The organism is Citrobacter sp. RHB21-C05, from assembly GCF_013889015.1.
Taxonomy (GTDB): Bacteria; Pseudomonadota; Gammaproteobacteria; order Enterobacterales; family Enterobacteriaceae; genus Citrobacter_A; species Citrobacter_A sedlakii.
The window spans coordinates 744,389-859,731 of sequence record NZ_CP057611.1; the positions used below are offsets into that span (position 1 = coordinate 744,389).

A 115,343-nucleotide genomic window follows, 5' to 3' on the forward strand; every position below is an offset into this window, starting at 1 on the left:
CACCATTCGTACTGAAGAAGCGCACGGCGCAGTGGCCCGTCAGGTGTTTCACAGCGACGGGATTCTCGCGTTCCTGCCGCTTAGCGATCCGCACCTGTGTTCTATCGTCTGGTCGCTTTCGCCTGAAGAGGCGGAACGGATGCAGCAGGCTGATGAGGCCGCGTTTAACCAGGCACTGACCATCGCGTTTGATAACTGCCTCGGCCTGTGCCGTGTGGAAAGCGAGCGTCAGGCGTTTCCGCTGACCGGGCGCTATGCGCGACAGTTTGCTGCGCACCGGCTGGCGCTGGTCGGCGATGCCGCCCATACCATCCACCCGCTGGCCGGTCAGGGCGTGAATCTTGGCTTTATGGATGCCGCAGAACTGATTGAGGAGCTCAAGCGCCTGCATCGTCAGGGCAAAGATATCGGTCAATATCTGTATCTGCGTCGCTACGAGCGCAGCCGCAAGCACAGCGCCGCGCTGATGCTGGCGGGTATGCAGGGTTTCCGCGAACTGTTTGCCGGTGAGAACCCGGCGAAGAAACTGCTGCGGGATATCGGTCTGAAGCTAGCCGATACCCTTCCTGGCGTAAAACCGCAGTTGATTCGTCAGGCGATGGGCCTGAACGATCTTCCCGAATGGCTACGCTGAGAATCGTCCCGATTCACAGAGTTTGAGACCCGTCACACTTCTCTCTCCCGGCGTCTTCGCCGGGGACCTTCGCTCATTTGAAATAAACTAATTTCACCCACGTTTTCGCATTAATTTTTCTAATGAAAGTGTTTTTGTGCTGCGCGATTTTTGACAATTTTTCCGCATTTAATGTTTCATTCTGCGGAGAGGGTGCGCAATTTTAAAAATAAAACACAGACAGAAGGGCATTTAAGCAGTATTTTATTTTTCTGTGCTGCTGGCGATTTTTGGTCATAAGCTAATGTGATGATTAATTTTGCCTTATGGTTAAGCGTCAGTTTCGGTGGTAAGTTCAGAGTCAAAGAGAACGTTTGCGTCGGGGTCGGGACAGGGCTCCGGCGCCAGGTTTCGTGGTGAATATTGTCACGGCGAAATGGTTGTCAGCCCCGCTTATTCAATGAGGACAAGATGGCTCAACAGACTCCTTTGTACGAACAACACACGCTATGTGGCGCGCGCATGGTCGATTTTCATGGCTGGATGATGCCGCTGCATTATGGTTCTCAGCTTGATGAGCACCATGCGGTCCGCACCGATGCCGGCATGTTCGATGTGTCGCACATGACCATCGTCGATTTGCACGGCAGCCGCACCCGGGAGTTTTTGCGCTATCTGTTGGCGAACGATGTGGCAAAGCTCACCAAAACCGGGAAAGCCTTGTATTCCGGTATGCTTAACGCGTCGGGCGGCGTCATCGATGACCTGATTGTGTATTACTTTACCGAAGATTTCTTCCGCCTCGTTGTCAACTCCGCCACCCGCGAAAAAGACCTCTCCTGGATCTCCCAACACGCTGAACCTTACGCCATTGAGATCACCGTTCGTGATGACCTGTCGCTGATTGCCGTTCAGGGGCCGAACGCGCAGGCGAAAGCCGCCACGTTGTTCACCGACGAACAGCGTCAGGCAGTAGAAGGCATGAAACCGTTTTTCGGCGTCCAGACGGGCGATCTGTTTATCGCAACCACCGGCTACACCGGCGAAGCGGGCTATGAAATTGCGATGCCGAATGAAAAGGCCGCCGATTTCTGGCGGGCGCTGGTCGATGCTGGCGTTAAACCGTGCGGCCTCGGCGCGCGCGACACGTTGCGCCTGGAAGCGGGCATGAACCTGTACGGTCAGGAGATGGACGAAGGGATCTCCCCGCTGGCGGCTAATATGGGCTGGACGATCGCCTGGGAACCGGCTGAGCGCGACTTTATCGGTCGTGAAGCGCTGGAGATGCAGCGTGAAAAAGGCGCCGAACAACTGGTCGGTCTGGTAATGACGGAAAAAGGCGTGCTGCGCACTGCGCTGCCGGTCCGCTTTACCGATGCCCAGGGTAATCAACAAGAAGGCATCATCACCAGCGGTACGTTCTCTCCGACGCTGGGCTACAGCATTGCGCTGGCGCGTGTGCCGGAAGGCATTGGCGAGACGGCGATTGTGCAGATCCGTAACCGTGAAATGCCGGTAAAAGTGACTAAACCTGTCTTTGTGCGCAACGGCAAAGCCGTCGCGTGATTCATCCTTTTCTGGAGATTGATTGATGAGCAACGTACCCGCAGAACTGAAATACAGCAAAGAACACGAATGGCTGCGTAAAGAAGCAGATGGCTCCTACACCGTTGGCATCACTGAACACGCTCAGGAGTTGCTGGGCGATATGGTGTTTGTTGACCTGCCGGAAGTGGGCGCGACGGTCAGCGCAGGCGACGACTGCGCGGTGGCCGAGTCCGTGAAAGCGGCGTCTGACATCTACGCGCCAGTGAGCGGCGAGATTGTGGCCGTCAACGACGCGCTGAGCGACTCTCCGGAGCTGGTCAACAGCGAGCCGTATGCCGCGGGCTGGATCTTTAAGATCAAAGCCAGCGATGAGAGCGAACTGGATTCGCTGCTGGACGCCACGGCGTACGAAGCATTGTTAGAAGACGAGTAAAAACGCTGCATCCTTCACGCTGCAGGCGTGGCTTACCCCGGTCATTGACTCACCTAAGCGCCTGGGGATCCTCTGCGTCGCCGCCCTCCTGCAACGCGAATGATTCTGCATATTCGTTTTATACGCCCAGGCCCGGTAAGCGTATCGCCACCGGGCAATTGAGTTAAAGACAATCACGATTCACTGCACGTTTCAGGAACCATCGCCCATGACACAGACGTTAAGCCAGCTTGAAAACAGCGGCGCTTTCATTGAACGCCATATCGGACCGGACGCCGCGCAGCAGCAAGAAATGCTGAATACGGTTGGCGCCGAGTCGTTAAATGCGCTGATCGGCCAGATTGTGCCGAAAGATATTCAGCTTGCCACACCGCCGCAGGTGGGCGAGGCGGCGACAGAATATGCAGCGCTGGCTGAATTAAAAGCCATCGCCGGACGTAACAAGCGCTTCACCTCCTTCATTGGTATGGGTTACACCGCCGTACAGTTACCGCCGGTGATCCTGCGCAATATGCTGGAAAACCCGGGCTGGTACACCGCTTACACGCCATACCAGCCGGAAGTGTCTCAGGGCCGTCTGGAAGCGCTGCTCAACTTCCAGCAGGTAACGCTGGATTTGACCGGTCTGGATATGGCGTCTGCCTCGCTGCTCGATGAAGCGACTGCCGCAGCAGAAGCCATGGCAATGGCGAAGCGGGTGAGCAAACTGAAGAACGCCAACCGTTTCTTCGTCGCCGCTGACGTCCATCCGCAAACGCTGGATGTCGTGCGGACGCGTGCGGAAACCTTCGGTTTTGACGTGATTGTCGATGACGCCGAAAAAGTGCTGGATCATCAGGACGTCTTTGGCGTGCTGTTGCAGCAGGTCGGCACCACCGGCGAAGTGCACGATTACCGCGCGCTGATTAGCGAACTGAAGGGGCGGAAGGTGATTGTCAGCGTCGCGGCCGATTTTATGGCGCTGGTGCTGTTGACGGCGCCGGGCAAACAGGGCGCGGACATTGTGTTCGGCTCCGCCCAGCGCTTTGGCGTGCCGATGGGCTACGGCGGTCCACACGCGGCCTTCTTTGCGGCAAAAGATGAATTTAAACGCTCCATGCCGGGCCGAATCATTGGCGTATCGAAAGATGCTGCGGGTAACACCGCGCTGCGCATGGCGATGCAGACGCGCGAACAGCACATCCGTCGTGAAAAAGCCAACTCCAACATCTGTACCTCACAGGTGCTGCTGGCGAATATTGCCAGCCTGTATGCGGTATATCACGGTCCGGTTGGCCTGAAACGTATCGCAAATCGTATTCACCGCCTGACGGATATTCTGGCGGCAGGTTTGCAGCAAAAAGGGCTGAAACTGCGTCATACGCACTACTTCGATACCCTGTGTGTGGAAGTGGCAGATAAAGCCGCGGTGCTGGCGCGTGCGGAAGCCGCAGAATTTAATCTGCGCAGCGATATCATCAGCGCAGTGGGCATTACTCTGGATGAAACCACAACCCGTGAACACGTAGAGCAACTTTTTACCGTCCTGCTCGGCGACGATCACGGTCTGAACGTAGACGCACTGGACAAAGACGTCGCCCATGACAGCCGCTCTGTTCAGCAAAGTATGCTGCGTGACGACGCGATCCTGAGTCATCCGGTATTTAACCGCTATCACAGCGAAACCGAAATGATGCGCTATATGCATTCGCTGGAGCGCAAAGATCTGGCGCTGAATCAGGCGATGATCCCGCTGGGCTCCTGCACGATGAAGCTGAACGCGGCGGCAGAGATGATCCCAATCACCTGGCCGGAATTCGCTGAACTGCATCCGTTCTGTCCACCGGAGCAGGCGGAAGGTTACCAGCAGATGATCGGCCAGCTTGCCGACTGGCTGGTGAAACTGACCGGCTACGACGCCGTTTGCATGCAACCAAACTCCGGCGCGCAGGGGGAATATGCTGGTCTGCTGGCGATTCGTCATTACCATGAAAGCCGTAACGAAGGGCATCGTGATATTTGCCTGATCCCGGCCTCCGCCCACGGTACTAACCCGGCCTCTGCACAAATGGCAGGGATGCAGGTTGTGGTTGTCGCTTGCGACAAGAACGGTAACATCGATCTTGCCGATCTCCGCGCGAAGGCAGAGCAGGCGGGCGAAAATCTCTCCTGCATCATGGTGACCTACCCCTCCACCCACGGCGTGTATGAAGAGACGATCCGTGAAGTGTGCGAGATCGTCCATCAGTATGGCGGTCAGGTATACCTTGACGGGGCGAATATGAACGCTCAGGTTGGCATTACCTCGCCAGGCTTTATCGGCGCGGATGTTTCGCACCTTAACCTGCATAAAACCTTCTGTATTCCGCACGGCGGCGGCGGCCCGGGCATGGGGCCGATTGGCGTGAAAGCGCACCTGGCGCCGTTTGTGCCGGGCCACAGCGTGGTACAGATTGAAGGAATGCTGACTCGTCAGGGCGCGGTTTCCGCCGCACCGTTTGGCAGTGCGTCTATTCTGCCGATCAGCTGGATGTACATCCGGATGATGGGCGCGGAGGGCTTAAAGCAGGCAAGCCAGGTGGCGATTCTCAATGCCAACTATATCGCCAGCCGTCTGAAAGACGCGTTCCCGGTGCTGTATACCGGCCGCGACGGTCGCGTGGCGCACGAATGTATTCTCGACATTCGTCCACTGAAAGAAGAGACAGGCATCAGCGAACTGGATATTGCCAAGCGCCTGATCGACTACGGCTTCCATGCGCCGACCATGTCGTTCCCGGTAGCGGGCACGTTGATGGTGGAACCAACGGAATCTGAAAGCAAGGTCGAGCTGGATCGCTTTATCAATGCGATGCTGGCGATTCGTGCGGAGATCGATCGCGTGAAAGCGGGTGAGTGGTCGCTGGACGATAACCCGCTGGTGAACGCGCCGCATACCCAGAACGAGCTGGTGGCAGAATGGCATCACAGCTACAGCCGCGAAGTCGCGGTGTTCCCGGCGGGGGTGGCGAATAAGTATTGGCCGACCGTGAAGCGTCTTGATGATGTTTACGGCGACCGTAACCTGTTCTGCTCCTGCGTACCGATGAGCGAATACCAGTAATCATTCCGCTGTGTCAGTGACATTGTAGGCCGGGTGAGCGTCACTGCCGCTCGGCTTTTTTGTGGGGGAAAGAGTATGGGAATTGCACTGGTCACCGGCGCCAGCCGGGGAATTGGCAGGGCCACCGCGCTGAAACTGGCGTGCGAAGGTTATACCGTCGCCGTGAATTTTCATCATAATATCCGCGCGGCAACCGAGGTCGTACAGGCGATAACGGCCGCGGGCGGCAAGGCTTTTGCCTTGCGCGCTGACATTAGCGACGAGGCGCAGGTCGTGGCGATGTTCGCCGCTATCGATAGTGAAAACGAGCCGCTAACCGCGCTGGTCAATAATGCAGGTATCCTGTTTGAACAAAGCACGGTTGAGTATCTGACCGCTGAGCGGATCAACCGCGTGCTGGCAACTAACGTGACGGGGTATTTTCTCTGCTGTCGTGAAGCGGTTAAACGCATGTCGTTCAGGCACGGAGGCAAAGGCGGGGCGATTGTGAATGTGTCCTCTGCGGCGTCACGATTAGGTGCGCCGGGGGAATATGTGGATTATGCGGCGTCAAAAGGCGCCGTCGATTCCCTTACGACGGGATTATCGCTGGAAGTGGCGGCGCAGGGCATCCGCGTCAACTGCGTTCGTCCTGGACTGATTTATACCGATATTCATGCTTCCGGCGGCGAGCCCGGGCGGGTGGATCGGGTGAAGTCAATGCTGCCAATGCAGCGCGGTGGTCAGCCGGAAGAGGTGGCGCAGGCGATCGTCTGGCTATTAAGTGAGAAGGCGTCATACGTGACGGGGAGTTTTCTGGAACTGGCCGGGGGGAAGTAAATCCCACCGCGGCCCTGTCCAGGCCGGGTCAGGCGAAGCCGCCACCCGGCGTAAAGGGTTAAAGTTCTTCGCCGTTACTGGCAATCACTTTTTTATACCACTCAAAACTTTTTTTGCGTGAGCGTGACATATCGCCGGTACCGTCGTCGTGTTTGTTGACGTAAATAAAGCCGTAGCGCTTACTGTACTGACCCGTTGTGAACGAGACGCAGTCGATGCAGCCCCACGGGGTGTAACCCATCAGATCCACGCCATCGTAAGTTACCGCTTTGATCATTTCCGCGATGTGGGCGCGCAGGTAGTCGATGCGATAGTCGTCATGAATGCTGCCGTCTTCCTCGACTTTATCGTAAGCGCCAAAGCCGTTTTCGACGATAAACAACGGTTTCTGATAGCGCTCGTACAGTTCGCAGAGGGAATAACGCAGACCCACCGGATCGATCTGCCAACCCCAGTCAGAGGCTTTCACGTGCGGGTTCGGCACGCTGCCTTCAAAGCCGGAAATGGCGTCGCCGCTGCCGCCTTCCGCTTTCACCGCGTTGGTCATATAGTAGCTGAAGCCTAAATAGTCGCAGGTGCCTTCACGTAAAATGTCCGTGTCGCCTTCTTCCATGTGAATGGTAAAGCCGCGGCGCGCCCATTCGTTCAGCACGTAAGAAGGATAATATCCGCGTAATTGGACGTCGGTGAAAACATAGCGCTCACGCATCGACTCCTGAGCGAACATCACATCTTCCGGCTTACAGGAGAAGGGATACAGCGCCACCATGGCCAGCATACAACCGACCTTCATTTCCGGGTTGATGCGCCGCGCCGCTTTCACCGCCAGCGCACTGGCGACAAACTGATGATGCAGCACCTGGTAGAGGGTTTCTTCCGGATTGTCATGCTCGGTATATACCACGCCGGAGCAACAGTAGCCAAACAGCGGTGCGCGCCAGTTACGCTGGTTGTTGATCTCGTTGAAGGTCATCCAGTATTTGACCTTGTGCTTGTAGCGTTCAAACACCACTTCAGCGAAACGAACAAAGAAATCGACCACCTTACGGTTCGTCCAGCCACCGTATTGCTCTACCAGATGCAGCGGCATTTCAAAGTGGGAGAGGGTGATGACCGGTTCAATGTTGTACTTAAGCAACTCATCGAACATGTCATCGTAAAACTTCAGCCCCTCTTCATTGGGTTGTGTTTCATCGCCCTGTGGAAAAATGCGCGTCCAGGCAATCGATGTGCGAAAACATTTGAAGCCCATTTCGGCAAACAGTTTGATGTCTTCTTTATAGTGACCATAGAAGTCCACCGCGTCGTGATTCGGGTAGTATTTGCCCGGCACCACTTCCCGGGTGATTTCACGCGGTACGCCGTGCGCGCCGCCAGTCAGCACATCACAAATGCTCGGTCCTTTGCCGCCTTTATTCCAGCCGCCTTCCACCTGATGCGCTGCGACTGCGCCGCCCCATAAAAAATCTTTCGGTAAGGTGAGTGTGTTCATCGTCAGGTTATCTCAAATTCATACAAACGGATTTGAGTCTAACAAAGGGAAGGTAAATGTCACGATATAACAAAATAGCGCAGCGGTAATTTGTTACCACCAAAAAACACCCTGTTTTTACGCTAATTTTTTTGCCAGCTTGCGACCAAGCGTCTCAAGAATATAAATCACCGGAATTTGCGTAGTAATATCGTATACGCCGCCAATACGGGTTTGCGGGACGTGCCAGGAGAGATTAAAGTCGGCCAGTTTTGCCAGGCGCGAATGTTCATGGCTGGTGACCGACAGGACCTTACACTTATGCAGGCTGAACTGGCTGGCAAAACGCAGGATCTCCTCGGTTTCGCCCGAAACTGAAAGCACAATCGCCAACGCATTACGTGCCATATCGTTAGTGACCGGAAAATAAGGGTCGTCAATATGGTTACTGAATTTACCCACATTCGAGAAAAAACGCGCGCCGTATTTCGCTAAGGCGCCGGATGTCCCTGCACCGACAAATATAATGCGTTCAGAAGACAATATTATCTCGACGGCCCGATCGAGTAACTGATCAAATTCATCATTATTTACGCCTTTAAAGAAACTAATGATTTCGCTGGCGCCAAAATTTGTCTGTTGCGGTTCATTTTGCTCTACATATAATTTAAAACGTACGCGAAATTCTGAGTAGCCTTCGCAACTGAGTTTGCGGCAGAAGCGTAACACGGTGGTGGTGGAAACCCCTGCCGCGTCGGCCAGCTCGCGGATGGTCATGTAGATCACTTTGTCACGGTTTTTAATGACATAGTTGTAGACCAACATCTCGATATTGTTGAGACTGGCGACGGCAGCGTGGGAGAACATACTCACAATGGCAAAACTCACTCATCTGACTTGATCTTCAGGAAATAATAACATGCAGTCCAATGACATCACTTTTTTTCAGCGCTTCCAGGACGATATTCTGGCAGGCCGGAAAACCATCACCATTCGCGATGCTTCAGAAGCGCACTTTAAAGCAGGCGATGTTCTGCGGGTGGGGCGTTATGAAGATGATGGTTATTTTTGCACGATTAACGTGGTGGGGACGTCGACAGTGACGCTGGACACGCTGACGGAAGAACATGCACGACAGGAAAATATGACGCTTGATGAGCTAAAGCAGGTAATCGCTGACATTTACCCGAATGAGAAGCAGTTTTATGTGATTGATTTTAAATGTGTTTGATTTTACCGAACAGCTGTAAGTTGAAATGATAAATTCAAGTCATTGATATTTATTGATTAAATTTAAAAGTGGAAATATTTTAGCTAACAGGTGTTCACTGGAACTATTCTCAGTTACGCTAGAGGAGCAATCACGAATATGTTCGTTTCTCCGGAGTAAGCTATGGTTCAAAAGCCATTAATCGCACAGGGATATTCACTGACAGAGGAAATCGCCAACAGCATCAGTCATGGTATTGGGCTGGTGTTTGGTATTGTCGGCCTGGTGCTGTTACTGGTTCAGGCGGTGGATATGAACGCCAGCGCCACGGCGATTACCAGCTACAGTCTGTATGGCGGCAGTATGATTCTGCTGTTTCTGGCCTCCACGTTGTATCACGCCATCCCACATCAGCGCGCCAAAGTGTGGCTGAAGAAATTCGACCACTGCGCGATCTATCTGTTGATTGCCGGTACTTATACGCCGTTTTTGCTGGTGGGACTGGACTCACCGCTGGCGCGTGGTCTAATGATTGTGATCTGGAGTCTGGCGCTGCTGGGCATTTTGTTCAAGCTGACAATTGCGCACCGGTTTAAGGTGCTGTCGCTGGTGACCTATCTGACGATGGGCTGGCTGTCGTTGATTGTCGTGTATCAACTGGCGATCAAGCTGGCGGCAGGCGGTGTGACGTTGTTGGCAGTCGGCGGCGTGGTCTACTCGCTGGGCGTTATTTTCTACGTATGTAAGCGCATACCTTATAACCATGCCATCTGGCACGGCTTTGTGCTCGGCGGCAGCGTCTGCCATTTCCTCGCGATTTATCTGTACGTCGGTCAGGCGTAGTTTGTATGCCGGATATCGGTGAGCACCTCATCCGGCTTCTAACCGAGCGGTAGGTCTGGTAAGCGCAGCGCCGTCAGACGCCGCGCCACTGGGTCGGTTTTTACTCCTCCAGCGAATAGGGCAGCGGTTCGATGTGTAGCGTATTGGCATCGTCACGAACGCGGAATACGCTGTCAGCTTCCATGTCGTTGTTCATCACCACCTGCACCAACAGCTGACCATCGTCGAGCTGCGCCGCAGCGAGCACTGTGCCGGTGCGGCGCCAGTTCTCACCCATCTGCAATTCCAGATCGTCACCCGCTTCCGGGACCCGGCTGGCTTTACCGGCCAGATACCACAGCGCGCGCTTATTGGCGCCGCGGAATTTCGCCCGGGCGACCATTTCCTGGCCGGTATAGCAGCCTTTTTTAAAGCTGATGCCGCCCAGCGCCTGAATGTTAGTAGCCTGCGGAATAAACTGCGCGCTGTTTGCCGCGTCAATGACCGGAATACCGGCTTCGATATCCAGCGCCAGCCATTGTTGGCTGTTGTTCAGTTCTGCTTCGCCGCGCAATTTTTCGCTGACGGCTTCCGCGGTTGCGGCATCGGTGATCAACAGAAAACGCTCTGCCGGATGTTCAAACCATAACAGCGTGGTAACGCCATCACGAGCAACCGGCTTTTCGGCGTCCGGCAGTACGCTGAAACTGTTCGCCAGCGCCGCACGCGCCTGAAAACCAGCAACGCCGAGCAGCACGCGCTCGTCATCCGGCGCGATAACCACTTTCGAGAACACGGCATATTTTTTCAGTTCGGTGAGCTGAGCGTCACGCAGACTGCGGCGCTCAATCCAGGCGAAACCGTCGTTGTCACGGAACAAGCGCAAGTTGCTCCACATTTTGCCTTTAGCATCGCAATGCGCCGCCAGAACATGCTGGTGCTCATCCAGTTGGCTCACGTCGGCAGTGACCTGACCCTGGATATATTTTTCGCTGTCGGCGCCGGTAATGGTAGCCAGCGCCCAGTCATCAAGCGTCATCAGCGTCAGCGGCAAACGCGCGGAGGCTGACGGCTGACGGGGAGGAAATGGAGTAAATGCCATAATAATGTCCTGATTTGCTTAACGCAGTAATAATGACTAATGGTAAAAGAGCCAGTGCCTAATGCAAGCGCTTTACTCATCCCATTTGTGCCTTATTTTTCGCATTGCGAGGCGTCATCCAGAAACAATGAACCCATTGTCTCTTTGTGGTTTTAATTAGCGATCGTGCTTCCGAATACTGATATTCCCGTAAATTATGATGAAAAACACGTTACAATAGCCGGGTCGTTCATTTTCGTAAGACAGGAAGAAGAACATGGATATTAACAACAAAGCACGTATTCACTGGGCATGCCGTCGCGGTATGCGTGAACTCGATATTTCCATCATGCCGTTTTTCGAACATGAATACGATACGTTAAGCGATGATGAAAAACGCATTTTTGTCCGTCTGCTGGAATGCGACGATCCCGATTTATTCAACTGGTTAATGAACCACGGTAAACCAGCGGATGTTGAGCTGGAACAGATGGTACGACTCATCCAGACACGGAATCGGGATCGTGGTCCTGTGGCAATCTGATCTCCGCGTCTCGTGGCGCGCGCAGTGGTTGTCGCTGCTCCTGCATGGGCTGGTGGCCGCGGCGATTTTGTTAATGCCCTGGCCGCTGAGCTACACCCCGCTGTGGATGATTTTACTGTCGCTGGTGGTGTTTGACTGCGTCCGCAGTCAGCGTCGAATAAACACCTGTCAGGGCGAGGTGAAACTGCTACTGGACGGTCGGCTTCGCTGGCAAGGGCGTGAATGGACAATCGTCAGCGCGCCCTGGATCATCAAAACCGGCATGATGTTGCGCCTGCGTTCAGAAAGCGGGAAGCGCCAGCATTTGTGGCTTGCAGCGGACAGCATGGATGAAGCGGAGTGGCGGGATTTATGTCGGCTGATGCTGCAACAGTCAATGCAACGGTAACGCTGACGGACAGGCAGAACCCTGTGCCGTCAGACTGAGGCCATTCAGGCGTAGTGTTCCGCCATCTCGCCGAGAATTTGCTCACACCAGGTCTGGATCCGTTCGTCGCTAAGGTCGTACTGGTTGGTTTCATCCAGCGCCAGACCGACAAACAGCTGACCATCGGCAATAACCGGTTTTGGGCTGGTGAACTCATAACCTTCGGTAGGCCAGTAGCCGACGAATTTTACGCCTTTGGTCGCCAGCTTGTCATGCAGCATGCCCAGCGCGTCAAGGAACCATTCGCCGTAGCCTAACTGGTCGCCCATCCCGTAGAGCGCGACAATTTTGCCTTCGAGGTTGAGTGTGTCCAGTTGATCCCAGACGGCTTCCCAGTCCTCCTGAATTTCGCCAAAATCCCAGGTAGGAATACCGAGGATTAACACGTCGTACTGCTCCATCAGGGCAGGCGCGTCGTCTTTCAGGTTATGAAGGGTGACCAGTTCCGGGCCGATGATGTCACGAATTTTCTCCGCGGCCATCTCGGTGTAGCAGGTGCTGGAACCGTAAAAAAGACCCATATTCATCGCGTAAACGTCTCAATATTTGCTTTGATTTTAGGCGTAGTGTACCAGAACCCATACCATTGAGTCATAATGGCGGCTTGCAAAATCAAAGAGGCTGATGTGGAAAAGGATCTCGCGCGCATTGAACACTTTCTTGATGCGCTGTGGCTGGAGAAAAATCTGGCGGAAAATACCCTGAGCGCCTATCGTCGCGATCTCACTATGCTGGTGGAGTGGCTGGCGCACCATAACGCGTCGCTGGAAACCGCTCAGAGCGACGATCTGCAGGCGCTGCTGGCCGAGCGGATGGACGGTGGCTATAAAGCGACCAGTACGGCGCGACTGCTGAGCGCCGTGCGTCGTCTGTTCCAGTATCTGTATCGGGAAAAGATTCGCGCAGACGATCCGAGCGCGGCGCTGGCATCGCCCAAACTTCCGCAGCGCTTGCCGAAGGATCTTAGCGAAGCGCAAGTTGAGAGATTATTACAATCGCCGGTGGTTGACCAACCGCTGGAGTTACGCGATAAAGCGATGCTCGAGATTCTGTATGCCACCGGATTGCGTGTTTCTGAACTTGTGGGGCTGACAATGAGTGACATCAGCCTGCGTCAGGGGGTGGTCCGCGTGATTGGCAAAGGCAACAAAGAACGCCTCGTTCCTTTGGGCGAGGAAGCGGTGTACTGGCTGGAGACTTACCTTGAACATGGGCGTCCATGGCTGCTTAACGGCGCCTCCATTGACGTATTGTTTCCCAGCCAGCGCGCGCAGCAGATGACGCGCCAGACCTTCTGGCACCGCATTAAACATTATGCCGTGCTGGCGGGGATCGACAGCGAGAAACTGTCGCCGCACGTTTTGCGTCACGCATTTGCCACGCATTTGCTCAATCATGGCGCTGACTTACGCGTGGTGCAGATGCTGCTGGGACACAGCGACCTCTCCACCACACAGATTTATACTCACGTCGCGACCGAGCGCTTGCGTCAACTTCATCAACAGCATCACCCCAGAGCGTGATGGCTGAAAGAACAGGAAAAGATATGAAAAAAGGTTTAATGATGTTCACCTTGCTGGCCGCCGCGTTTTCTGGTCTGGCGCAGGCTGACGACGCCGCGATTCGCCAGTCGCTCACAAAACTGGGCGTACAGAGCACCGATATCCAACCCGCACCGGTTGCCGGGATGAAAACGGTGATGACAAACAGCGGCGTACTGTATGTCACCGAAGACGGTAAACACATCATTCAGGGGCCGATGTATGACGTCAGCGGCGCGAGTCCGGTAAACGTGACCAACCAGTTGCTGATGAAGCGCCTGAACGCGCTGGAAAAAGAGATGATTGTCTATAAAGCGCCGCAGGAAAAACACGTTATTACCGTCTTTACTGACATCACCTGCGGCTATTGCCACAAGCTGCATGAAGAGATGAAAGATTACAACGCGCTGGGGATCACTGTGCGTTACCTGGCCTTCCCGCGCCAGGGGCTGGAAAGCCAGGCTGAGCAGGATATGAAATCGATCTGGTGTGCGAAGGACAAAACCAAAGCCTTCGACGAAGCGATGGCAGGCAAGGGCGTGAAAGCGGCAACCTGCGACGTGGATATTGCCGACCATTATGCGCTGGGCGTGCAGTTTGGCGTCAGCGGGACGCCAGCCATTGTGCTGAATAACGGCTATGTGGTTCCCGGCTACCAGGGACCGAAAGAGATGAAGGCGTTCCTCGACGCGCATCAGAAACAGACCAGCGGTAAGTAATTCGCGTGAAACAACAGATACAGCTTCGTCGGCGTGAGGTCGATGAGACGGCGGAACTGCCTTCCGACCTCTCGCCATTGTTGCGCCGCTTGTATGCCAGCCGCGGCGTACGTAGCGCACGGGATCTGGAACGCAGCGTAAAAGGCATGCTGCCCTGGCAGCAGCTAAGCGGCGTCGAAAAAGCAGTGGAGATCCTCTATAACGCGTTTCGCGAGAGGACGCGGATTATCGTGGTCGGCGACTTTGACGCCGATGGCGCGACCAGTACCGCCCTGAGCGTGCTGGGTATGCGCGCCTTGGGTTGCGATAACATCAGCTATCTGGTGCCGAACCGCTTTGAAGATGGCTACGGTCTGAGTCCGGAAGTGGTCGATCAGGCCCACGCTCGCGGCGCACAGCTTATTGTCACTGTTGATAACGGCATCTCCTCTCATGCGGGCGTCGATCACGCCAGCGCGCTGGGGATACCGGTGGTGGTGACCGATCACCATCTCCCGGGCGAGACGCTGCCTGCCGCTCAAGCCATTATCAACCCAAACCTGCGTGACTGCGACTTCCCGTCGAAGTCGCTGGCGGGCGTGGGCGTCGCGTTTTATCTGATGCTCGCGCTGCGCACGTTTTTGCGTGATAAGGGTTGGTTTGACGAACGCGGTATTACGCCGCCGAATCTGGCGGAACTGCTGGATCTCGTGGCGCTCGGCACCGTCGCCGACGTGGTGCCGCTGGACGCCAACAACCGTATTTTGACGTGGCAAGGGCTAAGCCGGATTCGCGCCGGGAAGTGTCGGCCAGGGATCAAAGCGTTGCTGGAAGTCTCGAATCGCGACCCGCAAAAGCTGGCCGCCAGCGATCTGGGTTTTGCACTCGGACCGCGTCTGAATGCCGCGGGTCGGCTGGATGATATGTCCGTCGGCGTGGCGTTACTGCTGTGCGACAACATTGGCGAAGCACGCGTGCTGGCGAATGAACTGGACGCGCTAAACCAGACGCGCAAGGAGATCGAACAGGGAATGCAGGCGGAAGCGCTGGCCTTGTGCGAGAAGCTTGAACGCAGTCGCGACGCCCTGCCGGGCGGCCTGGCGATGTACCATCCCGAATGGCATCAGGGGGTGGTCGGGATCCTGGCGTCACGCATTAAAGAGCGCTTTCACCGTCCGGTCATTGCTTTCGCGCCTGCGGGTGATGGTACGCTGAAAGGTTCTGGCCGCTCGATCCAGGGGCTGCATATGCGCGATGCGCTGGAGCGGTTAGATACGCTGCATCCCGGACTGATGATCAAATTTGGCGGCCATGCGATGGCGGCGGGATTGTCGCTGGAGGAATCGCGGTTTGAGCTGTTTCAGCAACGCTTTGGCGAGCTGGTGACTGACTGGCTGGATCCTTCTCTGCTGCAGGGCGAAGTGGTTTCCGACGGCCCGCTCAGCGCGGCTGAGATGACGATGGAAGTGGCGCAGATGCTGCGCGACGCAGGCCCGTGGGGTCAAATGTTTCCGGAGCCGCTGTTTGACGGGCGTTTTCGTTTGCTCCAGCAGCGTCTGGTGGGGGAACGGCACCTGAAGGTGATGGTGGAGCCGGTTGGCGGCGGGCCGCTGCTGGACGGTATCGCCTTTAACGTCGACACCACCTGCTGGCCGGACAACGGCGTGCGCGAAGTGGAACTGGCCTATAAGCTCGACATCAACGAGTTTCGTGGTAACCGCAGCCTGCAAATTATCATCGACAATATCTGGCCAATTTAGCGTCAGCAATACCTATAAAAAAGAGCGTGGATTCGGTACAATCCCGCTCTTATCACCGCATTTTAACGAGTCCAATAAAAGAAATCAGACCATGTTTGAAATTAACCCGGTAAAAAACCGCATTCAGGACCTCACGGAGCGCTCGGACGTTCTTAGGGGGTATCTTTGACTACGATGCCAAGAAAGAGCGTCTGGAAGAAGTAAACGCCGAGCTGGAACAGCCGGACGTCTGGAACGAACCCGAACGCGCACAGGCGCTGGGTAAAGAACGTTCCTCGCTGGAAGCCATTGTCGACACTCTCGATCAAATGGCTCAGGGTCTGGAAGACGTTTCCGGCCTGCTGGAACTGGCTGTAGAGGCCGACGACGAAGAAACGTTTAACGAAGCCGTAGCTGAACTTGATACGCTGGAAGAAAAACTGGCGCAGCTGGAGTTCCGTCGTATGTTCTCCGGTGAATATGACAGCGCCGACTGTTATCTGGATATCCAGGCCGGTTCCGGCGGTACTGAAGCGCAGGACTGGGCGAGCATGCTGGAGCGTATGTATCTGCGTTGGGCGGAAGCGCGCGGATTCAAGACCGAGATCATTGAAGAGTCTGAAGGGGAAGTGGCCGGTATCAAATCCGTCACCATTAAAATTTCAGGTGAGTACGCCTACGGTTGGCTGCGTACCGAAACCGGTGTTCACCGCCTGGTGCGTAAAAGTCCGTTCGATTCCGGTGGCCGCCGTCACACCTCGTTCAGCTCCGCGTTTGTTTACCCGGAAGTGGACGATGACATTGATATCGAAATCAACCCGGCGGATCTGCGTATTGATGTTTACCGCGCATCCGGCGCGGGTGGTCAGCACGTTAACCGTACCGAATCAGCGGTGCGTATTACCCACATCCCGACCGGGATTGTGACCCAGTGCCAGAACGACCGTTCTCAGCACAAGAACAAAGACCAGGCCATGAAGCAGATGAAAGCAAAGCTTTATGAACTGGAAATGCAAAAGAAAAATGCCGAGAAGCAGGCGATGGAAGACAACAAATCGGACATCGGCTGGGGTAGCCAGATTCGTTCTTACGTCCTTGATGACTCCCGCATTAAAGACTTGCGTACCGGGGTTGAAACCCGTAACACGCAGGCGGTGCTGGACGGCAGCCTGGATCAATTTATCGAAGCAAGTTTGAAAGCAGGGTTATGAGGAACCAACATGTCTGAACAACACGCACAGGGCGCTGACGCGGTAGCCGATCTTAACAATGAACTGAAAACGCGCCGCGAGAAGCTGGCTGGCCTGCGCGAGCAGGGTATCGCCTTCCCGAACGATTTTCGACGCGATCACACCTCAGACCAACTGCACGCTGACTTCGACGCCAAAGAGAACGAAGAACTGGAAGCGCTGAACGTCGAGGTATCCGTCGCAGGCCGTATGATGACTCGTCGTATCATGGGCAAGGCCTCTTTCGTTACGCTGCAGGACGTCGGTGGACGTATTCAGCTGTATGTCGCCCGTGACGATCTGCCGGAAGGCGTTTATAACGAGCAGTTTAAAAAATGGGACCTGGGCGACATCCTTGGCGCTAAAGGCAAGCTGTTTAAGACCAAAACTGGCGAACTGTCTATTCACTGCACAGAGCTACGCCTGCTGACCAAAGCGCTGCGCCCGCTGCCGGACAAGTTCCACGGTTTGCAGGATCAGGAAGCGCGCTATCGCCAGCGCTATCTGGACCTCATCTCTAACGACGAGTCTCGCAACACCTTCAAAATCCGCTCGCAGATCCTGGCGGGGATTCGTCAGTTCATGGTGGGACGCGGCTTTATGGAGGTTGAAACCCCGATGATGCAGGTGATCCCTGGCGGCGCGTCTGCGCGTCCGTTTATCACCCATCACAACGCGCTGGACCTCGACATGTACCTGCGTATTGCGCCGGAACTGTACCTGAAGCGTCTGGTGGTCGGCGGCTTCGAGCGTGTGTTCGAAATCAACCGCAACTTCCGTAACGAAGGGATTTCTGTACGTCACAACCCAGAGTTCACCATGATGGAACTCTACATGGCGTATGCGGACTATAAAGATCTGATCGAACTGACCGAGTCGCTGTTCCGCACTCTGGCGCAGGACGTTCTGGGCACCACCCAGGTACCTTACGGCGACGACGTGTTCGACTTCGGCAAGCCGTTCGAAAAACTGACCATGCGCGAAGCGATCAAGAAATACCGTCCGGAAACCGAGATGGCCGATCTGGATAACTTCGACTCGGCAAAAGCCATTGCTGAGGCTATCGGCATTAAGGTTGAGAAAAGCTGGGGTCTGGGCCGAATCGTGACCGAGATTTTCGAAGAAGTGGCGGAAGCGCATCTGATTCAGCCGACCTTTATTACCGAGTACCCGGCGGAAGTGTCGCCGCTGGCGCGTCGCAACGATGTGAATCCGGAAATCACCGATCGTTTTGAGTTCTTTATCGGTGGACGTGAGATCGGTAACGGATTTAGCGAGCTGAATGACGCAGAAGATCAGGCGCAACGCTTCCAGGATCAGGTTGACGCGAAAGCGGCGGGCGATGACGAAGCGATGTTCTTCGACGAAGATTACGTGACGGCGCTGGAACACGGCCTGCCGCCAACGGCGGGTCTGGGTATCGGTATCGACCGTATGGTCATGCTGTTTACCAACAGCCATACTATTCGTGACGTGATCCTGTTCCCGGCGATGCGTCCGGTTAAGTAAGCATTGAGTTGCCGGATGGCGATTTTGCTTTATCCGGCCTGCGGCATTTGTTCTGTAGGCCGGGTAAGCGTTACGCCATTCGATAACCTTTAGCGCTGGCAGTATTCCCGAAGCAAATGACGCGCTGCGCTGTTTGACGCCTGCATTACCATCCACGGACTGAACGCCCACGGCGTGGCGTCAATGGATGCCAGTATGCTCTCCAGATCGCACCATTGATATTCCATCACTTCATCACTGTTTACCGCCATGTCGCCGACTACCTGCGCGGCGTAGACCGGGCACACTTCATTTTCGACGATCCCGTTCGGGTCGGCGGCGCGATAACGAAAATCAGGATAAACCGGCGTAAGACGGCTGATTTGCGCACCCAGTTCAAAGCGGCAACGACGAACAATCGCCTCCTCTGTGCTTTCACCCTGCTGGGGATGACCACATACCGAATTTGTCCATACGCCTGGCCACGCCTTTTTCAGTAACGAACGGCGAGTGACCAGAAATCGCCCGTCGGTATTAAACAGCCAGGAAGAAAACGCGAGGTGCAGTGGGGTGTGAGCGGTATGGGCGGCGTATTTTTCCAGCGTGCCGGAAGGAATATCCTGCGCATCCAGTAAAATGACATGTTCCCCGGTCATGAAAACTCCTGAAAAGCGATAACGATTCGGCAATGCGCTGAACCTTGTATTCAGAGAACCAGAGTAGCGCAGAATTGCGGGTTAAGTATTACCAAAACACGCCCCGGCAGCCAGAAATATAAGACAATAATGGTCTCGATTGTTCTGTCCTTACGCAATAAATTTGGCATCGGCCTTATGGCTGCTATGATAAAGCGTCTGATTATTTTGCGAGGACGTGTTTTGAGCGCAGGACGCCTGAAGAGAAATGGTCTGGGTATGGCGATGCTGCTGTGTGTGGGATTGCTGCTTGCGGGCTGTTCAGGAAATAAATCATCCGGATCTGGATCGTATTCTGGCGCCGTTTACACCGTTAAACGGGGGGATACGCTTTACCGTATATCACGTTCGACGGGGACCAGCGTTAAAGAGCTGGCGCGCCTGAACGGTATTTCGCCGCCTTATACCATCGAAGTGGGGCAGAAACTCAGGCTTGGCGGTTCGAAAAAGGCTTCCGCCAAAACGAGTAAAAAATCGACCAGCAAAACGGCAGCCGTCAGACCGTCTTCTTCCGTACCCCAGTCATCATGGCCGCCTGTTGGACAGCGCTGCTGGCGTTGGCCTGCCAGCGGGAAAGTAATATTGCCTTACTCAGCGGCTGACGGGGGCAATAAAGGAATTGATATTGCCGCCGCCCGTGGCACGCCCGTTTACGCCGCAGGCGCAGGGAAGGTGGTGTACGTCGGTAACCAACTGCGCGGGTACGGTAATCTCATTATGATCAAGCACAGTGAAGATTACATTACCGCCTATGCGCACAACGACACAATGCTGGTCAATAACGGGCAGAGCGTGAAGGCCGGGCAGAAGATTGCCACAATGGGCAGTACTGACGCGGCGTCGGTGCGACTGCATTTCCAGATCCGCTATCGCGCCACGGCCATCGATCCGCTGCGCTATCTGCCGCCGCAGGGTAGCCCGCCGAAATGCTGACGGCGAATTAATCGCCAGTCAGCAGATTGTCCCTTGCCAACAAGAGCGTAAGGTTTATAATGCCTTACGCTCATCTAAGCGGGCGTAGTTCAATGGTAGAACGAGAGCTTCCCAAGCTCTATACGAGGGTTCGATTCCCTTCGCCCGCTCCAAACTCAAGTCTCCTGAAGTCTACCAAACTCCATTTTCCCTTGATAAATCAGCAGTTATAGCATTCTATTAGTCTATTGAACTCAATTGTACTCCCCCAAGGTCAAGCTCAATGTGGGGGTATGGATGGGGGTATAATTGTACCCCCTGCTGAGAGGTACCCCCAATGAAGCTGACTGCTCGTCAGGTTGAAACTGCGAAACCCAAAGAGAAGCCCTACAAACTGGCCGATGGTGGTGGGCTTTACCTGCTGGTTAATCCCAACGGTAAAAGATACTGGCGTCTCAAATACCGTTCGTTAGGTAAAGAGAAGCTGCTCGCTATTGGCGTTTATCCCGATGTTTCTTTAGCTGAAGCCCGAAGTAAGCGTGAGGATGCTAAAAGAACATTAGCGGCTGGCAACGATCCCTCTCTTGAACGAAAAATTGAGAAACTTAGTCGTCAACAAGACGCTGAAAACTCGTTTGAGGCTATCACACGGGAGTGGTATCAGCGTCGCTATGACCGCTGGTCTGTCTCCTACCGCGAAGAAATGCTGAGAACCTTTGAGAAAGATGTATTTCCTTATATCGGTCACAGGCCAATCAAAGATATCAAGCCGATGGAGTTGCTTGCAGTTCTTTCAAAAATAGAAGCACGAGGAGCAACTGAGAAGGTCCGTAAGGTTCGCCAGCGTTGTGGAGAAGTCTGGAAGTATGCCGTTGTGACTGGCAGGGCCGAGTACAATCCAGCACCAGATCTAGCCAGCGCCGTGACTCCTCATGAGAAAGAGCACTATGCTTTTTTAACCCAGGATGAATTGCCAGAGTTTCTTCGGACTCTGAACACCTATGCCGGTAGTGTGCTTGTTAAGATTGCGATGCAATTACTTATTCTGACAGGAGTAAGGCCTGGGGAGTTGAGGCAAGCGGAGTGGCAGGAATTTGATTTTGAGCGGAAGGTTTGGAACGTGCCAGCAGAGCGAATGAAAATGCGCCGACCTCATCTGGTTCCGTTATCAAGCCAGGCAATTGACCTGCTTAATCAGCTTAAACCCATGACTGGAGCAGGAACGTTGCTGTTCCCAGGACGTAATAATCCTAAGAAACCGATGAGTGATATGGCATTAACTGTGTTGGTAAGGCGTATCGGCTATGCCGGGCGCGTTACAGGGCATGGATTCCGCCACACGATGAGTACCATTTTGCATGAGCAGGGATTCAACTCGGCCTGGATTGAGTTACAACTGGCTCACGTCGATAAGAACTCAATTCGTGGAACGTATAACCATGCTCAATATCTGGAGGGGAGGAAGGAGATGATGCAGTGGTATGCGGATTATATTGAAGCATCTTTGACTAAGGTTGTATAAGTCTGTAAATAGGGAAAACGAGTTTTTAAAGTTTTCCCTAGAAGTACTATCTTTTAACTGTATAAAAAAACAGTATGCAAAACAGTGCATTAGATCACTAAAAGTGATCTTACAAATTTATTTTTTTTGATTTTCGTGATACACATCGCCTTAAATGGTTTAATTTGCATCCACATCCATCACTGGATGACGATGGAAATTTTTAGCTGTTGTAGGAGAGCAGGGTGGCTAAAAATAAAGCGGCAAACGCCGGGGTTGATGCGTTAACTGGTTTTGAGTTTCAAAGAAACTGTGCATTGTATCTTTTGTTAGATAATTTCAATTCTTTTATCAATAAAGAGTTCTTTATTTGTATCGAACATCACGATGATTTTCTATTTTGTTATAAAACTGATTGCTTAAGTTATATAAACGAGATACATGCCTATCAAGCAAAGAAACTTAGCGGGAAAATATGGACTATCGATTCTAGGTTTTCTGAGATGGTATCTAAAATACTATTGGTGGGCGAAAATTTAAGAAATGATGCTTTTGAAAAAAGTGAAGATTATAAACACCAGCTAACATTTATATCAAATACAGAAATAGAATTAAAATACTCACCGCCAAAGGCGTTAAAAAAAGAAGGTATTACTGAGCAGATATTAAGGATTAATGAGCAAAACTCTATCTGTGCTTATGATGAATTACATAAAAACATTCAGAATAAAATTGAAGAGAAAGTTACAGATATTTGTAATGAAGAATCTTCTGTTTTCCATCGTAAAGAACTAAGTAACCTAAAAATTCAGTGGGTAGATTTTCCAAGAACAGCTGCAAAACAAAAAGAATCGCTTATTGGACTTATGTCTAGAAAGTTTTCTCATATAGCTGACTCGAAAGCAGCCATCGAGGTAATACTTGCTCTATTTAGAAATGTGGAAACTGTATATAATCAAGGGCAGGAAATATGTCTACTCGATCCAACAAAAAGGGTTGAAGGCGAAGATGTTAAGAAAGTTATGAATATAATTGATTCACAGCAAAAGGCATTCGACTATTGGCGTGACGAAGCACAGCAATTCTCAATGAAATTCAGAATACCACTTAGCATACAGAAAAATCATGAAAACTATATACTTAACTCTTTTGAACTACTCAAGGATATGAGTAATTACGATTATCAAATTATTAAAGACTTTGTTAGAAATAATGATTACACAACTCAATATTTTTCTCTTCAAGACGCATTAACTGCATATGTTGATAATGTTAGAAAATCTCATTCTATAAACCTAGATAATATTGATACATTTTTTGCAGTTCTGTGTTCATACGTTGAGTGCTACGATTAAGGTAAACCATGAAGACAATTATAAAGTTTGATAGATTGTTTGTTGTCTCTGAAAGTCATAATTTATATTTCGACCAAAAGTTTTCAAATAAAATAAACATAATAAGTGGGTGTAATACCTCAGGTAAAAGTACTTTAATACAGAGTATTTTATTTACCTTTGGAATTAACGATGTTAAAGATGGCTTGAGCGAAATTATTCGATACAACCCTACGTTCAGATTGGATTTCAGCCTCACTAAAGGAGGCGTAGATAAAAAATATATAATAGTAAGAGAGCTTGGTAGCATATATTTAAAAGAGGATGGGGGAAATGTTTTTAGTTTTCATGGAATTGACTCTGATAGTCGAGTTGAACATGTGAAGCTTAAGGAGATGTTATCTCAATTGTTTGATTTTAATATGCTTTTAGAACAGAAGGGTGAGCTAAAAAAAGCATCGATAGAATGCATGTTCCTGCCTTATTATATTTCTCAATCTGTAGGGTGGGTTTATTTAAGAGAGTCATTCTCTAATCTTGGTTTTTATAAAGACTTTAAAGATACGTATCTTGATTATTATCTTGGCATAGAAAATTCTTTTGATAAAGAATATTTTTATAAATTAACAAAAGAGCGGGCACAACTTCAGTCGAAGATCTCCTCATTGAATAAATATAGCGCCGAGCCTCACTTTGTTGTTTCTAAATTACTGGATGAAGAGTTTGGTGATGAGGCTCAGAAGTATATAGATGGTTATATTAAATTAGTAGCATCATTAGATGAAGAACGTGATGTATATACTGTTTTGTGTAATAAGTTATCCTTAACTAAAAATCATGTCAAGATACTAAGAAGAACTAAAAGAAATATTAAAAACCAAAACTATAACAATATTGATCGTTGTCCTGCATGTACGCAAATACTTCCTTATTCCTTAGAAGGGTTATATGGTTATTATCAAAACATCAATGATACTGATAAACTATCGGAGCAAATAAATAATAAAATACAAAAAATACAGTCTGACATTAATAGTTCACTTGCGAAGATTAAAAAGTTAGAAATTGATATATCTTCAAAGTATTCATATTTTCTTGAGAAAAAATCACAAAATTTATCTGTCAACACATGGATCGATAATAAAGCAAACATACGTCTGTTAGGCAATATTCATGAAGAGATAGAAGAATATACAAAAAGGTCTGATGAAATTAAAGGATTAATTGATGGGATGGGAGAGGAGCAGTCTCTTTTTGTCGAGCGGTTTAACAAAGAAAAAGATTTCAAGGAAATATTTAAAAAATATCTTAATGATATGCAGTTGTTCAATGTAACAGAACCTAGATATACAGATCTTTATAAAATAAATTCATTTCCTTTTCAAGGGGTTGAACTTCATAAAACTGTAATGTCATATCATTTTGCATTAAATTCTTTAATAAGAAAAACAGACAATATACATCGACTTCCATTTATGCTTGACGCAATTCTTAAGGAAGATATCGATGACAGAAATTTTGATCTCATACTGTCGTTTGTGGGAAAAAATCTTCCGACTGATACTCAATCATTTATATCAATGTCTGAGTATGCTGAAGATAACCTCTTGAAAGATGGTAAAGAGATAAGTGCATTCCGAAGAGCCAAGGTTAAAGATATTAAAAATCGCTACTTCCCTGATGGTACGAATTTATTCTTTATTGGTGATGGGAAGCATGAGAGAACATTTTTATCAAAACCTTTGGATTTAAACCTCGATATTTTTGTCGATACTTGTCGGCTTACTGAATGATTCCTTTAGTTAATAGCGAACACACAAACTTGTGCGTTCGCTATTTATGCTATACATTTGATTTACCATATGTGATCTTGCAAGGAATCTTTCGCCGAGTATCATAGAGCCAGATAGGTAGGGGAACGACTATGATTTTTACAGCATTACAACTCTTCAAAAACCTCTCCGATGAAACCCGTTTGGGCATTGTGTTGCTGCTTAGAGAGATGGGAGAGCTGTGCGTGTGCGACCTTTGTACTGCGCTAGAACAGTCACAGCCCAAGATCTCCCGCCACCTGGCAATGCTCCGGGAAAGTGGTCTATTGCTGGATCGCAAGCAGGGCAAGTGGGTTCACTACCGCTTATCCCCGCATATTCCTTCCTGGGCTGCTCAGGTGATTGAGCAGGCCTGGTTAAGCCAACAGGACGACGTACAGGCCATCGCCCGTAAGCTGGCATCGGCAAACTGCTCTGGTAGCGGTAAGGCTGTTTGCATCTAAAAATTTGCCTGAACATATATGTTTTTCCAAATGTGAGGTATTCAGAATGAAGACGTTAACGGTGTTTGACCCGGCAATGTGCTGCAGTACCGGCGTATGTGGCTCAGATGTCGATCAGGTTCTGGTTGATTTTTCTGCTGATGTGCAGTGGCTGAAAGGACGTGGTGTACAGGTTGAACGTTACAACCTGGCGCAGCAGCCCATGAGCTTTGTGCAGAATGAGAAAGCGAAAGCATTCCTCGAAGCATCTGGAGCTGAAGGTCTTCCGCTACTGCTGTTGGACGGCGAAACGGTGATGGCAGGGCGATACCCAAAACGCGCTGAGCTGGCTCGCTGGTTCGGCATTCCGCTGGAGAAGGTTGGGTTAGCGCCCACCAGCTGCTGTGGTGGTAATACTTCCTGTTGCTGAATATGTCAGGAGGACATATGAAATTCTTACAGAACATCCCGCCTTACCTGTTTTTTACCGGTAAGGGAGGTGTAGGAAAAACGTCCATTTCCTGCGCGACGGCTATCCGCCTTGCCGAACAGGGGAAGCGGGTTTTGCTGGTCAGTACCGATCCGGCTTCCAATGTCGGCCAGGTATTCGATCAGGCTATCGGTAACAACATTCGTCCTGTGATGGCAGTTCCTGGACTTTCCGCTCTGGAAATTGACCCGCAGGAAGCCGCCCAGCAATACCGCGCCAGAATCGTTGACCCTATCAAAGGCCTTCTGCCTGATGACGTTGTTAACAGTATCAGCGAGCAGCTTTCAGGAGCCTGTACCACTGAGATTGCGGCGTTCGATGAATTTACTGGCTTGCTAACAGACACTTCCCTGCTGACCCGCTTTGAGCACATCATTTTTGATACAGCGCCGACGGGACACACTATTCGCCTTCTCCAGCTTCCTGGTGCCTGGAGTAGCTTTATTGAAAGCAATCCAGATGGTGCTTCCTGTCTTGGCCCAATGGCCGGGCTGGAAAAGCAGCGTGAGCAGTATTCTCATGCGGTAGAGGCGTTATCCGATCCGGAACGTACCCGCCTGGTTCTGGTTGCACGACTGCAAAAATCTACGCTGCAGGAAGTCACCCGTACCCATGAAGAACTCGCCGCAATTGGCCTGAAAAACCAGTACCTGGTGATTAATGGTGTGCTGCCTAAAGCCGAAGCTGAAAATGACGCCCTGGCCGCTGCGATATGGCAACGTGAGCAGGAGGCACTGGCAAATCTTCCTGCCGGTTTATCTGAGCTACCGACAGATACCCTATTACTACAGCCAGTCAATATGGTTGGTGTTTCAGCCTTGAAGGGACTGCTGGATACCGGTTCTGAGGCATTACCACTCCCGGTAACGAACATCCAGTACACGCCTGAAAACTTATCGCTCTCTGGCCTGGTCGATGATATCGCTCGCAGTGAGCACGGCCTGATTATGTTGATGGGCAAAGGTGGCGTAGGTAAAACCACGATGGCAGCGGCTATCGCCGTCAGGCTGGCAGACATGGGATTTGACGTGCATCTCACGACCTCTGATCCTGCAGCGCACCTGAGTACAACGCTGAACGGCAGCCTCAAAAACCTGCAGGTCAGCCGCATCAACCCTCACGATGAAACCGAACGCTATCGCCAGCATGTTCTTGAGACGAAGGGAAGAGATCTGGACGAAGCAGGGAAACGGCTACTGGAAGAGGATTTACGCTCTCCCTGTACAGAAGAAATTGCCGTGTTTCAGGCCTTTTCCAGGGTGATTCGTGAAGCGGGTAGACGGTTTGTTGTCATGGATACCGCCCCTACGGGACACACGCTATTGCTGCTGGATGCGACCGGGGCTTACCACCGAGAGATTGCCAGAAAAATGGGGAGTAAAGGTCATTTTACGACCCCAATGATGCAGCTTCAGGATCCGGATAGAACCAAAGTTCTGCTTGTTACGCTTCCAGAAACCACACCAGTGCTGGAAGCGGCAAACCTGCAGGCTGACCTTGAAAGAGCGGGGATTCATCCGTGGGGCTGGATTATCAATAACAGCCTTTGCATTGCGGATACGCGTTCTCCGTTGCTTTGTCAGCGTGCTCATCAGGAACTGCCTCAGATTGAGGCTGTTAAGAATCAGCATGCTGACCGTATAGCGCTTGTTCCGGTGCTGGCGTCAGAGCCCGCCGGTATTGAAAAGCTCAGAGAGTTGATGAGTTAATTTTTTGGCATATACAGGGCGACAAAGTCGCCCTGTCAGGAGGTTTTATGTTACTGGCAGGCGCTATTTTTGTCCTGACCATTGTTTTGGTTATCTGGCAACCAAAGGGATTAGGGATCGGCTGGAGTGCAATGCTAGGCGCGGGACTGGCTCTGATATCTGGCGTTGTGCATGTGGGCGATATTCCGGTGGTGTGGAATATCGTCTGGAACGCGACGGCGACCTTTATTGCCGTGATTATTATCAGCCTGCTGCTTGATGAATCAGGCTTTTTCGAATGGGCGGCATTGCATGTTTCGCGCTGGGGTAACGGTCGTGGCCGTTTGCTCTTTACGTATATCGTTCTGCTTGGTGCAGCGGTGGCGGCACTGTTTGCCAACGATGGTGCGGCACTTATTCTGACGCCAATAGTCATCGCCATGCTACTGGCATTAGGGTTCAGCAAAGGCACGACACTGGCATTCGTCATGGCTGCCGGGTTTATTGCCGATACAGCCAGCCTGCCACTTATCGTGTCGAACCTGGTGAATATAGTCTCGGCGGACTTCTTTGGACTGGGCTTCACCGAGTATGCGTCGGTAATGGTGTCGGTTGATATTGCAGCCATTGTTGCCACGCTGGTTATGCTGCATCTGTTCTTCCGCAAGGATATCCCACCGACTTACGACCTGGCTCTTCTGAAAGCACCGGCAAAAGCGATTAAAGATCTGGCAACCTTCAGAACCGGCTGGATAGTTTTAATACTTCTGCTGGTTGGGTTCTTTGTCCTTGAGCCGCTCGGTATTCCCGTTAGCGCGATTGCGGCTGTTGGAGCGGTGATCCTGTTTGCAGTAGCTAAACGAGGCCATGCCATTAACACTGGCAAAGTGCTGCGCGGTGCGCCATGGCAGATCGTCATCTTCTCATTGGGGATGTACCTGGTGGTCTACGGTCTGCGCAACGCCGGGCTAACCGAATACATTTCAGGTGTGCTGAATGTACTGGCGGATAAAGGACTCTGGGCTGCGACGCTGGGTACTGGCTTCCTGACGGCTTTCCTGTCTTCCATCATGAACAACATGCCTACCGTGCTGGTTGGCGCTCTTTCTATCGATGGAAGCACCGCAACAGGCGTTATCAAAGAAGCGATGATCTACGCCAACGTGATTGGCTGCGATCTGGGCCCGAAAATTACACCTATTGGTAGCCTCGCAACGCTGCTCTGGCTGCATGTACTTTCACAGAAGAATATGACCATCACCTGGGGATACTATTTCCGCACCGGGATTGTCATGACTCTGCCTGTGCTGTTTGTAACGCTGGCAGCGCTGGCGCTACGTCTCTCTTTCACTTTGTAATGAGATACTGATATGAGCAACATCACCATCTATCACAACCCGGCCTGCGGCACGTCGCGTAATACGCTGGAGATGATCAGCAACAGCGGTACTGAACCGAACGTTATTCTTTATCTTGAAAATCCACCTTCACGCGATGAGCTGGTCAAACTCATTGCAGATATGGGCATTTCAGTCCGGGCTCTGCTGCGCAAAAACGTCGAGACTTATGAAGAACTGGGGCTTGCGGAAGATAAGTTTACTGACGATCAGTTAATCGATTTTATGCTTCAGCATCCGATCCTGATTAACCGTCCGATTGTGGTGACACCGTTGGGTACTAAACTGTGCCGTCCTTCCGAGGTGGTTCTGGATATCCTTCCAGATGCTCAGAAAGCGGCTTTCACCAAGGAAGACGGTGAAAAAGTTGTTGATGAGGCAGGTAAACGACTGAAATAAAGATGAAGGGGCAAATGCCCCTTCATCTTTATTTCGTCAATTATTCCAGTAGGTCAATACCAATTGGTTCTTCACTACGTAACGCTATTACCCCAGCATATCCATCAGCGGATCGTAGAATGTGATGGCGTATGGCAGGTCGCCGGGCATAATGTAAGAAAACATCGTATCTCCTTTATGGAATCAGGGGAGTGAAGATAGTCTGCCTAAATTACTCAGGCTTTGTTCTTCACTCGTCTGCTTTATGAACCCAGGCGGGCATTGCCGTCAGATAACGTTTTGCACGCTTCTGTGCTTCTTCCGGGCCGACTTTTTGCCAGGAATCAAGGAAGCTGGCTAAACCTGATACCGCTTCTTCCCAGGGTTTAAGATTGCCGTTACTGTCACAGCAGTACGCGCAATATTGATCGCTGGCACTGTGTGCATCGGGTGCAGACATCGGCATCCCGCAAGCCTGACAGAACTGTTCATGTTGTGACATATGATGCTCCTTATGGTGACGTGCTGATTAATAAACATACAGAGTATGTATTGTGCATGTGATGCCTCAGATCAAAGCCAAGGCGAAGCCCCCGGTATCTCCAGTCAGAAATACCGGGAACCTGTTGTTACCTGGCGATGAGCGCGAACACGCCCCAGCCAAAGTATTCCCGCGCGTACGTTACGTGGCGTTTCGGCGAGATGTTTAGCTCGGCCCTGACTTCGGCGGCGAAATCGTCGTCAGGATTGGCTTCCAACCAGCGGCGCATGGTCAGCCATTTCGCGGCCTCATACCGATCCCAGCCTTCCTGGTCCGCCAGTACCATTTCCACCACGTCGTAGCCGAGGTCGTCAAACGCGCTGACAAGCCCTGGAAGCGTCAGGAAATCGCTTGTCGAGCTGACGCCGCAGGCCTGGGCTATCTCGTCCGTTGCCGGAAGCTGGCGCCAGTAAGGTTCACCGATGAGCATGATGCCGCCCGGTTTAAGGCTCTGCGCCAGCAGTTCGACTGTCCCGGCAAAGCCTCCGGCAATCCAGGTCGCGCCGACGCAGGCTGCCACGTCACATTTTTCATTGGCGACGTAACCCGCCGCATCATTATGAATAAAATGTACGCGTTCGCTGACGCCGAGTTCTTCCGCGCGGCGTCTGGCCTGCGCGGTGAAGAGCGAACTCATGTCGATGCCAGTCCCCGTAATGCCATGATCCCGGGCCCAGGTGCAGAGCATCTCGCCCGAGCCGCTGCCGAGATCAAGAATGCGGGTGCCCGGCTTCATGCGCAGCACGCGACCCAGCGTGGCATACTTCTCTTCTGTGAACGGGTTGTGGATGCGGTGTTCGCTTTCACTGATGGTAAAAATACGTGGGATATCCAATTTGGAATTCCTTTTATTGCGTTGAGTATTAAGAGAAAGTTCCTCTGAGGCTTTTGCTTTTTCGGCTAGCAGAACAAACAGCTTCCTTTCGAATGTCTCGCTGACTGGCCAGTAGTGGCTTTCAAGAGGAGGAATCAGGGCAAACCCGGCATTGTCGAGCAGGCTGACGTACTCGTCATCGCGCCAGGCCGTCATCTGGCTGCCGAAACGGGTGGTTTGGCCGTTTGCCTCTATGGCCCAGAACTGCGTTGAGCTGGTCTGTGCTTCCTCATCCCAGCCATGTTCCGTCAGCAGTAAGTGTGGGACGCCCAGAAACAACCCGTCCGGACAGCGTTGCCAGCTCGTTTCAGCCATTCCCTGACGTTTAACTTCGTCGAAAGTATGGACTTCAGTGAGCAGCCTTCCACCCGGCTCCAGCCACAGCGCGCATCGGCTGACGAGCGAGCGCGCATCTGCCGTGCTAAATACATTCAGTTCCCCGAATGTCATCATGATGAAATCGAACGATTTATCCGGCCAGTATGCGCGGATATCCTGCTGGACATAGTCGATATTCAATCCGGCATTCTGCGCCTGCTGACGAGCCCAGTTAACAGATGCCGGTGAGAAATCCACGCCGGTGCAGTGAAATCCGCGCTCCGCTAAGCGGTGGGTATAAAAGCCGGGTCCGCAGCCGAGATCGAGGATATGTGCGCCAGGGGATAACTGGCTGGCGATCCACTCGACCTGCAGCTCAATGACCTCCTGCCGGCGGCTGGCCCAGTCGTGATCCTGAGACAAATGGTTCGCCAGCATGCGCTGGCTGAAGGCCGGTTCATCCCAGGGGATTTTACTTTCCTGCGCAGACAGGTGAATGTGCCGGGATGAGGAAATAAGGGTGCTAATATCCATCATGCTCTCCTTAACGATTATCTGGCTGTGCGCGAACGTTATTCAGCCCGGTGGTGTTGATGCGGTACGGCTGACCGTTGACGGACTTGATCAGTTTTTTGGTTTTGAGTTTTTTGAAGGTGGCGAGGGTGCAGTCGATGAGCAACAGCCCTTCGCGGGTGTAGTACAACGGCGGTGACGCGGCCAGACACATCGCGGACATGCGCAATACGGCCACCTTTGGCGAGAACGTGTAAGGTACGTTGTTCCTGACGGGATAAATTCATACTGGAAAACCTGTTTAATCATCATGTGCAAAACGTGCAAACACATAGCGGTGTCCGCATTCGATTTCGGCGCATTGATAATCAGTCCGGCCTGAAAAGGTCGGGTAACTGATTATCGGATGATTACATTCTCCAGCATCAAAGCCTCGGGTTGAGTTGAAAAGTATTTACGGAGCGAATAGTAACACGTAGTTTTAGGAGGGATATGTTTCAGTAGAAAAAGTGTGATGTACTTTGGAAATTGAATGCCAACCCATTTACTGGGAAAGGCTGATGACACTGACGAATGCATGTTGAAGTACGCCAGAAATGGCCTTATCGGCTTTTCCCCTCGGGAGATTATTCTCCTTTTGTTAAATCCAGAACATAAATATGTTCACCCTCTTCGATGCCTGAAAAGTTGAAGCCAATCCTGATAAGTAATTTTATTGAAAGGGTATTTTCCGGATTCACACCGGCTTTGATGAGTGAAAAACCGTTCTCTTTTATCCAGTCGATCGTGGCGGTAATTGCTTCAATTGCATATCCCTGGCGAGCATAAGCGGGACTGATGGTATAGCCGAGCCAAAACACATCGCATTGCTGACGTAAATAGATATCACCAATCAAAACCTGCGTCAGCTTGTTGACAATGGCCAATTGAATACCGCGAGCAAGTGTAAGAACTCCAAGCAACTCTGCTTCATAGTCCTCTTTTGTTAGCCCCTTAAATCCCTGATATTTCATCCACTCCGCATCATTGCGATACACCATAAAACTATCGATTTCGTGTGGCTGAAATGGCCGAATAATGCACCCTGGCGAAATTATCTGCATAAGACTTCCTTTTAAATGATTCATCTGCACCAGTCTCTGCGACCAAAAGAGTTACCGCCTGACGCTACGCCCGACGGCTACTCTCTGACTATGTCCGGTGCGTCGCCGCTTTCATACACAACACGAAAACTGTCAGTTTGATGTTCAACCCTCATCGGCATAGAACACAAACGCCAGCTTATTCCCGTCCGGATCGCGTACATAAGCACTATGGAATCCTTGTCCGTACTGCGGCCTGTGATCCGGCGCACCTTCATCCACACCTCCCAGACTTAGGGCAAGCGCATGCAACTGTCTGATATGTTGAACAGAGCGGGCGTTCAGCGCCACCATCGTGCCATTACCAACCCCGGCGGGCTGCCGATCAAAGGGCATGCCAACGCAGAGTCCGATGGTATGGTTATTGCTGAACGTCCCCCAGGATGCGCCTTCTTCATTACGGCCTGCCTTTGGATGTCCAAGCAATTCCATCAGCGGATCGTAGAACCTTATGGCGCGCCCTAGATCGTTAGTACCCAGCATCACGTAAGAAAACATAAACTCTCCTTACTCACTTTTGTATTTTTGTTGCAGACAGCCTGCCGGTGATACTGACTGGCTCTGATGCTGCCCACGCAGTTTAAGCAGGCGGGCAACTGATATGATGACGGCTATACCGGCCAGCAGAGCCGCGCCGTGGAAAGCAATCCTGCCGCCGGCATGGAAGTAAACCCAGCGGGTTATTTCAATGCTAAGGGCAATTATGCCAAGCGCCAGAATATTCAGCGTGGCAGAAACGGTGCCTTTTGGCAGGTTATGAGAAAAGAGCGTGAAGCGAAACAGCACCGGATAGAGCAGTCCAATACCCAGGGCATAAAAGCTCGTTCCCACTACTGACCATAGCCAGACGTGTGGCCATAGCAGGTTGCCGGCCAGCAAAGCCAGCAAGCCAGCAAACTGTATCGGGACAGTACCCCAGATAAAACGCGGTGACGTCGGGTCTTTGATAACATTCGCTACAATCACACTGGCGATAATGATCCCACTAAACACGGGCACCTGTGTCCAGGCATAGCTACCGGGAGACATACCCCCGTGCTCAATCAGGATCACGGGGGAGAGCGCCACCCAGGTGATGATAGGCAGGTTACCAAAAGCGACTGCCAGTGAGCCGGTCAGCACCACTGGATGGCGAAATGCCGCGATGAAATCTGACAGCACTTCACCCGGTTTGAATTCTCTTCCCTGAGATATAACTGTTTCCGGCATTTTGAACAGTAGTAAGAACCATGCTACCAGACCAAACACACCGATGATGGCAAAGAGCAGTTTCCAGTGTATGAACGCCATCAGCGCAGCGCCGGCCACCGGCCCGATAACCGGGGCGAGCAGAACAATAGAGGTCAGCGCAGCCATGATCCTGATGGAATCCTTTTCATCAAAGGCCTCCTGTATTGATACATAACCCACGGTGGAGATGAAGCAGATACTGGTTCCCTGTATAAAACGGGCAATAAAATACTGTTCGATCGAGGTGACAAACAGCATGCTCAGGCATGCCAGGGCAAAGATCATTGCACCCGTGAGCAGGACGGGGCGGCGGCCAACCCGGTCGGAGAGAGGACCCAGGAGCCACTGGAGCGCCAGTCCGCCTGCCATATACAAACTGACTGATACTGGAGCCAGCGTAACATCCGCCTGTAACTCATTTATAATGTTAATGACGCCCGGCTGAATAAGGTCCGTTGTCAGGTAAGCTGAAAAATCGTATATGATCATCGCCAGTGGAAATAATAGTACGCTGCCATACCTGCTAAGGCGTCCCGAAAATGGCGTCATAAACGGGTTCTCCGTTTTTTATTATTGAATGGTTATTTATCAACTTAGATCGTGCAGTTCCTTATCCATTGCAGGAGTCAGTCTGAGATCAAGAAATGCTACCTCCAACCCCTTGCGCTGAGGTGTACAACACATGATGCCCGTTTTGACAGGGCCCGTAGGGAAATGGCTTAAGCGAAGTAATGGCCAGTGCTGTCCATCTGAGGAGTACTGCAGTCGTAACGCATCTTTTTTACGGGTCAGACGCAGCCAGAATTCCTTCGGATCCCCAGGAAAGAGTCCTGTAGCCCAGTCGGAATTTCTCATCGTGAGTACACTCCCGATTGCAGGTGCTCCATCGTTAAATTCGATGCCAGCTTTGAGCCAGTGCTGTTCGTCAGAGAGCATTATAATTCCGGCCTGGTCATAGAGTGTGGTGAAGTTTGCGCGGATCCTGACCTGAAAAGTAAAATCACCTGTTACATCAGTAGCGTAGATGTGGCCGGTAAAACGCTCAAACCCGTACCAGGTACGGCACCAGAAATCAGTATGCTCATCAGTGATTACCGACAGGGCGTTATTTTCGTAGCACCATACGGCGGGCTCATTGATCCATTCAAACTTGCAACTCATCATTGTTCTCCTGTCATGCGGAATGCAGCATAACGATAGTTTAAAATGTCAGTTCCATTTCAAACTGGCATAACGGTTCAGCCTGATAACCCGCCGCAGTAAATAATGGTGCCAGCGTTTCTGGGATCGCGGCTGATGTACCTATGCCAGGCCATCTGGCATTGATTTTCTGAAGCATTCTTTTAGCCCGTCCCTGGTAACGATACACCGGTTCCACAAACAAACAGCGGAGCTGAGGTTGTCCCATGAACTCCGCGACAGCACACCATGCATGTTCGTTATCCCTGAGGATGTCGCAGGGAATAGACAAGAGCTGCAGGGGGCTGGCCAGCCAGGGAAGATCATCATCTGGTGCAGACCAGACGGTACGCAGGAAGTCATCAGCAGACTTGGATTCCATATCCCCTGAAGGTATTTCCAGACGAGACTGTGGATCTCCCCGGTATTTGCACAGATGTCGGCGAACCTGAAAACCGAGCGCGTGATAGAGAGCGATGGCCCGGGTATTTTTGCGCATCACTTCCAGCCTCACGCTGGATAACTTTTTCTCTTTTAAGGAGGTAAACAGAGGAGTAAGCATCTGTTTTGCCAGTCCCTGGCTCCGGTACTCGGGCAACACACCAAATGCTGCCAGACGCGCTTTGTCCATTCTGCGGGTTACGATGGCTATTGCCGCCGGGTTATCATTGACCAGCCAGACAAACGAGTCTTCAAGGCTGAGTCCTTCGGAAATGAAACGTGAGGCAAACATTTCCGGTGGCAACGCAAACGGTGTCAATGGTTCATTAAAGCTGTCTGCAAGAATACGGCACAGCTCAGTAATGCTGCATTCAAGGGCTGATACCGGTATAACGGTCATAGATAAAGCTCTCCATTGCGGTTACCGGGAGCTACAGGGGAAAATATGCTCCCTGTTTTCTCAGACAGTGAAGCTGATTTCTACAGAGCGGGCACTGCGATCGCCCTCACCATGGTAAACAGCTTCGATGTTGTTACCGTCCGGATCCAGAACAAAAGCGGCATAGTATCCGGGATGATAGGTTCGTTCGGCAGGTGCGCCGTTATCACGTCCGCCATGATTTAGTGCTGCGTGGTAAAACGCGTTCACCGATTCACGGTCTGCGGCCTGAAAGGCCAGATGGTGCCGTCCTGTAGGCACTCCGCCAGACTCCGAACTTTTTACTGACGAAATGACCAGTTCGTCAGCCCAGATATAATCGTCATCGGTAATAACCATGGGGATCTTAAGTTCCGCCAGAACAGCAGTGTAAAACGCTTTGCTTGCGGCAAAGTCGTTTACCACGAGCTGGATATGGTCGATAAGTCTGCCACGATGCAGCGTATAGTTATCCATGGTTCATTTCCTTATTCAGATTCTGTCAGTCAGGTCTTTACCTGTGAAACTCAACAGTGGCACAACTCTACGTAATGATTGTGTTGTTGGAAAAAAATACATTAAGTTTTGTGCTCTGAACCCGACAGATATCAGAAAATCATTCCAGATTTGGTCTTTGTACAGGAATTGCTATTCCGTTATTCGCTTATGACCAGGCTCTCAATTGCCAGTTGTAATATAACGAGCAGGTATGAGATAAGAGCAAGCCATTTTAAGGGGCGTAGTTTACGTTCAGGTATAGAGAGCGTGTGGAGTATGGCATGACGCTTCATTTTATTGAGTGGCATGCTGCCTCCTGAAAAAGAGCCGCCTGCACAGGCTGCTACACAATGAAAAAAGAATCATTCCACAAGCAAGGCACTTATGAGCAAGGTTAGTTGCCCTGGTGCTAACGTAACGGTTAAGGCGGTAAGAACAAGCCACTAGCGGCTAAACGTTTTCCTTCCGGGTTGACAGTTTCCTGCTTGAGAGCTGTTCGTTTGTTAGCCAGAACAGGTTAACGGATAAAAACAGTATATCCATATCAAATGAGGGGTTGTTTAGCATTTATTTAAACAATACTAATCGAATAATGCGCGCTCAAATAATAATCAATCCGGAACTATCCAGAAACGCTAATTGAATCGCCACGGGTTTAACAGACACCTCAGAGTCATTTAAGATGGCTTAAAGAGAGGTGCCCATGAGCGGTAAGCGTTATCCCGAAGAGTTTAAAATTGAAGCAGTCAAACAGGTTGTTGATCGCGGTTATTCTGTTGCCAGCGTTGCAACACGTCTCGATATCACCACCCACAGCCTTTACGCCTGGATAAAGAAGTACGGTCCAGATTCTTCCACTAATAAAGAAGAGTCAGATGCTCAGGCCGAGATCCGCCGTCTCCAGAAAGAGCTGAAGCGGGTTACCGACGAACGGGACATATTAAAAAAAGCCGCGGCGTACTTCGCAAAGCTGTCCGACTGAGGTACGCCTTTATCCGTGACAACACCTGTTGCTGGCCTGTTCGCCTGCTCTGTCGGGTGCTGGATGTTCATCCCAGTGGTTTTTACGCCTGGCTTCAGCAGCCGCATTCACAACGCCATCAGGCAGACCTGAGGCTGACAGGGCAGATTAAACAGTTCTGGCTGGAATCGGGATGCGTCTATGGTTATCGCAAAATCCATTTGGATCTGCGGGACAGCGGGCAACAGTGCGGAGTGAACAGAGTCTGGCGACTGATGAAACGTGTCGGGATAAAGGCTCAGGTCGGATACCGGAGCCCGCGGGCACGTAAAGGCGAGGCCAGTATCGTGTCGCCCAACAGGCTCCAGCGACAGTTCAATCCGGATGCTCCGGATGAGAGTTGGGTAACGGACATAACCTACATCAGGACCCACGAAGGCTGGCTGTATCTTGCCGTGGTTGTTGATCTGTTCTCACGCAAAATTATCGGCTGGTCCATACAATCCCGGATGACAAAGGACATTGTCCTGAACGCACTGCTGATGGCTGTATGGCGGCGTAATCCCCAAAAACAGGTGCTGGTTCATTCGGATCAGGGCAGTCAGTACACAAGCCATGAGTGGCAGTCGTTCCTGAAATCACACGGCCTGGAGGGCAGCATGAGCCGTCGCGGTAACTGCCATGATAATGCGGTTGCAGAAAGCTTTTTCCAGTTGTTGAAACGTGAACGGATAAAGAAAAAAATCTACGGAACGCGGGAAGAAGCCCGCAGCGATATTTTTGATTACATCGAAATGTTTTATAACAGTAAGCGTCGGCATGGTTCTAGCGAACAGATGTCACCGACAGAATATGAAAACCAGTATTATCAACGGCTCGGAAGTGTCTAGATTATCCGTGGCGATTCAAATTCTGGTTACGTCTGTATTACGCCGGAATTACTGAAAGTCATCCCTCTGGCCTGGGAAAGAATGAATGAGACCGACACAGTGCGGCAACCCGATTCTGATGGCTGCACTGAAATCTTATCCGGCATCCCGAATGCCAGGGTCGAATTCGATGCGGGAGAGCAGGTACTGGATATTACGTTGCCGCAAAAATATGTTCATCGCTCTGCGCGTGGTTCCGTGAACCCGGAGCTCTGGGATAGCGGTATACCTGCAGCATTTCTCAGCTACGGGCTGAACGCCTGGACAAGTCAGTCCAGTCATTATGATTATAAATCGATGTTTGCCTCGCTGAATACCGGATTTAATCTTGGCGCATGGTATTTCCGTCATAATGGCTCCTATTCCTGGTTAGATGACGGAAAGAAGGATTATCAGTCTCTGAACACGTATGCTCAGCGGGATATTCCATTTATCAAAGGCCGCTTGCTTGTCGGCCAGTCTAATACCACAGGCAGGGTTTTTGACTCCCTGCCATTTTCCGGTATGCAAATTGCCAGCGATGAGCGCATGTATCCAACTTCGCAGCGGGGCTATGCGCCTGAAATCAGGGGGATGGCCAGAACGAACGCCAAAGTCACTGTACGCCAGAATAACGCCATCATTTATGAGACAACTGTCTCCCCGGGTGAATTCGTCATTAACGATCTTTATCCGACGGGGTTTGGTGGCGACCTGGCCGTGACCGTTCGGGAAGCAGATGGCAATGAAAACTTTTTTCTGGTCCCGTATACCGCGATGCCGCAGTTGATTAGACCGGGGTCGTACCGCTATTCCTTTACGGCAGGTAAATTACGCCAGCTTAACCTTAGAGATAAACCGGAGTTTTATGAGGCAACCTGGCAGCATGGCCTGTCAAATTACCTGACGGGCTATACTGGCTGGCAACAAAGCGACGGTTATTATGCCGCTCAGGCCGGTATGGCAATAGGAACCCAAGCCGGGGCGATTTCTCTGGATATCACCCAGTCGCATGCTTCTTTCTCAGGAAATCCGAACGGCCAGGAATATGGCCATAAAACGTCATCCGGACAGAGCTACCGACTCAGCTATTCAAAATTTATCCCCCGGTCGGGCACCAATCTGACGCTGGCAACCTATCGTTTTTCAACGCAGGGCTATTACGATTTGGCAACAGCCATGATGACAAAAGATATGCTGGCGCGTGGTTACGATGAACAGCGTCTGAAACGTTCTAAAAGCCGCTATACCCTGACTGCCAGCCAGTCTCTTCCAGAAGGCCTGGGACAGTTCTATGCAAGTGCGTCATTACAGAATTACTGGAACAGTAAGGATACCGATAAACAATTCCAGGTCGGTTACAGTAATAGCTGGAATTCCGTCACTTACGGATTAAATGTCAACCGGACATACACCTGGTACGGCAAAAGTGATACCAGCTGGCTTCTGTCCCTGAGCTTCTCCTTGGGTACTGCCGGAGATACACATGTTCCATCCGCGCGTCTGGAAACAGGGCGCAACAATGATGGATCCTGGTCTGAGGCGGCCTCCCTGTCCGGAAGTGCCGGCGAAGACAACCAGTACAGCTATGGGGTAACAGCCCGCAATACCAGCGGCGCAACCGGCAGCAGTCTGTATGTTAACGGGCAGTGGCGAACACCGTATACGTACCTTAATGGCAGCAGCAGCGTTGGTAATCACTATCAGAGCCAGTCATTTGGTGCGAATGGGTCCGTGCTTCTGCATTCCGGTGGCGCAACCCTCAGCCCTTACACCTCAGATACCTGGGCGTTGATTGAAGCCAGAGGAGCCAAAGGCGCCCGGGTTTCCTCTTACCCTGGTATCAGCATTGATAATGCCGGGTATGCAGCGGTGCCTTATCTGAATGCGTATGAAATGAATGAAGTGGCCATCGATCCAAAGAATGCGACGAACAATGTCGGTTTTGATAGCACGTCACGTAAGGTGGCCCCCTACGCCGGTGCTATTGTAAAGGTTAAATATAATACGCAAACAGGGGTCCCCGTACTGATTTCTGCCCGATGGAAAGGACAACCAGTCCCCTTCGGCGCTGATGTCAGCAATGAGAAAGGTAATTATATTGCGACTGTCGGCCAGGCCGGGCAGATATTTGTTCGTCTTGAGCCAGGGACTCATATTCTCAAACTGAAGGCCGGTAATCAGGGGGAGTGCAAAATGAAAGTCATCGTTTCCGAAGAAGATTCAGCAATTAATATGAAGAAAGAGGTCCTGGAATGTTACTGAATGCGGTAGGGTTTCTGTCACGCAGTAGCATGAGAATGTTACTCGCTATTTCATTGTTCATCATGACGCATTTCCCGTCGGTGGCTTTAGCTGCACCTGTTTGTGACGACACGAATATTGGCCACAAGGAGATAGTATTACCTGGAGGTAGTGTTTCACCCGGTGTTGACCTATCCTCGTTGACCACTGTGATAGCCTCTTATTACACTATAATTTCAAATTACAATTATCAGTGTCATGTAACTGCTGGAGATCTTGCAACTTATACGCTATATGTTTTTCTTGAACCATTGAGTTCATATGGTAGTTCTTATAATTTGAATATAGGGGTTAATCCAGCTTACAGTGTCGTTGCAATGAATGCTCCGGCATTTGGAGTCGGATTCACTAATTCTCTTTCTTCTCCACCAGGCATGGCGGTGACTACAGTTCATTATGTAACAATTTCCGGCCTCGCTGGATCTCCTGCCGGTGGTAATGGTTCTGCCAATGGTACTGGTGTATTTTATATAGCATTAGTTAACGGTTCCCTCTTACAGCCAGGCGTTTTATCGGGGAGTGACCTGCCCACCTTCGGCATATACGGCATGATTTATAAGAGTGATGGAACACTCTATGACGGAAAGAAAATAACGATGGGGTCTGTATCTTTTAGCGGCTCAGTGAATGTTATTCCGTTTACATGCCAGACACCTGATGTGGTCGTGCCGATGGGAAACTATAAAACGACGGATTTCACCGGTGTGGGAAGTACCAGTCAATGGGTGGATTTCAACATTGAATTAGATAATTGCCCGGGGAATTATCCAGGATATTTTCAGGCTAAAAACCAAATGAGTTTATTGGTTAATCCCGTTTATGGCAATCCTACCCCTGATTCATTCAGTCTCAAATCAGGTACTGGCAGTGCAACGGGGATAGATATGCAGGTCCGAAAGCAAAATGATACCAGCTTGGTAACAATGGGAACAGGTTTTGACCCTCTTGGCCCCGTAACCGGAAATACGGGAGTGACGCAATTACGCATCCCTCTGCAGGCCAGATATATCCAATCAGGCGGGCGGGTGACTCCTGGGGTGGCGGAGTCGGCGCTGACATTCACTATCAATTATTACTAACGTAAATTTATTAACATAAGATACGCAGTCGCTCATAGACTGGCACAACTGCTCATGGGTAAACTCTCGAAAAGGTACCGCCGGAGGTCAGTAAATTCCTGAAGTAAAAGATGAAATGGCAAGCGGCACTGCAACAACGTGACGTTGAAAAACTTCAGTTGCGTCAAGCCTGACGGCTGTAGAAATGTTTCCTTCTCGACGTCAGGCGCGCCGTGAACAGTGCCATAGCCTTTTGAAGGCGCGCCAGCGCTTCAGCTTGTCCCGCCAACTGGCGTTTAAAACGGATATTTTTAGCGGCGAGTTCATTTTCGCGATCACAGGATGAGGCCGTTGCTGCGCCAGTCATAGGGCTGCGATTTATACAGACTGTTCTCGCGGGCTGCTGCAATACAAAGCGCTCATTGCTCCCGTATTGTTTTTCATCTCAACGGAAAGATTGCCGCACGAACCGGTTGGCTTAAGCTGCGAATCGCAAATGGTCAAGCAGGCACGATAATCTCATGGATGATATAAACGCTGACGACGATGGAACTGGTGGGGGTACCGTTGCTGATGGGCATATACACGCGCTCTGGTCACATTACTGGGGTATCCGCTGAGGGCATAATGAAGGTAATAGTGTTACCGGCAATACGGGTGCTTTCAACTGCTATTGCTGTGCAAGAAAATATCAAAGTAGCTGCAATGACTGTTTTATCGTCCCGTTTTTCAAAATCAGTTGTGCGGTCTGTATGGTAGCGAAAATGCTATGTAGAACAACACATTGCATTATGCTGTTGGTTCGGATTATAAAAATAAAGAAAGTGAACGCGAAGGATAAATCTTGTGGGAGATGAAGGGCGCGGATTTGTCGCACGCAAAAAAGCGCACGCTTGCGGAATAACGTGCGCCTTGTATTGGGTCTGACAACGGAGTAGCGGCAGAATATCAACTTACCTGCCTGCACCTGCTCCGGGAGTCGGTACGGTCATCGCTTACTTGCGAAGAAAAGCCAAAATATCAGCATTAATGACATCCGCATGGGTGGTGTGCATCCCGTGTGGATAGCCCGGATAAATACGCAGTTCACTGTTGCTCAACAATTTATCCTGCATAAGTGCGGCGGTCTTATAGGGCACAACCTGGTCGTCATCGCCCTGCATCACCAGTACCGGAAGCGTGATGGCTTTGAGGTCTTCCGTTTGGTCTGTTTCAGAGAATGCCTTGATGCCTTCGTAATGGGCTTTTGCGCTTCCCATCATGCCCTGGCGCCACCAGTTCTGAATAGTGCCCTGGGAAATGTCAGCCCCTTCACGGTTGAAGCCGTAAAAAGGACCGGAGGCCACATCAAGATAGAACTGAGCACGATTCGCGGCCAGCGCTTTACGGAATCCGTCGAATACTTCTACAGGCGTACCCTCCGGGTTCGCCGCTGTTTTTACCATTAACGGCGGTACCGCACTGATCAGCACCGCTTTCGCCACGCGTCCCTGGGGTTGTCCGAAGCGCGCGACATAGCGGGCAACCTGCCCGCCGCCGGTTGAGTGACCGATATGAATCGCATTTTTCAGATCCAGATGTTCAACAACGGCATTAACATCAGCAGCATAATGATCCATATCATGCCCTTCACTGACCTGATCTGATCGACCATGACCGCGGCGGTCAATGGCAATGACGCGGTAACCTTGTCCCAGGAAGAACAACATCTGATTATCCCAGTCATCGGCGCTAAGTGGCCAACCGTGATGAAACACGATGGGCTGGGCTGTTTTATCTCCCCAATCTTTATAAAAGATCTTTACACTGTCGTCTGTCGTTACAAATGCCATGAGGTCACTCCTGTAGTGATATTCCACAAGATTATAGGACACAGCCCATAATCCGACAGGCAGGCTTTATCGATTCACCGTCTGTCTCTAACGGGGAAAACGCTACGCCCCAATCGCCAGGCTGTACAATAGGAGATGTCAATAGAACGGATAAGCGACACCGTGCAGTAACCCCTGGTGTTTTGCGTGATAATAACGGGTAACTGTCTGTTTACTCAGTAAGATAACGGCGAGAGTCGGCATTCAGCTTATGACGGTGATTGCCGCGCAGAGGCATACGGTTACGAAAAGAAAGCTTGTGGAGAGGAGAGAAACGGAGAGCCTGTGGCGTTTATTTTTGCTAAAGCAACAGAAAATATTACCCCTTGAAAATACAAGGGGCAACAGATTAATTATAGTTATTTGATATTTTTCGTACTTTATTGGTTTTTTATACGCTAAGTGCTTCTAACATTCTGTACCCGGGACGCTAAATGTAAGATAATCCCGTGTGGATTTATCCCTGGTGTTGCGTTGGTCTTTGACCCCCTGACCAGTTAGCATTGCGAGTGCTGTTGGTCAGGTATTTTTTAAGTATAAGGAAGACCCGACATAAAAAAAAGCTGTCCTAAAAGACAGGGGATAATAATTTCAGTGTGTGATTATCAGGAATAACTGGATGAACTCTGTTGTTGAGTTTTTTTTGCATGATTACGATGAATTGCCGCCAGGATTTGCCTCCGAACTCTACCGGCTCAGACGAAGAACATTTCGCGAGCGGCTCGACTGGAAAGTCGAATGCATTAACGGCATGGAAAAGGATCAATTTGACAACGAAAAAACGACTTACCTGCTGGGCATGCATGACGGGCAATTACTTTGCGGCGCGCGATTTATCGATGCGACCCAGCCGACAATGATCAGCGAAATATTCCATGATTACTTTGACGATATTAGTCTTCCTACCGATATTCCCTGCTGTGAAGTCAGCCGACTGTTTTTAGATAAAGAACGACGCGACAACGGAAATTTGCGCAGTATGCCCACCAGTAAGGCGCTGTTTCTGGCAATGATCGTTTACTGTATGAAGAAACAATATCGGGGAATGTATGCTGTTGCCAGCCGCGGCATGTATGCCATTTTTCGTCATGCGAACTGGAAAGTAGAGGTTATTCAGAAGGGACTTTCTGAGAAAGGGGAAACAATCTATTATATTTTTATGCCTGCCAGCGTAAGCGCCGTGGAAGACATCATTCGCAAAGACAAGAACAGCGACTGGCTTCGTGAAATGCTCCAGCAACTGCTTCGTATATAACGGGCGCCGGGGCTCAGTTGTCGAGCAATCTGAGCTCCATCCCCAGTTTTACCGCATGTCTGGCGTTGTTCACCCCGAGTTTTTTCATTGCGTTGCTCATATGGAATTTCACGGTGCGTTCCGTAATGGACAAAATAACCGACACCTCGGCGTATGTTTTTCCGGCGCTAACCCATTTAAGAATTTGCCGTTCACGTGGTGACAAGAAAACGTTCTTTTTCTGATCCACTTTACTATAGAGATTGAGCGTCTTCTGATGCAACTGAATAAGAAAGTGCATAAAATGTGAACGATTTTTTTCCATGTCCACGCCGGAATCTTCCTGGCTGATGATGGATAACACCACCAGATTATTCAGGTAGTCATGCAGTGGAAATGTCTGCCCCTGGTAGATGTTATGTTCAGAACTTTCGTTGAAAATGCGCGTCAGGTTGTATCCGCCAGACAAGATGACCTTGTTCTCCCAAAAGAAATCTTCCACACAGCGTAAAGCCCGAATAATAACAGGGTCTATGAACTGATATTTTCTTTCCAGGTAGATGTCGAACCATGTCGGATTATTATTAATTATCCGCATCTGTGAAGGGTCTTTCTTGTTCATTATCGCGTAGGCGTAGATGATACCGTTGTAGTCCTCAAAGAACTTATTCAGCTCATTCTGGATTAACGCATTGATCCTTGTATCGTTGTAATACGTATCCTTCACGTCAGTTACTGCCTCTGGGATGAATGGGTGGATAAGTATAGTCTGCTTTGTTAGCCTTCAAAAAGATAGAGAATGCATCAATATTGTTTATCTCGCCTCTTTGCCCAAGACAAAATCGCTTTGCGGTCTGAGAGGCCAGGGAATATTCTCAGTTGACATGATGGCGGTGCAGTGAAAACCACACCGCCTGTTTCATGTTATCGGGCAATCAGAGCGAACACGCCCCAGCCAAAATATTCCCGGCTATAGGTGACATGACGCTTAGGGGCGACAGACAGTTCCGCCCGGACCTCCTGCGCGAAATCATCATGGGGGTTTTCCGCCAGCCAGCGACGCAGGGTCAGCCACTTCGCGGCTTCGTACCTGTCCCAGCCTTCCTGGTCCGCCAGCACCATTTCCACAATGTCGTACCCTCTTGCGTCGAAAGAGGCGACAAGGTCGGGCAGGGTGAGGAGATCGGCCACGCTGCCCACGCCGCAGGCGACAGCCACCTCGTCCGATACAGGGTCCTTACGCCAGTAGGGTTCGCCAATGAGCATGATCCCGCCGGGCTTGAGACTTTTTGCCAGCAGGTCAATCGTCCCGGCGACACCGCCCGCGATCCAGGTGGCGCCGACACAGGCCGCCACATCGCATTTTTCGTCGGCAACGTAACCGGATGCGTCGTTATGAATAAATTTCACGCTCTCGCTGACGCCAAGTTCCGCTGCGCGCAGCTTTGCCTGTGCGGTGAAGAGTGGGCTCATGTCAATGCCGAGGCCGGTAATGCCATGATCACGCGCCCAGGTACAGAGCATCTCGCCTGAACCGCTGCCGAGATCGAGAATGTGCGTGCCCGCAGTCATACGTAATACGCGACCTAACGTGGCGTACTTTTCTGCTGTAAACGGATTATGAATGCGATGCTCGCTTTCGCTAATCGTAAAAATACGTGGGATATCCATTAGTTAATTCCTTGTATGTCATGCGTATTCGGTGAAACGTTCGCCGTCGCGTGTGCTTTTTCTGCCAGCAACGCAAAAAGTTTGTCCGCGAAGGTCTCGCTGACTGGCCAGTCGGCGCCGGCAGGTCGCTGAAGCACGTTCAAACCTGCGTCAGCAAGCAGGCTGAAGTACTCCTCATCACGCCAGGCCTTCATTTGATTACCGAAACGGGTCGTCCGACCTGTTTCTTCAATTGCCCAGAACAGGGTTGAGCTGGTCCGTGTCTCTTCATCCCAGTCATTTTCTGTCAACAGAAGATGAGGATCGGCAAGAAACAGTCCCTGCGGGCAACGCTGCCAGCTTGCAGGGGCCATGCCCTGACGTTTCACCTCATCGAAGGTGTGTACTTCCACGAGGAGTTTTCCGCCCGGCGTAAGCCATCGCGCGCACTGACCGATGAGGTGGGTTGCGTCTGCGGCATTAAAGACATTCAGTTCCCCAAACGTCATCATGATGAAATCGAACGATTCTTGCGGGCGATATGTCCGGACATCCTGCTGAACATAATCAATCTTCAGCCCCGCGGCCTGCGCCTGTTGACGAGCCCATTCGATAGAAGCCGGCGAGAAATCCACGCCGGTACAGCTAAAGCCGCGTTCGGCCAGCAAACGGGTGTAAAAACCGGGGCCGCAACCGAGGTCCAGAATGCGTGCGCCTGAGGGGAGCTGACGGGCAATCCACGCAACCTGTTGTTCAATCACCGACAGTCTGCGGCTGGCCCAGTCATGTTCCTGGGACAGATGGTTTTCCAGCATGCGCTGGCTAAAGGCGGGTTCATCCCAGGGGATTTTGCCTTCATCAGGTGAAAGTCGAATGCGTCCTGAAGCGACAATAACAGCGCTGATATTCATCATCCTCTCCTTAGCGATTATCAGGCTGGGCGCGAACGTGGTTCAGCCCGGTGGTGTTGATGCGGTAAGGCTGACCGTTGACGGACTTGATCAGCTTTTTGGTTTTGAGTTTTTTGAAGACGGCGAGCGTACAGTCGGCGAGCAACAACCCTTCGCGGCTGTAGCATTCAACAGAGGTAACGCGGCCAGAAGTATCGCGGACGTGCGTAATACGTCCACCTTTAGCGAGAACGTGTAGGGTACGTTGTTCCTGACGGGATAAATTCATACTGGAAAACCTGTTTAATCATCATGTGCAAAACGTGCAAACACACAGCGGTGTCCGCATTCGATTTCGGCGCATTGATAATCAGTCCGGCCTGAAAGGTCGGGGAGCTGATTATCAGATGATTACATTCTCCAGCATCAAAGCCTCGGGTGACGTTGAAAGGTATTTACGGAGTGAATGTTAACACAGGTTTTTTGTGCGGCTATAGCGAATCCTTTAAAGTGTGATCTCAGTGCGAAACCGCTCAGGCGTTAGCCTGTGCAAACATGTCATTCGCTCCAGGATCCCATGCGGTACCATCATGAATATTGATTGAACGCATATACCCGATGATGACCGCTTTGCTAGTCTCGGCGTATCGCTTTGCCAAAGACAGGGAGTGGCATTGGACATCTTTTTTTAACCCGCTGAAAAATATCAAATAAATATTTTTCGTACACAAAGACATGGTTCGTTCAATACGGATCCGAATTTGTACGGGTTAAAAAAGGTACGTTATGAAAGTTACATGGACTGTCACTCCTGTTGGGCACCAGCGCATTGCAAAACGCTGCCCGTCATGCAACATCAAACGAGAGTTCACGCCCGCCGGGGCATTCAGAATCAATTCGCAAAAAAAGAGACTGGACGTCTGGATTATTTATAAATGTACGCATTGCGAATGTACGTGGAATATCGCTCTGTTCTCGCGGCTCAATGTCAACAAATTAGATCCTGAGCTTTATCGCCGTTTCCTGCTCAATGATGCGGATACGGTTGAAAACTTTGCGCATAACAAAGCGATTCTGAAGCGGAACAATGCGAGGCTGTCGGGCAAACCTGATTTTCATATACAGGAGCAGTGGCCGGTCAGTATTTTCCCTCGACAATGGGTCAGCGTTTGTATCCGGATCCCCCGTGCTTTTCAGGTTAACTTGCTGGCCATCCTGAAAAAGCAGCTCATGCTGAGTTCAGCAGAAATTTATAAGCGAGTCGATTCAGGAGAGATAAACGGGGTGACGAAGAAGATGCTTAAATCAAGGAAGGGGGCATTGGCGGTTTATCACATACACATGCCTCTGGAAACGGTGTATGCCCGCCGCAGAATCGATTTGACGCGTCGTTAACAGACAGAAGCTCACCTTATGACAATCGTCGCCAGGATGACCCGCGCAGCGGATAGGCTGAAAAAGAGGTGGGCTTCATTAATATCATCATGAAAAGGCGGCTATCTCCTTTCGGAGATAGCTCAGCATCCATACTGATTTACGTTGTATTGCCATGAGCTTTCCTCACGCCGTTGATAGCGAAGAAAATCGGCAAAAGGCACTGGCGGCAGGAAGTAATAGCCTTGCAGAAAATGAATGTGATTGTTGACCAGCCAGCGGTGTTGGTACTCATGCTCAACCCCTTCAGCGACCGTGCGTAAACCCAGAATGTTGGCAAGGTGAATGATTGACTCCAGCATCGGAACCCGCTGTTCGCCATCCTTAATATTATTGATAAATGTTTTATCAATTTTGATAATGTCCAGCTCCAGCTCGTTCAGATAGTAAAGATTCGCATAACCGGTGCCGAAGTCGTCGAGGGCGAACAGTACGCCGCGGTTTCGCAGAGAGCGGATGAGTTCTTTAATGGCCGGGGTAATATTCAACGCCTGGTCTTCAGTGATCTCAATCATCAGCTTTATGGGTAAATGTTGGGTTTGCTCCAGAAAATTGAGGCATTCCCAGTAGAAAACAGGGTTGCTTAAGCCGGAAGGACCAATATTAAAAGCGATAAGCAGCTCATTTTTGATGATTCTCTTTGCGGAGATCAGATTGCGGGCGACGGTCGCCATCAGATAGCTGGTCAATTCGAAGATCAGACCGCTGTTGATCGCTAAAGGAATAAACTCTTTTTGCGAAATAGCGTAGTGGTGCCCCTGTGGCCAGCGAGCCAGGATTTCCACACCGCACATATCGCCATTCTGATTAACGATCGGCTGGTAGTAGGGGATGATCTCTTCCTCCACAATAGCCATGCTCAGCCTGCTGGCGTTCAGTTCGTCATAATCAAGACATTGCGCGTTGCCCGGCGAGTCTGTGAAGCCGTTCAATAAGCCGTTTCGGGATAAAAAGATAACTGACTCATTGAAACAACGAAAACCCAGTCGGGCGTTAATTTTATCCCGATACCGGTACAGCGCTTTCGGACTCACAGCATTCGCGACGCAAAAATTATTCAATTCCCCTCGGCTAAAAGAGGCATTGAGCATTTCTTTTTCAAAATGCGTTAAGCGGAAATGGGCAACCGATAGATTTTCGAGACTAAAGGTGGATTCATGGCTCGCTAATGCCTTCTTATGTAATGCATTTATCACGCTATTCACACCCAGTTTCGCATCTATAGTGTCGACATTTTCATAACCGCGATGAAAGCAGTCATGCTTACTCATCTTTAGGACAATACTGTGTATGTGGTTAAATAAGCTGCTGTTTTGTTGGATCCACTTGTTGACGAAAAATAAAGGCAGTCTGTTGTCGATGATCAACAAACAGGACTGATATTGCGGTAAGTATTGCTGTCTTTCATTGGTTACTGACTGAACATCAACCAGTACTAAATTAGGTAACCAGGACTTAATTCCAGAAAAAAGACAGATGTCATAACTTAACAGGAAAATTTTTTTAGTATTCATAGCTATTACCAGCGTGAATTTATTGTATAGCGTCTACCTCGTCTTCCGGGAGAAAGTGATAAAACGCGAATTTTCTCTTTTTAATAAATACAAAGCAGCGATAGAGTCTGACTCTTATCAACAAAATCAGGGCGTTACGAAAATTACAGGCACAAATGAGATATAAAACTCAAAACATAAATTTTTCTTGAGTATAAAAAATATAACCCCTGTGTTTTAGTGTGTTTTAAAAGTTTTACCAAAAGTGCAGTTGACCATACAATTGACTTAAAAATACTCAAGGAGCTTCAGAAAAATCTATAAACTTTTTTTGTTAAAGGGAATGAAAATCATTGTTTAAAATTAACTATTCCGTTATAGAACTTACACACTCAGGTTAATTGCCATGAGATTTTTCATACTGATGCCGCGTAATAAGGGGTTATTACTGCGTCCTCTGGCAAGCCTTACCCACAGGATGATACCTGTTTAAGGCGACGATAAATTTTCTGTTATTTGCTCTCAGCTGAGCGCTGTTGAATGTTTCTCCTGGCAGGAGATAGCGCATTTCAGCCTCATCATCCGTCGAGTGGCAACCCTGATGAAGAATGATTTTAAAAAACGTGTTACCGGTATTTCTCAGTATCCCTCTCTGTTCATCAAGGTGATACTGGAAGTTAATTTTTCGTGGCCGAACGACAAGGATCGTATCAATTGCGACCGCGGGTATCGCTTCGCTCTTCTTGCCATGTTCGCGATCGGTTAACAGGGTAACAGGGAGCTCGCGAAACAGTATGCGGTAATAGCGCTCCGTTTCATCCGCAGGACCACGATAAAAGATCTTGAAGAACTCACCAGACTCGGGCGCCAGTGAGAAATTTAACGGCGTAAAAAGCAGTTCGCCATCGGCAATTGGGCTTCGCTTTTCGCCCCCGGGCCCCGGCTTGTCGATTTTCACCGCGCTAATGCTGTAAACGTTTTGTTTATCACTATCGTTGTAGATCCGCTTGCTGATAAAGGACTTATCGGCAGGCATTTCATAAATAGTCGACTCAAGATAAACAGCATGGACCGGAAAGACCATCAGCATGATTGCCAGCCACAGACCTCGTTTCCCTGTTTGAGCGCGTTTCATGGCGTTACGCCCAGCCAGTTTGCCGTGACTTTAATTTCACCGGTTGCGCTGACCACCCCTTCCCAGTCCGCCCCGGCAACGGTAAGCATTGAACGTGAATCATTCATGGGAAATAACAGTGTCAGACCGGTGGTAAAAAAACTGCCGTCATCAGTATTATTCACATCCCATGGTGTTTGTTGCCACTGTGCGTCGGCCATCGAAATCGGCGCTTCGTTACAGCTGTTACGCTTTTGTATTACCCCGCCCGACTCACTGTTGTATTGCAGGTAGGCGGGAACAGGGACAGAAAGCCCGTCCTGCGCCGACTGAAACAGGCAATACGGCACGCCATTGACCGTGGTGCTGTCGCCGATAACCTGCGCGGTAATGGTATCGGCCTGCCGCGGCCCGGAAACGGTAACGGTGTAATTCATTTCTATAGGATCTGCATCTCCAATCGTGCCGCTGCCCTGTGCCGATGTCGTGTTATCAGTGGAGGTAATGCTGATGCCATATTCTTTCGGTACGATATTGAGCTGTAACGAAGGCGTAAACTGGTAATAGCCAGACTCCGGCGTTAAGCTATTGTAAAAGCCAAACGTGAAGGGTTGGCTATTGGTTATGCTTAACCCTGAGTCGACAAGGCCTTTCAAAAACGTTTTCGACAGAAAAATATAGATATAGTCTCCGGAGGTCGTCAGCACATTGTAATAGGCGGTGGTTGCACTGTAGTTATACCAGTTTGAACCGTTACCTGAATACTTCACCGCTGATGCCGCAGGGGTAAAGCCCAGCATCGCCGAGTCGATATAGGCTCTGAACGTCAGCGACGCTGTGAGGTTCGATGTTTGCTGGAGATCATAGCTCACCATCTTACAAATTACGCCATCGACACTGCTCACCACACCCAGTTCACAATAGCCGGAGTCCTTCGTAATACTCGGCGTGCCATCACTGGCAATCCACAATTCCTGAAACGCGTTTGTCGACTCGAGCGATAAATGACCTATTTTATTAATGGTATAAGGCCGGATATACCAGTTACCGCTGCTTTGGTCTTTACAACGCGCACCGGCGGCATAGTCATAATCCACCGTGGTGCGACAAAAATTCAGTTTCAGCGTTTCCGACGCGCCGACAGTCATTGAGCGAAAATAGTCAAATGCTGAGTCAGTAAATGAAGCAAAACCATAGTATCCGCCAGCGATGCCCGCCCCGGTCGCTTTCGTATGGTAAAAGCCATATTGATCCGTTAAATCAGCCGCAATATAACCAGAAGAAGGGCAATTCGCGCCCGTTGTACAGCGAATGCCGTTAAAGGGTTCACTCACCGGCGAATCGTCAATCCACATATCCCGATAATAGCTGGTACTGCTGACCCAACCCACGATACCCATATAGCCAAGACTGACCTGGTTGTTACCGTATTTCACCCAGGTGTTTGAACCACTTATGCGCGGATCCAGCGAAGATGGCGTTATAAAATATTCGTTATCAATATTGTTTTCGATAAATAAAATATTGCTGCTCACCGCAGCCTGCGTTGATGCTGTTAATGCCCAGAGAGAAGGGGATACTGACGCCAGCGCGCAGCCAAGAATAAGGTGGAGTGTTTTGTTCATCAATTTAGCCTCACCGTTGTGCCATTGAGGTTTGCGCCGTACATTTCACGTCGCCTACCCATGCCGCGCCGCGCGCTTTGTCCAGATCGAGATCGGCTTCACACAGGCTGCCATTCGCCGAAACAAGAGTGATTACTGGATATTTTTTATCGATATCAATGGCGAATTCACCTTTTGCGTCGGTGCGCGTTTTGCCGATATGGTTATGAATATCGGTATTCGTCGCCAGTTGGCCGTCCGGGTAGCGGATGCGGCCAAATACCGTAACCATGCTTTTTATTTCCGGATTGATCACGCCGACGTTGCCCGGATAAAGCGTCAATTCCTGGGTACGCCCGGAAACAATATCGAAGCTGTCTTCTGAATTTCTGTCATTGAGTATTTCCATTCTGTACTGCGCATAGGGCGGCAGGGCGATGAAGTTTGACTTACCGCTCAGGAGATAATGACGATTGTTAATTTTGGCCGCCAGTTGCCCTTCGCCAGCCAAATCGGTGTTGACGATGATCCCTGCGCGCTGGCGTTCCTGGCTCAGCGCCACGTTTTTCCCGCTCCATGCCACCGACCCCTGTGACGAAAAGTTCATATTCGTCGAATTATCCGCTGCGCGCGTAACGGACAGCATTCCGGAATTGTATTTCGTGGCGTAACTCATATTACCGTTAAGCGAATAATTATTATCGTAATGTTGTTCGCCGCTCAGGCGCGTCGAAGCAGACAGCCCAACTGACCGGATGGCGCCTTCAGTAAACTGTTTGCGCGCGCTGAGGTTCCCCTGGGTGCTGCCGTAGCGGTCCCGCGAAACGCCCATACTTAACCAGGAAGCCAGAGGTAATGAAAAATCCAGGCTGACGTAGCGTTCCTGCCGACCATCATCATTTCTATTGTTGTAGTAATAACGCTGGATCCCGGCGCGGAGCCCTACCGTGGCGTATCGGCCAGAATACAGGGTGGTGCTGTAATCCAGGTTCCGGTACTTGTTGCCAGAATAGCGATTTTCCGTCTGGCTTAGCGTTAACGAACCGCCGTGGGGAATAAATTTTCCGAGATTAAGCGTCCCGCCGACAGAATAGTTATCGCGCTCCTGGACCGGTAGCTGGTCGCCAATTTTACTGTCCTCGCGTGACGCCCACAGCGACCCGTAGCCACCGGGGATCGTCACATTGATATTACTGACGTTTCGCCAGGAAGAATCGTTAGCGACAAGCGTCTGATTGCCGAGGCTAACGTACTCATTCACATTGAGCGTCACATCGGTTTCGTTGACCGCATTGTTGCCAAAACCGTAAACGGTCGTTTTCAGATTTAAGCCAGACAAAATGGCCAGCGTCATTGATGCGGCGCCGCCTGCGATCCAGGTTTGCTCACTCCCTTCATCCCGGTAGTGATTGCGTTTATAACTCACGCGATCGTAATCCAGCGAGCCGCCGAAGAGTTGCCAGTTCAACCCCTGTATTCCGGCGGTTTGCTGTCGGGCGAAGATTTTATTCACCCGGCTGACGCGGCTGTTTACCGTTCGGCCATTCACCACCACCTCGACCGTGACGTCATATACGCCGTAAGGAAAACGGCTGGTGTCGATTTCATAGCTGCCCATATTAAAGTTCTGTACGCTCAGCAGTCGCCCTTCTCTTAATACGTGGACTTCACCTGCCGCGGGCAAAAATACGGTAATTGGGGTTAAGGAGAGGGAATTTTTCTCAATAACCGTACTCCCTTTATTGCCGTAGCTAACGCCGTAAATTTTACCGCCATTTAGCGCGTTCAGGCTGGCTACCGACTGCACGTTCCATGTATCAAGCATACCCAATGCCAGCCGATAGCCCTGGTAGTCGCGTTCGTACATCGCACGGTACAGTTTGCTGGTGTTATTGCTGTCGCCAATCCCATAGAACGAGCCATTAATATTTAAATGGTGCTCACGTAATGAGGCCGTATTATCAATAGTAAGATAGCTTCGCGAGCTGTTGCCGGTTCGATAATCGTTGTAATACGTCCCGACGTTGTAGTTCAGCACGTTCGAAAGCGTCTCGACGCTGGAGGGGCCAAGCAGACTGCTTCGGGCAACGATGGCCTCCGTCAGCGCATCCTTACTGACAATCATTTCCAGATGAAAGGAGGCGATATTCAGCTTCAGGCGTGCATCAGCCGACAGATCGATAACGGTGTTATCGCGAAATTTCACATCGCGAAGGCCTTCCACCATGATGCGGGTTTTTCTTGATAACACGGCGTTGTCGGGTAATTCCGCAATAGCAATTGATTTCACGGTAATGCTGCCATCCGTGAGCGAGATGATCGCATCGGCAATTTTCTGCTGACTTTTTTCGTCAGTCTCATTGTAACGAATATAAACCGGAACGGTCATTCCCTGTTCCAGAGAACGCGAGAAAGCGCCTGGGATAATATACTTACCCACTTTCGTCGGCGCTGAATAAACGATAATCGGTGTCAGCACTATTAAAAGGGTAACGCTTCCCCTGACAAAATATTTCATTGTCATTCGCTTCCTTACATTCCGGTGTAGAGTATTTATCCGTATTAATCCGATTACGGTGTATTATTTGACCGTTATAAATCGCTTGCCGTGCCAGATCCCAATATGTGAACGTGAATGGTTTACGTCGGTATATTGCAGTTTTATTTTTGTTCCCGGCATGACGTAATAACGCTCGCGGCAACCTTTGCCATTCTCGCGTGCCTTGTCTTTACAGGCGCCATACGCGATGACCCGAAAGGAGACATTGCCGGTATTGCTAATAACGTCACCGCTGCGGCTGTAATTAAAATTTTCTTTACGCGGCGCGACGACCAGAATGGTGCCAATCTGTGCGGAAGCGGTAGCTACCGCCATTTTATTGGCTTTGGTTTCAGCATTTTCACTGACCGGCTCGTCAACCCATTGCAGACGATAATAGCGTTCGGTGTCGTCCTCCGGACCTTTATAGAAAAAACGAAACACATCCGTCGCCTGTCCAGGGAGGATAAGATTCGCGGGTGTGGACAGCAGTTCGCCGTTATTCGCTGGTTTAATCTCGACGCCATCCGCAAGGGGCGATGACAATTGTTTTACCGAGACGCTAACAAAGCGGGCGGAATCTGTCGTATTGGTGATCTCTTTCGATAATGAACTCTCCGTGGACGTCATTATCGACGTGATATCACCGACATTAATTGCCCAACCTGAAAAGGGTGCTAAAACACCTGTGAAAATAGCGGCGGTAAAATATTTCTTCATGATAATTGTCCCTGAAAAATTCGGGAGAGTACTCTCCCGAATTCGTTATCATCACGATTAAGGCGTCGTGGTCGGCGTCGTCCAGGTTGCGTTGAACTGAACTTTCACATCACCGCTCCAGTAGCCGTCCGGCAGAGTGGAATAGTCGGTTACCGGGGTGGTGCCGTCGACCGTTGCGGAAGCAATGGTAAATTTGAAATTAGACTGGTCGCTGACGCGCTCAGTGCCATTGTATGCGCCATCCGCCAGCAGGTTTTCCAGGCCAGAGGTTTTAGATTTATTGACCAGAACGGTTTCGCTGGCGCTGGAAAGCGCGGTGCCATTCCACGCAACGCCTACGTCAAGCGTTGACGCATCGCCGCTGGCGTTGGTCAGCGTATTGCTAATAACCTGAGCAGTCAGTTCAAAGTCAGTCGCGGTGTCCTGACCCTGAATGGTAATATCAAACGCGCCGTCCTGGGAATTAAACGCATTTAACCCTTCGGCGTACTGAAAGGTCAGGGAATTAAGCGGGGTAACGACCAGCATACTTTTGGTATCTTTCGTTGCCGTAGCATCCCATGAGGCGGTCGCAGAGGCCGTTACATCAGCCGTCGCATTTGCTGCCGCAAAAACAGAAGCCAGAGAGGCAACCAGTAATATTTTTTTCATTTTTGTCTTCTCCTAAGAACTTATTCTCTGCGGGCGTCTGTTTATAAAATGGAAGCCAGCAGATCCTTTATTTGCGAACAACAATTGCCGCGATAAAAATTATCTTTTGAAATATATGTGTACTCAACAGTCGATAAATTTTATGAATAATAAAAAAGCCAGGAATTTTCCATTCAATAACGGCGATAAAGGGTTTTGTGTAGTATCTTTGTTTGGCAGAGAAGTTTGTATTAGGTTTTTTCTCTAAAAATAACACTGAAATAGATTTTTGGCCTGTTTTGACTTTTTGATTAAAATCAAAAAGTCAGTGAGCGCAACGACCAGGAAATTTCTTATAAAACATAATGATACAGATTTATAACGCAAACGTTTTTAAATGCTTATTTTTTGTTAAAAATATGATAAATTTTATTTAAGATAGGAAAATTCTTATGTTTTTCGGGAGATCTGGAGAATATTCCGATATTTGCGCGTGTTTTTATGTCGCAGGCTGTTACTGATCAAGAGATTTATAAACGTCAGAAACAGTTTGAGGTGGGCAGAAAATAACACTCCGTGTCGTGACGGACGGGAATCCTTTAAAGCAGACTCTTTAACCCCAGATAACTATGTAGCGTGACCGTTCGGACGCGATGCAGACTAATGAGTCCAAGGTGTTCAAGCGCTTTTAATGACCGACTCACTGTTTCTATTTTAAGTTCCAGATAACTGGCGATATCTTCACGGGAATAAGGCAGACGCAGCGTCGTTTCCGGACGGCCAATTCGCAAATGCATTTCATAGAATTCCACCAGAAAGGCGGCAAGTTTCGCGTCGGCATGTTTATTGGCGTAGCGCTGAAGCTTTTCCACCATAAAGCCGCTGTCATGGCTGAGAAATTTAATCACCGACGCCGCAACCGTAGGGTCGTTAGCGGCGGTTTCAAGTAAGCGGGAAAGATTGATATGACATATCTCGGCAGCCGTGGCGGCTTTAAGTGTCGAAAGATAGCGTCCATCGTTTATCGCATCGAGCGCCATGATGTCGCCTGGCAGAAAGAAACGACTGACCACCGCCTTGTTATTCATTTCTACCTGAGCGGTGCAGTACCCCTCATGAATAACAAACAGCGACGCTGCCGGTTTTCCCTGTGAGGCGATGATATCGCCTGGCGCAAATCGTCTTCTCTTGTCGATCAACCCTCGTTCATTGTTACGGTCAATCGCGGTGCCTTTAGGACAGAGGGAACAGTGACGGGGAGGGAAAGGATTGCCGAGCGGCATGATGGAAATTCTACGTTCTCGCTTTTCCGGTTTCACGCAACAACTCCTGAGGCAAAGAGGGGGATTTTATCGCATCACCGCGCCGGGACAAGGGAATCGGCATCACTCCAGGAATTTTCATTGCGGGTCGTGATTATCTCACGCGCAAGGTTCGCCACGGATGAGGCCGCAATGGGCCGACGCCTTATGCGTCGGCTTTATCTTCACACACGTCCCGTTCCTCGCGCTTTCGCAGCATCAACGCCTCCAGTTCCATTCCGTTCACCGGCGGGGAAATAAGGTAGCCCTGAAAACGATCGATACCCAGCGCCTTCAGCATCCTGAACTTTTCGTCGCTGTCCACGCCTTCGGCAACGCAGCGGCTGCCAGTCAGCTTGCAGTAATAATGCAGACTTTTAATCAGCGCCAGCGCGTGGGGATCGTGCTGCATCTCGTTAACAATGCTCATATCCAGTTTGTATTCGTTAAAGCGGATCTGTCTGACCGGAAAAAACACGCTACCCTGCGAATAACAGTCGTCCAGCGCAATACGAAAACCGAGCCGCTGTAATTCTGCAATGTTGGCGGCGGCGTGAGCCTGTAACCGGAAATCGATGGTTTCAGCAAATTCCAGTACCAGCCTGTCGACATGTCGGGGCTGGCGCAACTGTTGACGTGCGGTTTCCAGCATGCGGGGAAGATGGATGTGACCGGCAATCGCTCGCGGTATGTTAATGGAGAAATAAAACGAGCCTGGATAGCGATTGATCTTCTGCACGGCCTCCTGCAGAACAAAGGCGGTGAGCACCAGCCAGGCATAGTCGGCCTGTATCTCTGGCAAAAACGCGCCGGGCTGGAGAATCGTCCCGTCGCGCCGCCAGCGCGAGAGGATCTCCATACCCTGTAGCCGCTGTTCGTCATCCACGATGGGCTGGAAAACCGGAAAAAGATCCCGGCAGTGGATTGCATGCACAAACTCACGCTCAAAAGCAGAGAGATCTTCGCCGTCTATTTTATTCTGCGCGGTCACCGGGTGACCGGGAAAATTCGCCGCCAGCTGCGGGTGATGTTCCGCCATCTTTTTCAGTCCTGAAGTTCTCTGGTTATAAAGGGTTTTTTGGCTCACGCCACGGTGCAGCGCCCGTTCCGCAATGTTGGCGCCGTGCAGTAAATCGAGAATGGTGATCAGTTCCGGTTTGCTGAGGCCGGCGGCGGGTTTATGGCGAATCAACGCCTCCTTTTCCGCCAGCGTCGGCAGGGGCGGATACGCCTGTAAAGCGTGACCGCGAAGCAGCGCCGCAATACAGCGGGCGGGCAGGTCGGACGAGGCGGCGCGCACTTCGGACAGCAACGCGCGGTCGGCGACAAGATGAAGAAGCGTGTGCCACAGCCAACCATTCGGACAGCGGCTGAGGATCAGCATCGGCAACGGCGTGGCGGCCTGATCCAGCAGAAGGGCCGCCTGTTGCAGCGTTGTGAGCAGCCAGAGAGGATCCTCCGGTAAAAACACCACTATCCGGCGTGCCGACGCCAGCGCCGGTAGCGGCGTCATCACCAACGTTTGCGGATGCAGACGCGTCAGATGCCCGCGCTCTGGCGTCATCATTCTCGCCACTCCCTCGGCAGCGAACGCACAGGGCGACAGAACATAATCCTGTCGTAACCCGCCTGCGTTACTGATAAACAAACGTCACCCCAATGATTGACTGTACGTTGCCTGCCGTGACCTGTCCGCTGGTGCGTGCGTAGTTGGCGGTGAGACCGAGACTGACGGCGGAGGTGCTTACCGTACCCAAAGAGACCGTACTGTTGGCGGGCACGATGCTGCCGTTGCGGGTAAGCTGAACGCCCACTCCTTTCGCCGGCGTGGCCGAGGCGGTATTGGTGAAGATCGAGTTTGCGGCATCCGCGGTGGCGCCGGAAAGGTAATACGCCAGATTCTGGCTTTGCGCGCAGTAGACCGTTAGCGGGATTGCTACAGAGCCGGGGTAGTCGGGTAGCGTCACCGTCACGTTGCGGGCCGAAACGTCGCAGCCGCCGGTGGGCACCACCACGTTATTGTTGGCGTAGATGTTCCAGACAAACTGAAAGTCGTCGCTGTTTTTGTCGTTTCGCTGGCGAAGGATCAGCTTTGCGATAAGCGTACCCGCGCTGATCGCCACCCCGCCAGCGGAACTGATGGGCGTCAGGTAGAGAATGGTCGGCCACGGCTGATCGGTTTTCGAATTGTAGATGATCCGCGCGGTTTCGCTGGTGGTCGGGAACGGATAGCTGGTGCCATTATATTTGACGGTACCGGAAAAGCTCGACAAAACGCCGCCGTAGGCGGAACCCTGCTGAAGGGTCACATAGTCGGTCATGCTTTCCGGGTAGTCGTTATGACAAAAAATTTGCGTTGAAAGATCCACCACCAGGTTTTGCCCGACGTTGACGGCAGGCGCGAGATTGACATAGACGTTAGCACTGCCGCCGCCAATGGGGATGGTCGTTCCGTTGGCGGTTTTACAGGCGAAGGACCAGGCGTTGAGCGACCAGCCCAACAGCAGCAGGGTGGTAAGTAGGGCGAACACTTTTTTCATCAACTTTTTCTCCTGCTCAGGCATAGGTATAAGTCACGTTAATCACCGCCTGAATCGTCCCCTGGGTCGCGCCGCCGTTCACCGAGAGCGCTCTAACCTGCAGGGGAAAACGGGCGGACTGCGAGGCGTCATCCACCTGTACTGATTTTGTTGCGCCGGTGTTCAGGGTATTGCCGCTGTCGTCCTGTAATTCGAGCTGGATATTGCTGGCGGTGCCCTGGTTTTTGTAATAGCCGGTGCTGTCAGCCGTACCGCTGAAGCTGGCGACCACGCGCGAGGTGCCAACCGGACAGTTGCTGAGATCGAGCGCCACGCTGTGCCATGCTGAAGACGATCCGGCAGACACCAGACTGAAGGTGTAAAGATCGCCAAGATCGACGGTGGCATTGACGGTAGAGACCGTGCAGGGCTTCGCCACCACCTTGCCGTTTACCGTGATGGTCACGTCGGCGGCGTGCGGCGTTGGGGAGACCGCCAGCAGTACCGTTAACAGCCAGCCGGATTGAAACCATTTCATCAGAGCCTCCGCTTACTGAAATTCGAGAGTAAATGTTGCTGTCGCGTTAACGTGTCCCGGCGTTACCGGCACCTGTGTCGCCATCAGACGGGCGTAAAAATTCAGCGTGTTAGGCTGTCCGGGCGTCAATGTGGTCCACGGAATAGCGGAGGAAGCGGCGTTGAGCGGCAGCGACGTCTGCTGGCCATTGAGGATCTGCACGCCCATTCCCGCCGCCGCTGACGCGCCGCTATCAAGCTTTAACAGGCTGGTGTTGTCGTTATCGGCGACGCCGACAAAGCCCACCTTCACCGCGGTTACTGAACTGCCGCAGGGGGACAGCACAATCCGAAACGGCACCAGCGGCGTCGTCGCGCCGACGCTGCTGAACTGCTTCGCGGCGTTATCCAGCAGGTCGACGGTGAAATCTTTTGATTCCCCCGCCACGGCGCAGGCGTTGTCTCTGACGTAGCCGCTGATGGTGATCGTGCTGTCAGCGGCCCGGGTGTTCGCGGCGACCAGCGAAAGCACCGCGACCAGCAGGTAAAAGCGTTTTTTCATCTTCATGTCCTTAACGGCATACCGCCGTGAGCTGGCTGAGCAACTGTTGCTGGCTTTCGGCGGGGAGACGGTAGTCCGCCGCACAACTGGCGTTCGCGCCGTCGCCCCATTTCACCCGCACGCGCCCCGCAAGCGGCATTCCGCTCAGATAAACCTGGCCGTTATCGGCAACGATGCTGCCGCTCTGGTTGCTTTCCGATGTCACCATTGCGCCAAAGGGAACCGGTTTGCCGTTGTGGATCAACGTCATCAGTAGCTTCATCCCGACATGGGCTTTAAATTCCGCACGGACAATCGCACCGTGTGTCGGCACGACGCTGACCACCGCGTCGTCAAGATCGACATTGTCCGCAAGGGTGTTGGTGTCCAGTGCGACGCGGTTTTCCCGGTATTCCGTGGCGTACGGCAGAACGGCATAACCGCGCCAGTCGGTGCGGACACCCGTCTGGTTTTCCACTTTCGCGCCTTCCGCGCCCGGCGCTTTCACCAGCACCACCGTGTCATTTAGCGGCTGGCTGAACGTCACGCCGTTGGCATGCGCCAGCACGCCGCCGCTCATGCCGTAGTAGAGCTGTTTAATGCCGTCGCTACGGCTATAGCCGACGTTGGCGTTGCCGTAGCCGCCGCGATAGCTCAACGCGGCATAGCCGCTGCCGCCGCTGTTGCCCTCGCCGCCGCCCGCGTAGCCGGTCTGCACGCTGTAGCTCAGGTTGTTGTCTTCCAGTAGCGTGCCGTACAGTCCTGCGAGGTTGGTCATCCGACCGTTAAGATCGTCGGACATGCTGTAGCTGGCGCTGGCGTGGCGCCAGACGGATTTGCTGTCGGATCGCAGCCAGTGACTGAACGGGATGTTGACGTTGATGGCCAGCATCTGATCGCGTCCGTCCTGCCAGGCGTTTTTGGTCAGGCTGTAGCTCAGTGTCCAGTTGATGTCGTTAATGGCGGCGTTCAGTCCGGCCTGAAACTGTTCGTCGGCGCTGTCGTTGCCCCAGTAAGTCTGATGGCTGCCGCTCAGATAGAGCGTGGCGGTGCGGCTTAACTGTTGAGTGACACTGACCTGCACCTTGCCGCGCTTGTTATAGGCAAGGTTGTAGTAATCGGTGAACGTGGGCTTCACCCGAATCACGCCATCCTGGGTCTGCACGTCATAGCCGCTCATCCGCTTGTAGGTGGTGTCGGCAAAGCTGTAATACCCTTGCGTGGAATAGCGATAGCCCACCAACTGAATGTTGGTGCCGACATCGGTGAGCGACTTGTTATAGAGAAAACGGACCGACTGACCCTGATGTTTACTGTCATCGGGCAGGGTGGAATTGGCTTGTGTCACGTCAACCGACAGCGCGCCCAACTCTCCCATGTTTTTACCGACCCCGAGATTGAAGGCGCGATAGCGATCCGCCAGTTGGGTGCCGCCATACAGCGTCCAGCCAGCCGGAAGCCCGTGCAGCAGGGTGCTCTGAAAGAATTTAGGTTCTTCCTGCTGATCGTTACCGCTACGGTATTCCCCGGCGGTGAGGGCAAAACGGGTATGGCCTTCACGTTGCAGCACCGGAACCGACGAATAGGGCACGGTGAAATTCTGGCTGCTGCCATCGGCTTCTTTGATCGTGACCTGCAGATCGCCGCCGTTGCCTGCCGCGTAGAGATCGTTAATGGTGAACGGACCCGGCGGCACCGTGCTGTGGTAGATCTCATAACCGTTTTGTTTGACGGATACCTGCGCCGTCCCGCGGGCAATACCGTGGATCACCGGGGCAAACCCTTTTTGGCTGTCCGGCAGCATGTTGTCGTCAGAGGCCAACTGCGCGCCACGGAAGTTAATCCCGTCGAAAATATCGCCGTTGGTGTAGCTGTCGCCAAGCGTCAGTCGTGAACGTAAAGGCGTGATATCCCGCTCCAGCCAGGTGTTGACGTGCTGCCACCTGTTTTCATTACTGGATGCACTTCCGCCGCTGCTGTAGCTCCAGGTGGTGTTATCACGCAAACGCCAGGCGCCAAGATTCAGCCCGCTCTGCAAGTTCAGATACGCGTAATGACTGCTGCCGCCAACATCGTTTTCGACATTATTACCCGTAAAGTTGTAGTTCAGCAGCCCGGCGGTGATGCCGTTATCCCACATTTCCGGCGGGATATAACCGCGCGCCTGGCTTCCCATAAAGGCCTGAGGGATGGTCAGGTACAGCCGCTGTTGCCCCACGTCTAAACGGGCAGTGGCGTCTTTAATCATCCCGGTTAACGGCACGCAGGCGTCAGCCGCCAGCGTGTTGATGTCACTGACGGCTGCGGCGTTCAACCCCATACTGACAAGCTGGCCGCGCGTCAGGCATGGCGCTAACCCATGACCATTTTCGCTGGCATTGAAGGTGACATCGCGGGTGGTCATATACCCATTGTTAAGGTAAATATCCACGCGATACGTGCCCGGCGGCAGTTCCTGCCCCTTTTCGAAGCCGGAAAGATCCGCCACGGCCGCAGGGTCGTCCGCCAGAAAACGCGGGTTAAAATAAAGCTCCGCTTGCGCGGAAAATGAGTGCGAGGCAAGCAAAAGGGCAAAGGGGAGCAGCGCCTGTGCGCCAGCCAAACGCGTGGCGTCATACCGCCTACGCCGGGACCCCAAACGTTCGAGTCCAAATTTCAGATATGACATAGTCCCTCCGGTCCGAAATCGCCCGGCTGTCAGTTCTTTTTTTGTTCAGGGGATCTCGCTGGTTTCCCCGTTCGTTATTGCATTGCGCCTGTCATACGCGGCGTCAGCGCGCCATAATCATTTATGGTCTTGTAAGTAATCTCGCGACCTGCATCGGCCGGTAATTTCACCTGGGCTTCGCCCATCGGCGGGACCAGCGCGTTTTCCAGTACCCTGGTGCCGGCATTGAGTTCGGTGACCGTCAGGTAATAAGGCGTCGGGTTAATCAGCGTCAGCGTGCCCGGCGCGCGGCGAAATCGCAGCTTTGCTGGCGCCTCATCCGGCGACATCGCCAGTTTGGCTGGACGGTAATAGAGCTTGATGCGGCTAATGATCGCCAGTTGCAGGGTGTTCTCGCTGAGCTTCGACTTGTCCATCGACGGAATCGCTTTTACGTTCATCCAGAACAGGCTTTCCCGGTCTTGCGGCAACTGATTATTGGTCGCGTCAAGAATGCGTAAGGTGTTCTCTTTCTTTCCCTGCATGGCAAACAGCGGCGGCGTGACCACAAAGCGTCCGTCCTTCGCGCCGTCGGCGTTTTCCACCCACGACTGGATCAGATACGTGCTGCTGTCGTCATTGTTGGTGACGGCGAGCTGAACCTGTTTCTGGCCCGCCGGATAAATCACCCGGGTCGCGCCCAGCGCCACGCCTGCGTCAGCCTGAGAAGACACGCCCAGGGTGGCGACCAGCAGTAACCCGGCCAGCAGGCCGCGCGTCATAGCCCATGTTTTGTTCATGTTTACCCTTGTTATACTCACCGTCGTTTCCTGTATTCCGTTTCTCTGCGGGTTAATTACTGGTAGGTCAAAGAGAACCAGGCCTGGGCATTCGCGGCCCCCCCGGTTACCTGGCGTCCGGTTGAACGATACTTCGCGATGAAATGCAGCGTCGTTGGCCCGGAATAAAGTCGTGTCCAGCTCAGCGGCGGACTGTTAAGCGGCACCAGACTGCCGTCTTTATCGAATAACGCGATGCCGATCCCGGTCGCGATCCCGGGTCCTTCACCCACGGAGAGCACGTCGGGATTTTTACCATCGGCTACGCCATGAAACGCCACGCCGACACGTTGGCTTACCGAAGTGCTGCAATCCTGAAGATGAATATCAAAAGGCACCGGGTCCGTATCTTCACCTGGCGTATGAAACCGATTACTGCTGATTTGTCCCATCTGTACCGTCATCTGCCTGTCGCCTGCCTCGACGCGGCAGGATTCGGCGATAATGACCCCCTGAAAACGTAAGTTCCCGCCGGGTAACGTCACATTCCATTTGTTCCCGGCCAGCGCGCAAACGGGAAACAGAAGGATCAGCAGACCTGATTTCATCCATTGCATCGTTATCACCTCAGTCCTGTTGCGGATAACGGGCCGTCCTGGCCCTGAATGCGTCCCTGTCAGAGGGATTATTCGTACTGAACTTTGAAGGTTGCGTCGGCGTTTGCGATACCGGCAGTCGCAGCGCCTGTCGCGTAGTAACGCGCCTGGAACGGGATGTTGGTCGGGCCGTCATTCAGGGCTGTCGCCGCGCTAAAGGTTGCGCCGTCCAGCGCCAGCGGGGTGCCCTGGCTGTCGAGGATCTGCACGCCTACGTTGGTTGCGCTACCGGCTGCGGAGTTTTGCAGCGCCAGTACGGTGGTGTTGGTGGCGTCAACCGCTGCGCCAGAGAACGCAACAGACGCTTTGGTGGCGACGCTGGTATCACAATCAACCAACTGAATGTTGAAGCCCACTGCGGAACTGGTGCTCCCCGCCGTCGCCAGTTTTGCTGAACGCACCTGGCCCAGACGAACGGTTTGATCGACAGATCCGGCATCAACGGCGCAGGCTGCGTTAACGACTTCCCCTTTAAAATGTACTGTACCGCCGTTCACCGTGGTGGTATCGGCCAGAGCCGCCGCGGAGGTCAGGGACAGTGCTGACATAGCAACGATTGCCAGTGTTTTAATTTTCATGTTGTTTTCCTTTAAACAAAATCGATGTAACGAACCGAAATGGGCAGTCGTTGTGCCTTCCAGGCATTCCCTATTTCAGCCGAATGGTGCGACTGCCGGTTCTGCACAGTTTTCACCCAATTTATGAGACAATTGGGGCCATTTTGACTCATCGGGATAAATGGCTTTTGGATGGTTTTTTTGTGGTGTTTTTTAATTTTTTGTATTGGTGTTTAATGTTTTTTAAGTGTAAAAAACTGATATTTTAATTTGTTCAGCAAGCGCGAGCAGGAAAGACGTGAGAAGACAAATCGGTGAGAAGCCATCCGTCGGAGAAGAATGTTGTGAAAAAAGACTTAATATAATGATTGGTTAATCAATGAGATAACATGTAATTTGAGATAAATCTTAACTTGTTAGTTGCAATGCTTAACTAAATTTTTTTATGATATAAACAGTTTGGCCCCAATTGACCTGTTCGGTCTACGGTTTTCTTTTCCTTTTCAATGATTTAGCTTATTTCTTTTTCCCTTGTGAAATTTCGTCTATCAGATTGTTTCTCTCCCATAATCCGGCAAAACGCGCGGCATTACTGGCGGTATAACGCACGGTATGGCGAATATTGCGATGGCCGAGATAGTCCTGAATAAGTCGCGTGTCCGTCCCCCTTTCGGCAAGTTCATAACCGCAGGCGTGGCGGAGCATATGGGGATGGGTATGGGTGACGGTACCGGCATCAATTCCGGCCGCGCGAATGATGCGATACGCCTGCTGACGCGACAGTGGCGTACCCCGGCGGGAAATAAACACCGCGTCGGTGCGGCCTGCCCCACGCCAGTTCGCGCGCTGTTGGCTCCAGCGTTCGACGGCTTCGCGTTCATCAAAGCGCAGCGGGTGAATGGTTGAAAAACCATTCTTCAGCCGTCGGATATTAATACGCCCCTCATGAAGATCGAGGTCGCGGTAATGCAGGTCGAGGAGTTCACTGATCCGCATCCCGTGACGGAATGCCAGCAGAATAAGGCAATAATCCCGTTCTCCGGTCGGACCGTGACGAGCGGCCTGCATCATCGCCTGAACTTCTTTGCCGGTAAGATAACGACGTCGATTCACAATACATTACTCCTGAATGGGTTTCTGCTAATGAACACCTGTAAAAAACCATGACGATTAACAAATAATCGACGATGTTAAAGGCGTATTATATGCGGGGAAATAATCACAAAATGGTGATTACATTACTTTTACACATGAGGAAATCATTGCCACATGATAAATCTTATTTTTATTTATTTTAAGGATTACCACAACCGAACCCGATGCCGTTAATGTCAGGTGGTTAAAAATAAAAGGAAAATAGTTCGCGTTGCCGATATTTTCAGCGAAAGAAGATAAGCTGAATGGTTTAACCTTGGGATTAATAAAAATCTGATATCCAGAGTGATTACAAGGATATAATAAGTATCGCAATTATTAATTACATGAACATGCCTGAACGATAATCATAATTAACATAGGGTTAATGTTGATTAAACTTCGGTAAGCAGAAGGTTATTTTTTAACACCATCCATGGCGTTAGCTTTATCAGAGTGAAAGGGCGTTACGTTGTTTAAGTTTTGTGTCGTCCCAGATACCATAAAAACGCCCGGCGTTGCTGGCGGTGTACCAGACGGTGTGGCGGATGTTACGGTGGCCGAGGTAGTCCTGGATCAGGCGGGTGTCGATTCCCATATTGGCTAAGGCGAAGCCGCAGGAGTGGCGAAGCATATGCGGATGGATTTCCAGCGGCAGTCCGGCGTTATCGCCAGATGCGGAAATGATTTGATAAAATTGCTGGCGAGAAAGCGGGTTTCCTTTTCGTGATAAAAATAACCATTCGCTGTCGGAGTGCGGATACGTTCCGCGAATATCCAGCCAGTTTTTCAGCGCCTGGATTTCTTCACCTAATAAAGGATGGGTGGTAGAGAAACCCTTTTTCAGTCGATGGATATAAATACACTTTGATTTGATATCAATGTCTGAAATTTGCAGACGGCAGATTTCGCTGGCACGAAACCCGTGGATAAAACACAGTAGTGTCAGGCAGTAATTGCGGGCAGCGTGAGGTCCGGTATTGGCTGCTTTGAGAAGCGACTCTATTTCATTCTGAGTCAGGAAGTTCCTTTTTTTGTTATCGGCGCTGTTTTTCATTAGGTTCCCTTTTTTTTGCAGGCATGCAACTGTTCTGCTCATCACCATCAATCCAATGGCTCTTCCGGTTTTACTCGTTATTTATAGGCACTTTGTCGGGGGTAAAAATCGCCTGGCCCCTGCTGCGCTGAACCGGATAGTTAAAACGGCGGTTGTTCGTTAGGTCATGACGTATTGCCATTCCCTGGAGAAAGCCTCCTCGGACATCTCGCGGTGTAGTGATGTTTAAGACTGAAAAAAAACGGTTTTCCGGGTGGTTTCCACGTCCTGTTCATTCTTACTCCTCTGGATGATGAACTCAGAAGCCCCTGTGGTTGATATAAACACACCAACCGCGCCAAATGTATTGGCCTTTAATCGGCATACGCAACGACCACGTTTTTCGTGGGCGGAGATCCCGACAACCAGGCAAATAGGGTGCAAGTGACTTCAGTGAATACGAAGAACATTATGGCAGCCTGGCTAGCATTCACTGCAATACTACAACAATGATTAAACCATACTGCAAAAAACAGCCTGAGAATAGTCATAATAAGCACAAGCGGGGGTATTGGCGCAAAAATCATATTTTATCATGACCAGGATGATTCCCGCTTAACGCTAAAAAGTTACCGGATAAACGTGTATTCTTCACCGTCGACAGGGATAAGTTACCCACCATTTCTTGCAGGTTATTTAATCAGGATGTTTGTAATGGCCTATTTTCATTCAAAAAAGTTGTTGGCGTGCGTAACGATTCACCAGGCTGCTTTGTTTGGGGGAATTTTGCGCAGTGGGTATATTTACCCTAACGCAAAGCGCCAGCACAATATAGGTTGTCAGGTTGAAGAAATACTTTGCAACAAAAAGGCACCAGGCGAGTAAATAATAACGCAGGCAACTAATATCGTAGTGAAACTGACTTTACCGGGCACGATCTGACCGCAACATCGCGAGCGTCATATCGGGTGATACATTGCTCTGCTACACCTCTTTATCAGTACTTACTGGAACGCTACCCGCAGGTTAAGGCTGTCATGCCCTGGGCGAACGCAATACAGATAATGCGTATTAGGATTAATCCTAATTTTGAGTATGGCATTACGTTATTGCGCAATTTTTCAGCATGAAGATGATCAGATATAGGGCTATTTGTTGCAACTATGTTTACTTATGCTGAAGGTATTGTTCTTACTGATACAGCAAGAAAAAATATTAACAAAAATATTAATGCTGACTTTTATTTTTCCTTAGCTTGCTAAATTTTATTTTATTGCGTTTTGTATCAAGGCAAAATAATATTTATTTAATCTTAAGTGGGGCTTACCACTGTCTCTATATTAGCGGCAATGTTAATGCATTGTCAGGCTACTGCAATACCTTATACCTCGTATTATCACGAACGGATTGTGAATATTATTAGCAGGACAACGCGAAGGGAGGAATACCGGATATTTAGTGTTCGGTGAAAGTAAACATTAATTATATGTGACAAAAGAGCAAGATAATGAAAAAGACTATTCAAGCAACTGCCGTGTTGGTCAGTATATTCCTCTCTGGCGCAGCCAGCGCCGCAGGAAGTGTACCGACTTTTAAGGGAGCCGGTGGCAATGTTGAATTTACCGGTGAGATTGTTGACAGCTCGTGCAATGTCACCTCGACCTCAAAAAATCTGCATGTCGATCTGGGCCATTGGGCGAAAAGCTATTTCACCAGCGTGGGTGATGAGACGACAAAAAAACCGTTCAGCATCAATGTGGATAATTGCCCGGCATCCGTAACCTCGGTGGCGGTATTATTTGACGGGCAAAAAGATAAAACGGATCCCACGCTGTTGGAAGTGGCCGCCGGTTCTGCAGGAGGCACTGCGGCAACCGGCGTTGCGATAAAACTGTATAACGCCAGTAATGCATCGCAAATTCAGTTGGGTCAGTTATCGGAAGCCGTGGCGCCGGTCAGTGCAAAAGCTCAGCTGGATTTCCTGGCGGATTATCGGGCCACCACGACCACGGTGACCGCCGGTCCCGCAAACGCGACGGCGACGTTTTTGATGGTCTACAACTGATTCCCGTTTGGGCAGGCGTAATGCCTGCCCGGTCAGCGTTCCTGTTCTCTTTTTCCTGATGGTTATTCGCAATGAAACACATTCTTGCCGCTCTGTCGGCATCTTTATTACTGCTTAGCATAACGGCTCAGGCTGGCATCGTGATGGGAGGAACCCGCGTAATTTATCAGGAAGGGAAGCGGGAGGCGTCGATGACGGTAACCAATGCCGATACGCAAACACCGTATCTGGTGCAATCCTTTGTCGATAATGTCGCTGAGGGCGACCCGCGTCCGGTGCCGTTTGTGGTAACGCCGCCGCTGTTTCGGCTTGAGCCTGAGCAGCAGAACGTGCTGCGTATTACTTTTACCGGCGGCGAACTGCCTGCCGATCGGGAATCCGTCTTCTGGTTGAGTATCAAAAGCATTGCGCCGTCGCAAAAAGATGACGTCAATAAGTTGCAGATTAACGTCAAATCCCGTTTCAAACTCTTTTATCGCCCTGCCGGGCTGAAAGGAGAGGCTAACCAGGCCTGGCAAACGTTGACGTTTAGCCAGAACGGAAACCAGTTAGCGGCCACGAATCCCACGCCGTATTACGTCTCTTTTTTCTCTCTGTCGGTGGGCGGGTACGACATTTCTCAGCCGGGAATGATGGCGCCTTTCAGTACCCGGACGTGGAACGTTAACAACCACGGAACGGTGAAATGGCGTGCGATCAACGATTTTGGCGGCGTGACCGACTATGCGCAGCAGTGACGCTAACAACGAACGATGCCGGGCGACAGCACCGTGAAAGAACGCATTTATTCTGCCTCCTGTAACCGGTCTGGCCTGCTGTTGGCCACGCTGCCGACGGTGATCATACTGTTGTTGCATCAGCGGCTGGCCTGGGCCGATGATTATTTTGATCCGGCCGCGCTGGAGTTAAGCGATCCGCAGCAAAAAATGGCGGATCTGCATTACTTTGCCAAAGCGGGGGGACAGCAACCGGGAACGTATCCTGTCGGCATCTGGGTCAACGACCAGCAGATCGCGCAGGAGAACATCACCTTTGTCGAGGATAACGGGACGCTGCGGCCAGTCCTTACTGCCGCACAACTGGAGGAATACGGTGTTAACGTTAGCGCGTTTTCCGCTTTCGACCGACTGCGTGAAGGGGAGACTTTTACCCGCATAGAACAGTACATTCCCGATGCCAGCAGCCGGTTTGAGTTCTCGACCCAGCGCCTTAACCTCAGTATTCCGCAAGCGGCGATGAAGATCATGAGCCGGGGCTACGTTGATCCCGCCCGTTGGGATGACGGGATCCCGGCCGCGTTTGTGGATTACACCTTCAACGGTTCGCAAACCCGTCAATCCGACGCTGATGGACGTTCCAGCTATCTGAATTTACGCAGTGGCGTGAATCTTGGCGCGTGGCGGTTGCGCAATATTTCGTCAATGCAGTATGACAAAACTCGCCGCTGGGACGCGCAGAGCACCTGGCTGCAGCGGGATATTCGTTCGCTGAAAAGCCAATTGCGCATGGGGGATACTTACACCAGCGGCGAGGTATTTGACAGCGTACCGTTTCGTGGGGTGCAACTGATGTCGAAAGACGACATGCAGCCGGACAGCATGAGCGGTTTTGCTCCGGTGATTCGCGGCGTCGCGCACAGTAACGCAAAAGTAACCCTTTCCCAGCACGGCTATGTGATTTACGAAACCTACGTCTCGCCGGGCGCGTTCGCCATAAAAGATCTCTATCCCACCGCGCAAAGCGGCGATCTGGAGATCAACGTTAAAGAGAGCAACGGTACTGAGCGCCGCTGGACGCAGCCGTTCGCGGCGGTGCCGTTTATGCTGCGCGAGGGGTTAACGACGTACAGCCTCAGCGCAGGGCGGTATCATGCCAGCGGCGAGGACAGCCGTTCCCCTCTGTTTATGCAGGGCACGCTTTTTTACGGTCTGCCGGATGAGTTGACGCTGTATGGCGGGACGCAACTGGCGGAGGATTATCATGCGGTTGCCCTTGGCGCCGGTCATGGGTTAGGCATTCTGGGCGCGTTGGGCGCGGATACCACCTGGGCGGCTACCGCAACGCCGTCCGGAAAACGTTACGCTGGTTATTCGGTACGTGCGCAGTACCAGAAGAATTTCACCGGCACTGGCACCTCTTTCAGTCTCGCCAGCTATCGTTACTCTTCCAGCGGCTTTTATGATTTGAGCGAGGCGGTGACGCTGGAGCGTCGCGACGGACCGCGTTGGAACAAGCGCAGTCGCGAGGAAATCACCCTTAACCAGACTCTGGGCGAGGTGGGGAGTCTTTCCCTTTCTGCCTATGCCCAGGCGTACTGGCACAGCGACCAGCGTGAGCAAACAATGCATGCTGGCTATTACAGCGCCTGGAAAAGCATTTCCTGGAGTCTGGGGTATTTTTACACCCGGTCGGCAGGGCATCAGGAGGCTGACCGTTCGTGGTCATTCAATATGACTATTCCGTTGGGCGGCGCATTGTCCGACAACGCTGTTAGTTACAACACCGCGACGGATAATCACGGCGACACCTCGCACCAGTTGGCGATGTATGGTTCGGTGCCAGGACAGGCGAATCTGAATTACGCCCTGCAACAGGGATACGCCAACCAGGGGCAAGGGAACAACAGCAGCGCCTCGCTGGAATACCACGGTGGCTACGCCACCACGCAAATAGGCTATCGTCGCGATCCTGACAGCAGCCAGCTTACCTGGGGCGCGTCGGGGTCTGTTATCGCTCATCCCCATGGCATTACCCTGGGCCAGAATGTCGGTGACAGCTTCGCCATCGTTCGGGCGCCGGGGGCGACGAACGTTGCGATTCAGAACGGCAATAACGTTCATACCGACTGGCGCGGGTATGCCGTGGTGCCCACGCTGACGCCCTATCACAAAAACGTGATCACGCTCGATTCGGCGTCGTTGTCAGACGATGCCGACGTGGAAATGGAGGGGGCGACGGTGATCCCCGGCGGCGGCGCGGTGGTTGAAGCCCGTTATCAAACCCATATTGGCCATCGCGTACTGTTTACGTTACATCACGGTCGGCATTCGCTGCCGTTTGGCGCCAGCGCACAGGTTCAGGGTGATGAAGGGGCGATGAGCGGTATCGTCGCTGAACGCGGCCAGGTTTATCTGAGCGGCGTTCCCAGCAACGGCGTTCTGGAAGCGCGATGGGATGAGGGCGGCGTGGCGCGTCGCTGCGTGCTGCATTTTCATATTGACGAGTCGCAAGCGCATAAAACGGTCAAGGCTATCTCTGGCCCCTGTCTCTGAATTACGAGGACGTTGTCATGTCAGTCATTATTCGCATCATCACCGGACTGTTGCTGCTGGCGGGAACAGTCAGCCAAAACGCATGGGCGGCAACTTGCCAGGCCAGTACCCGTCAGATGACGATTAACTTTAATAATATTCGTTACTTACCGGCGTTAGGCACCCATATGCAAATGAGCGCCACGATGCAGGCTAACGGCGGCGGTATTCACTTCACCTGCGACCGGCAAAATGCGGCATCGTCTTTGAAGAAGATTGTTTATAACCAGAAGGGACAAAGCATTGCCACGATCAACGGACATGCAGTGTTCAGCGCCTCGCTGCCAGGTATTGGTTATTCATTAAGTTTTCAGTGTGACGGCGGGCCGCAAACCTTTATCACCGCCGGTTCGTCGACGGTGGTCTGCGACAGCGCAACGCTACCGGCCATGCTGTCGGCGCGTGAGATCACCGTCACCCCGTTCGTCACGTTTTATAAAACGGGCGATATTCAACTGGTGAGTAATAACCACGCCTCCTCCGGCGCGTTGCCGGGGGTGGGCACTCTGACGCTGAGTGACAACGGTAGTGGCAACGGGACGCTGTCCACGCATGACGTGAGCCTCGATCTGGCGGCGATGAACGTGGACATCGGCAACAGCGGCAGCTGTAGCGTCGCGACCGGCAGTATCAAGGTCAACCTGGGGAAAGTGAAGCGGACGGATTTCACCGGCGAAGGGACGACGGGCGGAACGCCGACGGCGTTTTCCATCCCTGTTTACTGCACTGCGCCTGTTGAACTGCGGATCGGCTTTTTTGGTACGCCAGCGGTAAGCGGCAGCCGCGACGCGCTGGCGGTTGTCCGTACGTCGGGCGGCGCGGAGGGGGTGGGGGTCAGACTCAGCTATGGTAATAACGGTGCTGGCGCTCCGGCTGCCGGTACGTGGGTGACGCTCAACGACGCTGTGTCGCCGATCGTGAAGCATATGACGGCCTCCAGCGCATCGGCGGCGACGCCGGTGAATTTTATCGCCCAGTATGTTCAGACCGGCGCAACGGTGACGGCGGGTTCGGCAAATAGCAGCGCGACCTTCGTGCTGGACTACAACTGAGACGACTGGTTAAAGATGATAAGCCGTGATGGTGCGCACCGTTCCCGTCAGGGTGTCAGACACCTCCACGTCTGTTGTCTGAATGGGCATACCGGACGCGCGCAGGCGCTGAATATCGGCGGCGATACGCTGGATGCCCAGCCAGAAAAGTCCGTCGAGCGCGTTTACCGCCAGTCCGCTTTCCAGCGCCAGACGCAGACGATCTTCAGGCTGTTTTGTCTCGCTGGCCACCTGCTGATAAGGCGCGGTAGTAAGGGTTTGATCGTCCATACGGCGAATGCGGGAGGATAAGCGGTAGCGAAACGCGTCCGGGACGCGACTGAGATCGGCGCTGATGCTATAGACCTGCCCGCGACGCTTTTCATTGATCAGCACGCTTTTCTGGGTAAGCGAAAATTCTTTACGCAGCTTATCGATGAGCTGTGGTGTGCGGGTGAGCAATAAACGAAAGGGCAGTTCGAAGCTGGTGACGTAATCGACATTGAGCAACGCAATCCGGAGCCGTTCTTCAACGCCCGCCTGCTCCTGCTGACACTCTGCCAGAACGTCCTTCCACTGGCTGGCAATACGCGGCGATTCATTGATCTCGGTGAATTGATATTTCTCAATCAGATAATCGATACGCCTGGCCATGTTGCTTTCCTTCCTGTTCGCTACGCATCTCCCCGTGTGGCACAACATAGCATAGAGAAAGCCGCAGAATACAGCGACAAGTCCAGCAAAACGTGTTTAAGAACGCTTAAAAAAATTATTTTATTAATGATTTTTCAATCGGTTAGTTATATCACGCCAGTTAAGACTATTTAATTACGTTATCTGTGGTCCTCCGCATACAATTTGACCATGTCTCGCTAAAGGTGAATTTAACAAGGCAAAAAACTATTTTAATAATGAATTATTAATACGGCAATAAAACTATGGCTATATATATCATAAGCAACGATAATTACTTGCAGGAAGGAATCGTCTTATTAGCAAAAGATGCAGACATGGACATCATGATAGAGACCATACATCATTTGCCTGTTGACCAATTGACGTTTGACGATACGGTTATTTTACATCTTCATTTGAATAATAAATGTTGTGCAAAGGATATTCCTCGGCTGAACAAGACATGCAAGCTTATGATTATTCAAAACGCGCAAAAAAATGCCTTAATTTGTGACGCGGATATGATCATCAACGCCAGAGAGTCGCTTTCGGCCCTGATGATGGCGATAACGCGCCTGGTGAACATGAAGAAAAGTAAAGCCATTAAAAATCATCTACTTAACCGGGTAGAGAAGATTATCATTCGTGAGTCGCTGGAAGGAAAAGATATCAATCTGATCGCCAAATCGCTCTCGCTACCGCCTAAGCGGGTATATACCTATCGCAATATCGCCTGTAAAAAACTTGGCGGTAATAAAATTCACGATCTGTTATTAATCAAAGAAAATCTATTGGAAGAAGGTTTTTTGTTTTAATGGCGTCAGCCCTGTGGACAACAGGGCTGTGCCTGAGTGAGGCTATCGCGCGCAATAAAAGAGCGGGCGCTGACCAATGGTGAACAAAAAGCCATGAACGCCCTGGTTGAGAATGGAGTAGCTCACGTTTTTGTCCGGATAGACGTAAAAATCAGGCAGAATATCGGCCAGGAGTTCATCCGGTAAGGTTTCAATAATTTCAAATTTATTGATTCGGGTTGAGTGGAGGTGATACGAATCCTGGTTTTCATTCCAGTCGTATGCAACATCCCGGCGGATCCGGCCTTTGAGCTTACCGTCTTCTAAATAGGTTCCGCTGACCGCCACAATGCCATTTTTGTTGTCCAGCGAGTACATATAGTTCAGCGTAATGTTCGCGCGGACGTTGTTATAAAATACCACCACAGAGGCAGAACATTCTTGTTTATTGTGATATCTGTACATAAACACGTTATATAACGCGCCGACGAGCATTCCGGCAGCTAAAAACACCGCGCTGATCGTTATTATTGTTTTTTTATTCACTTTCGACTCCTCGGAAAGAGAGAGTGATGCAACCTGCTACCGGAGATTTTACGTACTCCTTCCGGCAGACAAAGACCGACAGACCGGGGGAGGTTTTGGATACCGGGAAGTAAACCCAGGGGAACTTTTTGCAGTCGAGCCCTGAACTCAGGATCAGGGACTTAAATCGTGCATAATTGCTTTTATTGTCGTGGCTGTCGTCTTTGGTATAGAAACGGCAGCCCTGAACCTGCTCGACGAAAGCATAATCTTTAAAAAACGGTTTTGTGTCGGTCACATGCCAGAAAAAATGCACGCCGACCGCGCCAATGAGAAACGCTGCGACGATGAGCAAAATGCTGGCGACGCGCGGCAATCTGGCTGTTTCTTTGGCCTGTACCGCGGGTGCGGATGCGGGTTCTGGCTCGTACGGCGCTACAGCTTCCGTTTTATCGTCAACGTCCAGTTCGTCTTCGCCTGCCAGCGTATCCACGGGCGCTTCTGCCATCTGATTCGCCGCGATGCGGGTGATTTTTACGCTTTTATCAATTTGAAAACCTTTACGCGGCACCGTGGCGACCAGAATACGATCTGTTTCCCCGACGGCGCGCAGGCCGCGACGAACGATAGAGATATTCTGGTAAAGGGTGTTCGCCGGAACCAGCATACCTTCATCTTCCCATACCTTCTTGAAGAACTCCTGCTGGGTAACCACGTCCGGAGACGCTTCGAGCAGCAAAAGCAGACAACGACTGGCGGGCGTTGTCAAAACCACGTTAAGTTCAGGATTTGACACTGAAATTAACTTTTTACTGTCGGGTCTGAATTCAATATTATCGTTGATTATCCAGTACATATATGTTCACGATGGGGGAAGTTAGACAGAAAGATACTTAAGTGTAGATAAAGTCTGAACATAGTATTACATATAAAATATGCGAATACAGTAGTTGATATCATTTATGAAACTAATGTTTTTATCGCTGTTATTTACATATGTCTCTATTATATAAAGCAATTTATTAACATATGGGGTATCCTTTCGTTTATACACATCCATTTCCCATCAGATTATCAACTGCATTTTCTTGACGGAATTGAAATTCTGTTTTAACCACGCGATTTAAGACAAGTTAAAAGGCAGCCAGCGAAGCCTGGGTTTAAAACAGGAATATTGATGAGTTTTTTTGATGGTTTTTTTGCCTTTTATGGCGAGTTTTTTGAATGAGTTGTCCGGGGGAGGCGGCCAAAATTAATCCGTCAGGGGAAAATTTCTTAATTTCTCTGAAATATCAAATAAAACATCTTAAATAATCTTATATTTAGATTTTTGTCTGGAAGGTGCTGTCTGTGGTGAGGACTTACACATTCGAAAATTAGAGAGCAAGTAAGGCTATTTCGGCGCTATGCTTAGCAATAAGACGAATAACGAGGCAATGTCATGGATAAAGATCTTCAAGATGCGGGTTACCGTGTCTACACCGGCGAGAAAATTGATGTCTATTTTAATACGGCCCTCTGCCAACACTCGGGAAATTGCGTCCGCGGCAATAGCAGGCTTTTTAACCTGAAGCGAAAGCCGTGGATTATGCCTGACGAGGTGGATGTCCAGATCGTGACGCAGGTTATCGACACCTGTCCAAGCGGCGCGCTGCAATATCGTCATAAGTAGGGGGAAAGATGGAAATAATTGAGGGTCACAATAAATTTTATGTGAATGATGCGCAGGGTAACCAGGTCGCCGAAATTGTCTTTGTGCCGACTGGAGAGCATTTAAGCATTATCGAACACACCGATGTGGATGCCAGCCTGAAAGGGCAGGGCGTCGGGAAACAGTTGGTGGCAAAAGTCGTGGAGAAAATGCGCCGTGAGAACCGTAAGGTGATCCCACTTTGCCCGTTTGCGAAGCACGAGTTTGAGAAGACGCGGGAGTATGACGATATACGCGCATGAGAGGGGCGCTGTTACGCAGTGATGGCAGGGCGCGTAACGGGCTAACCTGACCGGGGAGGTCTGTGCTACGGTGTTATCGTCGCGGGCTGCGTGTAGTTCCAGTGGTTACCCGCGTCGTTAATGATGTCATATGTCACAGTAGTACACGGCGGATTGCGCCCTGCGAGCGGAAGCGTCAGCGACGATCGCGGCGTTTGTTTTCTGGACATTTTAATGAGCACCAGGCATGCGCTGATGCTCGTGTACAACGGTCAGGCCGTCTGGATAACGCCAAAATAGCCGTGGATCCCCATATACAGCCCGACCAGCGCTATCAGCGCGCTGGAAAAATAAGGCGCTTTTCTTACCAGCGTACCCATTCCGCTCCAGCGCTTTGCTACCTGATGGACGCTAATCGCAGCCCCTACGCCCACTGTTACCAGGGTTAAGGCCAGCCCAAGGCTAAAACTGAGTACCAGCGTCGCGCCGAGCGTAAATGCCTTTAGCTGAATACAAATCAGCAGAACGGTAATAGCCGCCGGACAGGGAATAAGCCCGCCGGTCAGACCAAACAGGATGATCTGCCCATTGCCGACGCTTTTGCCGTGAAAGCGTCGCTCAATGTCTCGGGCATGGGCTCGTTCATGGGCATCCTGGTATTCCTTCGACCCTGCCGTTAACCCTTCCAGTCCGGCGTGATCGTGTTGATGGTCGTGATCATGTTGATGCTCGTGATCATGTTGATGGTCGTGATCATGTTGATGGTCATGATGATGGCGATCGTCAGCGTGCTGCATGTCGGCTAACCAACTGCGTTCACCGGACCACGTCCGCCAGAACATCCAGCCCGCGGTTGATAAAATGATGGCCGAGGAAATTAACTGAAGCCAGGGTTCAACGGCGGACGCGGTGAACGCTTTGCTGAGAGTCATGCCGCCGAGGGCAATAAGCCAGACGACCGCCGTGTAGGAAACCGTTGCCGCCAGTCCCAGCATGATGGCCTGTTTGACGGTTCCTTTAATGGCGACAATAAATGCCGCCATCATCGTTTTGGAGTGTCCCGGCTCCAGCCCGTGCAAAATGCCGAGGAGTATGGCGCTGGGAATAAAAAACCATGCGTTGCCTTGCTGAAGAAGCGTTGTGAATTCACCCATGATAATGATTCTTGGTTGACTATTTTCGACGGATTCTACTCCCCCCCAGTACCAAATACTACCCCCCAGTAAATGCGTAATGCTATAATCTTCCTTGTTTTATGTTAAGGAGGTGTTGCTATGTCGCACACTATTCGTGATAAACAAAAGCTAAAAGCCCGTACCAGTAAAATCCAGGGGCAGGTGGTTGCGCTGAAGAAAATGCTTGATGAGCCGCACGAATGCGCTGCCGTACTCCAGCAGATTGCCGCAATTCGCGGGGCGGTAAATGGTTTAATGCGGGAAGTGATTAAAGGTCATCTCACAGAGCATATTGTGCATCAAAGCGAAGAAGAAAAGCGTGAGGCGGATCTGGACGTGATCCTCAAAGTACTGGACTCTTATATAAAATAGCCGGGAATCCCGTCCCGGCCCGTCATTCAGCCAAACACCGTGTGCTGATTTCGCTGAACAATATAACGTTCAATATGTTTATAGCCGCTGATCGTTTCCAGTGCCTGAAGCAGACAGATAACGCCTTTCGCATCGGCGTGTTGCCGCAGCGCCTCTTCGCAGAGGCGCCGGACCGAGGGCGGAAATGTCAGTTGCTGCAGCGCAGCCGTCAGTTCCTGATAAGCCCGCTCGCCATCCCCCCCATAAAGAAAAATAAGTACCGTGCTCAGCGCGCGCGTTTCTTCTTCGTAATAACTCACTGGTGACTCCCGTCCATTTTCTTCCCTGAGCCTGGACTCAATTACGTCTGTGCAAAGGTCCCGTTGTGCAATCACTCTCTTTCATCAGTACAGAATAGACATTTTTGTCTTCTGAAACGGAATGAGAGTGGATAAACAATGCGTTGATCCGTCCACCCATGCGTTTTTCGATGCGCTGTTTGTAGGCATATACGCTGCGAATATCCATATCAAGCGCCTGGGAAATCTGATGCGGCGTACTGCCCGCGACCATATGGCCCAGGATGGTGAATTCCATCTGCGTCAGGGTATTACCCTTAGTGAACGACAGATGACGCCCGATAAACACCTGACGGATTTTTTCATTCGCCACGTCCAGTCCATCATCATGATAAATGATGGCGGACACCGCAGGATGATATTTCCGCCAATAATTTGCCAGCGACTGCATATTTCTGTCGCTAACAAGGATAATGCCCATGCGGGTACTTGCCAGATATTCAATCCACTCTTTGTCCAAAAACAGGCGTAAAAAGCTGATCGAGAAATCGACAAAAATATACCCACTTAACCTGGCGTTGTGATTATTCGCTAAAATACCTTCAATAATGCCTTTATTAAAATAGACGCTTTCTTCAGGCCACATGCAAAAACAGGCATTGGCGCAATATTGTAAACGTGGCGATTTCTCTGGCATTATTTTACAGTGCAAAGTACAACTACTACATGTAAGCCTTTTTATTTTTTCATCCAGCCCCATATTGAGAGCCCCCCCTATCCGTGATAATTTGATAATTTCATCCGTTTTAAAACATGTCAATACTCTACAAAATGTGTATTCGATAGAGTAAAAATCCTAAACTTACGTTATTGCTATTATTCCTAAAAAAACAGTTTTTAGCTTTAGACATAAAAATGCGTTTAGTCTAATTCTGAGCGGTGTTATCCGGTTGCGTAAAAGACGTGCAAAAAGCCACCCAGGAATTTTGCTACACCCACCAGGAATAGTTATATTGCAAAAATGTTGGTTTTATAGCCGCAGATAGCATTTATCGTTAAAAGTTGAGCATCTGTTACAATGTCTGAAGTATTTGTTACATTGTGCTTGTGTTAAATTATAAAGCCTTGTTTATCAGTCTGTTTGTTTTTTAAACCTGAGGCTATGATATCGGGAGCTTCCGCATTACGCATCTAAAATGGTCTTAATTAAGAATTTGTGATCCAGTTAAAACTTAATGCTCTTGATTTATAACAATTTTACTGGAAATTGCATGATCGTGTTTGCACATCTATTATATATAGGGTGATCTCTTTTTAAGATTTTTGTAGCATGATATTCATCATGTAAATGCGAGTATGCACACGGTGCTTGAGAATTCCACACACACAATATGTTACACTATTAATAACCTGGTTGACTTTCACCCGGGTGACCGCTCCTTAACCAATAAAATCACAGAAAAAAGCGTCACGCTGCAAACACCCGCCTGTTTTATTCTTTTATATTTAATTGAAAATGAAGGGGCGGTTATCCCACAAAACCAACTCGTTGAAGTAGGCTGGGGAGAGAAGAACACAATCACGTCAATGAATACGCTATATCAGACGGTTTTAACGTTACGTAATGCTCTTGCGGAAGTGGGGCTTTCACGCGATCTGATTAAAACCATTGCCCGCCGCGGTATAATGATTTCAGCAAATGTTCAATGCATAGATGTTTCGCCTGCGGAAGGCGTGGGAAATGTTGACAGGGAATTACATGCAGAATCTCCCCCCGACAGAAAACGTTCCTTTTTTAAGCTTACATTCATTACCGGGACGCTTTTGGTGTCGACGCTACTGGCCAGCGTCGGGGTTTCGGTGGCGGTATTTACCCCGGCGGAATCCCTTTTTTCCGCTTATACACTTCTTGATGCAACCTCAATATCTTCGTGCACAGTGTTATTACATGGTAAGAGGGCATTAGATACACGGTATGTGCAGTTTATGGGGCGAAATAAAGATATTTGTCATCATCATAGTTTTGTTTTTATTTCAGGGATGAGCAAGGCGAAAAATATTGGCGCTATCGTTTGTCAAACGGATATTCGACTCGATCCCGCCGCGCAATGCACAACCTGGTACTCCATTCATAATGAAAACTAAAACGATCTCGCTGATGTTGGTTATTCTCCTGGTTCTCGCGACCGGGGCGGCTTATTGGTACTCAGAACTGCGCCAGCCACATATTAACTGTAACGGGCGAGTGGTCTGGGAGGTGAATGATGAAATGTTCAAAGGGGATTTGGACTTTCAAATGCAGGGCGGAGAAGGGGTGGTGATTGTGACCGGCGAACTGGTGATGCACAACGATGCGCATTATAAAGTCAGCCGGATAGCCTATTTCACCTATCAGAATGTGCGCGACAATTACATTCTTCATACGAATAAACTGGTACGCTTTCCCACTGATGAGCTATTGCAGACCGCCGGGATCAGAGCGATGCCGCCCATTTACCTGACCGACGATACGACGTTTTCGCTGGTGATAAAGTCGTGGAAGGAAGGATGGGCGTTCTCCACTATCGGCGCGCCCTCGCTGCTGTGCAGTGATGAGGAATAACGGCCCTTGCGGGCCGTCTGAAGCTAGCCGAAAAACATGACCGACACGCAGAGCAGCCCGACAATCAGGGTGATCAGATTGCCCAGTGAGCGATGGGGTTTTAAGGCCGGGATGAGATATGTCGACAGGGTCGGCATGATAAACAGAATCATGGCGATCAGCGGTCCGCTAATGGCATAAATCATTGAGATCGCATTTGGGTTGATGCAGCAAATCACGAAGGTGATGGCGGAAACCAGAAGAATCGACAGCGCGCGGTTGAAGGCGCGGCTTTTCTTCACACCAACTTGCTGTAAACCGGTTCTGACCACTTCGGTCGCCCCTTCAATCACCCCAAAATAGGTTCCCAGGAAAGACTTCGACATGGCCACCACGGCGACCACGATACCGGAAATCGACAGCCATGCGGGGGCATGGGGCATCATTGATAACGCTGAAAGGATCGTCACGCCTTCTGCTTTCGCCGCTTCTATATAGGAAGGGGGAATAGATAGCAGGCAACTAAAGACAAAGAACAGCACGCTCAGGCAGATGATCAGATACGCGACCTTCATGATTTTTTTGCATTTACCCATGGCCTGCTCGCCATATTTCTCACGTCTGTCGATGGCAAACGTCGAAATAATGGGCGTATGGCTAAAAGCGAAAACCATCACTGGAATGGAGATCCATACCTGATGCAACGTGTGCTGATCAAACGCCATTTGTCCGGTGAGCAGCGAGGGCTGCCAACTGCCGGTCAAATACAACGAGAGAAATAAAAAGTACGCGATAAGCGGGAAAACCAGAAATCCCATTACCCGAATCGTCGCATGACGGCCCATCAGGAAAATCAGGTTCAGGATAAGCACCACGCCAAAACTGACCGCCATCCGCACGCCGGTGTTAATGGCGATATGTTTGGCTAATTGTTCGGTCAGTGAGTTGGTAATGGCGACGGCATAGATCAACACCACGACAAAGAAAGCGATAAAGTACAACGCGGTGATCAGGCTGCCGATCTTCTTACCGTAATAGTGCGTCACCGCGCCGGTAATGCCTTCGCCCGCGGACGTTTTTGAAGAGAGAATGAACTGACACAACGCTTTGTGCGGCCAGTATGTCAACGGCCAGGCGACCAGCGCGGTGATAAACAGAACAATCGCCCCTGCCGAACCGAGCTGGATAGGCAGAAACAATGTTCCAGCGCCCACGGCCGTACCATATAAGGCGAAGCTCCAGAGCGTTTCTTCTTTTGACCAAATTTTCGACATTATTTGAACGTATCAACTATAAATTAAACAAAAAGAAGCGCAATTTACCATAAATGGGCGTAATGAGTGAGCAGAGAAGGGAAGGGGGGATGGCGGCAGAAACTGCCGGAAGCGCAAGGATCCCGGCAATTCAGTGAATAATCAGGCAGTAACGCGCTGCTGGCGACGCTTCACAATCCGCGCGCGCAGGGTGTCATACATCCAGTTGTACAACATGGTATAGGGCAGGAAGAACAGGAAGAAACCGATTTCGAGTGTAAACGCCTGTAGCAGGCTGACGCGCAGAACATACGCGACGATGCTCACGCCGATCACAATAAATCCGCACTCAAAACCCAGCGCGTGGAGCGCCCGCACTTTGGCTGTGCGTTTGAGCAGATGCGCGGGCCAGACGCGATCAAACAAAGCGTTATAAATGATATTCCAGATCATCGCCGTGGTCGCCAGCAGGATCGTCAATCCTCCCATTTCCAGCACCGAACGCTGCATTAACCATGCGGCTGTGGGCGCGAGGATCGCCGTGGCGATCCCCTCAAAACAGACGGCGTGAAAAACGCGCTCCAGTAGCGATCTGCGTTGAATATCGTTGTGTTGCATACTTCACCTTTTGAAAAACGCCCGGAACAGGGAATGGCAAGCATTTTATCGTTTAATGTGATATCTAAAAGATAGAATCCATCGATAAAGTAGATAGTTCATGCGTTACTCCCCTGAAGCACTGACCGCGTTTGTCGAGACGGTTGCCTGCGGATCGTTTTCCGCGGCGGCGCGCAGGCTGCGCAAAAGTCAGTCCACCGTCAGTACAGCGATTGCACATCTTGAGGCCGATCTTGGCATTACGTTGTTCGATCGCACCTCGCGCCAGCCGGTACTTACCGAAGAAGGTAAGAAGGTGCTCGGCTACGTTCAGGCTATCTTGTCCGCCAGCGATCGGCTGGATGAGGTGGCGCTGTCGCTGGCAGGCAAGACCGAAGCGCGCCTGACGTTTGTTCTCTCGGATACCCTGCATCCGGACGTTCTCGAAGCGTTGATGGCGCAGTTTGACCGCCAGTTTCCTCATACGGAATTTGAGTGTCTGATTGGTGAAGATGTCGACGTTATCGACCTGTTGCAAAAAGAACGGGCGCAGGTCGGTTTGACGGAAGCGAAGGATCATTATCCTACCGACATTGGTGCGACCCGCCTGCCGATGCAAACCTGGATGGGCCTTTACGTCGCCGCCTCACATCCCCTGGCCGGTGAGGAAAAAGTTGAGTGGGACAGGTTGCATACCTGGCGCGAGCTGCGGCTTAACACGTATCTGGATAATGGCGCCCAGCTTGCCCGTGGTCCGGTGTGGTCCGCGCCAAACTATTTGTTGTTGCTCAGTATGGCTGTGCAGGGGTTTGGCTGGTGCGCGCTACCTTGTGCGCTTGTTGAAGAGTTTGCGGCGGAAAAACCGCTGGTGCAGTTGGATGTGCCCGGCTGGCCCAGGGCAATCTCAATCGATCTGCTCTGGAATAAAAAATCTCCGCCTGGCGCGGCTGGAAGCTGGTTGAGATACCATCTCCAGCAGGGTGGTATGGGGGAGTGAAAGCGCAGAAGGATTTCATTTGTGATAAAACTCACCTTTCTTAAACAATCAAGATAACTATTTTTAACAATCCTCTACTATTGCGGTGTTCTTTTGCGCAGAGGTCGTAATGAAAGAGGTTGTGATCGTAGGGGCGTTACGCACGCCCATTGGTTGCTTTCAGGGAACGCTGGCGCGTCATTCTGCCGTGGAGCTTGGCAGTATGGTGGTTCGGGCGTTGATCGACAGCAGCGGCGTAAATGCGCATGCCGTTGACGAAGTGATCCTCGGCCAGGTGCTTACCGCAGGGGCTGGGCAAAACCCGGCGCGTCAGTCGGCAATTAAAGGCGGGCTGCCGAACACGGTTTCTGCTATCACGATTAACGACGTCTGCGGCTCCGGGCTGAAGGCGCTGCATCTGGCGACACAGGCGATCCAGTGCGGTGAAGCCGACATTGTGATAGCTGGTGGACAGGAGAATATGAGCCGGGCGCCGCATGTACTCACCGACAGCCGAACGGGCGCGCAACTTGGCAACAGCCAACTGGTGGACAGCCTGGTGCATGATGGTTTGTGGGACGCGTTCAATGATTATCATATGGGCGTCACCGCCGAAAATCTGGCGCGGGAATACGGTATCAGCCGTGAATTGCAGGACGCTTATGCGCTCAGCTCACAACAAAAGGCGCGCGCGGCGATCGACGCCGGGCGTTTTAAAGCCGAGATCGTGCCGGTGGTAACGCAGCGTAACGGGCAAACCGTGGTTGTCGATACCGACGAACAGCCGCGAACCGACGCCAGCGCAGAAGGGTTGGCGAGGCTCGATCCGGCTTTTGATTTACGTGGTTCCGTGACCGCCGGCAACGCTTCATCGATCAATGATGGGGCGGCGGCGGTGATGATGATGAGCGAAGCAAAAGCTCAGGCGTTAAACTTACCGGTGCTGGCGCGTATACGTGCGTTCGCCAGCGTTGGCGTAGACCCTGCGCTGATGGGGATTGCGCCGGTCTATGCCACTCGCCGCTGTCTTGAGCGGGTCGGCTGGCAACTGGCCGATGTGGATTTAATCGAAGCGAACGAAGCGTTTGCGGCGCAGGCGCTTTCCGTCGGGAAAATGCTGGAATGGGATGAGCGGCGGGTTAACGTCAACGGAGGAGCGATTGCGCTGGGGCATCCTATCGGCGCGTCCGGCTGCCGGATTCTGGTGTCGCTGGTCCATGAGATGGTCAAGCGGAACGCCCGGAAAGGCCTGGCGACCCTGTGCATTGGCGGTGGGCAAGGCGTCGCGTTAGCTATTGAGCGCGATTAACGATTAATTTCATTTCTTTTCCCTTTTTTATATTAATCCCTTTAATGCCGTTATATAAAATGTGACGGCATTCACGCGCATTGTTTTGAAATAAGTAAAATCCTATCCGTAAACATCTGCTGTTTTCGAAACCCATCCTTTATTTTTTCAAACAGACCCTGTTCTACAATAATCAATCGGTTGATAGTTATAAATAATAAAGTAACGCAGGTTATTAAGTGTGGGATTCTGTAATCTCTTGTTTTTAATGTTTATTTATTTAAATTAAATTCCAGGGATGGGTTTTAATTAAATTAAAACGTGACCGTAATCGTTATTTATGGCGTTTGAAGGCTTTTTTGTTTGATATTCATCACGCCACGGACGTCCATTTTTTTTGAAACAAATAATTACGATCGCGATCACTAAAATGGTGGTGTTAAAAAAATAAAATGCAATTCCATAAAAAAGAAACATCATTTTAATTTGAGGATAGGATATGTTTAAAAAAACTCTGGGCCTTGCGTCATTAATTGGTGCGTCGTTTGCCGCGCAAGCGGTGACTGTCGACTTGCGTCATGAGTATATTGATAGCGGCACCAACGCCGACCGTGTGGCGGTGTCGCACCGTTTCGATAACGGCGTCGGTTTTTCTGTTGAAGCAAAATGGAAATCTGGCGGAGATAAAGCCGATCAGCCATTCTCTGACGTTGTGGGTAACGGTCACGAAGACTCACTGAGCTGGCGCTGGAAGGCGACTGACAATATTGCCATCACACCGGCGATGACGCTGGAAAGCACCGACAGCCGCACCATTTACAAGCCGAACATTCACGTGCAGTACAGCTTCGAAAATGGATTTTATGTCGCGGCGCGTTACCGTTATGAATACACACGTTATCCGTCAAGCGATAATAAAGACGATGACAAAGTTAACCGTGGCGATGCGTGGATTGGTTGGGTCATGGGCGACTGGCGTACCGAACTAAACTATGTTTACGCCAAAAGTACTGAAGGCGAAATTCGCAATAACAACAAAACCTACTCCAACGAATACAACGCCAAGCTGGCGTATAAATGGGATAAAAACTGGGCGCCTTATGTCGAAGTGGGGAACGTGGGGGTGAAAACCTCTGACGAACGTCAGACCCGCTTCCGTGTGGGCGTCGCTTATTCGTTCTGATTCAGCGGTACCCTCATTGTCTTATTCCCCCGGCGCAGTCAGCCGGGGTTTTTTCGTTATTGCCGGGGGCGCCAGGCATCACCGCGAAATAAACCCATCGAACATTCAGCAAAGTTAGCCATAAAAAAAGCCCTCCAGGAGGAGGGCAAGGCCAGTTACAGAAGCACACAGGTCGCGCCTGCGGAACAGGCGCTCAATCTCACAGTCGCAATAATTCCGGTTGTTCGGGCAGTCTGGCGAGATAAATTGCCGGTTTGCCGTCTTTGTCAGAGCTGAATAATACCGCGCGATCGTCCGGAGTAAACGACGGATGCGGGTGGGTTACCTGGCGGCTGTTAGCGACTGTCGCCCAGGAGGTATCGTGACGGGCAATCCGGAAATAGGCTTTCTTCGCCACGTCAAAGCCGTATAAATAGGGGTCGTTATCAATGGTGTATCCGCCAGTGTCTTTGACGTCTACCGGCGTACCGGAGCCATCGCCGACCAGCAACGTGCCGTCAAAGTTACTCATCAGATGCGAGCAGGCTGGCATTGGCATAATGTCTTCATTGATGCCGGTGTCGGGGTTATAGCTGGAAATTGTGCGTCCCTGCTGCCCTTTCAGATAGGAAACATACACCAACGCGGAGCCGTTTGGCACCCAGAACTCATGGGTGCAGCTTTCGCCTTCTGCATGATCTTTCACTTTGCGGATATTGCTACCCTCTTCGTTAACCAGCCACATCCGCGCGTCGATCAGATCGTGTGGTCCCTCATGGCAAAACGCGACGGTATTGTCGTCAAAGGGGCGATAGATCGGATGGCCCAGCCAGATCTTTTCTTCATGAATGACCGCGCTTTCTCCACTTCTCAGATCCACCCGCAGCAAGCGACAGTGTGGACCTTTATGGAAAAAGTCGTGGAAGATTTTCCAGTCGTTCAGCGGCGTCCAGTCGCGTTTGGCAATCTCAATGCCGACCAGCTTAGTACAGTCGCTATTTGCCACCCAGGTGCCATAACCGACCCATTCATCCGGTACGCGATACACTTCGCGCTCGGCCAGGGTACTGAGATTGACTTCAAACAGCGTACGATCGTTTTTCACGTAATACAGCGCGCTATCATCCGGAGATAAAAAGCCGCCAAAGGTGTTGTCGCCCGCGCCTTCGGTTAACTGAATGGCCTCGGCTTTTGCAATGTCGAGTAAATAGTAGTTCCAGTGGCCGTCAAACTCCCCAGCGAACAGCAGGTGGCTACCGTCATTAAAGAAACATTTTTGATAAAAGTAGTTTCGGTGACACGTTACTTCCGGTGGGGTCAGACGCGTAACTTCCACGCCTGTATCCGGATCGCGACTGACCTCATAGTTCAGTTTGACCCGCATGCCTTTAGCCATGATGCACTCCTTTTTACCGTGGCGGGGGAAAAGACCCGCAGCAGTACCCAGATTTATGATAGGTTTAAAAAGCGAGCATCAAAATATCAAAACGCTGTTTCAATGTATGTGATTGACAGCGCACTTTACTTCGAAAAAGCAAAAATAAAGCGGATGGATTTCACGGACTTAGGGAATCAACGAGGGGGGTATATTTACCACTCCCTATATAGCCTTTTGTTTTTAAATAGGATTTTTCTAAACTGTGACGCAATTTCAGAAAACGAGCGTGATCGCACTTACACTTTTGATAATAACATGCAGAAAAAGTGAAACGATGTTTTATTTGTAATTGAAAAGCCGTTCCCGGAGGGATATCATGAGCCATAATGTAAAACGGAACAGCGTTTCGCTCTCCGTACAGGAATTCCGGCTCGGTTCATACTGGAGGTAAATGTGGACGTAAGACAAAGTATTCACAGCGCGCACGCCAAAACACTGGATACCCAGGGGCTACGCAAAGAGTTTTTAGTTGAGAAAGTGTTCGTGGCTGACGAATACACCATGGTTTATAGCCACATTGACCGCATTATCGTTGGCGGCATCATGCCTGTGGCGAAAACGGTGTCTGTCGGCGGCGAAGTCGGTAAGCAACTGGGTGTGACCTACTTTCTTGAGCGTCGTGAACTGGGCGTGATCAACATTGGCGGCGCGGGAACCATTACCGTTGACGGCCAGTGCTACGAAATCGGCCATCGCGACGCGCTGTATGTCGGCAAAGGGGCGAAGGAAGTGGTTTTCGCCAGCGTCGACAGCGCTACGCCCGCCAAGTTCTACTACAACTGCGCTCCGGCACACACCACATACCCCACCAAAAAAGTGACGCCAGCCGATGTTGCGCCGGTCACGCTCGGTGACAATCTCACCAGCAATCGCCGCACTATTAATAAATATTTCGTGCCGGATGTGCTGGAAACCTGCCAGCTCAGCATGGGGCTTACCGAACTGGCGCCGGGTAACCTGTGGAATACCATGCCGTGTCACACGCATGAACGCCGCATGGAAGTGTACTTCTATTTCAATATGGAAGAAGACACCTGCGTCTTCCATATGATGGGGCAGCCTCAGGAAACTCGCCATATCGTAATGCACAACGAGCAGGCGGTCATTTCTCCGAGCTGGTCGATTCACTCCGGGGTGGGTACCAAAGCCTATACCTTCATTTGGGGAATGGTGGGTGAGAACCAGGTCTTCGATGACATGGATCACGTTGCGGTAAAAGATCTCCGCTAGTCGCGGGCGCGTACAACGCCTGTCCGTGACAGGCATGAATAATATTAAGGATTTACAATGATTTTGAATGCATTCTCACTCGAAGGTAAAGTCGCGGTAGTGACCGGTTGCGACACCGGCCTGGGCCAGGGCATGGCGCTCGGCCTGGCGGAAGCGGGCTGCGATATCGTCGGGATTAACATCGTTGAACCGACGGAAACGATCGAACGCGTTACTGCGCTGGGACGTCGCTTTTTAAGCCTGACCGCTGACCTGCGTCAGATCGACGGCATTCCGGCGCTGCTGGAGCGCGCGGTGGCTGAATTCGGTCATATCGATATTCTGGTAAACAACGCCGGTCTGATCCGTCGCGAAGATGCGATCAACTTCAGCGAGAAAGACTGGGATGACGTGATGAACCTGAACATTAAGAGCGTGTTCTTTATGTCTCAGGCTGCGGCGAAGCACTTCATCGCGCAGGGCAACGGCGGCAAAATCATTAACATCGCTTCGATGCTTTCCTTCCAGGGCGGCATCCGCGTACCGTCTTATACCGCGTCAAAAAGCGGCGTGATGGGCGTAACCCGTCTGATGGCGAACGAGTGGGCGAAGCACAACATCAACGTGAACGCGATCGCTCCTGGCTATATGGCGACCAACAATACCCAGCAGTTGCGCGCTGACGAACAGCGTAGCGCGGAAATTCTCGACCGTATTCCGGCGGGTCGTTGGGGGCTGCCAAGCGATCTGATGGGGCCGGTGGTTTTCCTGGCTTCCAGCGCATCTGATTATATCAACGGCTATACCGTCGCGGTTGACGGCGGCTGGCTGGCGCGTTAATCCGTCTGGCGTGAGCGCTGAAACCCTGCCTTCGGGCAGGGTTTTTTTTTATCACTTCGTGAGCATAGTCCATACTCAGATTAGTCATTAATCCATACGCCACACGGGCAGTTTTCATTGTTATTTATTAAAAGCATTAATAATCATAAAGATATAAAATCCAGCCAGATAAACAAATATTTTTGAAAGTGTAATGTCCATCACATAACGCTACTGCGTAGCCATTTCGTCCATGTTTATGCCGTTTCCTGCCTGACACCTCGCTGACGAATACCGTACTTTTTGATCATGTCTTACTCTGTTGTGGCAGGAAAAAATGGTTTCAATCAATAATGACTCTGCTTTAACGCTGCGCGATACGCGCCGCATGAACCTGTTTGTGTCCGTCTCGGCTGCCGTGGCGGGTTTGCTTTTTGGTCTGGATATTGGGGTGATTGCCGGCGCGTTGCCGTTTATCACCGATCACTTTGTGTTGACCAGTCGCCTGCAGGAGTGGGTGGTCAGCAGCATGATGCTCGGCGCGGCGATTGGCGCGTTGTTCAATGGCTGGCTCTCCTTCCGGCTGGGGCGTAAATACAGCCTGATGGCCGGGGCGATCCTCTTTGTCGTCGGTTCATTGGGATCGGCGTTCGCCACCAGCGTAGAGATACTGATCGTCGCGCGCGTGGTGTTGGGCGTCGCCGTAGGGATCGCCTCGTACACGGCGCCGCTTTATCTGTCTGAAATGGCAAGTGAACATGTACGCGGCAAGATGATCAGCATGTATCAACTGATGGTTACACTGGGCATTGTGCTGGCGTTTTTATCCGATACTGCGTTCAGCTACAGTGGCAACTGGCGCGCAATGCTGGGCGTGCTGGCGCTGCCGGCAGTAGTGCTGATCGTGCTGGTGGTTTTTCTGCCTAACAGTCCGCGCTGGCTGGCGCAAAAAGGTCGTCATATTGAAGCCGAAGAAGTACTGCGTATGCTGCGTGATACGTCGGAAAAAGCCCGCGAGGAGCTAAATGAGATTCGGGAAAGCCTGAAGCTGAAGCAGGGCGGTTGGGCACTGTTCAGGGTCAACCGTAATGTGCGCCGGGCGGTGTTCCTCGGCATGTTATTGCAGGCGATGCAGCAGTTTACCGGTATGAACATCATCATGTATTACGCGCCGCGCATTTTTAAAATGGCGGGTTTTACCACCACCGAACAGCAGATGATCGCCACGCTGGTGGTCGGTCTGACCTTTATGTTCGCTACCTTTATTGCGGTGTTCACCGTTGATAAAGCCGGACGTAAACCGGCGTTGAAAATCGGCTTCAGTGTGATGGCGCTCGGTACGCTGGTGCTGGGTTACTGCCTGATGCAGTTTGATAACGGCACAGCCTCAAGCGGCCTGTCCTGGCTTTCCGTGGGCATGACCATGATGTGTATTGCCGGTTATGCGATGAGCGCCGCGCCGGTGGTATGGATCCTGTGTTCGGAAATTCAGCCGCTGAAATGCCGCGACTTTGGTATTACCTGCTCAACCACCACGAACTGGGTGTCGAACATGATTATCGGCGCAACCTTCCTGACCCTGCTCGACAGCATCGGCGCTGCGGGCACCTTCTGGCTTTATACCGCGCTGAACGTGGCGTTTATCGGCATTACCTTCTGGCTGATTCCGGAAACCAAAAACGTCACCCTGGAACATATTGAACGTAAGCTGATGGCCGGTGAGAAGTTAAGAAATATTGGGGTGTGAGGTTATTGCCCGGTGGCGCTGCGCTTACCGGGCCTACCGATTATTGCAGGCACTGGCGCGCGTTTTACATCAACGCACAATTTGTAGGCCGGGTAGGCGAAGCCGCCACCCGGCAGGTTGATATCAACGCATCGCGCGTTTCAGGATACGTTCGGCCTGGCGCTGGAAGTCCGCTGCCGTTTCTTCCACCGTTTTCTGACCGTAGTCGATATACTGCAAAGAGGTGCCGAACTGCGCAACAATCTGCGGATCGTCAAAGTATGGCGATACGGTCAGTTTCGCCGGCAGAGACTGCGCCAGACGCAGGCCCGCTACCGACGGATCGTCCTCTTTGATAGTGCCATCCTGAGTCAGGATCGCGACTGCCGCTTTGCTCAGCGGCACGCCGCGCTCCAGTCCCAGCGTCTCGACGCCCTCTTTACTGTTCAGTAAGAAGTTGATCAGTTTCGCTGCTGCTTCCGGGTTTTTGGTGGACTTACCGATTGACAGCATCTGCGCCGGTTTAAAGAACAGACCCGCATCGGTCGCGCCCGGCAGCATCGGGTAATTACCCAGCTCCAGCTTCGCCGGTGGCTTCAGGTTGTCAGAGTATTTGGTGATGGTGGAGTTCCACATATAGGTACCGCCCCATTCACCCTGAATCCACGGCTTCATCTCGTACATGTTACTCTTACCAAATGACGCGTAGTATTTGGTGTCCGGCATCACGTGACTGTCGATCAGCTTTTTATAGGTCTGGAAAAATTCCACCCATTGCGCTTTGCTGTAAGAGAATTTTTTGGTTTTCTCATCGACCGCAGGAATGTTGTATTTCTGAATCATATAAGAATTCAGTAGCGCCAGCGTATCCTGATGCTCAAGCACCACCGGATAATATTGCTTACCCAGTTTACTCTCGAACGCTTTCCCCGCCGCCATCAGTTCATCCCAGGTCTTCGGGTATTCGACACCCGCTTTTTTCCAGGTTTCATCATTAAAATAGAATACGCGGGCGGTCACGGAGATCGGAATGCCGTTCAGCTTGCCGTTCACGGTGGTCGAACGTAATTCTTTCGGATCGAACTGGCTGAGGTCGATCACCTCTTTCATTTTGTTCAGATCGTAGAAGCCGTCACCGGTTTTCGAGAAGATCGGCAGCCAGTTCCAGTTGGTCTGCATCACGTCCGGCTCAGTGCCGCCCGCAATCTGCGTCGTCAGACGCGACAGGTGACCGTCCCAGCCGGTATATTCCGCCTTAACGTTGATATCCGGGTTTTGCTTGTGGAACGCCTCGAGGGCTTTCAACGTCACCTGATGGCGGCCATTGCCGCCCCACCAGGACATACGTAAATCGACGTTTTGCGCCATAGAAGGCATAGCAGTCAGACCCAGGGTAGCGGAGATAGCGGCGCTTAAGAGCACTTTTTTCATTTTTATAACTCCAGTCAGAGAGAGATGTTCTGTTCAGTTTTTGCGTCAAAGATATGACACTTATTCATGTCGAACGTGAAATACACTTTACGATGAAGTCCTTTTTCAATCATCGGCTTAGCTTTATCCGAAGGAATGCGGGCGGTCAGCTCGTAGTCAGACACTTTCAGGTAGACGAAGAATTCATGTCCCATGTTTTCCACGCGCACCATCTCACCGCTGCAACTTCCTTCGGTAAACGGCTCGTCAGAAAGCGCGACAAATTCCGGGCGAATACCGTAAAACACGTCCTGCCCCTGGCTGGCGGAAATTTTTTCCTGCAGCGTTTCGCTCAGGGGCAGCGTTTCGTTGCCAATGGTCAGCGCCAGACGTCCCGCTTCATCCACCAGTTTACTGGGGCGAATGTTCATTTCCGGCGCGCCGATAAAGCCCGCCACAAACATGTTTTTCGGCTTGTGGTAAAGGTTATCCGGCGTATCGACCTGCATGATATGCCCGAGCTTCATCACGCAGATGCGGTCGCCCATGGTCATCGCTTCGGTCTGGTCGTGCGTGACATAAACCGTGGTCGCCGGTTTACCTGATTTCTTTAGCTGCTTGTGCAGGTCGGAAATGCGGATGCGCATAGAGGCGCGCAGCTTGGCGTCGAGGTTCGACAGCGGCTCGTCGAACAGGAATACGTCTGGCTTCTTCACAATCGCCCGGCCAACCGCCACACGCTGCGCCTGACCACCGGAAAGCTGGCGCGGCAGACGGTCAAGCAACTCTTCCAGTTCGAGGATCTTCGCGGCTTCATTCACCTGCGCGTCAATCTGATCTTTTGGCATCTTGCTTAGCTTGAGGCCGAAGGCGAGGTTTTCGCGCACCGTCATGTGCGGGTAAAGCGCGTAGTTCTGGAACACCATCGCAATACCGCGCTCTTTTGGCGCCAGATTGTTCACGATCTTATCGCCGATGCGCACTTCACCGCCGCTAATGGTCTCCAGCCCAGCCAGCATTCGCAGGGTGGTGGATTTGGCGCAGCCGGATGGCCCGACGATCACCATAAATTCCCCTTCGGCGATTTTAAGGTCGATAGCATGTACCGCTTTGAAGCCGTTGGAGTACACCTTTTCCAGTTTGTTGAAAATCACTTCAGCCATGGTATTTCCCTCTTAACCTTTAATTCCGCTGCTGGTCACGCCCTGTACGAAGTAGCGCTGTGCCAGGAAGAAGACGATGATGGATGGCAGAATGGAGATACTCGCCATTGCCAGAATTTCGTTCCACGGCGCGCCTTCGGTGACGTCGATGGACATTTTCAGCGCCAGTGCGATCGGATATTTATCCACGCTGTAGACATAGATCAGCGGCCCGATAAAGTCGTTCATCGACCACATGAACTGGAACAGCGCAACCGAGATAATCGCCGGTTTCAGAATGGGCACCACCACGTACCACAGCACCTGGAAGGAGTTACAGCCGTCAATCTGCGCCGCCTCTTCCATATCACGCGGCACCCCGCGCAAAAACTGGATCAGCATGAAGACGAAGAACCCCTGAGTGGCGAAGGCCAGCGGCAGGTACAGCGGCATGTAGCTGTTCAGCATGCCCATTTCGCGGAACATCAGATACTGCGGGATCAGCAATACAGTGCTCGGCAACAGCATGGTGGCGATAAGGGTAGCGAACCAGAATTTCTTCCACGGGATCTCAAAGCGGGCAAAGCCGTAGGCCACGATGGTGGAAGAGATAATGGTCAAAATCACTTTCGGGATGACATACTTAAAGGTATTCAGCATGTAATGGCCAAAGGTGTATTCCGTACCGGTTTTCCAGCCGTTCACAAAACCGTCCCAGGTGGCGTGCGCGGGCCACAGACTCAGGGTGGTGAAGATCTCGTGGTTCGGTTTGAACGACGCCGAAAACATCCACACCAGTGGATACAGCATCAGCAGGCCGACGAAGAGCAGAATGATGTAGCGAACGGTGGCGTTGATTTTCTCACGGCGCAGGGTACGCGCCACTTCACGTTCAGCCACGCTCTGTGCTGATGTAATTTCCTGAATATCAGCCATTTTTGCCTCCCTTATCGGCAGAATAGAACACCCAGTATTTCGACGACTTAAAGGCGATGGCGGCAAACACCGCAACGACCAGGAACAGGATCCAGGCCAGCGCTGCGCCGTAGCCCATATCAAAGTATTTAAACGCGGTGTCGTAGATGTAGAGCGAGAACAGATAGGTGGAGTAGGTCGGACCGCCGCCGGTGATGACATACGGGCCGGTAAACTCCTGGAACGCTTGGGTGGTTTGCATAATAAAGTTGAAGAAAATCACCGGCGTAATCAGCGGTACGGTCACTTTCATAAACATCTGCCATTTTGACGCACCATCGATCATTGCCGCTTCATACTGCGACTGCGGTACGTTCTGTAACGCCGCGAGGAAGATCACCATCGCTGAGCCAAACTGCCAGACGCGCAGCAGGGTAACGGACATCAGCGCCAGCGACGGTTCGCCGAGCCAGTTCACTGGGTCGAATCCAAATACGCCAATAAAGCTATTCAGCAGACCGTCAATAGCAAACAGAGCGCGCCACAATACGGCGATAGCCACGGAGCTGCCGAGAATCGACGGGATATAATAGGCGGTGCGGAAAAAGCCTATGCCGCGTAATTTAAAGTTCAGAACAAATGCAATCCCTAACGCAAAGGCCAGTTTTAAGGGGATCGTTAAAAAGACATAGGCAAAGGTCACGCCCATCGATTTCCAGAACAGCGTGTCTTCGGTAAACATATAGCGATAGTTCTCCACTCCGTTAAACACCGGAGGGCTCATCAAATCGTACTCAGTAAAACTGAGGAAGAAAGATGAAACGAACGGAAAGGCGGTAAAGATAATCAGCCCGATGATATAGGGTGATATCCATGCCAGCCCAAGCATCCTGTTTTCATTCATAGCGACCTACCTGACGATGATTAGTAAAAAATGGAACCGGATGTTACCGACCACGCCCGGTCAAGACGGCGTAGTCGCCTGTGTTCTCTGCGTATTCGTTCTGTCAGCCTTCCTTGTTAGTCACTGATTTAGAATACTTTATTAATCTCAACCTTCAGCGCGGCTCGATTAAATGAACCGCCGTTCTTGATTTGTAAAACATCGTTTTAATTTATTTTATTGCTATTTGTTTCGCCGTCATTCACATAATGGTGGAAATGTGATCAAAGTCGAAACGGTGTTTCAAATAGGTGAGATGCTCATCATAATTGACATAAATACATCATGATTGCCGCTGCGCTATCGACATTTGCGGAAACCGGACACACCTCAAGGTTATAAAAACTAATATTATTAGCAATTATTAGTGAGCTAATTTGTGGGCGAGGAGGCAAAAAAAACCTTCCCGCAGGAAGGTTTGTGAGCTGCGTCGGCTGGTGGACGATGACGGCGCGGGCTTACGCTTTCAGGAAGTCTTCACGCACTGGCGTGAAGGTATCGAGCAATGTGCCAGGCTTGAGACAAACGCAGCCGTGCATTACGTGAGGCTTTTTGTAAAGGGTATCCCCTGCGCTGACGACGTGCTTTTCGTCGCCGATGGTGAATTCAAACTCGCCTGACAGGACATAGGTCAACTGTTCATGGGGATGATTATGCAGCGGGCCCACGGCCCCTTCTTCAAAGTTGACCTCTACAGCCATCATTTTGCCGTCATGGGCGAGAATCCGGCGGGTGACGCCATTGCCCAGATCTTCCAGCGTTGTCTCTTTATGAAAAATAAACATGCACGGATCCTGTTAATGTTTGAAACGGTGTTTCATTTAAATTAGCGCAGCCAGCCGAAAAAGAAAACGGCTGTCGGAACGAAGTGGAAAGTGGATCACAAGTTTGTGCCTCGCCGTTAAGGAGTTCCATGTGCCGGGAAAAGCTAAAATGGCGATTAATTTTGAATAAGTCAGGATATTAACCCACGTAACAGCGAGACTCGTATCGGGCAGGTCAGAAATACACGGGGTGAGCGGCGCTATACATAGTTTGACTTTATTTGAAAGTCAACTTTGAAATACTGCCAATAATGGTGGGGAGGTAGCAAATTTATAAAGATTTTGTTCAGAAAAATCTTATGTTCTTATATGATAAGCGTCGCCAGTGACATTTTATGCTTATATTTCATTTTAATAAGATCAGAAGAACCGATATGTCGACAATGGATATAAAGAAAAATACGGAACTTAATTTTGCCGACTACGCGCCGCCTGCGGTCAGGCAAAACGAGATCGATCTGCTGAGACTCGTAGAAATCCTCTTTTCCGCTAAAAATCATATTATTGCCGTTGTTTTCGCCTGTGCGCTGTTAGGCGCGGCAGTCTCATGGCTTTTACCGCAAAAATGGACCAGCCAGTCTGTTGTCACCCCGGCAGAGCAAACGCAATGGTATGACCTGCGGCAAACGCTGGCAGATTTACAGATACTGGGCGTCGAAATAAACATCTCGCGGGGCGATGTGTTTAATCTGTTTATTAAAAAGCTCCAGTCGCAGTCGTTGCTTGAGGAGTATCTTAAAACTTCGCCTTATGTCATGGGCCAATTGAAAGACGCGGATATTGATCCGTTGGCCTTACATCGCGCCGTGGTCAACGTATCCGAAAAGCTAAAAGTGACGAACAATGCGACGGCAAAAAATGCCGACAAAATGCCATATGACGCCTGGACATTAAGTTTTACTGCGCCCACGGCGAAAGATGCGCAAACCGTCCTTGACGGGTATATCGGTTGGGTTTCCGCGATTGTGCAGAAAGAAACCATGCAAAATGTGCGCAATGCGCTGGAGTTAAAAACGCGGATCATGAAAGAGCAACTGGCGCTGGATCACGTCCGCCTGACGAATGCGCATAACACCAATTTGCAGCGTCTGAGCTATTCGCTGGAGGTGGCCAACGCGGCGGGTATCAAGCAGCCGGTGTTCAGTAACGGCCAGGCGGTAAAAGACGATCCCGATTACTCCGTTACGCTGGGCGCTAACGGTATCGCCAGAAAATTGCAGATTGAAGAATCCCTACAAGATGTCGCGGAGTTGAACGCAGACTTTAAGAACCGTGAGTATCTGCTGGGGCAGTTGCAACAGGTCAGCCTCAATGACGTGAAATTTGCGCCGTTCAGATACCAGATGTCGCCTTCTTTGCCGATCCGAAAAGACGGACCGGGCAGGCTGATGATTATCACGCTCGCCATGCTGCTTGGCGGGATGTTTGCCTGCGGCGGCGTGCTGCTTCGTGAAGCGATCAAATCGCGTTCGGCGCAGATGATGCCGGTACTGGAATAACGTTGCGAGACTTGTCACTATGAAGGCGGCTTAACAGCCGCTTTTTTTATGGTTTACTTTCCCGGTTTTTCTCACTGATAAAGGAGCAGGTTATGAAGACAATTGGACTGTTAGGCGGTATGAGTTGGGAATCAACCATCCCTTATTATCGCTTGATCAATGAAGGGATCAAACAGCGCCTCGGTGGCCTTCATTCCGCCAGCCTGCTGCTGCATAGCGTTGATTTTCACGACATTGAAGCCTGTCAGCAACGCGGTGAATGGGATAAAGCGGGCGAGCTGCTGGCCGATGCGGCGCTGGGTCTGCAAAAAGCGGGCGCAGAAGGGATCGTTTTATGTACCAATACGATGCACAAAGTGGCGGAAGCCATTGAGTCACGCTGTACGCTGCCTTTTTTACATATTGCCGATGCGACCGGACGCGCGATTGCAGCGCAAGGACTGAGTCGCGTGGCGCTGCTGGGGACGCGTTACACGATGGAGCAGGATTTTTACCGTGGACGTCTGGAACAGCAGTTTGCCATCGAATGTCTGGTGCCGGAGGCGGAAGAGCGCGCGAAGATCAACACCATCATTTTTGATGAGCTGTGCCTCGGACAGTTTAGCGACGCATCACGCGACTATTATGTGCAGGTCATTGAGCAGCTGGCGTCTCAGGGCGCGCAGGGCGTGATTTTCGGTTGTACGGAGATTGGCCTGTTGGTCCCCGCCGAAAGAAGCCCCGTTCCGGTGTTTGACACCGCCGCCATTCACGCCGCGGACGCCGTCGCGTTTATGCTGTCATAACCGGCGCGGAAATTTTTTCCAGCGCGCGGGTAAACAGGGCGTGACCGGTTTGCAGATGGCGGCTGAACGCGTCCACCAGCGCTGACGAAGGGCGATGAAGAGGACGAATCAGGCTCACGGTAAACGGCACGCTGATACTGAACCGGCGAACCACCACGCCGCTTGCGGCATAATCCAGCGCGGTAAGCGGGTTGACGATAGACAGACCTGCACCGGCGCGCACCATTGCGCAAACCGACGCCGCGCTGTGCGTTTCCACAACCATGCGTCGTTTAACCTGATGTTCGTTAAACAGCGCGTCGAGTAACTGGCGGTAGCTGTCGGCGCGCGAAAGGCTAATATAGCGCTCGCCGTGGAAGTCCTGCGGCGTTAACACGGGTTTTTCCGCCAGCGGATGCCCCGACGGCAGTACGCACACCTCGTCCAGCGAGAATAATTCCGTCCGCTCGGTGCCCGCCGGGGTGTGCAGGGTTTCCGTTAATCCCAGATCATGGCGTTGGGCAGAGAGCCATTCCTCAAGCAACGGCGACTCCTGCGGCACAATATTCAGGCTTACGTCCGGGTAACGCGCGAGAAACGGTTGGACCAGCGCAGGCAACAGCGACTGGGAAAAGACCGGCAGGCAGACAACCGACAGTTCCCCCTGGCGAAATTCACGCAGGCTTTCCGCCGCGCTGACAATGCGATCCAGCCCATACCAGGAACGCTGCACCTCTTCGAACAATCGCAATCCCTGAACCGTCGGATGCAGACGCCCCCGGGTGCGGTCGAAAAGCTTAAGCCCAAGCACCTTTTCAAAGCGCGCCAGTTCGCGACTGACGGTCGGCTGTGAGGTATGCAATAACCGTGCAGCCTCGGTGAGGTTCCCGGCGGTCATCACCGCATGGAAAATTTCAATGTGACGTAAGTTAACGCTGGCCATAATCATCCCGCTGAAGTGAATCCATATCAGTTTTGCATAGAATACGTATGAAACGATATTTTTTATTGTCTTCAGGATGTGGCGTAATCCGTAAAAACATGATGTCCGGAGCCTGAAATGCCACATTCTCTTAATGCCTCTGATACCGACCTGACCGCTGAAAACCTGCTCAGGCTGCCCGCCGAGTTTGGTTGCCCGGTCTGGGTGTATGACGCGCAGATCGTTCGCCGCCAGATTGCCGCGCTGCAACAGTTTGATGTTGTCCGCTTCGCGCAGAAAGCCTGCTCGAATATTCATATTCTGCGTCTGATGCGTGAGCAGGGCGTGAAGGTGGATTCGGTATCATTAGGCGAGATCGAGCGCGCGCTGGCCGCGGGTTACGATCCGCAGACGCATCCGGACGATATCGTTTTTACCGCCGATGTGATTGATAACGCGACGCTGTCGCGCGTCAGCGAACTCAGCATCCCGGTGAATGCCGGTTCCGTCGACATGCTGGACCAGCTTGGTCAGGTCTCGCCGGGGCATCGCGTCTGGCTGCGTGTTAATCCGGGGTTTGGTCACGGTCACAGCCAAAAAACCAACACTGGCGGCGAAAACAGTAAACACGGTATCTGGCATAGCGATTTGCCCGAGGCGCTGGCCGTCATGCAGCGCCATCAGCTGAAACTGGTCGGCATCCATATGCATATCGGTTCCGGCGTGGATTACGGCCACCTGGAACAGGTGTGTGGAGCGATGGTGCGTCAGGTGATCGATTTTGGCCAGGATCTGCAGGCGATCTCCGCGGGGGGCGGGCTGTCGATTCCGTATCACGATGGCGAAGAAGCTGTGGACACGCAGCACTATTTTGGCCTGTGGAACGCCGCGCGTGAGCAAATCGCCCGTCACCTCGGGCACCCTGTAAAACTGGAGATCGAGCCGGGACGTTTTCTTGTCGCCCAGGCGGGCGTGCTGGTGACCCAGGTGCGCAGTGTGAAACAGATGGGCAGCCGTCATTTTGTGTTGGTGGACGCGGGTTTTAACGATCTCATACGCCCGGCGATGTATGGCAGTTATCATCACATCTCCGCGCTGGCGGCAGACGGACGCTCGCTTGCCAACGCGCCGCAAGTGGAAACGGTGGTCGCCGGGCCGCTGTGTGAATCCGGGGATGTCTTTACCCAACAGGAGGGCGGGAAAGTCGAAACTCGCGCGCTGCCAGCGGTTGTCCCCGGTGATTATCTGGTGTTACATGATACGGGAGCCTATGGCGCGTCGATGTCGTCGAACTACAATAGCCGCCCGCTGCTTCCGGAAGTGTTATTTGATAACGGCCAGGCGCGGCTGATCAGGCGTCGGCAGACAATAGACGAACTGCTGGCGCTGGAACGCATCTGAGGCGCATGCCGGAGGCGGCGCAAGCGCGTTATCCGGCCTGCGGCTGGCTGCCGCCGGTAAAATATGGCCCGGTCGTCACCGAATCGCGCAGCACTAAAGTGCCGGTAAACGGTGGGATAGGGGCCACCGCTTCGCCGTTCGCCATGCGGATCGCCTGGTCAATGGCGGTGGTGATCATGGTGTCGATGGGCAAATAAACTGTGGATAACCCCGGCTCAAGCCATTTTGCGCTCGGGGCATCGTCAAAACCAAACAGCGACACATCCTGAGGGATGCGTAACCCGGCCTGATGCAGCGCCTTGGATGCGCCCAGCGCCATATCGTCGTTACAGGCGAACAGGGCGCTGAATTTAATCCCTTCCGCAAGCAGTTCATGACAGGCGTCGTAGCCGCGGGTCATGCTGGCGTCGCCATACTTCACTTTCGCCGGATCCCAGGCGATACCGTTTTTCTCCAGTGCTTTACGATAGCCACGCAGACGTGACTTCCCGGTCGGCGTATGGCCGGGTACGGTAATGCAGGCGATCTCCCGATGCCCCTGCGAGATCAGATAATCGACCGCCTGAAACGCCGCCTCTTCCTGTTCAAAAAAGATTGCGCGCTCACGGGCCAGGGCCACCTCCCGGTTGATGATCACCAACGGCATCGGGATGGCGTCCGCCAGCGCCAGAATCGATTTCTCGCTCATATAGCGGGTGTAAAGAATAATCGCGTCACACTGGCGGTCGGCCAGCATCCGCACCGCTTCCTGTTCACGCTCCGGCGTATCGTGGCCGTCGGTCACGATGAGCTGTTTGCCGTGGGACTCGGTCTGCCGGGACGCCTGTTGCAGCAGGCGTCCAAAATAGAAACCGTCAAAGGTCGATACCACCAGGCCAATGCTGTTGCTGGTGCGATGCGCCAGCGAACGGGCGAGAAAGTTGGGCCGGTAGTCCAGCGCCTGCATCGCCTTAAAAACTTTCTGTCGGGTGCTCTCTTTAACCTGTCCGGTGCCGTTAAGCACGCGGGACACGGTGGCTTTCGACACGCCAGCGCGGCGGGAAACATCCAGCATTGTTGTCATGACGCTTTCCTGATTACTCGTTTAATGACGGTTGTCCCGCTTCGGCTGGCGAGGCCACAGAATGACGGCGCACCAGCGTGGGGCTGAAGACATGGGTGATATCCGGTAACGGGCGTTTTTCCGCCAGTGCCAGCGCCAGTTCCGCCGCCTGGGTCGCCATGGTGACGATAGGGTAACGCACGGTCGTCAGGCGTGGGCGGACGTAGCGGGACACCAGCACATCGTCGAAACCAATCAGTGAGATCTCCGATGGCACTTCCACGCCGTTGTCGTTGAGTACGCCCATTGCGCCCGCCGCCATCGAGTCGTTATAGCAGGCGACCGCCGTAAAGTTTCGGCCACGACCCAATAGCTCGGTCATCGCCTGCTCGCCGCCGCTCTCGTCGGGCTCGCCGAAGGTGACGAGCCTGTCGTTAACCGGAATTCCGCTCTCTGCGAGGGCGTCGTAATAGCCTTTAAGACGATCTTCGGCGTCTGAAATAGAGTGATTGGAGCAGAGATAGCCGATGCGGGTATGACCCTGCTGAATTAAATGACGCGTCGCCAGCCAGGCGCCGTAGCGGTCGTCAAGGGCGACGCAGCGCTGTTCAAAGCCAGGCAGAATGCGGTTGATCAGCACCATGCCGGGCATCTGTTCCATTAACGAGACCAGATCGGCGTCCGGGATCATCTTGGCGTGTACCACCAGCGCCGCGCAGCGGTGGCGGATAAGCTGTTCAATCGCCTGTCGCTCTTTCTGTTCATTATGGTAGCCGTTGCCGATCAGTAAAAAATTGCCAGTGTTATAGGCGACCTGCTCGACGGCTTTCACCATTGCGCCAAAAAAGGGGTCAGACACGTCGCCGACCACCAGACCCACGGTCTCGGTGGACTGTTGCGCCAGCGCGCGCGCATTTGCATTGGGGTGATAACTGAGCGACGCCATCGCGCTGGTCACCGCCAGGCGCGACGCCTCGCTGGCCTTGGGAGAATCATTGATAACGCGAGAAACGGTGGCGACTGAAACACCAGCCAGTCGGGCTACATCCTTTATGGTCGCCATGACAGTACCTATTGTGGGTAAACGCTTACATTCTGTCAGTGTTACGGAAAACGCCCGACGGTTCAAGCGGTTCGCCCGCGACAACGCCGCAAATGTGAGCACGGCCAGGAGATAGACGACTCAGTGCCGACAATACAAACCTTTAGTTACACTTTGCGAAAGGCTGTTGCGTTTGTTCGCTGGCGAGCGTTCGCCGCGCATTGATACAGTGATGATCCCAGAGGTATTGATAGGTGGAGTCGACTTTCGGGTTGACCACATGACTTACACCAACCTGCGCAGATGTGCAGGTTTTTTTTTGCCCATCAGCCATTCTGTAACAGTAACCGATAATTTACACAACTCGTTGCATTTCCCTTCATTCCTTTGCGTTTTCTTGCTGGCGAAGCGGCCAGCGTCGGACCACAATCAAGATCCCAGAGGTATTGATTGGTGAGATTATTCGGTACGCTCTTCGTACCTGTCTCTTGCACCAACCTGCGCGGATGCGCAGGTTTTTTTTCGTACTGACTTTCTGTGTCGCTCCCATTGCCCTAATCGTGTAATCTGCCACCATTATTTAATCGAATCCTCGGCAAAGGGAGTTGAAATGCTATTTGGATTTTTCCGCAGCTTGTGCCGTGTGCTCTATCGGGTACGCGTCACGGGCGATATGAAGGCGCTGCACGGAGAGCGGGTATTAATCACGCCGAACCATGTTTCGTTTATTGACGGCATCCTACTGGCGCTGTTCTTGCCGGTGCGCCCGGTCTTTGCGGTGTATACCTCGATTAGCCAGCAGTGGTATATGCGCTGGTTGACCTCGCTGATTGATTTCGTGCCTCTCGATCCCACCAAACCGATGGCCATCAAACATCTGGTGCGACTGATTGAGCAGGGACGTCCGGTGGTAATCTTCCCTGAAGGGCGTATCTCGGTGAGCGGTTCGCTGATGAAGATCTACGACGGCGCCGGATTCGTCGCGGCGAAATCCGGCGCCACGCTGGTGCCGGTACGTATTGAAGGCGCGGAACTTACCCATTTCAGCCGCCTGAAAGGGCTGGTCAAACGTCGTTTTTTCCCGCGCATTCAGCTTCATATCCTGCCGCCAACCCAGTTGCCGATGCCGGACGCGCCGCGTGCGCGCGATCGCCGCAGAATCGCTGGCGAAATGCTGCATCAAAAAATGATGGAAGCGCGGATGGCGGTGCGTCCGCGTGAAACCCTGTACGAATCGCTGCTGGCGGCAAAATACCGCTATGGCGCGGGCAAAAAGTGTATTGAAGACATCAACTTCAAGCCGGACAGCTACCGGCAACTGCTCATCAAAACGCTGTTTGTCGGGCGTATTCTGGAAAAATACAGCGCGGAGGGCGAAAGGATCGGCCTGATGCTGCCGAACGCCGCCATCAGCGCGGCGGTGATTTTCGGCGCGGTGTCGCGTCGCCGTGTACCGGCGATGATGAACTACACGGCGGGTGTTAAAGGGCTAAGCAGCGCGATCGCCGCCGCAGAGATTAAAACCATTTTCACCTCCCGCCAGTTCCTCGATAAAGGCAAACTCTGGCACCTGCCGGAGCAGTTGACTCAGGTGCGCTGGGTTTATCTGGAAGACCTGAAAGCGGACGTCACCCCCGCCGACAAGGTGTGGATTTTCGCCCACCTGCTGATGCCGCGTCTGGCGCAGGTGAAACAGCAACCGGAAGAGGCGGCGGTGATCCTTTTCACCTCCGGGTCTGAGGGCCACCCAAAGGGCGTGGTCCATAGCCACAAAAGCCTGCTGGCTAACGTTGAGCAGATCAAAACCATCGCGGATTTTACCGCTAACGACCGCTTTATGTCGGCGCTGCCGCTGTTTCACTCGTTCGGTCTGACCGTGGGGCTGTTCACGCCGCTGCTGACTGGCGCGGAAGTATTCCTTTATCCCAGTCCGTTGCATTACCGTATTGTGCCGGAGCTGGTTTACGACCGGAACTGTACGGTGCTGTTTGGCACCTCGACGTTTCTTGGCAACTATGCGCGCTTTGCGAACCCGTATGATTTTTACCGCCTGCGCTACGTGGTGGCCGGCGCGGAGAAACTGCAGGAGAGCACGAAGCAGCTCTGGCAGGATAAGTTTGGTCTGCGCATCCTTGAGGGCTACGGCGTGACGGAATGCGCGCCGGTGGTTTCCATTAACGTACCGATGGCGGCGAAACCGGGCACCGTGGGGCGGATCCTGCCGGGAATGGACGCGCGCCTGCTTGCGGTGCCTGGCATTGACGGCGGCGGACGGTTACAGCTGAAAGGACCGAATATCATGAACGGTTATCTGCGGGTGGAAAAACCGGGCGTGCTCGAGGTGCCGACAGCGGAAAATGCGCAGGGAGAACTGGAGCGCGGCTGGTACGACACCGGCGATATTGTGCGTTTTGACGAACAGGGGTTTGTGCAGATTCAGGGGCGCGCGAAGCGCTTTGCCAAAATTGCGGGCGAAATGGTGTCGCTGGAGATGGTCGAACAGGTGGCGTTGGGCGTTTCACCGGAGAGAATGCACGCCACGGCAATCAAGAGCGACGCCAGCAAAGGCGAAGCGCTGGTGCTCTTTACTACCGATAGCGAACTGACCCGCGACAAACTCCAGCAGTACGCCCGGGCGCACGGCGTTCCGGAACTGGCGGTACCGCGCGACATCCGCTATCTGAAACAAATGCCGCTGTTGGGAAGCGGTAAGCCGGATTTTGTTACGCTGAAAAGCTGGGTCGATGAAGCGGAACAACAACATGGGTGAGTCAGTGCATACTAACACCTCGATTTGGTCGAAAGGGATGATGTCGGTTATTGCCGCGCAGTTTCTCTCTGCGTTTGGCGATAACGCGCTGTTGTTTGCCACACTGGCGCTGCTGAAAGCGCAGTTTTATCCGGACTGGAGTCAGCCGATCTTGCAAATGGTGTTTGTGGGTGCTTACATTCTGTTTGCGCCCTTTGTCGGGCAGGTAGCTGACAGCTTCGCCAAAGGTCGGGTGATGATGTTCGCCAACGGCCTGAAACTGCTGGGAGCGGCAAGTATTTGTTTCGGCTTCAACCCGTTTATCGGCTATACGCTGGTGGGGATTGGCGCGGCGGCCTATTCACCTGCGAAATATGGCATTCTTGGCGAACTGACTACCGGCGATAAGCTGGTGAAGGCCAATGGCTTAATGGAAGCCTCTACTATTGCCGCGATCCTGCTCGGTTCGGTGGCGGGCGGCGTGCTGGCTGACTGGCATGTGATCGCCGCGCTGGTCGCCTGCGCGCTGGCCTACGCCGGGGCGGTCGTGGCAAACCTGTTCATTCCAAAGCTGGCGGCTGCGCGTCCCGGACAGTCCTGGCATCTGGCGAAGATGACCCGCAGTTTTTTCTGCGCCTGCGCGTCGCTGTGGCGCAATGGCGAAACGCGTTTTTCCCTTGTTGGCACCAGCCTGTTCTGGGGCGCTGGCGTGACGCTGCGTTTTCTGCTGGTGCTGTGGGTGCCGGTCGCGCTGGGGATCGCCGATAACGCCACGCCAACCTACCTGAATGCGATGGTTGCCATCGGTATTGTGGCGGGGGCTGGCGCAGCGGCCAGGCTGGTCACCCTGGAAACCGTCGCGCGCTGCATGCCTGCGGGGATCCTGATCGGCGTGGTCGTACTGATTTTCTCTCTGCAACACGCGCTGCTTCCGGCTTATGGACTGCTGATGCTGATCGGCATTCTGGGCGGTTTTTTTGTGGTGCCGCTGAACGCTCTGCTGCAGGAGCGCGGTAAACGAAGCGTCGGCGCGGGCAACGCCATTGCGGTGCAGAACCTCGGGGAAAACAGCGCGATGCTGCTGATGCTGGGGTTGTACTCACTGGCGGTGTGGGTTGGGATCCCGGTCGTTGCCGTCGGCATTGGGTTTGGCGGTCTGTTCGCACTGGCGATTGCCGCGCTGTGGATTTGGCAGCGTCGCCAGGCGTCGTCGCGCTAAAGATAGCGGCTGTGTTTAATCCTGCCTACTTCGTCCCGGTAGGCAGGATAAGCGTCACGCCGCCGGGCGCTAATCGTCACGGTGCCGGATAGGTATAAACCTGATGCACCGCTTCGATCTCCGTCAGCACCTCTTCGCTTAATTCCAGATGCAGGCTTTCAACATTGGCGTGTAGCTGTTCCATCGTGGTGGCGCCCAGCAGGGTGCTGGCGACAAACGGTTGACGGCGAACGAATGCCAACGCCATTTGCGCCGGATCCAGACCATGACGTTTCGCGATATCCACATAGGCCGCCACGGCTTTTTCGGTCTGCGCGCCGCTGTAGCGGGTAAAGCGGCTGAATAAGGTATTGCGTGCGCCAGCGGGTTTTGCGCCGTTCAGATACTTACCTGTCAGGGCGCCAAAGGCGAGGCAGGAATAGGCCAACAGCTCGACGCCTTCATACTGGCTCACCTCCGCCAGGCCGACTTCAAAGCTGCGGTTAACCAGACTGTACGGGTTCTGAATGGTGACGATGCGCGGCAGGTCGTGTTTATCCGCGAGATGAAGATAGCGCATCACGCCGAAAGCGGTTTCGTTGGAAACGCCGATATAGCGAATCTTTCCGGCGCGCTGAAATTCGGCCAGCGCATCCAGCGTATCCAGCAGCGAGACCACCGGCGCCGCGTCCGTCCAGCTGTAGCCGAGCTTGCCGAAGCAGTTGGTCTGACGCTGGGGCCAGTGCACCTGGTACAGATCCAGATAATCGGTCTGCAGCCGCTTCAGGCTGTCGTGCAGCGCTTCACGAATGTTCTTGCGGTCCAGCGCCTGGTTTGGCCGAATGCCGCTGTCGTTATTGCGCGCCGGACCGCTGACTTTCGAGGCGATAATCAGCTTTTCGCGGCAGCCCTGTTTCGCCAGCCAGTTGCCAACGTAGGTTTCGGTGAGTCCCTGGGTTTCCGGTCGCGGCGGGACCGGGTACATCTCGGCCACGTCGATCAGGTTAATGCCATTCGCGACGGCATAGTTGAGCTGTGCATGTGCATCGGCTTCGCTATTTTGTTCACCAAACGTCATTGTGCCCAGCCCCAGTGTACTGACTTCAAGTGAGCTGTGGGGTATACGGTGATAGTGCATAGCCGTTTCCTTTTTATAATCACGACATAAGGATGATAAAAATGGCTGAGGGAGGGGAAAAAGGGAAGAAAAATTGTTAAGGCCAGCGCGAATGCTGACCTCAACCATCAACGCTCAATGATTTGAGAAACGTCGTCGCGGTTAATTTGCATGGCGTTACCCTGCTGATCGTGGTAGCTCACCAGACCGGTATCATCGTCTATTTCCGGTTTTCCGTCGGTCAGGATCATACGTCCGTCTTTGGTCGCCATGACATAGTCGCTACTGCAGCCGGAAACGGCAAAAGCCAGTCCTACGGCGGAAATTACTACTGCCCATTTTTTCATCCATTTATCCTCACGTGGCATTCGTCTGATAATAGTCTAGTAATAACGTGAAGTTATGCTCAGGGAAAGCAGTAAAATCTTAATCTGTGAAAGGACGGAGAAGGCATTCGCTCCCCGTAGGGAGCGAAAGGGAGGATCACAGCGGGTTCTTTTTGTTTCGCAGCAGGTTCAGGCTCTCTACCGCGATAGAGAAGAACATGGCGAAATAGATGTAGCCCTTCGGTACGTGAACGTCGAAACTTTCCAGAATAAGCGTAAAGCCAACCAGGATAAGGAACGACAGCGCGAGCATCTTCACGGATGGGTGTCTGTCGACAAACTCGCCGATGGGACGCGCGGCAAACATCATCACGCCTACGGCTATCACCACCGCCGCCATCATGATGAACAGATGATCGGACAACCCTACCGCCGTGATCACCGAATCCAGACTGAAGATGATATCCAGCAGCATAATCTGCACGATCGCCCCCAGAAAAGAGGAGACGCGGGTTTTCAGCCCTTCTTCTTCACCTTCAATGGATTCGTGGATCTCCTTGCTCGCTTTCCAGATCAGGAACAGACCGCCGAGCAGCAGAATGAGATCGCGTGCGGAGATTTCCTCGCCAAAAACCTCAAACAGCGGATTCGTCAGGCGTGTCACCCAGGCAATGGAAGCCAGCAGCGCCAGACGCATGATCATCGCCGCGGCGAGACCGAGGCGTCGGGCATGCGCACGCTGCGCGGTAGGAAGTTTTGCAACGACCAGAGAGAGAAAAATAATATTATCGATCCCGAGCACGATCTCCAGCAGCGTCAGCGTACCGAGCGCGAGCCAGGCGTTGGGATCGGTTATCCATGCAAATAACATTGAGCAAAGTCCTGCCAAAAAAAGAAGCGGTAATTATATGCCTCTACCACGGCAGGCGAAAGTCTAACGCTGCTGTAACAAAAAATGGCGTTCCAGCAGGGCGCGAGTGAAGTTCTTTTTCAGATAGAAACCGCGTGGCAACGTCAGGATTGGCTGGCCCTGCGCGCCAATGGCTTCGGTCAGCGCTTTGGCGTTGGCGGCCTTGGGGCGCAATTGTAAAAATTCGCCATGCCGGGCGGTAATTCGTTCCACCTGGCCTAATACAATCATATCCATCAGCTCTTCCCAGTCGAGACGCAACTGGCGCTCCTCGTCCGGGTTCGGACTCCACAGCACAGGGGAGCCGACACGCCGCAAGGAGAGCGGGATGGCGCGGTCGCCCTCTACCGGGATCCATAACACCCGCTTCAGTTTATGCCGCACATGGCTGGTTTCCCACGTAACGCCGCTATTGCCGGTGAGCGGGGCGACACAGACGAAGGTGGTCTCAAGGGGGCGTCCCTGACTGTCCACAGGAATCGTTTTCAGTTCCACACCTAAAGCCGCGAAATCCTGCTCAGGTTTACTGCCCGCGCTGGCTCCCAGCCACAGCTCCAGTAAAACGCCAATCCAGCCTTTATCGCGTTTGAGATCTTTTGGCGTTGTCATCCCGGCAAGCGCGGCCAGTTCACCCAGCGTATAGCCTGAAATCTGCTGCGCCTGCTGGAGTAGCAGCGCTTCTGATTCCGGTGGAAAACGTAACGGCTGGAGAGCGGACATAGCGAGATACCTTAGGTGAAAAAATAGACAACGGATTTATACCGCAGAAAAGAAGTTTATCGTTTTCCGCCCCTTCTGTTCAATCCTATGATTTAACGTGCTTTTTAGATGACAGAGCGGTGAGTTGCGCAACATGAAAACCGGTTTTCCAATTCTGGTCACTGAAAATAAACAGGATCTTACACCATGTTATCCACAGAAAGATGGGATAACTGTGAAAAACCGCGACTACTGTTTCCATTTACAGCCTTGACGTGCGGGGAAAATCGAATTTTCACACAAATTGTGTTTAACTTATTGGCACAATCTGTGGATAAAACCGACGCTGTTCGATCTTTCATCAGCCCGAGGATCGTTGGTGTGATGGCCGTCACTTTTTTATCGGGGAACCGGTAAATAAGTGAAGTAACCGCATGAATAACCGCATTTATTTTTTAACCCCGTCAGGGCGTTTATTCAGACTGTTCTGGGTTTTCCCGGAGTAATTCCATACTTTTTCACAACTCTATCCACAGAAAAGGTGAATAAGATCGGTCAAAAATGCCAGTTTCTGTTTATAACTTCGTTCTTAACTGTGAGTTATTCAATTGTTATTAGATACGCAGGTCGCTAACACAATGGTTTACCGCCTGTCAGGAGTGTGAAACAATCATTCATATATAAGGTTTACGTTGAGGTAGTCCGGTGATTGATGACGATGGCTACCGCCCAAATGTAGGTATCGTAATTTGTAATCGTCAGGGGCAAGTCATGTGGGCCCGGCGATTTGGTCAGCACTCCTGGCAATTCCCGCAAGGCGGAATCAACCCTGGAGAATCAGCAGAACAGGCGATGTACCGGGAACTGTTTGAAGAAGTTGGGTTAAGCCGTAAAGATGTGCGGATCCTGGCTTCTACTCGCAACTGGTTGCGTTACAAGTTACCGAAACGTTTGGTGCGTTGGGACACAAAGCCGGTTTGTATCGGCCAGAAGCAAAAGTGGTTTCTTTTGCAGTTGATGAGCGCGGACGCGGAAATCAACATGCAAACCAGCAGTACACCTGAGTTCGATGGCTGGCGTTGGGTAAGCTACTGGTACCCGGTTCGGCAAGTGGTTTCATTCAAACGTGATGTTTACCGCAGGGTGATGAAAGAGTTCGCAAGTGTCGTGATGGCGCTTCAGGAAGCGACGCCGAAGCCGCAAAGCGCGCCTGCTTATCGACGTAAAAGAGGTTAAGCCACGCAAATTATGCTCACCCGCCTGCGCGAAATAGTCGAAAAGGTGGCCAGTGCTCCACGTCTGAATGAAGCGTTGAACATCCTGGTCACCGACATCTGTCTGGCGATGGATACTGAGGTCTGTTCGGTCTACCTGGCCGATCACGATCGACGTTGTTATTATCTCATGGCGACGCGGGGGCTAAAAAAACCGCGAGGTCGCACGGTTGCGCTCGCCTTCGATGAAGGGATCGTCGGCCTGGTAGGCAGGCTGGCGGAGCCGATCAACCTTGCCGATGCGCAAAAACACCCCAGTTTCAAGTACATTCCCTCAGTTAAAGAAGAGCGCTTTCGCGCGTTTCTTGGCGTGCCGATCATCCAGCGGCGACAACTGCTGGGCGTGCTGGTGGTTCAGCAGCGCGAGCTGCGCCAGTACGACGAAAGCGAAGAATCATTCCTCGTCACGCTCGCCACCCAGATGGCGGCCATTCTTTCACAGTCTCAGCTCACTGCGCTGTTCGGTCAGTACCGTCAGACGCGCATCCGCGCGCTGCCCGCCTCGCCAGGTATTGTCATTGCCGAAGGCTGGCAGGATGCAACGCTGCCGCTGATGGAGCAGGTGTATCAGGCTTCCACTCTGGATCCGGCGCTAGAGCGCGAGCGTCTGACCGGCGCGCTCGAAGAAGCGGCGAACGAATTTCGCCGTTACAGTAAACGCTATGCGGCTGGCGCGCAAAAAGAGACGGCGGCGATATTTGATCTCTATTCGCACCTGCTCTCTGATGCCCGGCTGCGGCGGGAGCTGTTCGCCGAAGTCGATAAAGGCGCGGTGGCGGAATGGGCGGTCAAAACGATCATCGAGAAGTTTGCCGAACAGTTTGCGGCGCTGAGTGACAATTATTTAAAAGAGCGTGCGGGCGATCTGCGCGCGCTCGGCCAGCGCTTGTTGTTCCATCTTGATGACGCCATCCAGGGGCCAAACGCCTGGCCGGAGCGCTTTATTCTGGTTGCCGATGAGCTTTCCGCCGCGACGCTTGCGGAGCTGCCGCAGGACAGACTGGCTGGCGTTGTGGTTCGTGACGGCGCCGCCAACTCACATGCGGCGATTATGGTTCGCGCGCTGGGGATCCCGACCGTCATGGGGGCCGATATTCAGCCTTCGGTACTGCATCGGCGCACGCTGGTGGTGGACGGCTATCGTGGCGAACTACTGGTTGATCCTGAACCGGTATTGATCCAGGAATATCAGCGGCTTGTCAGCGAGGAGATCGCGCTCAGCCGTCTGGCGGAAGATGATGTCAACCAGCCTGCGCAGTTGAAAAGCGGCGAACGGGTTAAGGTGATGCTGAACGCCGGTCTGAGTCCGGAGCAT

Annotated in this window: 107 protein-coding genes, 1 tRNA gene and 3 pseudogenes (2 of these 111 running past the window's edge); 52 read left to right on the forward strand and 59 right to left on the reverse strand. The window is 51.7% G+C overall.

Translation table 11 applies throughout. From position 1 onward, the window contains the following. The 5 genes from ubiI to HVX72_RS03580 all read left to right on the forward strand — a co-directional run. Window positions 1-634, forward strand: partial view of an FAD-dependent 2-octaprenylphenol hydroxylase gene (ubiI, locus tag HVX72_RS03560; protein WP_181822559.1) — the 3' portion only. 569 nt of this gene lie to the left of the window's left edge; the window shows 634 of its 1,203 coding nt (coding positions 570-1,203); its start codon lies off the left edge, out of view; its stop codon occupies window positions 632-634. A gap of 450 nt (window positions 635-1,084) precedes the next feature. Beyond that, entirely contained in the window at window positions 1,085-2,179 is a 1,095-nt protein-coding gene (gene gcvT, locus HVX72_RS03565) for a glycine cleavage system aminomethyltransferase GcvT (protein ID WP_042292164.1), read from the forward strand. A gap of 25 nt (window positions 2,180-2,204) precedes the next feature. Further along, window positions 2,205-2,594 carry a glycine cleavage system protein GcvH gene (gene gcvH / locus HVX72_RS03570; protein WP_042292161.1) on the forward strand — a complete coding sequence of 130 codons (390 nt, stop codon included), beginning with the start codon at window positions 2,205-2,207 and terminating at the stop codon, window positions 2,592-2,594. A gap of 208 nt (window positions 2,595-2,802) precedes the next feature. After that, the gene (gcvP, locus tag HVX72_RS03575) at window positions 2,803-5,676 is read left to right on the forward strand and encodes an aminomethyl-transferring glycine dehydrogenase (protein ID WP_181822560.1); all 2,874 of its coding nucleotides are present in this window, start codon (window positions 2,803-2,805) and stop codon (window positions 5,674-5,676) included. A gap of 75 nt (window positions 5,677-5,751) precedes the next feature. Continuing rightward, on the forward strand, window positions 5,752-6,495 hold the full coding sequence (locus HVX72_RS03580; RefSeq protein ID WP_060569473.1) for an SDR family oxidoreductase: 744 nt from the start codon (window positions 5,752-5,754) through the stop codon (window positions 6,493-6,495). A 58-nt stretch (window positions 6,496-6,553) separates the two neighbouring features. Here HVX72_RS03580 and HVX72_RS03585 read toward each other — a convergent pair whose 3' ends face one another. Together HVX72_RS03585 and HVX72_RS03590 are read right to left on the reverse strand one after the other, a co-directional pair. After that, window positions 6,554-7,987, reverse strand: coding sequence for a 6-phospho-beta-glucosidase (locus tag HVX72_RS03585; RefSeq protein WP_181822561.1), 1,434 nt, complete (start codon window positions 7,985-7,987; stop codon window positions 6,554-6,556). Window positions 7,988-8,104: 117 nt separating this feature from the next. Further along, window positions 8,105-8,833, reverse strand: a complete 729-nt coding sequence (locus tag HVX72_RS03590; protein WP_060569471.1) for a MurR/RpiR family transcriptional regulator — start codon at window positions 8,831-8,833, stop codon at window positions 8,105-8,107. 52 nt (window positions 8,834-8,885) lie between these two features. Here HVX72_RS03590 and yqfB point away from each other — a divergent pair, with 52 nt between their 5' ends. Next, complete coding sequence (gene yqfB / locus HVX72_RS03595) at window positions 8,886-9,197, forward strand: N(4)-acetylcytidine aminohydrolase (protein ID WP_042292149.1); 312 nt, start codon at window positions 8,886-8,888, stop codon at window positions 9,195-9,197. A 162-nt stretch (window positions 9,198-9,359) separates the two neighbouring features. Then, on the forward strand, window positions 9,360-10,019 hold the full coding sequence (locus tag HVX72_RS03600) for a hemolysin III family protein (protein WP_181822562.1): 660 nt from the start codon (window positions 9,360-9,362) through the stop codon (window positions 10,017-10,019). A gap of 100 nt (window positions 10,020-10,119) precedes the next feature. On the opposite strand, the gene ygfZ is transcribed toward HVX72_RS03600, so the two are convergent. After that, complete coding sequence (gene ygfZ / locus HVX72_RS03605) at window positions 10,120-11,100, reverse strand: tRNA-modifying protein YgfZ (protein WP_181822563.1); 981 nt, start codon at window positions 11,098-11,100, stop codon at window positions 10,120-10,122. 256 nt (window positions 11,101-11,356) lie between these two features. Here ygfZ and sdhE point away from each other — a divergent pair, with 256 nt between their 5' ends. Together sdhE and HVX72_RS03615 are read left to right on the forward strand one after the other, a co-directional pair. Beyond that, a complete protein-coding gene (gene sdhE / locus HVX72_RS03610) occupies window positions 11,357-11,623 on the forward strand; it encodes an FAD assembly factor SdhE (RefSeq protein WP_042292140.1) in 267 nt (88 codons plus the stop codon). After that, window positions 11,604-12,011 carry a protein YgfX gene (locus HVX72_RS03615; RefSeq protein ID WP_181822564.1) on the forward strand — a complete coding sequence of 136 codons (408 nt, stop codon included), beginning with the start codon at window positions 11,604-11,606 and terminating at the stop codon, window positions 12,009-12,011. Before sdhE ends, HVX72_RS03615 begins: the two co-directional genes overlap by 20 nt. Window positions 12,012-12,055: 44 nt before the next feature. Here HVX72_RS03615 and fldB read toward each other — a convergent pair whose 3' ends face one another. Next, entirely contained in the window at window positions 12,056-12,577 is a 522-nt protein-coding gene (fldB, locus tag HVX72_RS03620) for a flavodoxin FldB (RefSeq protein WP_042292135.1), read from the reverse strand. A gap of 99 nt (window positions 12,578-12,676) precedes the next feature. On the opposite strand from fldB, the gene xerD reads away from it, so the two are divergent. The 5 genes from xerD to lysS all read left to right on the forward strand — a co-directional run bounded on the left by xerD (window position 12,677) and on the right by lysS (window position 18,766). After that, a complete protein-coding gene (xerD, locus tag HVX72_RS03625) occupies window positions 12,677-13,573 on the forward strand; it encodes a site-specific tyrosine recombinase XerD (RefSeq protein WP_181823236.1) in 897 nt (298 codons plus the stop codon). A 23-nt stretch (window positions 13,574-13,596) separates the two neighbouring features. Next, window positions 13,597-14,310 carry a bifunctional protein-disulfide isomerase/oxidoreductase DsbC gene (gene dsbC / locus HVX72_RS03630; protein ID WP_181822565.1) on the forward strand — a complete coding sequence of 238 codons (714 nt, stop codon included), beginning with the start codon at window positions 13,597-13,599 and terminating at the stop codon, window positions 14,308-14,310. 5 nt (window positions 14,311-14,315) lie between these two features. Then, a complete protein-coding gene (gene recJ, locus HVX72_RS03635; RefSeq protein ID WP_181822566.1) occupies window positions 14,316-16,049 on the forward strand; it encodes a single-stranded-DNA-specific exonuclease RecJ in 1,734 nt (577 codons plus the stop codon). Between the two features lie 91 nt (window positions 16,050-16,140). Next, window positions 16,141-17,239 (forward strand): peptide chain release factor 2 gene (gene prfB / locus HVX72_RS03640; protein WP_120714868.1). Its coding sequence is split into 2 segments (ribosomal slippage): window positions 16,141-16,215 and window positions 16,217-17,239, totalling 1,098 coding nucleotides; the frame shifts between segments, so codons are not numbered across the junction. Window positions 17,240-17,248: 9 nt separating this feature from the next. Next, a complete protein-coding gene (lysS, locus tag HVX72_RS03645) occupies window positions 17,249-18,766 on the forward strand; it encodes a lysine--tRNA ligase (RefSeq protein ID WP_042292124.1) in 1,518 nt (505 codons plus the stop codon). A gap of 89 nt (window positions 18,767-18,855) precedes the next feature. Here the strand turns inward: lysS and idi are convergent, their stop codons facing one another. Next, window positions 18,856-19,401, reverse strand: a complete 546-nt coding sequence (gene idi, locus HVX72_RS03650; protein ID WP_042292121.1) for an isopentenyl-diphosphate Delta-isomerase — start codon at window positions 19,399-19,401, stop codon at window positions 18,856-18,858. Between the two features lie 222 nt (window positions 19,402-19,623). Here idi and actS point away from each other — a divergent pair, with 222 nt between their 5' ends. From actS to arsC, 10 genes are all read left to right on the forward strand, one after another. Beyond that, window positions 19,624-20,373: an amidase activator ActS gene (actS, locus tag HVX72_RS03655; protein WP_181822567.1), complete on the forward strand. Its 750-nt coding sequence runs from the start codon at window positions 19,624-19,626 to the stop codon at window positions 20,371-20,373. A gap of 78 nt (window positions 20,374-20,451) precedes the next feature. Next, window positions 20,452-20,525: transfer RNA gene (locus HVX72_RS03660), tRNA-Gly, on the forward strand. 164 nt (window positions 20,526-20,689) lie between these two features. Continuing rightward, on the forward strand, window positions 20,690-21,874 hold the full coding sequence (locus HVX72_RS03665; protein WP_048215593.1) for a tyrosine-type recombinase/integrase: 1,185 nt from the start codon (window positions 20,690-20,692) through the stop codon (window positions 21,872-21,874). Window positions 21,875-22,098: 224 nt separating this feature from the next. Beyond that, the gene (locus tag HVX72_RS03670; protein WP_059356151.1) at window positions 22,099-23,208 is read left to right on the forward strand and encodes a hypothetical protein; all 1,110 of its coding nucleotides are present in this window, start codon (window positions 22,099-22,101) and stop codon (window positions 23,206-23,208) included. A gap of 8 nt (window positions 23,209-23,216) precedes the next feature. Continuing rightward, entirely contained in the window at window positions 23,217-24,980 is a 1,764-nt protein-coding gene (locus HVX72_RS03675; protein WP_089518004.1) for a hypothetical protein, read from the forward strand. A 131-nt stretch (window positions 24,981-25,111) separates the two neighbouring features. After that, window positions 25,112-25,462 carry an As(III)-sensing metalloregulatory transcriptional repressor ArsR gene (gene arsR, locus HVX72_RS03680; protein WP_047620677.1) on the forward strand — a complete coding sequence of 117 codons (351 nt, stop codon included), beginning with the start codon at window positions 25,112-25,114 and terminating at the stop codon, window positions 25,460-25,462. A gap of 46 nt (window positions 25,463-25,508) precedes the next feature. After that, window positions 25,509-25,871 (forward strand): arsenite efflux transporter metallochaperone ArsD, encoded by a 363-nt coding sequence (arsD, locus tag HVX72_RS03685; RefSeq protein ID WP_000855179.1) that lies wholly within the window; start codon window positions 25,509-25,511, stop codon window positions 25,869-25,871. Window positions 25,872-25,888: 17 nt separating this feature from the next. Then, window positions 25,889-27,640: an arsenite efflux transporter ATPase subunit ArsA gene (gene arsA, locus HVX72_RS03690; RefSeq protein ID WP_089518003.1), complete on the forward strand. Its 1,752-nt coding sequence runs from the start codon at window positions 25,889-25,891 to the stop codon at window positions 27,638-27,640. A 47-nt stretch (window positions 27,641-27,687) separates the two neighbouring features. Then, a complete protein-coding gene (gene arsB, locus HVX72_RS03695) occupies window positions 27,688-28,977 on the forward strand; it encodes an arsenite efflux transporter membrane subunit ArsB (RefSeq protein ID WP_089518002.1) in 1,290 nt (429 codons plus the stop codon). Between the two features lie 12 nt (window positions 28,978-28,989). After that, window positions 28,990-29,415, forward strand: coding sequence for a glutaredoxin-dependent arsenate reductase (arsC, locus tag HVX72_RS03700; RefSeq protein WP_059356155.1), 426 nt, complete (start codon window positions 28,990-28,992; stop codon window positions 29,413-29,415). Between the two features lie 90 nt (window positions 29,416-29,505). On the opposite strand, the pseudogene HVX72_RS22085 reads toward arsC, so the two are convergent. The 10 genes and pseudogenes from HVX72_RS22085 to HVX72_RS03745 form a co-directional block, all read right to left on the reverse strand. Beyond that, window positions 29,506-29,580, reverse strand: a pseudogene (locus HVX72_RS22085) (VOC family protein); the annotation flags it as partial. Between the two features lie 64 nt (window positions 29,581-29,644). After that, window positions 29,645-29,854: a zinc ribbon domain-containing protein gene (locus tag HVX72_RS03705; RefSeq protein WP_256436184.1), complete on the reverse strand. Its 210-nt coding sequence runs from the start codon at window positions 29,852-29,854 to the stop codon at window positions 29,645-29,647. Window positions 29,855-30,023: 169 nt separating this feature from the next. After that, window positions 30,024-31,664, reverse strand: a complete 1,641-nt coding sequence (locus HVX72_RS03710) for a class I SAM-dependent methyltransferase (protein ID WP_089518000.1) — start codon at window positions 31,662-31,664, stop codon at window positions 30,024-30,026. 7 nt (window positions 31,665-31,671) lie between these two features. Beyond that, window positions 31,672-31,927 (reverse strand): annotated as a pseudogene (locus HVX72_RS03715) (YjhX family toxin). 339 nt (window positions 31,928-32,266) lie between these two features. Beyond that, the gene (locus tag HVX72_RS03720) at window positions 32,267-32,767 is read right to left on the reverse strand and encodes a GNAT family N-acetyltransferase (protein WP_306779922.1); all 501 of its coding nucleotides are present in this window, start codon (window positions 32,765-32,767) and stop codon (window positions 32,267-32,269) included. 120 nt (window positions 32,768-32,887) lie between these two features. Then, window positions 32,888-33,280, reverse strand: coding sequence for a VOC family protein (locus HVX72_RS03725; RefSeq protein WP_102005008.1), 393 nt, complete (start codon window positions 33,278-33,280; stop codon window positions 32,888-32,890). A gap of 9 nt (window positions 33,281-33,289) precedes the next feature. Continuing rightward, the gene (locus tag HVX72_RS03730; RefSeq protein ID WP_090048402.1) at window positions 33,290-34,561 is read right to left on the reverse strand and encodes a multidrug efflux MFS transporter MdtM; all 1,272 of its coding nucleotides are present in this window, start codon (window positions 34,559-34,561) and stop codon (window positions 33,290-33,292) included. Window positions 34,562-34,600: 39 nt separating this feature from the next. Beyond that, window positions 34,601-35,173, reverse strand: a complete 573-nt coding sequence (locus tag HVX72_RS03735; RefSeq protein ID WP_001546972.1) for a DUF1349 domain-containing protein — start codon at window positions 35,171-35,173, stop codon at window positions 34,601-34,603. Window positions 35,174-35,213: 40 nt separating this feature from the next. Continuing rightward, window positions 35,214-36,032: a GNAT family N-acetyltransferase gene (locus tag HVX72_RS03740; protein WP_113976733.1), complete on the reverse strand. Its 819-nt coding sequence runs from the start codon at window positions 36,030-36,032 to the stop codon at window positions 35,214-35,216. 60 nt (window positions 36,033-36,092) lie between these two features. After that, window positions 36,093-36,527 (reverse strand): VOC family protein, encoded by a 435-nt coding sequence (locus HVX72_RS03745; RefSeq protein WP_001756912.1) that lies wholly within the window; start codon window positions 36,525-36,527, stop codon window positions 36,093-36,095. Window positions 36,528-37,251: 724 nt separating this feature from the next. On the opposite strand from HVX72_RS03745, the gene HVX72_RS03750 reads away from it, so the two are divergent. From HVX72_RS03750 to HVX72_RS03760, 3 genes are all read left to right on the forward strand, one after another. Next, window positions 37,252-38,399, forward strand: a protein-coding gene (locus tag HVX72_RS03750; RefSeq protein ID WP_096755719.1) for an IS3 family transposase whose coding sequence is annotated in 2 segments (ribosomal slippage) — window positions 37,252-37,489 and window positions 37,489-38,399 — 1,149 coding nt in all. Because the reading frame shifts where the segments join, the coding sequence is not laid out codon by codon here. 3 nt (window positions 38,400-38,402) lie between these two features. Further along, window positions 38,403-40,682: a fimbria/pilus outer membrane usher protein gene (locus HVX72_RS03755; protein WP_256436185.1), complete on the forward strand. Its 2,280-nt coding sequence runs from the start codon at window positions 38,403-38,405 to the stop codon at window positions 40,680-40,682. A 35-nt stretch (window positions 40,683-40,717) separates the two neighbouring features. Then, window positions 40,718-41,800, forward strand: a complete 1,083-nt coding sequence (locus HVX72_RS03760) for a fimbrial protein (protein WP_181822568.1) — start codon at window positions 40,718-40,720, stop codon at window positions 41,798-41,800. A 229-nt stretch (window positions 41,801-42,029) separates the two neighbouring features. Here HVX72_RS03760 and HVX72_RS22135 read toward each other — a convergent pair. Both HVX72_RS22135 and HVX72_RS03765 read right to left on the reverse strand, forming a co-directional pair. Further along, window positions 42,030-42,186: pseudogene (locus HVX72_RS22135) on the reverse strand (IS3 family transposase); the annotation flags it as partial. A 588-nt stretch (window positions 42,187-42,774) separates the two neighbouring features. Beyond that, window positions 42,775-43,611 carry an alpha/beta hydrolase gene (locus tag HVX72_RS03765; protein ID WP_042292117.1) on the reverse strand — a complete coding sequence of 279 codons (837 nt, stop codon included), beginning with the start codon at window positions 43,609-43,611 and terminating at the stop codon, window positions 42,775-42,777. Between the two features lie 658 nt (window positions 43,612-44,269). Between HVX72_RS03765 and HVX72_RS03770 the strand changes: the two genes are divergently transcribed. Next, window positions 44,270-44,905: an acyl-homoserine-lactone synthase gene (locus tag HVX72_RS03770; protein ID WP_042292115.1), complete on the forward strand. Its 636-nt coding sequence runs from the start codon at window positions 44,270-44,272 to the stop codon at window positions 44,903-44,905. 13 nt (window positions 44,906-44,918) lie between these two features. Here HVX72_RS03770 and HVX72_RS03775 read toward each other — a convergent pair whose 3' ends face one another. From HVX72_RS03775 to HVX72_RS03790, 4 genes are all read right to left on the reverse strand, one after another. After that, entirely contained in the window at window positions 44,919-45,611 is a 693-nt protein-coding gene (locus HVX72_RS03775) for a LuxR family transcriptional regulator (RefSeq protein ID WP_181822569.1), read from the reverse strand. Between the two features lie 197 nt (window positions 45,612-45,808). Further along, window positions 45,809-46,555, reverse strand: coding sequence for a class I SAM-dependent methyltransferase (locus tag HVX72_RS03780; protein ID WP_060569465.1), 747 nt, complete (start codon window positions 46,553-46,555; stop codon window positions 45,809-45,811). Continuing rightward, window positions 46,555-47,448, reverse strand: coding sequence for a class I SAM-dependent methyltransferase (locus HVX72_RS03785; protein WP_249418869.1), 894 nt, complete (start codon window positions 47,446-47,448; stop codon window positions 46,555-46,557). Before HVX72_RS03785 ends, HVX72_RS03780 begins: the two co-directional genes overlap by 1 nt. Window positions 47,449-47,455: 7 nt before the next feature. After that, window positions 47,456-47,713 (reverse strand): YjhX family toxin, encoded by a 258-nt coding sequence (locus tag HVX72_RS03790; RefSeq protein WP_042292105.1) that lies wholly within the window; start codon window positions 47,711-47,713, stop codon window positions 47,456-47,458. A gap of 497 nt (window positions 47,714-48,210) precedes the next feature. On the opposite strand from HVX72_RS03790, the gene HVX72_RS03795 reads away from it, so the two are divergent. After that, a complete protein-coding gene (locus HVX72_RS03795; RefSeq protein WP_181822570.1) occupies window positions 48,211-48,819 on the forward strand; it encodes a DUF1062 domain-containing protein in 609 nt (202 codons plus the stop codon). A gap of 122 nt (window positions 48,820-48,941) precedes the next feature. Here HVX72_RS03795 and HVX72_RS03800 read toward each other — a convergent pair whose 3' ends face one another. From HVX72_RS03800 to HVX72_RS03880, 17 genes are all read right to left on the reverse strand, one after another. Further along, window positions 48,942-50,372 (reverse strand): EAL domain-containing protein, encoded by a 1,431-nt coding sequence (locus HVX72_RS03800; RefSeq protein ID WP_181822571.1) that lies wholly within the window; start codon window positions 50,370-50,372, stop codon window positions 48,942-48,944. Between the two features lie 424 nt (window positions 50,373-50,796). After that, a complete protein-coding gene (locus HVX72_RS03805) occupies window positions 50,797-51,441 on the reverse strand; it encodes a molecular chaperone (RefSeq protein ID WP_220186090.1) in 645 nt (214 codons plus the stop codon). 41 nt (window positions 51,442-51,482) lie between these two features. Then, window positions 51,483-53,090 carry a fimbrial protein gene (locus HVX72_RS03810; RefSeq protein WP_181822572.1) on the reverse strand — a complete coding sequence of 536 codons (1,608 nt, stop codon included), beginning with the start codon at window positions 53,088-53,090 and terminating at the stop codon, window positions 51,483-51,485. Window positions 53,091-53,100: 10 nt separating this feature from the next. Next, entirely contained in the window at window positions 53,101-55,593 is a 2,493-nt protein-coding gene (locus HVX72_RS03815) for a CS1-pili formation C-terminal domain-containing protein (protein WP_042292093.1), read from the reverse strand. 57 nt (window positions 55,594-55,650) lie between these two features. Further along, window positions 55,651-56,328, reverse strand: a complete 678-nt coding sequence (locus HVX72_RS03820) for a hypothetical protein (RefSeq protein ID WP_181822573.1) — start codon at window positions 56,326-56,328, stop codon at window positions 55,651-55,653. A 57-nt stretch (window positions 56,329-56,385) separates the two neighbouring features. Next, window positions 56,386-56,979, reverse strand: coding sequence for a common pilus major fimbrillin subunit EcpA (locus HVX72_RS03825; RefSeq protein ID WP_181822574.1), 594 nt, complete (start codon window positions 56,977-56,979; stop codon window positions 56,386-56,388). A 578-nt stretch (window positions 56,980-57,557) separates the two neighbouring features. Next, entirely contained in the window at window positions 57,558-58,277 is a 720-nt protein-coding gene (locus HVX72_RS03830) for a Crp/Fnr family transcriptional regulator (RefSeq protein WP_042292087.1), read from the reverse strand. A 148-nt stretch (window positions 58,278-58,425) separates the two neighbouring features. Further along, window positions 58,426-59,826, reverse strand: coding sequence for an EAL domain-containing protein (locus HVX72_RS03835; RefSeq protein ID WP_082636772.1), 1,401 nt, complete (start codon window positions 59,824-59,826; stop codon window positions 58,426-58,428). A 67-nt stretch (window positions 59,827-59,893) separates the two neighbouring features. Continuing rightward, entirely contained in the window at window positions 59,894-60,799 is a 906-nt protein-coding gene (locus HVX72_RS03840) for a fimbrial protein (protein ID WP_042292364.1), read from the reverse strand. 16 nt (window positions 60,800-60,815) lie between these two features. After that, the gene (locus HVX72_RS03845; protein WP_042292085.1) at window positions 60,816-61,316 is read right to left on the reverse strand and encodes a fimbrial protein; all 501 of its coding nucleotides are present in this window, start codon (window positions 61,314-61,316) and stop codon (window positions 60,816-60,818) included. A 12-nt stretch (window positions 61,317-61,328) separates the two neighbouring features. Beyond that, window positions 61,329-61,856 carry a fimbrial protein gene (locus HVX72_RS03850; protein ID WP_060569460.1) on the reverse strand — a complete coding sequence of 176 codons (528 nt, stop codon included), beginning with the start codon at window positions 61,854-61,856 and terminating at the stop codon, window positions 61,329-61,331. Between the two features lie 10 nt (window positions 61,857-61,866). Continuing rightward, entirely contained in the window at window positions 61,867-64,503 is a 2,637-nt protein-coding gene (locus HVX72_RS03855; RefSeq protein WP_181822575.1) for a fimbrial biogenesis usher protein, read from the reverse strand. A gap of 74 nt (window positions 64,504-64,577) precedes the next feature. Continuing rightward, window positions 64,578-65,303, reverse strand: a complete 726-nt coding sequence (locus HVX72_RS03860) for a fimbria/pilus periplasmic chaperone (protein WP_120714867.1) — start codon at window positions 65,301-65,303, stop codon at window positions 64,578-64,580. Window positions 65,304-65,338: 35 nt separating this feature from the next. Further along, entirely contained in the window at window positions 65,339-65,878 is a 540-nt protein-coding gene (locus HVX72_RS03865; protein WP_181822576.1) for a fimbrial protein, read from the reverse strand. A 68-nt stretch (window positions 65,879-65,946) separates the two neighbouring features. After that, on the reverse strand, window positions 65,947-66,495 hold the full coding sequence (fimA, locus tag HVX72_RS03870; protein WP_042292073.1) for a type 1 fimbrial major subunit FimA: 549 nt from the start codon (window positions 66,493-66,495) through the stop codon (window positions 65,947-65,949). 495 nt (window positions 66,496-66,990) lie between these two features. Beyond that, window positions 66,991-67,587 (reverse strand): tyrosine-type DNA invertase, encoded by a 597-nt coding sequence (locus HVX72_RS03875; RefSeq protein ID WP_042289024.1) that lies wholly within the window; start codon window positions 67,585-67,587, stop codon window positions 66,991-66,993. A 472-nt stretch (window positions 67,588-68,059) separates the two neighbouring features. Next, a complete protein-coding gene (locus tag HVX72_RS03880) occupies window positions 68,060-68,665 on the reverse strand; it encodes a tyrosine-type DNA invertase (RefSeq protein ID WP_042289022.1) in 606 nt (201 codons plus the stop codon). Between the two features lie 1,486 nt (window positions 68,666-70,151). On the opposite strand from HVX72_RS03880, the gene HVX72_RS03885 reads away from it, so the two are divergent. The 4 genes from HVX72_RS03885 to HVX72_RS03900 all read left to right on the forward strand — a co-directional run bounded on the left by HVX72_RS03885 (window position 70,152) and on the right by HVX72_RS03900 (window position 75,072). Next, the gene (locus HVX72_RS03885) at window positions 70,152-70,709 is read left to right on the forward strand and encodes a fimbrial protein (RefSeq protein ID WP_072197076.1); all 558 of its coding nucleotides are present in this window, start codon (window positions 70,152-70,154) and stop codon (window positions 70,707-70,709) included. A 71-nt stretch (window positions 70,710-70,780) separates the two neighbouring features. Then, on the forward strand, window positions 70,781-71,446 hold the full coding sequence (locus tag HVX72_RS03890) for a molecular chaperone (RefSeq protein ID WP_181822577.1): 666 nt from the start codon (window positions 70,781-70,783) through the stop codon (window positions 71,444-71,446). Between the two features lie 15 nt (window positions 71,447-71,461). Next, window positions 71,462-73,981 carry a fimbria/pilus outer membrane usher protein gene (locus tag HVX72_RS03895; RefSeq protein WP_181822578.1) on the forward strand — a complete coding sequence of 840 codons (2,520 nt, stop codon included), beginning with the start codon at window positions 71,462-71,464 and terminating at the stop codon, window positions 73,979-73,981. Between the two features lie 17 nt (window positions 73,982-73,998). After that, on the forward strand, window positions 73,999-75,072 hold the full coding sequence (locus HVX72_RS03900; protein ID WP_181822579.1) for a fimbrial protein: 1,074 nt from the start codon (window positions 73,999-74,001) through the stop codon (window positions 75,070-75,072). A 9-nt stretch (window positions 75,073-75,081) separates the two neighbouring features. Here the strand turns inward: HVX72_RS03900 and HVX72_RS03905 are convergent, their stop codons facing one another. Beyond that, window positions 75,082-75,705 (reverse strand): DNA-binding protein, encoded by a 624-nt coding sequence (locus HVX72_RS03905; protein WP_181822580.1) that lies wholly within the window; start codon window positions 75,703-75,705, stop codon window positions 75,082-75,084. Between the two features lie 284 nt (window positions 75,706-75,989). Here HVX72_RS03905 and HVX72_RS03910 point away from each other — a divergent pair, with 284 nt between their 5' ends. Beyond that, the gene (locus tag HVX72_RS03910) at window positions 75,990-76,541 is read left to right on the forward strand and encodes a hypothetical protein (protein ID WP_042289006.1); all 552 of its coding nucleotides are present in this window, start codon (window positions 75,990-75,992) and stop codon (window positions 76,539-76,541) included. 42 nt (window positions 76,542-76,583) lie between these two features. Here HVX72_RS03910 and HVX72_RS03915 read toward each other — a convergent pair whose 3' ends face one another. After that, on the reverse strand, window positions 76,584-77,015 hold the full coding sequence (locus tag HVX72_RS03915) for a hypothetical protein (RefSeq protein ID WP_060569493.1): 432 nt from the start codon (window positions 77,013-77,015) through the stop codon (window positions 76,584-76,586). Window positions 77,016-77,058: 43 nt separating this feature from the next. Next, complete coding sequence (locus HVX72_RS03920) at window positions 77,059-77,901, reverse strand: transcriptional regulator (protein ID WP_042289001.1); 843 nt, start codon at window positions 77,899-77,901, stop codon at window positions 77,059-77,061. Between the two features lie 585 nt (window positions 77,902-78,486). Here HVX72_RS03920 and yjdI point away from each other — a divergent pair. Both yjdI and HVX72_RS03930 read left to right on the forward strand, forming a co-directional pair. Continuing rightward, window positions 78,487-78,717 carry a 4Fe-4S mono-cluster protein YjdI gene (yjdI, locus tag HVX72_RS03925; RefSeq protein ID WP_042288998.1) on the forward strand — a complete coding sequence of 77 codons (231 nt, stop codon included), beginning with the start codon at window positions 78,487-78,489 and terminating at the stop codon, window positions 78,715-78,717. Between the two features lie 8 nt (window positions 78,718-78,725). Then, entirely contained in the window at window positions 78,726-78,998 is a 273-nt protein-coding gene (locus HVX72_RS03930; protein ID WP_181822581.1) for a GNAT family N-acetyltransferase, read from the forward strand. A gap of 251 nt (window positions 78,999-79,249) precedes the next feature. Here HVX72_RS03930 and HVX72_RS03935 read toward each other — a convergent pair whose 3' ends face one another. Continuing rightward, a complete protein-coding gene (locus HVX72_RS03935) occupies window positions 79,250-80,131 on the reverse strand; it encodes a nickel/cobalt efflux protein RcnA (RefSeq protein WP_181822582.1) in 882 nt (293 codons plus the stop codon). Between the two features lie 120 nt (window positions 80,132-80,251). Here HVX72_RS03935 and rcnR point away from each other — a divergent pair, with 120 nt between their 5' ends. After that, window positions 80,252-80,524, forward strand: coding sequence for a Ni(II)/Co(II)-binding transcriptional repressor RcnR (gene rcnR, locus HVX72_RS03940; protein ID WP_042288990.1), 273 nt, complete (start codon window positions 80,252-80,254; stop codon window positions 80,522-80,524). A 26-nt stretch (window positions 80,525-80,550) separates the two neighbouring features. Here rcnR and HVX72_RS03945 read toward each other — a convergent pair whose 3' ends face one another. Then, window positions 80,551-80,823, reverse strand: coding sequence for a hypothetical protein (locus tag HVX72_RS03945; RefSeq protein WP_042288986.1), 273 nt, complete (start codon window positions 80,821-80,823; stop codon window positions 80,551-80,553). Between the two features lie 37 nt (window positions 80,824-80,860). Further along, on the reverse strand, window positions 80,861-81,562 hold the full coding sequence (locus HVX72_RS03950; protein ID WP_042288985.1) for a LuxR C-terminal-related transcriptional regulator: 702 nt from the start codon (window positions 81,560-81,562) through the stop codon (window positions 80,861-80,863). Window positions 81,563-82,158: 596 nt separating this feature from the next. Between HVX72_RS03950 and HVX72_RS03955 the strand changes: the two genes are divergently transcribed. Beyond that, the gene (locus HVX72_RS03955; protein WP_181822583.1) at window positions 82,159-82,947 is read left to right on the forward strand and encodes a winged helix-turn-helix domain-containing protein; all 789 of its coding nucleotides are present in this window, start codon (window positions 82,159-82,161) and stop codon (window positions 82,945-82,947) included. Further along, window positions 82,937-83,404, forward strand: coding sequence for a hypothetical protein (locus tag HVX72_RS03960; protein ID WP_060569451.1), 468 nt, complete (start codon window positions 82,937-82,939; stop codon window positions 83,402-83,404). Before HVX72_RS03955 ends, HVX72_RS03960 begins: the two co-directional genes overlap by 11 nt. A 23-nt stretch (window positions 83,405-83,427) precedes the next feature. On the opposite strand, the gene HVX72_RS03965 is transcribed toward HVX72_RS03960, so the two are convergent. Next, complete coding sequence (locus tag HVX72_RS03965) at window positions 83,428-84,657, reverse strand: amino acid permease (protein WP_042288978.1); 1,230 nt, start codon at window positions 84,655-84,657, stop codon at window positions 83,428-83,430. A 141-nt stretch (window positions 84,658-84,798) separates the two neighbouring features. Then, the gene (locus HVX72_RS03970) at window positions 84,799-85,254 is read right to left on the reverse strand and encodes a multidrug/biocide efflux PACE transporter (RefSeq protein WP_181822584.1); all 456 of its coding nucleotides are present in this window, start codon (window positions 85,252-85,254) and stop codon (window positions 84,799-84,801) included. 100 nt (window positions 85,255-85,354) lie between these two features. Between HVX72_RS03970 and HVX72_RS03975 the strand changes: the two genes are divergently transcribed. The 3 genes from HVX72_RS03975 (at window position 85,355) to HVX72_RS03985 (ending at window position 88,680) form a co-directional block, all read left to right on the forward strand. Next, window positions 85,355-86,230, forward strand: coding sequence for a LysR family transcriptional regulator (locus HVX72_RS03975; RefSeq protein WP_042288975.1), 876 nt, complete (start codon window positions 85,355-85,357; stop codon window positions 86,228-86,230). Window positions 86,231-86,339: 109 nt separating this feature from the next. Beyond that, a complete protein-coding gene (locus HVX72_RS03980) occupies window positions 86,340-87,518 on the forward strand; it encodes an acetyl-CoA C-acetyltransferase (RefSeq protein ID WP_042288973.1) in 1,179 nt (392 codons plus the stop codon). 478 nt (window positions 87,519-87,996) lie between these two features. After that, window positions 87,997-88,680 carry an oligogalacturonate-specific porin KdgM family protein gene (locus HVX72_RS03985; protein WP_042288972.1) on the forward strand — a complete coding sequence of 228 codons (684 nt, stop codon included), beginning with the start codon at window positions 87,997-87,999 and terminating at the stop codon, window positions 88,678-88,680. 199 nt (window positions 88,681-88,879) lie between these two features. On the opposite strand, the gene HVX72_RS03990 is transcribed toward HVX72_RS03985, so the two are convergent. Next, window positions 88,880-90,055: an oligogalacturonate lyase family protein gene (locus HVX72_RS03990; protein ID WP_181822585.1), complete on the reverse strand. Its 1,176-nt coding sequence runs from the start codon at window positions 90,053-90,055 to the stop codon at window positions 88,880-88,882. 435 nt (window positions 90,056-90,490) lie between these two features. Here HVX72_RS03990 and kduI point away from each other — a divergent pair, with 435 nt between their 5' ends. The 3 genes from kduI (at window position 90,491) to araE (ending at window position 93,872) form a co-directional block, all read left to right on the forward strand. Next, the gene (gene kduI / locus HVX72_RS03995; protein WP_042288966.1) at window positions 90,491-91,327 is read left to right on the forward strand and encodes a 5-dehydro-4-deoxy-D-glucuronate isomerase; all 837 of its coding nucleotides are present in this window, start codon (window positions 90,491-90,493) and stop codon (window positions 91,325-91,327) included. Window positions 91,328-91,384: 57 nt separating this feature from the next. Next, a complete protein-coding gene (gene kduD / locus HVX72_RS04000) occupies window positions 91,385-92,146 on the forward strand; it encodes a 2-dehydro-3-deoxy-D-gluconate 5-dehydrogenase KduD (protein WP_042288962.1) in 762 nt (253 codons plus the stop codon). Between the two features lie 316 nt (window positions 92,147-92,462). Further along, window positions 92,463-93,872 carry an arabinose-proton symporter AraE gene (araE, locus tag HVX72_RS04005; protein WP_060569447.1) on the forward strand — a complete coding sequence of 470 codons (1,410 nt, stop codon included), beginning with the start codon at window positions 92,463-92,465 and terminating at the stop codon, window positions 93,870-93,872. 123 nt (window positions 93,873-93,995) lie between these two features. Here the strand turns inward: araE and HVX72_RS04010 are convergent, their stop codons facing one another. From HVX72_RS04010 to HVX72_RS04030, 5 genes are all read right to left on the reverse strand, one after another. After that, window positions 93,996-95,282 (reverse strand): ABC transporter substrate-binding protein, encoded by a 1,287-nt coding sequence (locus tag HVX72_RS04010; protein WP_060569446.1) that lies wholly within the window; start codon window positions 95,280-95,282, stop codon window positions 93,996-93,998. Between the two features lie 14 nt (window positions 95,283-95,296). After that, complete coding sequence (locus HVX72_RS04015) at window positions 95,297-96,424, reverse strand: ABC transporter ATP-binding protein (RefSeq protein WP_181822586.1); 1,128 nt, start codon at window positions 96,422-96,424, stop codon at window positions 95,297-95,299. Between the two features lie 12 nt (window positions 96,425-96,436). Further along, on the reverse strand, window positions 96,437-97,339 hold the full coding sequence (locus HVX72_RS04020; RefSeq protein ID WP_042288951.1) for a carbohydrate ABC transporter permease: 903 nt from the start codon (window positions 97,337-97,339) through the stop codon (window positions 96,437-96,439). Beyond that, on the reverse strand, window positions 97,332-98,222 hold the full coding sequence (locus HVX72_RS04025) for a sugar ABC transporter permease (RefSeq protein ID WP_042288949.1): 891 nt from the start codon (window positions 98,220-98,222) through the stop codon (window positions 97,332-97,334). The genes HVX72_RS04020 and HVX72_RS04025 overlap by 8 nt, the downstream gene beginning before the upstream one ends. Window positions 98,223-98,719: 497 nt before the next feature. After that, window positions 98,720-99,046, reverse strand: a complete 327-nt coding sequence (locus tag HVX72_RS04030) for a cupin domain-containing protein (RefSeq protein ID WP_042288945.1) — start codon at window positions 99,044-99,046, stop codon at window positions 98,720-98,722. A gap of 413 nt (window positions 99,047-99,459) precedes the next feature. On the opposite strand from HVX72_RS04030, the gene wzz(fepE) reads away from it, so the two are divergent. Together wzz(fepE) and HVX72_RS04040 are read left to right on the forward strand one after the other, a co-directional pair. Beyond that, window positions 99,460-100,584 (forward strand): LPS O-antigen length regulator Wzz(fepE), encoded by a 1,125-nt coding sequence (gene wzz(fepE) / locus HVX72_RS04035; RefSeq protein WP_042288943.1) that lies wholly within the window; start codon window positions 99,460-99,462, stop codon window positions 100,582-100,584. Window positions 100,585-100,676: 92 nt separating this feature from the next. Then, on the forward strand, window positions 100,677-101,369 hold the full coding sequence (locus HVX72_RS04040) for an aspartate/glutamate racemase (RefSeq protein ID WP_042288941.1): 693 nt from the start codon (window positions 100,677-100,679) through the stop codon (window positions 101,367-101,369). On the opposite strand, the gene HVX72_RS04045 is transcribed toward HVX72_RS04040, so the two are convergent. Beyond that, complete coding sequence (locus tag HVX72_RS04045; protein WP_181822587.1) at window positions 101,356-102,291, reverse strand: LysR family transcriptional regulator; 936 nt, start codon at window positions 102,289-102,291, stop codon at window positions 101,356-101,358. The two genes, HVX72_RS04040 and HVX72_RS04045, sit on opposite strands and share 14 nt — an antisense overlap. Before the next feature lie 117 nt (window positions 102,292-102,408). Between HVX72_RS04045 and lysA the strand changes: the two genes are divergently transcribed. Then, window positions 102,409-103,671, forward strand: coding sequence for a diaminopimelate decarboxylase (gene lysA, locus HVX72_RS04050; protein WP_181822588.1), 1,263 nt, complete (start codon window positions 102,409-102,411; stop codon window positions 103,669-103,671). A 28-nt stretch (window positions 103,672-103,699) separates the two neighbouring features. Here lysA and HVX72_RS04055 read toward each other — a convergent pair whose 3' ends face one another. Together HVX72_RS04055 and galR are read right to left on the reverse strand one after the other, a co-directional pair. Then, entirely contained in the window at window positions 103,700-104,734 is a 1,035-nt protein-coding gene (locus tag HVX72_RS04055) for a LacI family DNA-binding transcriptional regulator (protein WP_181822589.1), read from the reverse strand. Between the two features lie 13 nt (window positions 104,735-104,747). After that, window positions 104,748-105,776 carry an HTH-type transcriptional regulator GalR gene (galR, locus tag HVX72_RS04060; RefSeq protein ID WP_042288933.1) on the reverse strand — a complete coding sequence of 343 codons (1,029 nt, stop codon included), beginning with the start codon at window positions 105,774-105,776 and terminating at the stop codon, window positions 104,748-104,750. A 589-nt stretch (window positions 105,777-106,365) separates the two neighbouring features. Here galR and aas point away from each other — a divergent pair. Together aas and lplT are read left to right on the forward strand one after the other, a co-directional pair. Continuing rightward, a complete protein-coding gene (gene aas, locus HVX72_RS04065) occupies window positions 106,366-108,525 on the forward strand; it encodes a bifunctional acyl-ACP--phospholipid O-acyltransferase/long-chain-fatty-acid--ACP ligase (protein WP_181822590.1) in 2,160 nt (719 codons plus the stop codon). After that, on the forward strand, window positions 108,518-109,723 hold the full coding sequence (lplT, locus tag HVX72_RS04070) for a lysophospholipid transporter LplT (protein WP_042288927.1): 1,206 nt from the start codon (window positions 108,518-108,520) through the stop codon (window positions 109,721-109,723). Before aas ends, lplT begins: the two co-directional genes overlap by 8 nt. Before the next feature lie 76 nt (window positions 109,724-109,799). Here lplT and HVX72_RS04075 read toward each other — a convergent pair whose 3' ends face one another. From HVX72_RS04075 to mutH, 4 genes are all read right to left on the reverse strand, one after another. After that, window positions 109,800-110,840, reverse strand: a complete 1,041-nt coding sequence (locus HVX72_RS04075) for an NADP(H)-dependent aldo-keto reductase (RefSeq protein WP_181822591.1) — start codon at window positions 110,838-110,840, stop codon at window positions 109,800-109,802. Window positions 110,841-110,947: 107 nt separating this feature from the next. Further along, the gene (gene ygdR, locus HVX72_RS04080) at window positions 110,948-111,166 is read right to left on the reverse strand and encodes a lipoprotein YgdR (RefSeq protein WP_042288923.1); all 219 of its coding nucleotides are present in this window, start codon (window positions 111,164-111,166) and stop codon (window positions 110,948-110,950) included. Window positions 111,167-111,302: 136 nt separating this feature from the next. Further along, a complete protein-coding gene (locus HVX72_RS04085; protein WP_042288921.1) occupies window positions 111,303-112,016 on the reverse strand; it encodes a TerC family protein in 714 nt (237 codons plus the stop codon). Between the two features lie 63 nt (window positions 112,017-112,079). Beyond that, on the reverse strand, window positions 112,080-112,775 hold the full coding sequence (gene mutH / locus HVX72_RS04090; protein ID WP_181822592.1) for a DNA mismatch repair endonuclease MutH: 696 nt from the start codon (window positions 112,773-112,775) through the stop codon (window positions 112,080-112,082). Window positions 112,776-113,459: 684 nt separating this feature from the next. Between mutH and rppH the strand changes: the two genes are divergently transcribed. Together rppH and ptsP are read left to right on the forward strand one after the other, a co-directional pair. Continuing rightward, a complete protein-coding gene (gene rppH / locus HVX72_RS04095; RefSeq protein ID WP_042288915.1) occupies window positions 113,460-113,990 on the forward strand; it encodes an RNA pyrophosphohydrolase in 531 nt (176 codons plus the stop codon). A 12-nt stretch (window positions 113,991-114,002) separates the two neighbouring features. Then, on the forward strand, window positions 114,003-115,343 hold the 5' portion of the coding sequence (gene ptsP, locus HVX72_RS04100) for a phosphoenolpyruvate--protein phosphotransferase (RefSeq protein WP_181822593.1). It continues 906 nt past the right edge of the window; only the first 1,341 of its 2,247 coding nucleotides appear in the window; its start codon is at window positions 114,003-114,005; its stop codon lies beyond the right edge, outside the window.

What these genes read in the sequence shown, in the direction of transcription:
- HVX72_RS04075 (WP_181822591.1), bottom strand. Translation starts at nt 110,840, where the DNA reads ATGCACTATCACCGTATACCCCACAGCTCACTTGAAGTCAGTACACTG.
- arsB (WP_089518002.1), top strand. Translation starts at nt 27,688, where the DNA reads ATGTTACTGGCAGGCGCTATTTTTGTCCTGACCATTGTTTTGGTTATC.
- HVX72_RS04030 (WP_042288945.1), bottom strand. Translation starts at nt 99,046, where the DNA reads ATGTTTATTTTTCATAAAGAGACAACGCTGGAAGATCTGGGCAATGGC.
- HVX72_RS03825 (WP_181822574.1), bottom strand. Translation starts at nt 56,979, where the DNA reads ATGAAAAAAATATTACTGGTTGCCTCTCTGGCTTCTGTTTTTGCGGCA.
- lplT (WP_042288927.1), top strand. Translation starts at nt 108,518, where the DNA reads ATGGGTGAGTCAGTGCATACTAACACCTCGATTTGGTCGAAAGGGATG.
- HVX72_RS03590 (WP_060569471.1), bottom strand. Translation starts at nt 8,833, where the DNA reads ATGTTCTCCCACGCTGCCGTCGCCAGTCTCAACAATATCGAGATGTTG.
- gcvP (WP_181822560.1), top strand. Translation starts at nt 2,803, where the DNA reads ATGACACAGACGTTAAGCCAGCTTGAAAACAGCGGCGCTTTCATTGAA.
- rcnR (WP_042288990.1), top strand. Translation starts at nt 80,252, where the DNA reads ATGTCGCACACTATTCGTGATAAACAAAAGCTAAAAGCCCGTACCAGT.
- HVX72_RS03815 (WP_042292093.1), bottom strand. Translation starts at nt 55,593, where the DNA reads ATGACAATGAAATATTTTGTCAGGGGAAGCGTTACCCTTTTAATAGTG.
- HVX72_RS03865 (WP_181822576.1), bottom strand. Translation starts at nt 65,878, where the DNA reads ATGCAATGGATGAAATCAGGTCTGCTGATCCTTCTGTTTCCCGTTTGC.
- HVX72_RS04020 (WP_042288951.1), bottom strand. Translation starts at nt 97,339, where the DNA reads ATGGCTGATATTCAGGAAATTACATCAGCACAGAGCGTGGCTGAACGT.
- HVX72_RS04040 (WP_042288941.1), top strand. Translation starts at nt 100,677, where the DNA reads ATGAAGACAATTGGACTGTTAGGCGGTATGAGTTGGGAATCAACCATC.
- mutH (WP_181822592.1), bottom strand. Translation starts at nt 112,775, where the DNA reads ATGTCCGCTCTCCAGCCGTTACGTTTTCCACCGGAATCAGAAGCGCTG.
- HVX72_RS03850 (WP_060569460.1), bottom strand. Translation starts at nt 61,856, where the DNA reads ATGAAAAAACGCTTTTACCTGCTGGTCGCGGTGCTTTCGCTGGTCGCC.
- galR (WP_042288933.1), bottom strand. Translation starts at nt 105,776, where the DNA reads ATGGCGACCATAAAGGATGTAGCCCGACTGGCTGGTGTTTCAGTCGCC.
- HVX72_RS03955 (WP_181822583.1), top strand. Translation starts at nt 82,159, where the DNA reads ATGCACACGGTGCTTGAGAATTCCACACACACAATATGTTACACTATT.
- araE (WP_060569447.1), top strand. Translation starts at nt 92,463, where the DNA reads ATGGTTTCAATCAATAATGACTCTGCTTTAACGCTGCGCGATACGCGC.
- HVX72_RS03905 (WP_181822580.1), bottom strand. Translation starts at nt 75,705, where the DNA reads ATGGCCAGGCGTATCGATTATCTGATTGAGAAATATCAATTCACCGAG.
- HVX72_RS03845 (WP_042292085.1), bottom strand. Translation starts at nt 61,316, where the DNA reads ATGAAATGGTTTCAATCCGGCTGGCTGTTAACGGTACTGCTGGCGGTC.
- HVX72_RS03985 (WP_042288972.1), top strand. Translation starts at nt 87,997, where the DNA reads ATGTTTAAAAAAACTCTGGGCCTTGCGTCATTAATTGGTGCGTCGTTT.
- HVX72_RS03710 (WP_089518000.1), bottom strand. Translation starts at nt 31,664, where the DNA reads ATGATGGATATTAGCACCCTTATTTCCTCATCCCGGCACATTCACCTG.
- HVX72_RS03890 (WP_181822577.1), top strand. Translation starts at nt 70,781, where the DNA reads ATGAAACACATTCTTGCCGCTCTGTCGGCATCTTTATTACTGCTTAGC.
- yjdI (WP_042288998.1), top strand. Translation starts at nt 78,487, where the DNA reads ATGGATAAAGATCTTCAAGATGCGGGTTACCGTGTCTACACCGGCGAG.
- HVX72_RS03810 (WP_181822572.1), bottom strand. Translation starts at nt 53,090, where the DNA reads ATGAACAAAACACTCCACCTTATTCTTGGCTGCGCGCTGGCGTCAGTA.
- HVX72_RS03600 (WP_181822562.1), top strand. Translation starts at nt 9,360, where the DNA reads ATGGTTCAAAAGCCATTAATCGCACAGGGATATTCACTGACAGAGGAA.
- arsC (WP_059356155.1), top strand. Translation starts at nt 28,990, where the DNA reads ATGAGCAACATCACCATCTATCACAACCCGGCCTGCGGCACGTCGCGT.
- HVX72_RS03930 (WP_181822581.1), top strand. Translation starts at nt 78,726, where the DNA reads ATGGAAATAATTGAGGGTCACAATAAATTTTATGTGAATGATGCGCAG.
- arsD (WP_000855179.1), top strand. Translation starts at nt 25,509, where the DNA reads ATGAAGACGTTAACGGTGTTTGACCCGGCAATGTGCTGCAGTACCGGC.
- HVX72_RS03585 (WP_181822561.1), bottom strand. Translation starts at nt 7,987, where the DNA reads ATGAACACACTCACCTTACCGAAAGATTTTTTATGGGGCGGCGCAGTC.
- HVX72_RS03880 (WP_042289022.1), bottom strand. Translation starts at nt 68,665, where the DNA reads ATGAAAAACAGCGCCGATAACAAAAAAAGGAACTTCCTGACTCAGAAT.
- HVX72_RS03740 (WP_113976733.1), bottom strand. Translation starts at nt 36,032, where the DNA reads ATGACCGTTATACCGGTATCAGCCCTTGAATGCAGCATTACTGAGCTG.
- gcvT (WP_042292164.1), top strand. Translation starts at nt 1,085, where the DNA reads ATGGCTCAACAGACTCCTTTGTACGAACAACACACGCTATGTGGCGCG.
- HVX72_RS03900 (WP_181822579.1), top strand. Translation starts at nt 73,999, where the DNA reads ATGTCAGTCATTATTCGCATCATCACCGGACTGTTGCTGCTGGCGGGA.
- HVX72_RS04055 (WP_181822589.1), bottom strand. Translation starts at nt 104,734, where the DNA reads ATGACAACAATGCTGGATGTTTCCCGCCGCGCTGGCGTGTCGAAAGCC.
- HVX72_RS03675 (WP_089518004.1), top strand. Translation starts at nt 23,217, where the DNA reads ATGAAGACAATTATAAAGTTTGATAGATTGTTTGTTGTCTCTGAAAGT.
- HVX72_RS03580 (WP_060569473.1), top strand. Translation starts at nt 5,752, where the DNA reads ATGGGAATTGCACTGGTCACCGGCGCCAGCCGGGGAATTGGCAGGGCC.
- lysA (WP_181822588.1), top strand. Translation starts at nt 102,409, where the DNA reads ATGCCACATTCTCTTAATGCCTCTGATACCGACCTGACCGCTGAAAAC.
- ygfZ (WP_181822563.1), bottom strand. Translation starts at nt 11,100, where the DNA reads ATGGCATTTACTCCATTTCCTCCCCGTCAGCCGTCAGCCTCCGCGCGT.
- HVX72_RS03950 (WP_042288985.1), bottom strand. Translation starts at nt 81,562, where the DNA reads ATGGGGCTGGATGAAAAAATAAAAAGGCTTACATGTAGTAGTTGTACT.
- HVX72_RS03760 (WP_181822568.1), top strand. Translation starts at nt 40,718, where the DNA reads ATGTTACTCGCTATTTCATTGTTCATCATGACGCATTTCCCGTCGGTG.
- HVX72_RS03975 (WP_042288975.1), top strand. Translation starts at nt 85,355, where the DNA reads ATGCGTTACTCCCCTGAAGCACTGACCGCGTTTGTCGAGACGGTTGCC.
- ygdR (WP_042288923.1), bottom strand. Translation starts at nt 111,166, where the DNA reads ATGAAAAAATGGGCAGTAGTAATTTCCGCCGTAGGACTGGCTTTTGCC.
- fldB (WP_042292135.1), bottom strand. Translation starts at nt 12,577, where the DNA reads ATGAATATGGGTCTTTTTTACGGTTCCAGCACCTGCTACACCGAGATG.
- HVX72_RS03855 (WP_181822575.1), bottom strand. Translation starts at nt 64,503, where the DNA reads ATGTCATATCTGAAATTTGGACTCGAACGTTTGGGGTCCCGGCGTAGG.
- yqfB (WP_042292149.1), top strand. Translation starts at nt 8,886, where the DNA reads ATGCAGTCCAATGACATCACTTTTTTTCAGCGCTTCCAGGACGATATT.
- HVX72_RS03965 (WP_042288978.1), bottom strand. Translation starts at nt 84,657, where the DNA reads ATGTCGAAAATTTGGTCAAAAGAAGAAACGCTCTGGAGCTTCGCCTTA.
- HVX72_RS03990 (WP_181822585.1), bottom strand. Translation starts at nt 90,055, where the DNA reads ATGGCTAAAGGCATGCGGGTCAAACTGAACTATGAGGTCAGTCGCGAT.
- HVX72_RS03920 (WP_042289001.1), bottom strand. Translation starts at nt 77,901, where the DNA reads ATGTACTGGATAATCAACGATAATATTGAATTCAGACCCGACAGTAAA.
- idi (WP_042292121.1), bottom strand. Translation starts at nt 19,401, where the DNA reads ATGACCGGGGAACATGTCATTTTACTGGATGCGCAGGATATTCCTTCC.
- aas (WP_181822590.1), top strand. Translation starts at nt 106,366, where the DNA reads ATGCTATTTGGATTTTTCCGCAGCTTGTGCCGTGTGCTCTATCGGGTA.
- HVX72_RS03970 (WP_181822584.1), bottom strand. Translation starts at nt 85,254, where the DNA reads ATGCAACACAACGATATTCAACGCAGATCGCTACTGGAGCGCGTTTTT.
- HVX72_RS03980 (WP_042288973.1), top strand. Translation starts at nt 86,340, where the DNA reads ATGAAAGAGGTTGTGATCGTAGGGGCGTTACGCACGCCCATTGGTTGC.
- lysS (WP_042292124.1), top strand. Translation starts at nt 17,249, where the DNA reads ATGTCTGAACAACACGCACAGGGCGCTGACGCGGTAGCCGATCTTAAC.
- HVX72_RS03935 (WP_181822582.1), bottom strand. Translation starts at nt 80,131, where the DNA reads ATGGGTGAATTCACAACGCTTCTTCAGCAAGGCAACGCATGGTTTTTT.
- arsR (WP_047620677.1), top strand. Translation starts at nt 25,112, where the DNA reads ATGATTTTTACAGCATTACAACTCTTCAAAAACCTCTCCGATGAAACC.
- HVX72_RS03790 (WP_042292105.1), bottom strand. Translation starts at nt 47,713, where the DNA reads ATGAATTTATCCCGTCAGGAACAACGTACCCTACACGTTCTCGCTAAA.
- gcvH (WP_042292161.1), top strand. Translation starts at nt 2,205, where the DNA reads ATGAGCAACGTACCCGCAGAACTGAAATACAGCAAAGAACACGAATGG.
- HVX72_RS03780 (WP_060569465.1), bottom strand. Translation starts at nt 46,555, where the DNA reads ATGGATATCCCACGTATTTTTACGATTAGCGAAAGCGAGCATCGCATT.
- HVX72_RS03835 (WP_082636772.1), bottom strand. Translation starts at nt 59,826, where the DNA reads ATGATGACGCCAGAGCGCGGGCATCTGACGCGTCTGCATCCGCAAACG.
- arsA (WP_089518003.1), top strand. Translation starts at nt 25,889, where the DNA reads ATGAAATTCTTACAGAACATCCCGCCTTACCTGTTTTTTACCGGTAAG.
- HVX72_RS03665 (WP_048215593.1), top strand. Translation starts at nt 20,690, where the DNA reads ATGAAGCTGACTGCTCGTCAGGTTGAAACTGCGAAACCCAAAGAGAAG.
- HVX72_RS04010 (WP_060569446.1), bottom strand. Translation starts at nt 95,282, where the DNA reads ATGAAAAAAGTGCTCTTAAGCGCCGCTATCTCCGCTACCCTGGGTCTG.
- HVX72_RS03805 (WP_220186090.1), bottom strand. Translation starts at nt 51,441, where the DNA reads ATGCTGATGGTCTTTCCGGTCCATGCTGTTTATCTTGAGTCGACTATT.
- HVX72_RS03770 (WP_042292115.1), top strand. Translation starts at nt 44,270, where the DNA reads ATGAACTCTGTTGTTGAGTTTTTTTTGCATGATTACGATGAATTGCCG.
- HVX72_RS03820 (WP_181822573.1), bottom strand. Translation starts at nt 56,328, where the DNA reads ATGAAGAAATATTTTACCGCCGCTATTTTCACAGGTGTTTTAGCACCC.
- HVX72_RS04015 (WP_181822586.1), bottom strand. Translation starts at nt 96,424, where the DNA reads ATGGCTGAAGTGATTTTCAACAAACTGGAAAAGGTGTACTCCAACGGC.
- HVX72_RS03785 (WP_249418869.1), bottom strand. Translation starts at nt 47,448, where the DNA reads ATGATGAATATCAGCGCTGTTATTGTCGCTTCAGGACGCATTCGACTT.
- HVX72_RS03735 (WP_001546972.1), bottom strand. Translation starts at nt 35,173, where the DNA reads ATGAGTTGCAAGTTTGAATGGATCAATGAGCCCGCCGTATGGTGCTAC.
- HVX72_RS03795 (WP_181822570.1), top strand. Translation starts at nt 48,211, where the DNA reads ATGAAAGTTACATGGACTGTCACTCCTGTTGGGCACCAGCGCATTGCA.
- sdhE (WP_042292140.1), top strand. Translation starts at nt 11,357, where the DNA reads ATGGATATTAACAACAAAGCACGTATTCACTGGGCATGCCGTCGCGGT.
- HVX72_RS04085 (WP_042288921.1), bottom strand. Translation starts at nt 112,016, where the DNA reads ATGTTATTTGCATGGATAACCGATCCCAACGCCTGGCTCGCGCTCGGT.
- HVX72_RS03800 (WP_181822571.1), bottom strand. Translation starts at nt 50,372, where the DNA reads ATGAATACTAAAAAAATTTTCCTGTTAAGTTATGACATCTGTCTTTTT.
- HVX72_RS03765 (WP_042292117.1), bottom strand. Translation starts at nt 43,611, where the DNA reads ATGGCATTTGTAACGACAGACGACAGTGTAAAGATCTTTTATAAAGAT.
- dsbC (WP_181822565.1), top strand. Translation starts at nt 13,597, where the DNA reads ATGAAAAAAGGTTTAATGATGTTCACCTTGCTGGCCGCCGCGTTTTCT.
- HVX72_RS03720 (WP_306779922.1), bottom strand. Translation starts at nt 32,767, where the DNA reads ATGAATCATTTAAAAGGAAGTCTTATGCAGATAATTTCGCCAGGGTGC.
- HVX72_RS03910 (WP_042289006.1), top strand. Translation starts at nt 75,990, where the DNA reads ATGGCTATATATATCATAAGCAACGATAATTACTTGCAGGAAGGAATC.
- HVX72_RS03725 (WP_102005008.1), bottom strand. Translation starts at nt 33,280, where the DNA reads ATGTTTTCTTACGTGATGCTGGGTACTAACGATCTAGGGCGCGCCATA.
- HVX72_RS03885 (WP_072197076.1), top strand. Translation starts at nt 70,152, where the DNA reads ATGAAAAAGACTATTCAAGCAACTGCCGTGTTGGTCAGTATATTCCTC.
- HVX72_RS04045 (WP_181822587.1), bottom strand. Translation starts at nt 102,291, where the DNA reads ATGGCCAGCGTTAACTTACGTCACATTGAAATTTTCCATGCGGTGATG.
- HVX72_RS03730 (WP_090048402.1), bottom strand. Translation starts at nt 34,561, where the DNA reads ATGACGCCATTTTCGGGACGCCTTAGCAGGTATGGCAGCGTACTATTA.
- HVX72_RS03745 (WP_001756912.1), bottom strand. Translation starts at nt 36,527, where the DNA reads ATGGATAACTATACGCTGCATCGTGGCAGACTTATCGACCATATCCAG.
- kduD (WP_042288962.1), top strand. Translation starts at nt 91,385, where the DNA reads ATGATTTTGAATGCATTCTCACTCGAAGGTAAAGTCGCGGTAGTGACC.
- HVX72_RS03915 (WP_060569493.1), bottom strand. Translation starts at nt 77,015, where the DNA reads ATGCTCGTCGGCGCGTTATATAACGTGTTTATGTACAGATATCACAAT.
- HVX72_RS03705 (WP_256436184.1), bottom strand. Translation starts at nt 29,854, where the DNA reads ATGTCTGCACCCGATGCACACAGTGCCAGCGATCAATATTGCGCGTAC.
- HVX72_RS03960 (WP_060569451.1), top strand. Translation starts at nt 82,937, where the DNA reads ATGAAAACTAAAACGATCTCGCTGATGTTGGTTATTCTCCTGGTTCTC.
- fimA (WP_042292073.1), bottom strand. Translation starts at nt 66,495, where the DNA reads ATGAAAATTAAAACACTGGCAATCGTTGCTATGTCAGCACTGTCCCTG.
- HVX72_RS03840 (WP_042292364.1), bottom strand. Translation starts at nt 60,799, where the DNA reads ATGAAAAAAGTGTTCGCCCTACTTACCACCCTGCTGCTGTTGGGCTGG.
- HVX72_RS04025 (WP_042288949.1), bottom strand. Translation starts at nt 98,222, where the DNA reads ATGAATGAAAACAGGATGCTTGGGCTGGCATGGATATCACCCTATATC.
- HVX72_RS03895 (WP_181822578.1), top strand. Translation starts at nt 71,462, where the DNA reads ATGCCGGGCGACAGCACCGTGAAAGAACGCATTTATTCTGCCTCCTGT.